Source organism: Sorangium sp. So ce128, from assembly GCF_051525245.1.
Classification (GTDB): Bacteria; Myxococcota_A; Polyangia; order Polyangiales; family Polyangiaceae; genus Sorangium; species Sorangium cellulosum_B.
Genome location: NZ_CP150313.1, coordinates 11,478,549 through 11,593,891 on the forward strand (window position 1 = coordinate 11,478,549; position 115,343 = coordinate 11,593,891).

91 protein-coding genes, 1 tRNA gene and 2 pseudogenes (2 of these 94 cut by a window edge) are annotated in these 115,343 nt (G+C 69.7%); 32 read left to right on the plus strand and 62 right to left on the minus strand.

The annotated features are described in order from the left end of the window. Positions 1-481, minus strand: the 5' portion of a protein-coding gene (gene serS / locus WME82_RS43530; RefSeq protein WP_438040106.1) for a serine--tRNA ligase. It extends 821 nt beyond the left edge of the window; the window shows 481 of its 1,302 coding nt (coding positions 1-481); its start codon is at positions 479-481; its stop codon lies off the left edge, out of view. 112 nt (positions 482-593) lie between these two features. Then, positions 594-3,347, minus strand: coding sequence for an aconitate hydratase AcnA (acnA, locus tag WME82_RS43535; RefSeq protein ID WP_438040107.1), 2,754 nt, complete (start codon positions 3,345-3,347; stop codon positions 594-596). Positions 3,348-3,408: 61 nt separating this feature from the next. Between acnA and WME82_RS43540 the strand changes: the two genes are divergently transcribed. Beyond that, entirely contained in the window at positions 3,409-4,254 is an 846-nt protein-coding gene (locus tag WME82_RS43540) for an SOS response-associated peptidase (protein ID WP_438040108.1), read from the plus strand. Between the two features lie 44 nt (positions 4,255-4,298). Here WME82_RS43540 and WME82_RS43545 read toward each other — a convergent pair whose 3' ends face one another. The 9 genes from WME82_RS43545 to WME82_RS43585 all read right to left on the minus strand — a co-directional run bounded on the left by WME82_RS43545 (position 4,299) and on the right by WME82_RS43585 (position 18,674). Then, complete coding sequence (locus WME82_RS43545; protein ID WP_437854406.1) at positions 4,299-5,054, minus strand: hemerythrin domain-containing protein; 756 nt, start codon at positions 5,052-5,054, stop codon at positions 4,299-4,301. A gap of 352 nt (positions 5,055-5,406) precedes the next feature. Next, positions 5,407-7,704: a sulfatase-like hydrolase/transferase gene (locus WME82_RS43550; protein WP_438040109.1), complete on the minus strand. Its 2,298-nt coding sequence runs from the start codon at positions 7,702-7,704 to the stop codon at positions 5,407-5,409. Positions 7,705-7,815: 111 nt separating this feature from the next. Next, positions 7,816-11,487 (minus strand): response regulator, encoded by a 3,672-nt coding sequence (locus tag WME82_RS43555; RefSeq protein WP_438040110.1) that lies wholly within the window; start codon positions 11,485-11,487, stop codon positions 7,816-7,818. Between the two features lie 122 nt (positions 11,488-11,609). Then, positions 11,610-12,701, minus strand: coding sequence for an isocitrate/isopropylmalate dehydrogenase family protein (locus WME82_RS43560; protein WP_437742418.1), 1,092 nt, complete (start codon positions 12,699-12,701; stop codon positions 11,610-11,612). Positions 12,702-12,717: 16 nt separating this feature from the next. After that, positions 12,718-13,830, minus strand: a complete 1,113-nt coding sequence (gene ald / locus WME82_RS43565) for an alanine dehydrogenase (RefSeq protein WP_437742419.1) — start codon at positions 13,828-13,830, stop codon at positions 12,718-12,720. 156 nt (positions 13,831-13,986) lie between these two features. After that, entirely contained in the window at positions 13,987-15,606 is a 1,620-nt protein-coding gene (locus tag WME82_RS43570; protein WP_438040111.1) for a DUF4388 domain-containing protein, read from the minus strand. Between the two features lie 52 nt (positions 15,607-15,658). Beyond that, positions 15,659-17,545 (minus strand): diguanylate cyclase domain-containing protein, encoded by a 1,887-nt coding sequence (locus WME82_RS43575; RefSeq protein ID WP_438040112.1) that lies wholly within the window; start codon positions 17,543-17,545, stop codon positions 15,659-15,661. Then, positions 17,542-18,339 (minus strand): diaminopimelate epimerase, encoded by a 798-nt coding sequence (gene dapF, locus WME82_RS43580; RefSeq protein WP_438040113.1) that lies wholly within the window; start codon positions 18,337-18,339, stop codon positions 17,542-17,544. The genes WME82_RS43575 and dapF overlap by 4 nt, the downstream gene beginning before the upstream one ends. Next, the gene (locus tag WME82_RS43585) at positions 18,336-18,674 is read right to left on the minus strand and encodes a DUF167 domain-containing protein (RefSeq protein WP_438040114.1); all 339 of its coding nucleotides are present in this window, start codon (positions 18,672-18,674) and stop codon (positions 18,336-18,338) included. The genes dapF and WME82_RS43585 overlap by 4 nt, the downstream gene beginning before the upstream one ends. 259 nt (positions 18,675-18,933) lie before the next feature. On the opposite strand from WME82_RS43585, the gene WME82_RS43590 reads away from it, so the two are divergent. Further along, a complete protein-coding gene (locus tag WME82_RS43590; protein WP_437742424.1) occupies positions 18,934-19,689 on the plus strand; it encodes a hypothetical protein in 756 nt (251 codons plus the stop codon). Between the two features lie 27 nt (positions 19,690-19,716). Here WME82_RS43590 and WME82_RS43595 read toward each other — a convergent pair whose 3' ends face one another. Then, positions 19,717-20,331: a hypothetical protein gene (locus tag WME82_RS43595; protein ID WP_437913571.1), complete on the minus strand. Its 615-nt coding sequence runs from the start codon at positions 20,329-20,331 to the stop codon at positions 19,717-19,719. A gap of 214 nt (positions 20,332-20,545) precedes the next feature. Between WME82_RS43595 and zapA the strand changes: the two genes are divergently transcribed. The 3 genes from zapA (at position 20,546) to bioD (ending at position 22,799) form a co-directional block, all read left to right on the plus strand. Next, positions 20,546-20,875 carry a cell division protein ZapA gene (zapA, locus tag WME82_RS43600; RefSeq protein ID WP_012240768.1) on the plus strand — a complete coding sequence of 110 codons (330 nt, stop codon included), beginning with the start codon at positions 20,546-20,548 and terminating at the stop codon, positions 20,873-20,875. A 74-nt stretch (positions 20,876-20,949) separates the two neighbouring features. After that, complete coding sequence (locus WME82_RS43605; protein ID WP_438040115.1) at positions 20,950-22,104, plus strand: aminotransferase class I/II-fold pyridoxal phosphate-dependent enzyme; 1,155 nt, start codon at positions 20,950-20,952, stop codon at positions 22,102-22,104. 44 nt (positions 22,105-22,148) lie between these two features. Next, positions 22,149-22,799: a dethiobiotin synthase gene (gene bioD, locus WME82_RS43610; RefSeq protein WP_438040116.1), complete on the plus strand. Its 651-nt coding sequence runs from the start codon at positions 22,149-22,151 to the stop codon at positions 22,797-22,799. A gap of 147 nt (positions 22,800-22,946) precedes the next feature. Here the strand turns inward: bioD and WME82_RS43615 are convergent, their stop codons facing one another. Further along, entirely contained in the window at positions 22,947-23,603 is a 657-nt protein-coding gene (locus WME82_RS43615) for an ATP-binding cassette domain-containing protein (RefSeq protein WP_438040117.1), read from the minus strand. A 24-nt stretch (positions 23,604-23,627) separates the two neighbouring features. Next, positions 23,628-25,364, minus strand: a complete 1,737-nt coding sequence (locus WME82_RS43620; RefSeq protein WP_438040118.1) for a protein kinase domain-containing protein — start codon at positions 25,362-25,364, stop codon at positions 23,628-23,630. Between the two features lie 371 nt (positions 25,365-25,735). Here WME82_RS43620 and dnaN point away from each other — a divergent pair, with 371 nt between their 5' ends. The 4 genes from dnaN to clpB all read left to right on the plus strand — a co-directional run bounded on the left by dnaN (position 25,736) and on the right by clpB (position 33,890). Next, on the plus strand, positions 25,736-26,866 hold the full coding sequence (gene dnaN, locus WME82_RS43625; RefSeq protein ID WP_012240773.1) for a DNA polymerase III subunit beta: 1,131 nt from the start codon (positions 25,736-25,738) through the stop codon (positions 26,864-26,866). Then, complete coding sequence (gene recF, locus WME82_RS43630; protein WP_438040119.1) at positions 26,863-28,014, plus strand: DNA replication/repair protein RecF; 1,152 nt, start codon at positions 26,863-26,865, stop codon at positions 28,012-28,014. The genes dnaN and recF overlap by 4 nt, the downstream gene beginning before the upstream one ends. Before the next feature lie 461 nt (positions 28,015-28,475). Then, positions 28,476-30,974: a DNA topoisomerase (ATP-hydrolyzing) subunit B gene (gene gyrB / locus WME82_RS43635; protein WP_438040120.1), complete on the plus strand. Its 2,499-nt coding sequence runs from the start codon at positions 28,476-28,478 to the stop codon at positions 30,972-30,974. A 306-nt stretch (positions 30,975-31,280) separates the two neighbouring features. Further along, positions 31,281-33,890: an ATP-dependent chaperone ClpB gene (gene clpB, locus WME82_RS43640; protein WP_438040121.1), complete on the plus strand. Its 2,610-nt coding sequence runs from the start codon at positions 31,281-31,283 to the stop codon at positions 33,888-33,890. 33 nt (positions 33,891-33,923) lie between these two features. Here clpB and WME82_RS43645 read toward each other — a convergent pair whose 3' ends face one another. The 6 genes from WME82_RS43645 to WME82_RS43670 all read right to left on the minus strand — a co-directional run bounded on the left by WME82_RS43645 (position 33,924) and on the right by WME82_RS43670 (position 41,628). Beyond that, positions 33,924-35,165: a CinA family nicotinamide mononucleotide deamidase-related protein gene (locus WME82_RS43645; protein ID WP_438040122.1), complete on the minus strand. Its 1,242-nt coding sequence runs from the start codon at positions 35,163-35,165 to the stop codon at positions 33,924-33,926. Between the two features lie 193 nt (positions 35,166-35,358). Continuing rightward, positions 35,359-36,231 carry a formylglycine-generating enzyme family protein gene (locus WME82_RS43650; RefSeq protein ID WP_438040123.1) on the minus strand — a complete coding sequence of 291 codons (873 nt, stop codon included), beginning with the start codon at positions 36,229-36,231 and terminating at the stop codon, positions 35,359-35,361. A 30-nt stretch (positions 36,232-36,261) separates the two neighbouring features. Beyond that, the gene (locus WME82_RS43655) at positions 36,262-37,896 is read right to left on the minus strand and encodes a carboxypeptidase-like regulatory domain-containing protein (protein ID WP_438040124.1); all 1,635 of its coding nucleotides are present in this window, start codon (positions 37,894-37,896) and stop codon (positions 36,262-36,264) included. Then, a complete protein-coding gene (locus WME82_RS43660) occupies positions 37,893-38,714 on the minus strand; it encodes a hypothetical protein (protein ID WP_438040125.1) in 822 nt (273 codons plus the stop codon). The genes WME82_RS43655 and WME82_RS43660 overlap by 4 nt, the downstream gene beginning before the upstream one ends. 50 nt (positions 38,715-38,764) lie before the next feature. After that, the gene (locus WME82_RS43665; protein WP_438040126.1) at positions 38,765-39,337 is read right to left on the minus strand and encodes a cytochrome c-type biogenesis protein; all 573 of its coding nucleotides are present in this window, start codon (positions 39,335-39,337) and stop codon (positions 38,765-38,767) included. After that, on the minus strand, positions 39,334-41,628 hold the full coding sequence (locus tag WME82_RS43670) for a heme lyase CcmF/NrfE family subunit (RefSeq protein ID WP_438040127.1): 2,295 nt from the start codon (positions 41,626-41,628) through the stop codon (positions 39,334-39,336). Before WME82_RS43670 ends, WME82_RS43665 begins: the two co-directional genes overlap by 4 nt. Positions 41,629-41,786: 158 nt before the next feature. Between WME82_RS43670 and WME82_RS43675 the strand changes: the two genes are divergently transcribed. Both WME82_RS43675 and WME82_RS43680 read left to right on the plus strand, forming a co-directional pair. After that, a complete protein-coding gene (locus tag WME82_RS43675; protein ID WP_438040128.1) occupies positions 41,787-43,049 on the plus strand; it encodes a LeuA family protein in 1,263 nt (420 codons plus the stop codon). A 100-nt stretch (positions 43,050-43,149) separates the two neighbouring features. Next, positions 43,150-46,149 carry a carboxypeptidase regulatory-like domain-containing protein gene (locus tag WME82_RS43680; protein ID WP_438040129.1) on the plus strand — a complete coding sequence of 1,000 codons (3,000 nt, stop codon included), beginning with the start codon at positions 43,150-43,152 and terminating at the stop codon, positions 46,147-46,149. A 100-nt stretch (positions 46,150-46,249) separates the two neighbouring features. On the opposite strand, the gene WME82_RS43685 is transcribed toward WME82_RS43680, so the two are convergent. Continuing rightward, on the minus strand, positions 46,250-46,642 hold the full coding sequence (locus tag WME82_RS43685) for a hypothetical protein (RefSeq protein WP_438040130.1): 393 nt from the start codon (positions 46,640-46,642) through the stop codon (positions 46,250-46,252). 219 nt (positions 46,643-46,861) lie between these two features. Here WME82_RS43685 and WME82_RS43690 point away from each other — a divergent pair, with 219 nt between their 5' ends. Beyond that, a complete protein-coding gene (locus tag WME82_RS43690) occupies positions 46,862-47,617 on the plus strand; it encodes an HAD family hydrolase (protein WP_437913580.1) in 756 nt (251 codons plus the stop codon). Further along, positions 47,614-48,912, plus strand: a complete 1,299-nt coding sequence (locus WME82_RS43695; RefSeq protein ID WP_438040131.1) for a hypothetical protein — start codon at positions 47,614-47,616, stop codon at positions 48,910-48,912. The genes WME82_RS43690 and WME82_RS43695 overlap by 4 nt, the downstream gene beginning before the upstream one ends. Before the next feature lie 36 nt (positions 48,913-48,948). Here WME82_RS43695 and WME82_RS43700 read toward each other — a convergent pair whose 3' ends face one another. Then, on the minus strand, positions 48,949-49,395 hold the full coding sequence (locus WME82_RS43700; protein WP_437295991.1) for an acyl-CoA thioesterase: 447 nt from the start codon (positions 49,393-49,395) through the stop codon (positions 48,949-48,951). A 149-nt stretch (positions 49,396-49,544) separates the two neighbouring features. On the opposite strand from WME82_RS43700, the gene hpt reads away from it, so the two are divergent. Both hpt and WME82_RS43710 read left to right on the plus strand, forming a co-directional pair. After that, entirely contained in the window at positions 49,545-50,066 is a 522-nt protein-coding gene (gene hpt / locus WME82_RS43705; protein ID WP_437528234.1) for a hypoxanthine phosphoribosyltransferase, read from the plus strand. Beyond that, positions 50,063-50,389, plus strand: a complete 327-nt coding sequence (locus tag WME82_RS43710; RefSeq protein WP_438040132.1) for a tetratricopeptide repeat protein — start codon at positions 50,063-50,065, stop codon at positions 50,387-50,389. Before hpt ends, WME82_RS43710 begins: the two co-directional genes overlap by 4 nt. Positions 50,390-50,410: 21 nt before the next feature. On the opposite strand, the gene WME82_RS43715 is transcribed toward WME82_RS43710, so the two are convergent. From WME82_RS43715 to WME82_RS43725, 3 genes are read right to left on the minus strand one after another with little or no spacing between them, the layout of a single operon-like run. Further along, positions 50,411-51,799 carry a replication-associated recombination protein A gene (locus tag WME82_RS43715; RefSeq protein ID WP_437854434.1) on the minus strand — a complete coding sequence of 463 codons (1,389 nt, stop codon included), beginning with the start codon at positions 51,797-51,799 and terminating at the stop codon, positions 50,411-50,413. Next, positions 51,796-52,380, minus strand: a complete 585-nt coding sequence (locus WME82_RS43720) for a redoxin domain-containing protein (RefSeq protein ID WP_438040133.1) — start codon at positions 52,378-52,380, stop codon at positions 51,796-51,798. The genes WME82_RS43715 and WME82_RS43720 overlap by 4 nt, the downstream gene beginning before the upstream one ends. After that, the gene (locus WME82_RS43725; RefSeq protein ID WP_438040134.1) at positions 52,377-53,075 is read right to left on the minus strand and encodes a YggS family pyridoxal phosphate-dependent enzyme; all 699 of its coding nucleotides are present in this window, start codon (positions 53,073-53,075) and stop codon (positions 52,377-52,379) included. The genes WME82_RS43720 and WME82_RS43725 overlap by 4 nt, the downstream gene beginning before the upstream one ends. Before the next feature lie 213 nt (positions 53,076-53,288). Between WME82_RS43725 and WME82_RS43730 the strand changes: the two genes are divergently transcribed. After that, positions 53,289-53,783 carry a hypothetical protein gene (locus WME82_RS43730; RefSeq protein ID WP_438040135.1) on the plus strand — a complete coding sequence of 165 codons (495 nt, stop codon included), beginning with the start codon at positions 53,289-53,291 and terminating at the stop codon, positions 53,781-53,783. Positions 53,784-53,938: 155 nt separating this feature from the next. Further along, entirely contained in the window at positions 53,939-54,421 is a 483-nt protein-coding gene (locus WME82_RS43735) for a hypothetical protein (protein ID WP_438040136.1), read from the plus strand. A gap of 65 nt (positions 54,422-54,486) precedes the next feature. Here the strand turns inward: WME82_RS43735 and WME82_RS43740 are convergent, their stop codons facing one another. Together WME82_RS43740 and WME82_RS43745 are read right to left on the minus strand one after the other, a co-directional pair. Next, positions 54,487-54,990, minus strand: coding sequence for a cyclic nucleotide-binding domain-containing protein (locus WME82_RS43740; RefSeq protein ID WP_437742451.1), 504 nt, complete (start codon positions 54,988-54,990; stop codon positions 54,487-54,489). A gap of 172 nt (positions 54,991-55,162) precedes the next feature. Continuing rightward, on the minus strand, positions 55,163-55,597 hold the full coding sequence (locus tag WME82_RS43745; protein ID WP_437546919.1) for an N-acetyltransferase family protein: 435 nt from the start codon (positions 55,595-55,597) through the stop codon (positions 55,163-55,165). A gap of 175 nt (positions 55,598-55,772) precedes the next feature. Here WME82_RS43745 and rpe point away from each other — a divergent pair, with 175 nt between their 5' ends. From rpe to WME82_RS43760, 3 genes are all read left to right on the plus strand, one after another. Beyond that, positions 55,773-56,486 (plus strand): ribulose-phosphate 3-epimerase, encoded by a 714-nt coding sequence (gene rpe / locus WME82_RS43750; protein ID WP_438040137.1) that lies wholly within the window; start codon positions 55,773-55,775, stop codon positions 56,484-56,486. A 284-nt stretch (positions 56,487-56,770) separates the two neighbouring features. Beyond that, entirely contained in the window at positions 56,771-58,042 is a 1,272-nt protein-coding gene (locus WME82_RS43755) for a hypothetical protein (protein ID WP_438040138.1), read from the plus strand. 182 nt (positions 58,043-58,224) lie between these two features. Then, positions 58,225-58,311 (plus strand) — tRNA-Ser (locus WME82_RS43760). A 93-nt stretch (positions 58,312-58,404) separates the two neighbouring features. On the opposite strand, the gene WME82_RS43765 is transcribed toward WME82_RS43760, so the two are convergent. The 4 genes from WME82_RS43765 to WME82_RS43780 form a co-directional block, all read right to left on the minus strand. After that, positions 58,405-59,502, minus strand: coding sequence for a tyrosine-type recombinase/integrase (locus WME82_RS43765; RefSeq protein WP_438040139.1), 1,098 nt, complete (start codon positions 59,500-59,502; stop codon positions 58,405-58,407). A 5-nt stretch (positions 59,503-59,507) separates the two neighbouring features. Then, positions 59,508-59,822, minus strand: a complete 315-nt coding sequence (locus WME82_RS43770) for a hypothetical protein (protein WP_438040140.1) — start codon at positions 59,820-59,822, stop codon at positions 59,508-59,510. Beyond that, positions 59,819-60,142, minus strand: a complete 324-nt coding sequence (locus WME82_RS43775; RefSeq protein ID WP_438040141.1) for a hypothetical protein — start codon at positions 60,140-60,142, stop codon at positions 59,819-59,821. The genes WME82_RS43770 and WME82_RS43775 overlap by 4 nt, the downstream gene beginning before the upstream one ends. A 91-nt stretch (positions 60,143-60,233) precedes the next feature. Next, complete coding sequence (locus WME82_RS43780) at positions 60,234-60,923, minus strand: hypothetical protein (protein ID WP_438045028.1); 690 nt, start codon at positions 60,921-60,923, stop codon at positions 60,234-60,236. 1,419 nt (positions 60,924-62,342) lie between these two features. Between WME82_RS43780 and WME82_RS43785 the strand changes: the two genes are divergently transcribed. Further along, on the plus strand, positions 62,343-62,738 hold the full coding sequence (locus tag WME82_RS43785; RefSeq protein ID WP_438040142.1) for a hypothetical protein: 396 nt from the start codon (positions 62,343-62,345) through the stop codon (positions 62,736-62,738). A 186-nt stretch (positions 62,739-62,924) separates the two neighbouring features. Next, entirely contained in the window at positions 62,925-63,152 is a 228-nt protein-coding gene (locus WME82_RS43790) for a hypothetical protein (protein ID WP_438040143.1), read from the plus strand. 154 nt (positions 63,153-63,306) lie between these two features. Here WME82_RS43790 and WME82_RS43795 read toward each other — a convergent pair whose 3' ends face one another. Next, positions 63,307-64,080, minus strand: coding sequence for a hypothetical protein (locus tag WME82_RS43795; protein WP_438040144.1), 774 nt, complete (start codon positions 64,078-64,080; stop codon positions 63,307-63,309). A 324-nt stretch (positions 64,081-64,404) separates the two neighbouring features. Here WME82_RS43795 and WME82_RS43800 point away from each other — a divergent pair, with 324 nt between their 5' ends. From WME82_RS43800 to WME82_RS43810, 3 genes are read left to right on the plus strand one after another with little or no spacing between them, the layout of a single operon-like run. Beyond that, positions 64,405-64,686, plus strand: a complete 282-nt coding sequence (locus WME82_RS43800; RefSeq protein WP_438040145.1) for a hypothetical protein — start codon at positions 64,405-64,407, stop codon at positions 64,684-64,686. A 2-nt stretch (positions 64,687-64,688) separates the two neighbouring features. Beyond that, positions 64,689-66,485: an AAA family ATPase gene (locus WME82_RS43805; RefSeq protein ID WP_438040146.1), complete on the plus strand. Its 1,797-nt coding sequence runs from the start codon at positions 64,689-64,691 to the stop codon at positions 66,483-66,485. Further along, a complete protein-coding gene (locus WME82_RS43810) occupies positions 66,478-67,773 on the plus strand; it encodes a 5-methylcytosine restriction system specificity protein McrC (RefSeq protein WP_438040147.1) in 1,296 nt (431 codons plus the stop codon). The genes WME82_RS43805 and WME82_RS43810 overlap by 8 nt, the downstream gene beginning before the upstream one ends. Positions 67,774-67,801: 28 nt before the next feature. On the opposite strand, the gene WME82_RS43815 is transcribed toward WME82_RS43810, so the two are convergent. Both WME82_RS43815 and WME82_RS43820 read right to left on the minus strand, forming a co-directional pair. Then, positions 67,802-69,595, minus strand: coding sequence for a ParB/RepB/Spo0J family partition protein (locus WME82_RS43815; protein WP_438040148.1), 1,794 nt, complete (start codon positions 69,593-69,595; stop codon positions 67,802-67,804). Then, on the minus strand, positions 69,592-69,816 hold the full coding sequence (locus WME82_RS43820; RefSeq protein WP_438033750.1) for a helix-turn-helix transcriptional regulator: 225 nt from the start codon (positions 69,814-69,816) through the stop codon (positions 69,592-69,594). The genes WME82_RS43815 and WME82_RS43820 overlap by 4 nt, the downstream gene beginning before the upstream one ends. Before the next feature lie 122 nt (positions 69,817-69,938). Here WME82_RS43820 and WME82_RS43825 point away from each other — a divergent pair, with 122 nt between their 5' ends. Continuing rightward, complete coding sequence (locus WME82_RS43825) at positions 69,939-70,808, plus strand: hypothetical protein (protein WP_438040149.1); 870 nt, start codon at positions 69,939-69,941, stop codon at positions 70,806-70,808. A gap of 456 nt (positions 70,809-71,264) precedes the next feature. On the opposite strand, the gene WME82_RS43830 is transcribed toward WME82_RS43825, so the two are convergent. Beyond that, positions 71,265-73,718: a S8 family peptidase gene (locus WME82_RS43830; protein ID WP_438040150.1), complete on the minus strand. Its 2,454-nt coding sequence runs from the start codon at positions 73,716-73,718 to the stop codon at positions 71,265-71,267. A gap of 23 nt (positions 73,719-73,741) precedes the next feature. Further along, the gene (locus WME82_RS43835; RefSeq protein WP_438040151.1) at positions 73,742-74,722 is read right to left on the minus strand and encodes an AAA family ATPase; all 981 of its coding nucleotides are present in this window, start codon (positions 74,720-74,722) and stop codon (positions 73,742-73,744) included. Between the two features lie 272 nt (positions 74,723-74,994). Between WME82_RS43835 and WME82_RS43840 the strand changes: the two genes are divergently transcribed. Both WME82_RS43840 and WME82_RS43845 read left to right on the plus strand, forming a co-directional pair. Beyond that, positions 74,995-75,765, plus strand: coding sequence for a hypothetical protein (locus WME82_RS43840; protein WP_438040152.1), 771 nt, complete (start codon positions 74,995-74,997; stop codon positions 75,763-75,765). A gap of 192 nt (positions 75,766-75,957) precedes the next feature. Then, positions 75,958-76,371: pseudogene (locus WME82_RS43845) on the plus strand (HIT family protein); the annotation flags it as partial. A 104-nt stretch (positions 76,372-76,475) separates the two neighbouring features. On the opposite strand, the gene WME82_RS43850 reads toward WME82_RS43845, so the two are convergent. The 19 genes from WME82_RS43850 to WME82_RS43940 form a co-directional block, all read right to left on the minus strand. After that, complete coding sequence (locus WME82_RS43850; protein WP_438040153.1) at positions 76,476-78,272, minus strand: hypothetical protein; 1,797 nt, start codon at positions 78,270-78,272, stop codon at positions 76,476-76,478. Positions 78,273-78,281: 9 nt separating this feature from the next. Further along, entirely contained in the window at positions 78,282-78,698 is a 417-nt protein-coding gene (locus tag WME82_RS43855; RefSeq protein ID WP_438040154.1) for a PAAR domain-containing protein, read from the minus strand. 34 nt (positions 78,699-78,732) lie between these two features. After that, on the minus strand, positions 78,733-79,530 hold the full coding sequence (locus WME82_RS43860; protein WP_438040155.1) for a hypothetical protein: 798 nt from the start codon (positions 79,528-79,530) through the stop codon (positions 78,733-78,735). A gap of 222 nt (positions 79,531-79,752) precedes the next feature. Continuing rightward, complete coding sequence (locus WME82_RS43865) at positions 79,753-81,426, minus strand: hypothetical protein (RefSeq protein WP_438040156.1); 1,674 nt, start codon at positions 81,424-81,426, stop codon at positions 79,753-79,755. A 51-nt stretch (positions 81,427-81,477) separates the two neighbouring features. Next, complete coding sequence (gene tssI, locus WME82_RS43870) at positions 81,478-84,135, minus strand: type VI secretion system tip protein TssI/VgrG (protein ID WP_438040157.1); 2,658 nt, start codon at positions 84,133-84,135, stop codon at positions 81,478-81,480. Between the two features lie 899 nt (positions 84,136-85,034). Next, positions 85,035-85,289 (minus strand): hypothetical protein, encoded by a 255-nt coding sequence (locus WME82_RS43875; RefSeq protein WP_438040158.1) that lies wholly within the window; start codon positions 85,287-85,289, stop codon positions 85,035-85,037. A gap of 27 nt (positions 85,290-85,316) precedes the next feature. Further along, a complete protein-coding gene (gene recA / locus WME82_RS43880) occupies positions 85,317-86,348 on the minus strand; it encodes a recombinase RecA (protein ID WP_438040159.1) in 1,032 nt (343 codons plus the stop codon). 98 nt (positions 86,349-86,446) lie between these two features. Beyond that, entirely contained in the window at positions 86,447-86,728 is a 282-nt protein-coding gene (locus WME82_RS43885) for a hypothetical protein (protein ID WP_438040160.1), read from the minus strand. A 59-nt stretch (positions 86,729-86,787) separates the two neighbouring features. Continuing rightward, positions 86,788-87,141 carry a hypothetical protein gene (locus WME82_RS43890; protein ID WP_438040161.1) on the minus strand — a complete coding sequence of 118 codons (354 nt, stop codon included), beginning with the start codon at positions 87,139-87,141 and terminating at the stop codon, positions 86,788-86,790. Then, on the minus strand, positions 87,138-87,638 hold the full coding sequence (locus WME82_RS43895) for an RNA polymerase sigma factor (RefSeq protein WP_438040162.1): 501 nt from the start codon (positions 87,636-87,638) through the stop codon (positions 87,138-87,140). The genes WME82_RS43890 and WME82_RS43895 overlap by 4 nt, the downstream gene beginning before the upstream one ends. A 590-nt stretch (positions 87,639-88,228) precedes the next feature. After that, positions 88,229-88,621, minus strand: coding sequence for a DUF6573 family protein (locus WME82_RS43900; RefSeq protein ID WP_438040163.1), 393 nt, complete (start codon positions 88,619-88,621; stop codon positions 88,229-88,231). A 21-nt stretch (positions 88,622-88,642) separates the two neighbouring features. Beyond that, a complete protein-coding gene (locus WME82_RS43905) occupies positions 88,643-89,812 on the minus strand; it encodes a vWA domain-containing protein (protein WP_438040164.1) in 1,170 nt (389 codons plus the stop codon). 9 nt (positions 89,813-89,821) lie between these two features. Continuing rightward, entirely contained in the window at positions 89,822-90,940 is a 1,119-nt protein-coding gene (locus tag WME82_RS43910) for an AAA family ATPase (RefSeq protein ID WP_438040165.1), read from the minus strand. 129 nt (positions 90,941-91,069) lie between these two features. Beyond that, positions 91,070-92,008: a hypothetical protein gene (locus WME82_RS43915; protein WP_438040166.1), complete on the minus strand. Its 939-nt coding sequence runs from the start codon at positions 92,006-92,008 to the stop codon at positions 91,070-91,072. Positions 92,009-92,119: 111 nt separating this feature from the next. Continuing rightward, positions 92,120-92,863 carry a hypothetical protein gene (locus tag WME82_RS43920; RefSeq protein WP_438040167.1) on the minus strand — a complete coding sequence of 248 codons (744 nt, stop codon included), beginning with the start codon at positions 92,861-92,863 and terminating at the stop codon, positions 92,120-92,122. Then, positions 92,847-93,134, minus strand: coding sequence for a hypothetical protein (locus tag WME82_RS43925; RefSeq protein ID WP_438040168.1), 288 nt, complete (start codon positions 93,132-93,134; stop codon positions 92,847-92,849). Before WME82_RS43925 ends, WME82_RS43920 begins: the two co-directional genes overlap by 17 nt. Before the next feature lie 161 nt (positions 93,135-93,295). Beyond that, entirely contained in the window at positions 93,296-93,895 is a 600-nt protein-coding gene (locus WME82_RS43930; RefSeq protein ID WP_438040169.1) for a JAB domain-containing protein, read from the minus strand. Positions 93,896-93,923: 28 nt separating this feature from the next. Beyond that, positions 93,924-94,274, minus strand: coding sequence for a hypothetical protein (locus WME82_RS43935; protein ID WP_438040170.1), 351 nt, complete (start codon positions 94,272-94,274; stop codon positions 93,924-93,926). Next, positions 94,271-94,420, minus strand: coding sequence for a hypothetical protein (locus WME82_RS43940; RefSeq protein WP_438040171.1), 150 nt, complete (start codon positions 94,418-94,420; stop codon positions 94,271-94,273). The genes WME82_RS43935 and WME82_RS43940 overlap by 4 nt, the downstream gene beginning before the upstream one ends. Before the next feature lie 1,514 nt (positions 94,421-95,934). Between WME82_RS43940 and WME82_RS43945 the strand changes: the two genes are divergently transcribed. Both WME82_RS43945 and WME82_RS43950 read left to right on the plus strand, forming a co-directional pair. After that, entirely contained in the window at positions 95,935-97,737 is a 1,803-nt protein-coding gene (locus WME82_RS43945) for an AIPR family protein (protein ID WP_438040172.1), read from the plus strand. Next, positions 97,734-98,783 carry an HNH endonuclease gene (locus WME82_RS43950; RefSeq protein WP_438040173.1) on the plus strand — a complete coding sequence of 350 codons (1,050 nt, stop codon included), beginning with the start codon at positions 97,734-97,736 and terminating at the stop codon, positions 98,781-98,783. The genes WME82_RS43945 and WME82_RS43950 overlap by 4 nt, the downstream gene beginning before the upstream one ends. 16 nt (positions 98,784-98,799) lie before the next feature. Here WME82_RS43950 and WME82_RS43955 read toward each other — a convergent pair whose 3' ends face one another. The 7 genes and pseudogenes from WME82_RS43955 to WME82_RS43985 form a co-directional block, all read right to left on the minus strand. Next, positions 98,800-101,646 (minus strand): Z1 domain-containing protein, encoded by a 2,847-nt coding sequence (locus WME82_RS43955; protein ID WP_438040174.1) that lies wholly within the window; start codon positions 101,644-101,646, stop codon positions 98,800-98,802. A 6-nt stretch (positions 101,647-101,652) separates the two neighbouring features. After that, on the minus strand, positions 101,653-103,134 hold the full coding sequence (locus tag WME82_RS43960) for an ATP-binding protein (protein ID WP_438040175.1): 1,482 nt from the start codon (positions 103,132-103,134) through the stop codon (positions 101,653-101,655). A gap of 18 nt (positions 103,135-103,152) precedes the next feature. Beyond that, positions 103,153-104,661 carry a DNA cytosine methyltransferase gene (locus tag WME82_RS43965; RefSeq protein WP_438040176.1) on the minus strand — a complete coding sequence of 503 codons (1,509 nt, stop codon included), beginning with the start codon at positions 104,659-104,661 and terminating at the stop codon, positions 103,153-103,155. Further along, positions 104,658-106,082, minus strand: coding sequence for a sensor histidine kinase (locus WME82_RS43970; protein WP_438044987.1), 1,425 nt, complete (start codon positions 106,080-106,082; stop codon positions 104,658-104,660). The genes WME82_RS43965 and WME82_RS43970 overlap by 4 nt, the downstream gene beginning before the upstream one ends. A 288-nt stretch (positions 106,083-106,370) precedes the next feature. Then, positions 106,371-106,754, minus strand: a pseudogene (locus WME82_RS43975) (ATP-binding protein); the annotation flags it as partial. Then, positions 106,751-109,228, minus strand: a complete 2,478-nt coding sequence (gene dcm / locus WME82_RS43980; protein ID WP_438040177.1) for a DNA (cytosine-5-)-methyltransferase — start codon at positions 109,226-109,228, stop codon at positions 106,751-106,753. The gene dcm and the pseudogene WME82_RS43975, both read right to left, overlap by 4 nt. An 805-nt stretch (positions 109,229-110,033) precedes the next feature. Further along, entirely contained in the window at positions 110,034-110,498 is a 465-nt protein-coding gene (locus tag WME82_RS43985; protein ID WP_438045029.1) for a hypothetical protein, read from the minus strand. Here WME82_RS43985 and WME82_RS43990 point away from each other — a divergent pair. Next, positions 110,427-112,256, plus strand: coding sequence for a UvrD-helicase domain-containing protein (locus WME82_RS43990; protein ID WP_438044988.1), 1,830 nt, complete (start codon positions 110,427-110,429; stop codon positions 112,254-112,256). The two genes, WME82_RS43985 and WME82_RS43990, sit on opposite strands and share 72 nt — an antisense overlap. A 1-nt stretch (position 112,257) precedes the next feature. Next, positions 112,258-115,343 carry the 5' portion of a helicase-related protein gene (locus WME82_RS43995; protein WP_438040178.1) on the plus strand. It continues 88 nt past the right edge of the window, so the window shows 3,086 of its 3,174 coding nt (coding positions 1-3,086); its start codon is at positions 112,258-112,260; its stop codon lies off the right edge, out of view.

Sequence of the window (115,343 nt, forward strand, 5' to 3'; positions counted from 1 at the left end):
AGAGCTTCGCCGCGCGCTCGAAGTCGAGGAGGCCGAGGGCCGTGCCGATGTCCCAGTGCGACTTCGGCGCGAACGAGAAGCTCGGCTTCTCGCCCCACGTCCGGACGACCACGTTGCCCTCCTCCCCCGCGCCCACGGGCACCGACGGGTCCGGCAGGTTGGGCACCATGGAGAGCAGCTCGGTCATCCGCTTCTCGAGCTCGGAGACGACCTGCTCGGCCTCCTTGATCCGGGTCGACAGGGCCTTCAGCTCGTCGCGCTTCTGCGCGAACTCAGGCGATTTCTTGTCGAGGCGCGCCATCGCGTCGTTCGCCGCGTTGCGCTCCGCCTGCGACCGCTCGAGCTCCTGGATGTTGGACCGCCTCGCGCTGACCGTGGAGGCGAAGTCGTCTCCGAGGCTGGCGGCGGCGGCGGGCGAGCGGAGAGCGAGCGCCGCGCGCACCTCGTCGAGGTGCTCCGCGACGTAGCGAGGATCGAGCATACCCCAGGGTTTAGCCGAAGCCTGCACGCGCGTCAGCAGCCGCGACGCGCCGCTCCGAGGATGGGCCCGCTCCCCGCCAGACGCTCGGCGGGGAGCGGCGCGCAGGGAGGCGCTAGGCGCTGGCGCCCAGGCTGCGCAGCACGAACTGGAGGATGCCGCCGTGCTGGTAGTAGTCGACCTCGTTCGGCGTATCGATGCGCGCGGTGACGGTGAAGGTCTTCTTCGCCCCGCCTTCCCCGGTCGCGACGACGTTGAGCTTCTTGCCCGGCGTGAGGTTGCCCGAGATGCCGTCGATCTCGAACACCTCGCGCCCGGTGAGGCCGAGGGTGGACGCGTCCTCGCCCGGCGCGAACTCGAGCGGGAGCACGCCCATGCCGACCAGGTTCGACCGGTGGATGCGCTCGAAGCTCTTCGCGATGACCGCGCGCACGCCGAGCAGCTTGGTCCCCTTGGCCGCCCAGTCGCGCGACGACCCGGTGCCGTACTCGGCGCCGGCGATCACGAGCAGCGGCACGCCCTCGGCCTTGTACTGCATGGCCGCGTCGTAGATCGTGGTCTTCTCGCCGTCGGGCAGGTGCACCGTGATCCCGCCTTCCTCGCCGGGGCGAAGGGCGTTCTTGAGGCGGATGTTCGCGAACGTGCCGCGCATCATCACCTCGTGGTTGCCGCGGCGGGCGCCGTACGAGTTGAAGTCCGCGGGCGCGACGCCGTGCTCGACCAGGTACTTCGCGGCGGGGCTGTTCTTGGCGATGTTGCCGGCCGGGGAGATGTGGTCGGTCGTCACCGAGTCGCCGAGCAGCGCGAGCACGCGCGCGGCCCGGATGTCGGTGAGCGGCGCCGGCTCCTTCGACAGCCCCTCGAAGAACGGCGGCCTGCGCACGTAGGTCGAGCCCTCGTCCCACACGAACGTCTGGCCGCCCGGGACCGCGAGCTTCTGCCACTCCTCGTCGCCGGCGAAGACGTTCTCGTACTGCACCTGGAACTGCTCGGGCCGCACGGCCGTCCGGATGGCCTCGTTGACCTCGGCCGAGCTCGGCCAGATGTCCTTGAGGTACACCGGCTCGCCGTTGCGATCCGTGCCGACCGGCTCCTTGAAGAGGTCGGCGTCGACGTCGCCGCGCAGCGCGTACGCGACGACGAGCGGCGGAGAGGCGAGGAAGTTCATCCGCACGTGCTGGTTGATGCGGCCCTCGAAGTTGCGGTTGCCCGAGAGGACGCTCGCCACGACGAGATCGTTGTTGCGGATCGTGTCGCCGATCACGTCCGGCAGCGGCCCGGAGTTGCCGATGCATGTCGTGCAACCGTAGCCGACCAGGTGGAAGCCGAGCGCCTCGAGGTACGGCAGGAGCCCCGCCTGGCGCAGGTAGTCGGTGACGACCTTCGACCCGGGGGCGAGCGACGTCTTCACCCACGGCTTCACCGTGAGCCCGCGCTCGACGGCCTTCTTCGCGAGCAGGCCCGCGCCCAGCATGACCGCCGGGTTCGACGTGTTGGTGCAGGACGTGATCGCGGCGATCACGACCGAGCCGTGGCGCAGCGTGTAGCGCGTGTCGCCCTCGGTGATCTCCGCCGGGCGCATGACCTTCTCGAGCGCGGGCGCGCGCGCGGCAGCATGGCCGGCCCCCTCCTCGAGGAACGCCTTGACCGCGGGCGCGTCGGCCGCGGCGAACTCCTTCTCGAGCATGCCCTGGAGCGAGGCGCGGAAGGTGCGCTTCGCGTCGCGCAGCGGGACGCGGTCCTGCGGCCGCTTCGGGCCGGCGATCGACGGCACCACGTCGCCGAGGTCGAGCGAGAGGGTGTCGCTGAAGACGGGGTCCGGGGTGCTGTCCGTGCGGAACAGCCCCTGCTCCTTGTAGTAGGCCTCGACGAGCGCGACGAGCTGCGCGGGCCGGCCGGAGAAGCGCAGGAACGCGATCGTCTCGTCGTCGACGGGGAAGAAGCCGATCGTGGCGCCGTACTCGGGCGCCATGTTGGCGATCGTGGCGCGGTCCGGGAGCGAGAGCGCGCTCAGGCCGGGGCCGTAGAACTCCACGAATTTCCCGACCACCTTCTTCTGCCGCAGCATCTGCGTCACCGTGAGGACGAGATCGGTCGCGGTCGCGCCCTCGGGCAGGCTGCCGTGGAGCTTGAAGCCCACGACCTCGGGGATGAGCATCGAGAGCGGCTGGCCGAGCATCGCCGCCTCGGCCTCGATGCCGCCGACGCCCCAGCCGACGACCCCGAGCCCGTTGATCATCGTGGTGTGCGAGTCGGTGCCGACGAGCGTATCCGGGTAGACCAGCGTGCCCTGCCGCATGACGGCGCCCGCGAGGTACTCCAGGTTGATCTGGTGGCAGATGCCCTGGTCGGGCGGCACCACGCGGAAGTTCGTGAACGCCTGCGCTCCCCAGCGGAGGAACGCATAGCGCTCCTCGTTGCGCTCGAACTCGAGCGCCGCGTTCACCTTCACGGCCGTCGAGGACGCAAACCGGTCGACCTGGACCGAGTGGTCGATCACGAGATCGACGGGCTGGAGCGGGTTGATCTTGAGCGAGTCGCCGCCGAGCTTCGCGAGCGCCTCGCGCATGGCGGCGAGATCGACCACGGCGGGCACGCCGGTGAAGTCCTGGAGCAGCACGCGCGCGGGGTGGAAGGCGATCTCCTGCGAGGGGCGGGCCTTCGGGTCCCAGTTGAGGACGGCCTCCACGTGGTCCTTGCGCACGACGCGCCCGTCCTCGTGGCGGAGGAGGTTCTCCAGGAGGATGCGGAGCGAGAAGGGGAGCTTGTCGATCGACGCGCCGCCTTGCGCCAGCGAGGTGAGCTTGTAATAGGTGTATGTTTCGGCTTGAACCGTCAGCGTGCTCTTGGTGCCAAAGCTGTCGACCATGCGGCCTCCTCCAACGTCCGGAGCGCCCTTGTAGGCGCCCCGAAGCCGCTAATCTAGTGTTATGTGCGCGCGCTTCACCCTCGCCGTTCCGGACTTTGCGACCCTCATCGCACTGCTCGAGTCGTCCTCTGGCGCGGGCCGAGCAGGCGGCGGCCCGGCTCGGTCGATTGCCGCTGATCCGGAGATAGCGGCAAGGTTTCGGCCTCGTTTCAACATCGCACCTGCGACCGTCCACCCGGTGCTGCGCGCGCGGGACGGCCGGCGCGCGCTGGTGGCGGCGACCTGGGGCTTCGTGGGGCGTTTCGCCAGGGGCGGCGCCGGGCCTGCGCTCCTGGCCAACGCGCGCGCCGAGAGCGCGCGGGCGAAGCCGACGTTCCGCGAGGCGTTCGCGGCGCGCCGCTGTGTGGTGCCGGCGGACGGCTTCTACGAGTGGACCGGACCCAAGGGCGCGCGGCGGCCCACCTGGTTCCACCCTGCGGACGGCGGGCTGCTCCGCCTGGCGGGGCTGTACCAGCCGGCGAAGGACCTCGACACGGGGGAGCCCGACCTCCGGTTCACGATCCTGACCACCGAGGCGAACGCCGACGTCGCGCCGATCCACGACCGCATGCCGGTCCTGCTGGGCCCCGGGGACGTGGACCTCTGGCTCGGCCTCGGCGACGGAGCGGACGCGGATCGGGCCGAGGCGCTGCTCCGGCCGGCGCCTCGCGGCGCCCTCGCGGCGCGCGCCGTCTCGCCGCGGGTCAACTCGGTCGCGCACGACGACCCCGCCCTGCTCCAGGAGCTCGCGGCGGAGGCCGCTGCTCCCAAGGCCGCTGCCCCGAAGGCCGGCGGCACGCTTCCGCTGTTCGATCTCGATGGCGGCGCGAGGCCCGCCGTCCCCTCCGGCCGGACCTCGCGCCGCTGATCGACGGCAACGTGCGTTGATGTGCGCTGGCTGGCTTGCGATGGTCAGCGGGCGGAGGCGCTGCTCGCGCGACCGCCCTTGCGGCCTGTGCGGCTGGTCTTCGCCGGTCGGCTCGCCTTGCGCGCGGGCGCGGCTCGCCCGGTCTTCGCGGGCGCCGTGGCCGCTGTCTTCTTCCGTCCGGTCGCGGTGGTGCGGCGCCCCTTCTGCGCGGCCCGCGCCGGTTCGGCGCGCTGCGTCGACGCGCGCTTCGCGGGTGGACGCTTGGCCGCCGCCTTGCGCGCCGACGGCTTCGCCGTGCGCGCGCGGCGGCCGGCGGTGGCGGCGGGCATGCTCTTCGCGACGTTCCGAGCGAGGAGCGCCTCCACGTCGCTCTCGCGCACCTGGCCGAAGCGCGCCTCCAGGCGGCTGCCGAGCTCCTCGAGGCGCGCGGCGCCCATGGCGCTCTCGACCTGGGGGAAGAGCTCCTTCTCCTCCTCCTCGACGTGGTGCTGCACGAGCTCCTTCAGCACGCCGAGCCTGGCGTGAAAGGTTTCGTCACCCGGCTCGGTGCTGAGCAATTTCTGCAACATGACGTCGACGAGCGCGTGCTCCTCGTACGAGGTCGGGATCAGGGGGGAGGCGCCGAGCGCCTCCCGGCTCTCGGGGTAGAAGAGCTCCTCCTCGATGGCCGAGTGGCTCACGAGGGTCGCCACGAGCTCGTCGCGGAGCGCGCTGATCTCGTCGCTGTCAGCCTGCGACATGCGCTCGAAGAGCTCTTCGACTTCCTGGTGATGCTCCTTCAATAGGTCGGTCGCCTTCATGCGGGGACTCCTCTCACGGAAAGATGAAGCGCCGTCGAGGCGCTTGGCCTGTGCGGCCTGCGGGTTTGCGCGAAGCATGCCAGGCGAAATGGGCGCGCGAAGCGAGCGCACGACGCGCACGCGCGGGCGCGGGCGTACGTCGTTTGGCCAACCCGCGCGGGGGCGTCGCGGCGCGCGACGCGGGGCGTGCTGCCCCGCAGCGAGGCATCATGGCGCCGCTGGAGCGTGATCGAGCGCGGCCTGCGCGATGTCGCGGACGCCTTCGCCCGCGCAGGGCGCCGGCGCGCCGCCGGGCGCCGTCAGCGGGCTTTCGTCGGCTCGCAGGCGCGGGCGCAGGTCGATCGCGCGGGCCTCAGTTCGCGCCCCATACGTTGAGCACGGCCGCCGTTTCCGCGTCGATCGTGGCCGGCTCCCGTTGCGCCGCGGGCGCGCGCACGGACAGGTCGAACGTCACGGTACGCCGGAAGAGCGACACGGTGGCGAGGGGCATCACCTCGCGACGGTTGAAGGCGCAGGTCGGGTCCACGTCGAGGTCGCAGAGATAGGGGGGAACGCCGAGTCGACCCGAAAGCACGAGGTTGCCCCACCGGGTGGAGTAACGATCGCCGAGGGCGGCGATCTGGGGGCCGCGCTCGACGCCCTCGAGGCCGGAGGCGACCGCCGCCAGATCCTTCCCGAGCGGTTTGCGGGCGAACGAGAGGCCGAGGGCGGCGATCGCCGTGCGCGCGACGTCGATGATCTCGGTCGGGGCAGCGACGCGCTGGCCGGCGTACAGATCACCGGGAAAGTGGACATAAAGCGGGAGCGTCAGGACGGGCTCCTGGAGCTCCATGCCCTCGCCGTAGAGCACGGCGTCGGAGCGCCCGCTGGCCAGATCGCCGGTCACGATGAAGAGGGTCTCGTCCCACAGGCCGGCGGCCTTGAGGGTCCCGATGAGGTTGCCGAGGGCGCGGTCCTGGCCGGCGAGGGCGATGGAGAAGAGGTCGCGGATCCGGTCGCGATCCTCGGGGCTGAGCACATCGCGGCGCCGGTTCCTCAGCCTGGCCAGCACCTGGGCGGCGCGGCGCGGCTCGACGGGGCCGGCGTACTCGGCGGGCTTGAGGGCGTTCAGCTCCTTCGGGGTGACCTCCCAGGGCGGATGGCCGCCGCGCGCGTGGACGAACGCGAGGAGGCGGTTGGAAGCGTCCTGGCGGACGGTCTCGCTGATCCAGGTGGCGGCGGCGTCGATCGGGGTGGTGGCCGGCTCGCCGCTCGTCGGGGGGTGCTCGAGGACCCGGGACCAGCCGGGTCCGAAGCCGAACGCCCGGAACGTGGTGGGGACGCCGGTGAAGAACCCGGTGCGGATGCTGCTGTCGCTCGCGATGGCGCCGATGGTGGTGACGTGGGCGGGGAGGCGGGCCCCGGTGTCGGCGACGGTGTGGGCCGGCGGCGGAAGACCGGTGAGCAGCGACGCGGCCACGGCGGACACGACCGTGCTCGGCCCGCGGTGGTGATCGAACGTCGTCGCTGACGTCGCGAGCTCCGAGAGCGTCGCGAGGTGCGGCTCCGGACGACCGCTCCAGGGGGGCAGATCGGGCCGCTCGACCCCGTTCAGGGCGACGATCACGACGGCGCGCGCTGCGGGCACGGACGGAGGCGGCTCCGGCGATCCGGCGAGGACGGGGTCGCCGAAGAGGATGCGTCCGCCGCGGGCCGCGGCGGCGGCGCGGAGCTCGAGGGAGATGAGGGACCCGGCGAAGGGCGCGAGCGGCAGCTCGACGTCGGTCCAGGTCGCCTTGTCGCCGCCCTCGACGTGGACGCGATGGATCACGAGGGGCTCCTGGCCGTCGCGGAGGACGCGGATCTCGGCGTCGCCTTCTCCCGAGCCCAGCGCGCCGATGGAGGTGTGGAGGCGGGTCACCCTGGAAGGGCGAAAGGCGCAGCGGACCGCGCCCGGCGCGCGCAGCGCGATGGACCGGTGGGGGACGCCCGACAGCGCGGCGGCAGGCGCGACGACGTCGCGCAGGGTCGGGGGGCCGTACGTGGCCGGGTCCTCGTCCGGGATGCCCACGCGCACCCAGTCGACGTCGGCGAACGACTCCCCCTCGCGGAGCCGGCCGGAGAACTGGAGCGTGAGGGTGTGCAGGCCGGGGTCGGCGGGGAGCGTGGTGGTCGGGGTCGAGGCGATGCGGATCTGGTCGCGCTGGAGGCGGAGCGTTCCGAGCAGCTGGTCGTCCAGGGAGACGGTGGCGTACTTGGAGGTGAGCCCGACGGCCCGGGCGGACACGAAGATGGGGCTCGCGGACGGCAGGACGAACGTGAGCTTGATCTGCCGCTCCGAGATCCGCGCCCAGGTGGATCCATCGTGCTCGACCGCCTGGATGCCGGTGGGCACGGTCCCTTGCCACGCGAAGCGGCCGAGGAGCGCGCCCGCGCCGGTATCGAACAGGAGCCCTCGGTGCTCGAGATCGCAGCTCGGCAGCTCGTCGATGAGGTGCACGACGTCGCGCGCCGGCGGCGGAGGCGTCGCCCGCGGGCTCGCGGACGCTGCGGCCGGGGCGCCGGAAGGCAGATCGCGGGTCGACGTCTCGCACCCGGTGCAACCGGAGAGGAGCGCGGCCGCGGCGGAGGCGAGCGTGAGCGCGAAGGAGGGATGGCGGGTTCGGATCACGCGGGCGCGCACGGGGCGTCCTCTACCACGAGCGGGGTGCCCTGCCTGTGGCTGGGCACCCCGGGGCGAGCGCCGGCTTCTCGATTGCCTGGGGGAGCGCTCGTGGCGCGCTCAGCGGCGCCACGGCGGCGCGACGCGGAGCCGGGTGAGGCGGCCGGCTTTGACGACCGCGAAGCGCACGCGCTCCTCGTCCCGGAGCTTCGCCCGGATCTCGTAGGCGCCGTCCTTGGGCGCGAGCGGCAGCTTGACGCTGCCGGTACCGACCTTCCGCCCGTCCACGAAGAGCGTGTCGCCCGCGCCGGCGATCACCTCCAGCATGCCCTGCCCCTCGGGCACCTTGTGCTCGGCGGCCAGCGGCAGATCCTCGGGGAGCACGGGGTTCGACGTCGTCTCGCCGATCGGCCCGGCGGCAGCCGGGGCCGGCGTGGCGACGACCGCCGCCGCGACCACGCTCGACGAGCCGGCGGCGGCAGGCACAGCGCCGGGCGGGGCAGCGGTCGCGGGCTCCGCGGCCGGCGGGCTCGGCTGGTCGGAGGGCGGCGAGGCGGCCTGCAGCTCGTGATCGCGCGACAACCGCGCGGCCACCGCGAAGACGAACGCCGCCACCGCGAAGAGGACCCACATCGTCATGCGGTTGTCGCGGGCGGGCGGCTGCGGCGTCGGCACGTAGGCCGACGGCCGGCGCACGCGGCGCGGCGTGGGCGACTCGTCGATGGCGGGCGCCGGGGCGGGGGCCGCGAGCCGCGCGGCGGGCGGCGCCGCGGGGACCCTGAGCGCGGCGGGCGCAGGCGCCTCGACGACCGGCGGCGGCGGGAGCGAGCCCAGCGTCAGCAGCCGCTCGGGCTTCGGGTACTCCAGCGCGGGCAGCGTGGCCTCCGGCCTGCGGGGCGCGGGCGCCACGCCGGGCACGGCCGGCGTCACGCCCGCCAGCAGAGCAGCGTCCACCTGGGGGCTCCGCGCCGCGCGCACGCTGACCACATCGCCTTGAAGCTCGGCGAGATCGCTCGGAACCCGTGCGTTGACCAGCGCGCTGGAGAGCGCCGTCGCCTCCTCCTCGCGCGCGCTCGCGAACGCCGTGTCCTCGTCCTCGCCGTCCACGGACAGCACGTGGACAGACATGGCCGAGCCCGGCCCCGACACCGCCGAGCTCGGCGCAGCCGAGCCGCGCGCCGGCATGGCCGATCGCGGCGCCACCGAGCCGGGCACCACCGTGAGCTGGTCGTCGGTGAGCTCGACCGAGGCGCGCGACGACGCGGCGGCGGCGTCGCCGGCGAGCTCCGGCGGCAGCGCCGCGACCGGGGCGGCCCGCTCCGGGACGCGCCGCACGCCGCGGAGCGTCTCCTCCTCGTAGGCCACGGCGGGGGCGAGCAGGTCCTCTCCCTCGCGGCTGATCACCCGGCGCACGCCGCCGCGCGCCGCGACGTCGTTCAGCACGTCCTCGACGAGGCCCGCGGCGAACTCCCCCGAGGTGATGACCGATCGCGGCGACGTCCCGCGGGCGAGCGCTCTCAGGAGCGAGCGCGCCGGCTCGGGCGTCGCGTCGGCGGTCGCGCCCATCCCCTCCAGGTCGAGGACGACGCGCTCGACCTGCATCACCGGCGGCCCGTGGAACAGCCGCTGGGCGGCCCGGGCCGCCGCGATCGCGGGCAGGAGCTGCTCCGCGAGCGTCCCCTCGAACCCGGGGCGCGGCGGCGCCGCGAGCTCGCTCTCCGGCAGAGGCTCCACCACGAAGCGGCCGGAGCCGACGCCGAGGAGCGCCGCGAGCACGGAGGGGCCGCGGTGGAACGTCCCGTCCTGCGCCGTCCGGGTCGCGCCGGCGGGGCGGCCGTCCTTGAGCAGCACCTCGTACAGGAACGCGGCGTCTCGGACCGACACGAGCGCGTCGGGCCGGCGCGCGCACGAGAGCGACAGCAGCGTCCGCGCCGTCATGCCGTCGAGCCGCCCGCGGACCTCGCCGCCCGTCGCGATGCGCTCGGCGACGCGCCGCCTGCCCCGCAGGACCTCGTGCACCCGCTGCACGAAGGCCGCGGCGCTCTCCTCCTTGCGGAGGTAGCCGTCGGCCTGGGCGCCGAGCTCGCGGAGCCGCTGGAGCAGGTCCTCCTTCCAGGAGAGCAGGATGACAGGCACGTCGCGCAGCGCGACGTCGCGCTTGAGCGCGCGGCAGAGGGCGAAGCCGTCGAGCCGCGGCATCAGCACGTCGCTCACGACAAGGTCCGGCGTCGTCTGGTACGCGAGGTCGAGCGCCCGCGCGCCGTCGTGCGCCTCGTGCACGTTCGCGCCTGCGGCCCGGAGCACGCCGGCGAGGAACCACGTCACCGCCGGATCGTCGTCCGCCACCACGATGTCGAGCGCGTCGAGCGCCGCGTCGCCCGGCGCCGCGCTCGATGCGATCGACGCGCTGATCGTGCGCGCCGGCGACTTCGCGCGGATCTCGCTGTGCAGCCGCGAGCGCTCGCCCTCGGGCGCGCTCGGCGCGATCATCCACGGGGCGAGCGGCAGCGCGCCCTCCGGCCCGTTCGGCGAGAACCGCACGCCGCCCTGCGAGCGGATCGTCACGAGATCGCGGATGCGCGCCACCGCGCCCCAGAGCGCCGCGAGGACCTCGGCGCCGTCGCCGAGATCGACGTGCTCCCCGCGGCTCCTCGGCTCGGCGGCGTCGCAGAGGCCGCGGCGAAGCTCCTCGGCGAGGCGCGCCCCGAGCTCGTCGAGGTTGACGGCCCCGAGCGGCCCGCGAGCGGCCCGCGCGGTCTCAGCGCGCACGCAGGCCACCGCTGCCTCCGCGGCGGCGCGCCGGAGCGCGTCCGGCGACACGGGCTTCGGCAGCGCGCGCGCGGCGCCGAGCGCCACGTAGGGAGCCGCGTCCTCGGGCCGCGTGAAGCGGCCGACGGCGACGACGGGGACCAGGTCGGTCAGCGGATCGGCGGCCAGCGCCTCCGCCAGCCCGCGCGCGCCCGGCATGTCCGCGTCGAGCAGGACCAGATCCGGAGCGAAGGCCCGCGCGAGATCGATCGCCGTCTCCACGTCGTCGGTCCGCTCGACCTCGAACGACGGCCCGACGTCGGCGCTCGCCGAGTCGAACGCCTCGGCGAGCGGCGCGGCGCCCACGACGAGGACCGTGATCGGCGCGTCGATCGACGCGGCCGGAGCGGCCTCGGGCGCCCCGGCGGGGGGCGCCTGCTCCGCGCCGCGCGTCGAGGACGCGCGCGCTTCCTCTTCCTCCTCGAGCGAGAGCGGCTCGGCGGCGAGCGCGCGGCCGTTGCTCACGCCCGCGATCCACGTCGTGGCCTGGCCCTTGGCCACACCCGCGCCATCCGGCCGCGCGCTGGCGCTGCGTGCGTTCGGCTGATCCGCGCCAGCGCGCGCGCGGGGCGGCGCCGACGCCTGCTCGGGCGGCGCGGCGGCGCGCGCGGGCGCCTGCTCGCCCATGGCCGACTGCCCCCAGGCCAGGGCGGGCAGCTCCTCGAGCAGCTTCCGCAGGGCCGCCGCGGCCTCGCCGCTGAGCCGCGCGCCGTTCGCGGCGACGAGCTGCGACTCCCCTTCGGCGAGCCGCTCGGCCACCCGCACGAAGCGCAGGAGGCGCGCCCCCGCGCCGAGCGAGTGCAGGCGCCGCTTCAGCTCCTCGACGAGCCGCGGCGCATCGCCGTCTGCCTCGATCCGCCGGACCATCTCGCGGAGCTCCGCCACGCGGCGACCCAGGTTCGCCACGAACTCGGCGCGCGCTCCGCCCAGCCGCTCGTGCCGAGCCTCGCTCGCTGGATTGCTGCGCGGCCCCGCGTGCTCCACTGCCGTCGATCCTACGCCCATTGGCGGTCCCGTATCACAGGAGGATCGGACACCCGAACTTCTCGGCGATCGCGCCCCCGCGCCCGTGGCTCCCGGCCGCGCGCCCGCGCCCCAAGGTCACCTCACGGCGGCCCCAGCTCGGCGGCGATCTGCTCCCGGACCCATGCGCCGGCGGCGCGCGTGCCGAGCGTGCCGCCCACATCGACCGTGCACATCCCCTGGTCGAGCGCCAGGGAGACCCAGCGCTCGATGCGGCGCTCTTCCTCGGGCCACCCGAGGTGAGCGAGCAGCAGCCCCGCGGTGAGCATCGCCGCGAACGGGTTCGCGATGTCCTTGCCGGCGAGCGGCGGCGCCGACCCGTGCACCGGCTCGAACAGCGCGACCCGCGCCGGATCGGACGCGTGCACGTTCGCGCTCGCCGCCATGCCGAGCCCCCCCTGCAGCGCCGCGCCGAGATCGGTCACGATGTCGCCGAACAGGTTGTTCGTCACGATCACCTGGAATTGCGCCGGATCCTGGATGACGTACAGGCAGAGGGCGTCCACGTAGACGTGGTTCGACTGGATCTCCGGATACTGGGCGCGCACCTCGTGGAAGACGCGCAGCCAGAGCTCGTGCGCGTGCCGCATCGCGTTTGACTTGTCCGCCATCGTGACCCGCGTCCGGCCGTTCGCGCGCGCGTAGTCGAACGCCGCGCGGATGATCCGCTCGACGCCCTTCCTCGTATTTACGTCCTCATTGATCGCGACCTCGTCGGGGGTGCCGCGTTTGAACTGCCCGCCCATCCCGACGTAGATCCCCTCGGTGTTCTCGCGGAACACCACGAAGTCGATGTCCTTCGCCGTGCGGCCTTTGAGCGGCACCAACCGGTCCGACAGCGCGCGGACGGGCCTCACATTGGCGTATAGGTCGTAGCCGAAGCGCATGCCGAAGAGGATGTCGCGCGCGTGCTCCAGGTTGGGCACACGGGGATCACCCAGGGCGCCGAGCAGCACCGCCGAGCACTCGCGCTGGATGGCGATCTGGATCTGGTTCGGGAAGGTCGTCCCGTCGCGCAGGTACCGGTCGGCGCCGAGATCGAGCTCCCAGAGGTCGATCGGCAGCCCTGCTCGCTCCTGATAGAGCTCGAGCAGGAGCTTCGCCTCGGCGATGACGGATGGGCCGATGCCGTCACCGCCGATGATCGCGATTTTCTTCTTCTTTTTGGCTGCCACGAGGTCGCGCTCCCGGTCAGCCGAGCGCGCGTTCGACCGGCACGTACTCCAGCCGGTGGGCCGCTGCGACGGGGCCGTAGGTCACGTGGCCGCCGTGGGTATTGATGCCGAGGGCGACGGACCTGTCGGCCTTGGCCGCGGCGACGATGCCCTGGTTGGCGATCGCCACCGCGTAGCCGATCGTCGTGTTCGTGAGCGCCCAGGTGCTCGTGTGCGAGACCGCGCCCGGCATGTTGGCGACGCAGTAATGAACGACCCCGTGCACCTCGTAGGTCGGGTTGTCGTGGGTCGTCGGGCGGCAGGTCGCGATGCACCCGCCCTGATCCACGGCGACGTCGACGACGACCGTCCCTCTCTCCATGCGGCGGATGTGCTCCTCGGTCACGAGCTGGGGCGCCTTGGCGCCGGGCACGAGCACCGCGCCGACCACGAGATCGGCGCGCTCGCACATCATCTCGATGTTCTCCGCGTTGGAGTAGAGCGTCTCGATCGCGCCCCCGAACACGTCTTCGAGGTAGCTCATCGTCTCGGCGCGGACATCGAGCACGGTGACCTGCGCCCCCATCCCGACCGCGATGGTCGCTGCGTTCCGGCCGACCACGCCGCCGCCGAGGATCGCCACGCGGCCGCGCCGCGTCCCCGGCACGCCGCCGAGGAGCACGCCCTTGCCGCCCCGCTCTTTCTCCAGGCACGAGGCGCCGACCTGAACGGCCATCCTGCCGGCCACCTCGCTCATGGGCCGCAGCAGCGGCAGCGAGCCGTCCTCGTGCTGGATGGTCTCGTACGCGATGCCTGTCACGCCTCGCTTGGCGAGCTCCCGCGTGAGATCCGGCTCGGCGGCCAGGTGCAGGTAGGTATAGAGGAGGAGACCCTGGCGAAAGTGGCCGTACTCGGCGGGGAGCGGCTCCTTCACCTTCACGACCATGTCGGCGCTCCACGCTTCCGCTGCCGACCTCGCGATGAGGGCGCCCGCGCGTCCGTAGGCTTCGTCGGAGATCCCGCTGCCTTCGCCGGCGCCGGACTCCACGAGGACCTTGTGCCCGTGCCCGACCAGGGCCCGGACTCCCGCGGGCGTCATGCCGACGCGGTACTCACGTGTCTTGATCTCCTTGGGGACTCCGATAAGCACGATCGCGCTCCTCTCCTCGCCGAACTGCTGAAGCGAGGCGTGTGCGACGATAGCAGAAACCTGCCCTCGCAACGCCGTGAGCCACCGAGTCAAATGCCGGTTTCCGAGGCGAGAAACCCGGAAGATCCGTTCTGAAGCTACGTTTTCGTCGGCCGGTCACACGCCCGCGGCGGCCTCGAGCGCGGCGCGGACGAGCAGCGTGATCTGTCCCGGCGAGGCGAGATCGAGCGGCCCCATCATGGCCTCTGCGTCGAGCAGCAGGAGCTCCAGAGCCTCGCAGTGCGCTGCCAGCGCGTCCTCACCGCCGTCGCCGAGCCGGACGACCGCGGCCGCGCCGTGCAGGGCGAGCGGCCAGGCTGGCGCGAAGCTCTCCTCGATGGGGAGGCCGACCAGCGCGAGCTCGACGCCGTCGCCGAGCCGGATCACGCCGAGCGGCCTCGGGATGGCCGCCTGCGGCGGAGGCTCGGCGGGGACGATGGCGTCTCCGATGCGGCGGACCGCATGAGAGAGCGTCGCCATGCGGCGCGTGCTTGCGGCGATGACGAGGTGGGGCGGCGGGGCGAAGCCGGGCCGGGCCAGACGGGTCACCAGGGACCGGAGGACCGGAAGGTGCTCCGACGGCGCGAACGGCGTCGTGAGGTCGGCGAGCGAGATACGGCGGATCTTCCCGGAGGCCGTGAGCTCCATCAGGACCTCGAGGATCAGGAGATCCGGCCCGCTGATCTCGTCGAGCAGCTCGTCGAGGTTGTGCGGCATCTGGAGCAGCGCCGCCAGCTTCTCGGCCACGGCCGCGCGCTCCGCCGGCTCCCCGAGGGGCGCCGGCGGTGAGGTCGTCGGGGTGCGTAGCGCCTCGAGCCTGAACGCGGCCGGCTCCGCGGCGCGGAGCGTGGGCGGCGGCGGCATCGACCCGCCGCGGTTGCCCTTCACGTCGCTGGCCGGCATCGGCGGGGCGGTGAAGTCGGGCAGCGAGGTCATGGCGCTCGCCAGGGGCGCGGCGCTCCCTCGGTCCGCCGCGGCGCTGTCGCCGAAGGTCGCGTCGACGCTGAACGTCTGGTGGTCCGGGAGCGGGGACAGGTCGAGATCGTCGCTCGCGGGCTCGGTCACCAGGAAGGCCTCACCGGCCGGCGCGAGCTCGGATCGCCGGCGCTGGACCTCGTCGACCTGGCGGAGCGCTTCCATCAGGAGGCGCGAGGTCGGCGCCATGATGCGGCGCGCGCTCGCCGGTTCGCCGGGTGAGAACGCGAAGTGTCCGTCCCGCTCACCGAGCAGCCGGTAGAGCGCCTTCTCCCCCTCGAGGCGGCGGTAGACGGCATCGATCACCTCCCCCGCCGAGAGCCGCAGCTCCCCTGCCCCGGTCGGCGTGGTGATGCCGAGGGTGCCGCTCCGGCGGTTCATCGCGAGCAGCTGGAGCAGGTCGACGAGCGGGACCTGCTGGAGGTCGCCGCGGATCTCCTGCGGCACCGTCGGCTTGGAGCCGCGCGGCGACGCCTCGGTGATCCGCGAGACGATGTGATCGACGTCGCCCCGCAGGACCTCGTCGAAGCCCGGATCGCCCTCGGCGCCGTCGACGAGGAAGAGGATCGGGGTATCGGCGAGGTCGGGGACGGCGGCGAACGCGTCCGCGAGCGCGTTGTCCTCGTCGAGCGCCCTGGCGGCGAGCACGACGTCGGGCCGGCGCTTGAACGCCTGCTCCACGGCTTCGAACGCGCCGTTCGCGTTGGTCACGGTGAGACCACGCGCCCTGAGCGCCGACGCGAGCGCGCCGAGCGCGTCCACGTCCGAATCAACCAACAGCACCCTGCGAGACACTGGATCGGCGCCCTCCGAGTCAGCCGAAGACCCGCAGCCCGGCCGCGCGGCCGAGCCGCTCGGCGAGGAAGTCCGCGAGCAGCGGATCGGCGGCATGGATACCCTTCACGAACCCCCCCTGATTACGCCCTACCAGGGCATACGCGCCGTGCTCCGCGAGGACACAGAGCGCCTCGATGTCGTCGCACCCTGGCGAGGATCGGAGGTCGACGGTGTGCACCACCACGTCGTCGCGCGGCGAGGCCAGCTGCGCCTTGACCTGCGCTCCCAGGCTCAGCCCGTCGTGGTGAGCGACCAGCAGGAACACGGCGCCCCCGCGGAGCGCGTTCCTGACGACCGACGTCGCGAGCAGGATCGTATCGGACACCGACAGATCGAGCGCGCGGGGCGCCGAGATCGCGGAAGCTCCGCCGGCCGCGGGGGACTCCCGGACGAGGAGGCTGACGATCTCGCCGATGCTCCGCCGGTCCTGAGGGACGCGGTGGACGATCGAGGACTTGGTGGCGTCGGCGCGCCGCCGGGCGATGCGGAGCAGCTGAGCGAGGCTCTGGCCGTCCTGGGGGAAGGTGGCGACCCCGACGAGCAGGCCCTTCGGCAGGTACCCGGCCCGCTTCTCGCTCTCGGCGACGTGGGACAGCATCCGTCGATGGCAGGCGTGGGCCTCCAGGGCGGCCGTCTCGGGCATGAGCAGGTGGAACTCGTTCTCGTCGACGCGGGCCAGGATGTCGGTGTCGCGCACGGCGCGGAGCAGGTGCTCGACGACCTGACCCGGGTTGTGCGTGTTCGCAGGGGGCGCCGGCGTGGTCCTCCAGAAGGCGAGGTCGCCTGGGCGCTCAGGTGCGGCCGCTGCATCCGGCTCGATCACGATGGTCGCGATCGTGAACCGGCGGCCGTACCGCCTGGCCTTGTCGATCTCCCGGCCGGCGACGTCGACGTAGTAGGCAAACGAGTAGGCGCTCGACGCCGGATCCTTCATCGCGGCGCCGCCCGTCGAGCGTTCGCGCTCGCCGAGGAGGGCAAGCGCCGTCGTCGCCTGCGTGGCGAGCAGCTTGACGAGGCCGTCGAGGAGCGGGGCGCGCCGCGGGGTCGAGGCCGCGCTGTCCGGGCGCCTCACCGAAGGGAACGCGGAGCTGCGGCCGGGCTCCTTCTGGAGAAGGAGATGCCCCGCGGCGAGCTTGCGGAGCGCCAGCGGGACGACGATGAGCTGCTCGCGCCGGGCGAAATCGAGGATGTCGGTCTCGGTCCCGTAGGCGGGCGCGCGGTCGAGCGGCCCCATCGCCGCGGAGCGGACCAGCTCGCTGGAGCGTTCTCCGGCGGCCAGGTAGACGGCGGACGCCGCCGCGCCCGTCGCCTCGACGAACACCTCGGCGAGCTGCTGAGCCGCCGCGTTGCGGTCACGCGCATCGGCGAGCTCGGCCACGCGGGCGATCCACCCGGCAGCGCGGGCGCTGCGCGCGGCTTCCTGCTCGAGCTGCATCCGGAGAGCCCGCTCGGCGAAGCGCAGGCGCACCGAGCCGACGGCGTTCAGCACCTCGTCCCCACCGAGCGGCAGCAAGAAGAGCCCGGCGCCGCCGAGCGCGACCGCATGGGCGCCCGCCTCGAGCTCCGCCCTCGTCGCCAGCGCGAAGACGGTGGCCTCGGACGCGAGGGCTTTCAGGTGGTGGACCATGGCGAGGCCGGCCCCGTCCCCGAGCCCGACATCGATGAAGGCGACGTCGGGCGCGGCGGTCTCGGCGAGGACGATCCCCTCGGCGAGATCGCCGGCGAGCATCAGCTCATCGGACGTGATGACCCGCGAGAACAGCGTGCGGGTCGCCTCGTCGGCGATGACGGCGAGCACCTTGAGCGAGAACTCGTGGGCCGGCGCCCGGCCAGGACTCCAGACCCCCTCGAGCGAGGCGGTCACGCGATCACCACCTCGCCCGAGAACGCCCGGCGCGCCGGGCCTTGCATGAGCAGCTCCAGGGATCCGGGGGCGACGGTGATGCGCAGCGAGCCGCCCGGCAGCGCCAGGCGGAGAGGTGCTCCGTACGGCGCGCGGCCCTGGGCGCACGCCGCGGCCGCCACGGCGCAGGCGCCCGTGCCGCACGCCAGCGTGCGGCCCACCCCGCGCTCCCAGACGGTCACGTCGATGCGCGCGGCCTCGCCATTGTCGGCCGGTCGAACCCGGCAGAACTCGACGTTGATGCCCTCGGCCGGCGTGGTCGCGACGATGGGCCCGAGCTCGTCGATCGCGTCCTCCGTGTAGGGATCGAACGTCACCGCGTGCGGGTTGCCGACGTCGACGCAGGCGAACCGGTGCTCCGCGCCGAGCGCTGTGACGACGAGCGTCTCGCCCATGCGGGCCCGGCCCATGCCGACGAGCACGTCGAAGCGATCGCCCGCCCGTGTGACCTCGCACCGCTTGTCGCCGGCGTCGGTCGCGATGGTGAGCGCCTTCTGGGGGGTCCCCCGGGAGACGAGGTAGGCCGCGACGCAGCGGATCCCGTTGCCGCACATCTCGGGGCGGCTCCCGTCGGCGTTCCAGACCTGCATGCGCGGCTGCTCGCGATCGATCACGAGCACGCCGTCGGCGCCGATGCCGAACCGCCTGTCGCAGAGGCGCCGCGCCGCCTCGGCGGTCATCGGGACCGCCTCGACCAGGATGAAGTCGTTGCCAAGACCTTCCCACTTCTCGAACCGGACGACGTTTTCCTTCATCGCTTCGCCTCGGCGAGCCGCTTTCGCGCCTCGGCTTCCTTGAGCCCGCGGACGGCGACGACCTTGCTCCTGCCGCTCGCGCCGAGGGCGATCTGGACATCGCTCTGGCGCACGTCGAGCGCGCGCGAGAGCAGCTTGACGAGCTCCGCGTTGGCGGCGCCCTCCACGGGCGGCGCGGTCAACGACACGTCGAGCGCGCCCTCGCGCACCCCGACGATGGCCGAGCGCGACGACTTCGGGCGCACCTGGACCGAGATGCGGACGCCTTCGGCGCGCTCGGTGATTGCGAGGCGACTCCACGCGCCGACGGCGCCGCTCTCCTCGGGTTTGCTCATCTGGCCGGCGGCATCGTAGCGTATCTGGAGCTCACGCGTGGTTCCCGCGAGGCGCGGTGATGTCGCTCTTCGGACGGCGCCGGCCATCGCGAATTTGCCGGTCGGCGGCCTGACCCGCTACTCTTTTCGCCCCGGCCGTGGGTCGGCTCGCGCAGTACGATCCGGCAGGTCGACTTGCATCAGCGGCGGTCGTTGTTCGCTGCTGATGTTCATTTCCGCGGTGGAGGCGTTGGACATGACTGATGAAGGAGAAGGGTCCGTGAACGCAACGCCCGGCCTCGCGAGGAGGTTGTGCGCGCTGGCGCTGCTCGCGACGTCGGGTGGCCTGCTCGGGTCTGCATGCGCCGACAACGAGAGCAGCGTGTTCATCCGCATGCGGATGGCAGAGACGGGGGACTGCAGCGTGAGCTGCGGCCCCAGCGAACCGTTCTGGACCGAGGATGCGGTGGACTCGGCCTATGCGGGCAGCCACAGCGCGCTGCTCCTGGTGGGCAACCAGATCGTGGAGCGCGGCGACCCCGACGTCCTCCGGACGGAGACATCCCGCGTCCAGCTCTACGAGGCCGAGGTCCGTGTCGCTGACATCGAGGGCAACGACGTGACGCCGGGCTACGTCGTTCCGATCACCGGCACGGTCGACCCGGGTTCGTCCGGCGACCCGGGCTACAACTGCACCGAGGTCCTCCTGATCGACGGCGCCACGATGGACACCTTGCGCGGGCAGGCCGCGCAGCTCCGGCGCGATATCCAGGTGTGGGCGACGGTGGTGTTGCGCGGCAGGACGCTGGGCGGGCAGGAGGTCGAGACCACGGAGTGGACCTACCCCGTCAGGGTCTGCTTCGCCTGCAGCCGGTGCGTCGACACGTCTCCGCCGGACTGCTGCTACAGCTCCGCGAACGAGGAGTGCGAGGACGCCAAGGAGCTCGAGGGCGCCTGCCCTGGCGCCCGGGGCCCTCAGGACTGTCGTGACCTCGGTCAGCCCTGCGCCGATCACATCGCAAGCTTCGGCCTGTAGAGCGCTCATCGCAGGCCCGAGCCGCCGTCACCGCGCCGGTCTGGCGCGGTGCACGGGGGCTGCTTCGGGCGACGGCCCTTTTGCAGCCTCGAAGAGGTAGACGAACGGAAGGGCGAGCAGCGCGAGATCGAGCTGCGCCGCGAGGACGACCGCGGTCTCCTTCGAGCCGCCGAGCCCGAACCGCCCCTGGGCGAGCAGCCCTGTGCTCATCCCGTAGCGCGAGTGAAAGTTGTAGCTGCGTCCACCCCAGAAGATGGCGGCGGCGATCCCTGGCTCCACGCCGCGGGCGTCGTCGCTCCATCGGCCGTAGGCGCCGGTGGAGAGGACCAGAGGGAACGAGTCGTGGATGGGCACGAGCACGGAGACGCCCGCGCCGGTCTGGATCTCATCGAACGCGTGGGTGAGCACCTCGGCGTAGGGACCGACGCCGAAGTCGTCGTTGGCAGCGCGGCCGAACAGGACATCCCCGCGCAGCCCGAGGTGGAAGACCGTGGAGTCCCACAGCTGGCGATCGAGGCCGACGCCGGCAAGGCCAACGGTGACGCCGGCGCTCGCCTGGGGCTCGGCGCGGGCTGTGCCGTGGAGGAGAACGGCTCCGAGGAGCGCGGCAACCAAGGCAGCTGGGCGGCCCGCGGTGGCCATGATGGAGCGATGCTACAGGGCGCTGGCGGGGAGCGCGCCTGAATTCTGCTGCACGGAGCCCCGCCCTGCGTGAGGCTCTCCGGAGTTCATTTTCGGTGCGTCGCGTGTATCGCGTGCGTCGCGTCCGTCGCGTCCGTCGCGGGTGAGTCCCTCCGTTCGCACCACGCAGCCCGCCCTGCGCGCCCGCTGGCGTTCATGGTAGCGTCCGGGGGCAATGGCGCGACGCACAGTGCAGCTGCGGGTAGGAGGTCAGACCTACCGCGTGGTGACGTCCGCGAGCGACGAAGAGCTCCAGCGGCTCGCCGCGGTCGTCGATCAGAAGCTCGCTACCGTTGTGCCCGCCGGCCGCGCCGTGACCCCCCAGGCCATGTTGCTCGCCGCCATCGCGCTCGCGCACGATCTCGAGCAGGAGCGGACCCGGGCGTCGGTCATCGCGGGGCGCGCGCGGGACGCATTTGGCCGTATCCTGCAGCGGGTCGACGCGGTCCTCGGCGCCGGTCCCGAGTCGCCCTCGTCCAGCGGAGCGAACGACAGCACACGCTGAGCTGGAGTGCCCGTACCTGGCGAGGTCCCCTCTGAGCGGCCCTGCCGCTGTCTGGAGATGGCATGCCTGCACCCATGGATGAAGCTTTCCAGGCCCTCGACCCCACGCCTGGAGGCATGAACGCCCTTCGCCATCTCCAGGACGAGCTCTCCGAGATGGAGCGCGCCGGCTTGCTTCGCACGCCCCCTGCTGCCCCGGCTTCCGACCGGCTGCTGGTCCTGTGCTCCAACGACTACCTCGGCTACGCCGGGCTCGCCTTGCCTTCCGAGGTCGGGACCGCGAGCGGTGCGGGGGCGTCCCGCCTGGTGAGCGGGACCCACGAGGCCCACCTCATGGCCGAGAGAGAGATCGCCGCCTGGCTGAACGTGGAAGCGACGTTGCTGTTCTCCTCGGGGTATGCGGCGAATGTTGGCACCGTCGCTGCCCTGGCCAGGCCGGGAGATGTCGTCGTGTCGGACGCGCTGAACCACGCGTCGCTCATCGACGGATGTCGTCTCTCGGGCGCGACCGTCGAGGTGGTGGGCCATGTCGACGTAGAGGCGGTGGAGAGCGCCCTCGTGCGGGCCAGGGGCGCGCGCCGCCGGTGGGTGGTGACCGAATCGCTCTTCAGCATGGATGGCGACACCCCCGACCTCGGCCGCCTCCGTGAGCTCTGCGATCGTCACGATGCCGCGTTGATCGTGGACGAGGCGCACGCCCTCGGTGTCTTCGGACCGCGCGGGGCTGGCCTCTGCGCCGAGGCCGGGGTTCGCCCCGATGTGCTCATTGGCACGCTCGGCAAGTCGCTCGGGCTCCACGGCGCCTTCGTCGCGGGCTCGTGGACCTTGCGAACCTACCTGTGGAACCGCGCCAGGAGCTTCGTTTACTCGACCGGCATCAGCCCTGTGGTGGCGCTCGCTGCGGTGGAGCGGGTCCGCCGCACCGCCGTGGACGACCCGGCTCGGGCGCGTCTGGCGATGATCACCCACCGGCTTCGCTCTGGTCTGCTGACGCTGGGAGCCGAGCTGCTTCCTGGCTCCTTGGGCCCGATCCTCCCCTGGCTTCTGAAGTCGCCGGGGGCCGCGGTGGAGATGTCTCGGCGCCTCGCGAGCGAGGGCGTCCTCGTCCAGGCGATCCGGCCACCGACGGTGCCGGCGGGTACGTCGCGGCTCCGTATCGTGGCGAACGCGTCGCTCTCCGAGTCGGACGTCGAGCGTGCCCTCGCAGGATTCCGGGAGGCGATGCGATGAGGGGACATCCTGTTTCACGTGAAACAGGACGGATCCGGGTCGCCGTGGTCGGAACCGGCACCGGGGTGGGCAAGACGCACGTGTCGGTCGCCCTGGTCGCAGCGCTGGCAGCTCGCGGCGACAAGGTCTGCGGCTTGAAGCCCATCGAATCGGGCATCGACGGCACCTCGACTACCGACGCCGAGCAGCTGGCGCTCGTCAGCTCGGTCCAGCCCGAGCCAGCCCCCTACCGCTTCGCCGAACCGCTCTCCCCTCACCTGGCAGCGCGCCGTTGCGGACACGCCATCTCGCTCGACGTCGTCACCGCGTGGGTCGACAGGCAGTCCGCTCCCCTCGCGGTCGTCGAGAGCGCCGGCGCGCTCCTCTCCCCGCTCGGACCAGGACTGACGAACGCAGACCTCGTGCGTGCACTCTCGCCCGATGCCGTCGTCTTGATCGGCCTCGACCGGCTAGGCATCCTTCACGAGGTCGCTTGCTGCACGCTCGCCCTTCGCGCGCTCGCCCCTGGCCTTGCCCCAGCCGTGATCGTGCTGAACCCGCCGACAGTGCCCGATGCATCCACCGGCACGAACGCGGGGGAGCTCGCTGCGCTCGGCATTGCTTCCGGCGCTGTCGTGATGCCGCGCGCCGCTCCAACAGCGCCGGCATCGCTCGCCGCGGCGCAGGCCACCCTGGCGCGCCTCGCCCTTTCGTAGCGAGACGTCGTCACGTTCAAGGGGTGACCAGCCCCGAGGTCGTGAGAAATCAGGCCGAGCTACCGGACCCGAGTACCCGGTTCCGAGCTCCGGTCCGAGGCCCCACCCGGCGGGTTCGCGGGACTTCCGAAGGACCGGCCCGCCTCGTCAGGAAGCGGCGGTGACGACGCGACCCCGCTCCAGCACGAGACGGGCGGCCGCCCGCTCCCGGAAGACCTCCGGCTCGTGGGACACCACGACCACCGCGGCGCCCCGCGCCACCTCCGCGTCCACGACCGCGAGCAGCCGCGCCACCCCTGCGCGGTCGAGGCCCGTGGTCGGCTCATCCAGCAGAACCAGCGAAGGCTGGTGCACCAGGGCTCTCGCGAGCGCGATTCGTTGTCGCTGGCCGCGCGAACACGTGCGGAGCGGCCTCAGCGCAAAGCTCCCGAGCTCGAAGCGCTCCTCCGCATGACGCCACGCCTCGTGCGCGTCGAGCCCGTGGAAGCCGGCCGCAAGCTCGACGTTCTGCCGACCGGAGAGGTCCGGGTACGCCAGCGACTCGTGGGACAGCCAGCCGATGGTGCCGCGCGCCGTCCCGACATCGTCGCCAAGCGGCTCGTAGTTCACCGCGCCCGACGTGGGACGGATCACGGTCCCGAGGATCCCGAGTAGCGTTGACTTGCCCGATCCGTTCGCCCCCTCGATGAGCGTCAATCGCCCTGCCTCGATCGTCGCGTTCACCCCACGCAACGCCGCCGTTGCTCCGTAGGTCTTCACGACGCCACGGGCCACCACGCGCTCGATCGTCCTCACAGCGCTCACCTTGCTCCTGCGCTCGCGTTCCCGTCAGCCCTTGTCGCCGCCTCGAGCGCGACCTTCGCCCTGAACGACCGTGGTGATGTCCTCCGGGAACGCTGGCGGATCAACGACAGTCGCCTCGGAATCGTCGGAGAGCTCCGCTCCCGCCTCGAGCGGACTCAACGACGGAATCGTCGGTCGATCTTCCGACTCATCGTCTCGAGACTGCCCGTCATCCGCCTCCGCAACCGGCTCGCTCGGTCTGCGCACAGCGCCACCGTCGGACGACCGCAGCGACCGCACGCCATGAGGGACCTGCAGCCCTCTGCTGTTGCGGTCCGCCGTCTGCGGTTCCTTCCTCGCCGCCGCCTCTGTGCCGAGAGCGTCCGCCAGGACGACCCTGCCAGGGTCACTCTCCTGCTCGCCCTGTCCGAGCCGAGCGAACCTCATCGTGCCGTCGTCGGACTGTTCGTCGACGACATTCTGAACGGCAACGCGCTCCAGCCGGCGCTTCTGTGACACCGGCACCTTGTTCTTGAACCGCCGCAGCCCTTCCAGGAACTCCCGCGCGCTCTGGAATCGTTCATCCCGCGCCTTCGCCAGCGCGCGATCCACGAGGCGCGAGAGGCCGGGCGGAATCGTCGGATCGAGCTCCGTCATCGGCCGGTGCCACAGCGTGAGAATCTGGACGAGCAACGCATTGTAGTTGCGGGCCACGAATGGGCGCTGGCCTGTCAGCGCCTCGTACAGGATCACGCCCGCAGCCCACAGATCGAGCCGGCGGTCAAGCTCCGCGTCCCCCCGTGCCTGCTCGGGCGCCATGTAGTACGGCGTGCCCATCACCATGCCGGTGCGGGTCAGATCCGTCAGCGCCCCATCCATGCCCGAGGCCTGGGAGATGCCGAAATCGAGCAGCTTGGCCACCGGCAACATGCCGGCGCGCTCCGAGAGGAAGATGTTCTCTGGCTTCAGGTCACGGTGGACGACCCCGCGATCATGCGCCGTCACCAGCGCCGAGAGCACCTGAAGCATGATGTCGACGAGCTCGTTCGGCGGAACGACGCCACAGCGCTCGATCCGCTGCGCCAGCGTCTCCCCGTGGAGACGTTCCATCACGAGGTAGGGACTGCCGTCAGGGAGCCACCCCATATCGTACACTTCACAGATGTTGGGATGACCGATCCGCCCGGCGACCCGCGCCTCGTGCTCCAGCCTCGAGATGGCCTCACGCTTCTGGGTCTCCCGCGGATGCATCACCTTGACAGCGACCAGCCGCCCGATCTGGAGGTGCTCCGCCTCGTACACCGCGCCCATGCCGCCCTCCCCGATGATGGCGGTGACCGCGTACTTGTCGCCGATCACGTGGCCGAGCAGCGAGCGCCCGGAAGAGGTCGGGCTCACGCCGCGGCTCCCGGGCCACGCCGGCGTCCGCGAGCCCGCCACGGCAGACGGCGGAGCGCGCGACGCAAAAGCCCGGTGCTCCGCACCTGGCGCCAGCGCGCCGCGCACCGATGAGCTCGGCGCCACGCCCGCCGGCCACCTCAGCAACGGCGGTGCCACCCTCGACGAAGGATGCCCTGAGGGCCGATGGCTCGGCAGCAACGGAGCCACGCCAGCGCGAGCGCCCGCGCGCGACGGCGGCGGATCGCTCGGAGCGACGACCAGCCCGGTCGCCGGACACACGATCACCGCGAGATCGTGGTGGCTACCGCAGTGGATGCACCGCACCGAACTCAAGTCCGTACAATTTGAAATACTCCATCCAGGTGCTGCTCGGAACTGCACAGCGCATCGGGGCAGAGCACGCAGGTAACGCTCGGTTCCACATCACCCCGCACGCCCCCTGGGGGATCCTTGGGGATAACCCCGCCGGCAACCCTGGGGGCAAAACGGGGGAGATCGGCCATCCGCCAGCTCTCCCCTGTCCACCTACCCCTGAGGACGGTCCATTTACCCCAGGGCGTCCGCTTCTAACTCGTTGGATTCATTGCGCATTCTGAGTTATCCCCGCCCTCCACAACGCCTACGACGAAGACGATGTCTTTATCTATCTATTTCATGGAAAGAAGAGGCGTTGCGCAAGGTCACGCGAGCGCTCATTTCCAGCGCACCCCCGGGCGATAACCCTGCTAAAGGGAGCGACTCCGGAGTCGGCTATGGACCTTGTGATCCCCAAGAAAGATCTGCTTCGCCTCGTCGCGCGCTGCCAAGGCGTGGCGGACAAGAAGAGCGCGATGCCCGCGCTCGCCAACGTCCTGCTCGCCGCCGAGGGCAACGCGGTCCGCGTCGCCGCGACCGACCTGTACCTCGGCGTGACCGGACAGACCCACGCGGACATCAAGACCGGCGGCACCGTCGCCGTCCCGGCCAGGGACCTGCTGGAGCGCGTGAAGGCCATGCCCGATGGTCCGATCCAGATCACCACCACCGAGGGCGCGCACACGTCGCTCAAGGCCGTGGGATCGCCCCGGCGCTACACGCTCCCCGGGCTCCCCGGCTCGGAGTTCCCGCAGCTGCCCGCCCCGGCGGTGGACGCGCCCTCGCTGGAGCTCCCCGTCGAGCAGCTCGCGCTCCTGATCACCCGGACCCACTTCTCGATCTCCACCGACGAGACCCGCGCCCACGTGAACAGCGCCCTCTTCGAGTGGGCCGGCGATCGCGTCAGGATGGTGACCACCGACGGCCATCGCCTCTCCAAGATGGAGGCGACCGTGTCGGGAAGCTCCGCGACGGCCACCATGCTCATCCCGCTCAAGGCGATCACCGAGCTCCGCCGCCTCGCCGAGGAGGCGCGCGCCGAGAAGGAGACCCCGATGGTCGCCATCACCCAGAGCGGGCCGAACGCCTTCTTCAACATCGCCGGGATGCAGTTCTCGGTGAAGCTCGTCGACGCGCAGTTCCCGCCCTACCAGCAGGTCATCCCGTCGGTCACCGAGCGCTCGGTCCGCGCCCCCCGCGTCGCGTTCGCCGAGGCCCTCCGCGCCATCGCGCTCGCCGCCAACGACCGCACCGGCGGCGTCAAGCTGTCGATCGCGCCGGGGACGCTCCGGATCACCAGCGAGAGCCCCGACACCGGCGCCGGCTTCGACGAGGTGGCCGTCGACTACAGCGGACCCGAGGTCACCATCGGCTTCAACGCGAAGTACTTCCTCGACGTGCTCGCCTCGATCGACGACGAGGAGGTCATCCTCGGCATCTCCGGCGAGCTCGACCCCGCCGTGATCCGACCCGGCAGCGAGTCGAACCAGCAGAGCTACGTCGCCGTCATCATGCCGATGCGGATTTGAGCGCGCCCTCCGACGAGCTCCAGGGGCCCTCCCCGAGCCTCCTCCTCGAGCGGCTCCACATCCGCGAGTTCCGGAACCTCGGCCGCGTCGACGTCGAGCCCGCGCCGCGTATCAACGTGATCGCCGGCAACAACGGGCAGGGCAAGACGAGCCTGCTCGAGGCGATCTACTTCGCCGCGACCTCGAGGAGCTTCCGCACCCACCGGCTGGCCGAGCTGGTCCGCCACGGCGCCCCCATCGCGAGCGCGCGCGCGCGCTTCGTCGAGCGGCGGGACGCGCTGCAGCCGCTCGCGCGCGAGCAGACCGCCGCCGTGGAGAACAAGCGGTGCGTCGTGCGCATCGACGGCAACCGGCCCCCGAGCCTGGCGAGCTTCGCGACGCGATCGCCGGTCGTCGCCTTCCACGCGGAGGAGCTCGCGCTGTCCACCGGGCCCTCGAGCGCGCGGCGCACGCTGCTCGATCGCCTGGCGCTCTTCATGGACCCGCAGAGCGCCGACCACCGGGCCCGCTATGCGCAGGCGCTCCGCGCGCGCCACGAGCTGCTCCACCGCGGCGGGGGCGCGCAGGCCCAGGCGAGCGCCGAGCTCGACGCGTTCGAGGCGCTCTGCGCCCTCCATGGCGCGGCGCTGACCCGCGCCCGCGAGGCCGCCGTCCAGGCGCTGGCGCCGGAGCTCACGCACGCCTTCGCCCGCATCGCCGCGCCCGACCTGACCCTGGTCGCACGGTACGCGCCGGGCGGCAGCGGCGACGCCGAGCAGGCGCGCGAGGCGCTGCGCGAGCAGCGCCGCCGCGACGCGCACCGGCCGAGCGCGGGCTACGGCCCCCACCGAGACGACCTGCTGCTCGAGCTCGACGGCCACCCCGCCCGCGTTGTCGCCTCCCAGGGCCAGCACAGGGCCCTCACGCTCGCGCTCAAAGCAGCAGAGACCGCTGCCATCTCTTCCGTCCGGGGCGTAGAGCCCATCCTTTTGCTCGACGACGTGTCGAGCGAGCTCGATCCCGACCGGACCACGGCGCTGTTCATGTTCCTCGGAATGGCGCGCGGACAGGTATTCCTGACGACCACGCGGCGCGATCTCATCGTCACGCCGGGCGTACCTTCCTCGGAGCGGCGCGATTTCCACGTCGAAGGCGGCGCGGTCGGCTGACGTTCGTCGCGGGCGTGCCGGGCGTGCCGCTGCCGGGCGCGCCGCTGCCGGGCGCGCGCGGCGCGCGGCGGGCGCGATGGACGAACGTCCGCCGACCGCGCCGCGACCGCCGTCAACCGCGTTGATCCTGGCCCCGGAGCGCGCGAGTTGGGATGCTCCGGACGCGCCCGCGACGGGCACCGAAAATACGGTGTTACGAGCCTTCCGGACCCGGCGAAACGCTTGCCCGAGCCCCTGATTTCGGCTACATTTCCGCAGTCTTTACGGGGCATCGACGGGCGGTCCGCACATGAACGCTCGTGGCCCCGGAATCGATCCGGCGCCGCGGCCGCGGCGCCCGGGTCTCACCAGACGAGCTGCCATCGAGCCGGCCCCTCCACTGCAAGAACTCCGGCAATCCGAGCGGTCTCCGCCGCTCTGCGCCCCCGGTGAGAGGCGGCGGGCGCGCCACCAGGACCGAGATGACGGAACCCACCCTGAGCCAGCCGACCGACCTCACCAAGGCGTCGTATGACGCCCACAGCATCACGGCGCTCGAAGGCCTTGAAGCGGTGCGAAAGCGACCCGGCATGTACATCGGCGATGTGCACGACGGATCGGGGCTCCACCACCTCGTCTGGGAAGCCATCGACAACGCGGTCGACGAGCACCTCGCCGGCGCCTGCACGGAGATCAGGGTCACCGTCCACTTCGACGGCTCGGTGTCGATCGAGGACAACGGCCGCGGGATCCCGGTCGGGATGCACGCCAAGGGCGTGAGCGCGGCAGAGGTCGTCATGACCGTCCTCCACGCCGGCGGCAAGTTCGACAACTCCAGCTACAAGGTCTCTGCGGGCTTGCACGGCGTCGGCGTGAGCGCCGTGAACGCCGTCTCCGAGTGGCTGAAGCTCGAGATCAAGCGCGAAGGAAAGCTCTGGTTTCAGGAGTACGCCCGGGGCGTGCCGAGGGCGCCGCTCAAGGGGATCGGCGTGACGGACAAGACGGGGACGAAGCTCACCTTCAAGCCCGATCCGCTCGTCTTCAGCACGGTCGAGTTCAGCTTCGACATCCTCGCGAGCCGCCTGCGCGAGCTCGCGTTCCTGAACGCCGGGCTCGTCATTCACCTCCACGACCAGCGCCCCGACGGGAGAGCGGAGATCTACGAGTACAAGGGGGGCATCTCCGAGTTCGTGTCGCTCCTCAACAAGACCAAGGAGCCGATTCACGACGACGTGATCAGCTTCGTGTCGCAGCATGAGGCCGGCGCCACAGGCGACGGCGCGAACGGCCGCGGCAGCTCCGCGACTCCGCCGGTCGGCGTGGAGGTCGCGCTGCAGTGGAATGGCTCCTATACGGAGGCCATCTTCTGTTACACGAACAACGTCCACAACAAGGATGGCGGCACCCACCTCACCGGGCTCCGCGCCGCGCTCACGAAGACGATCAACAACTACGGGAGCGCGCACAACCTCTTCAAGGAGCTGAAGCAGGGCCTGCAGGGCGAGGACGCGCGTGAGGGCCTGACGTGCGTGCTCAGCATCAAGCACCCGGACCCGTCGTTCGACTCGCAGACGAAATCCAAGCTCGTGTCGAGCGAGGTCAAGGGCATCGTCGAGGCCGCCGTCAGCGACAAGCTCGGGCAGTACTTCGAAGAGAACCCCCAGAGCGCGAAGAAGATCATCGAGAAGGCGGTCGTCGCGGCGAAGGCGCGCGAGGCGGCCCGCAAGGCGCGCGAGGTGATCCGCAAGGGCTCGCTCGACGTGACCTCGCTCTCGGGCAAGCTCGCCGATTGCCAGTCCAAGGACCCGGAGAAGAGCGAGATCTACATCGTCGAGGGTGAGAGCGCCGGCGGCAGCGCCAAGATGGGGCGCGACCGGCACTTCCAGGCGATCCTCCCGCTGAAGGGGAAGATCCTGAACGTCGAGCGCGCGCGGCTCGACCGCATGCTGAGCTCCGCCGAGGTCGGCACGCTGATCACCGCCCTCGGCTGCGGGATCAACGACGCCGGCGGCTTCGAGATCGACAAGCTCCGCTACCAGAAGATCATCCTGATGACGGACGCCGACGTCGACGGTTCCCACATCCGCACGCTGCTGCTGACCTTCTTCTTCCGGCAGATGCCGGAGATCATGGAGAAGGGGTACCTGTTCATCGCGCAGCCGCCGCTCTACCGCGTGCGCAAGGGCAAGCGGGACCTGTACCTGAAGGACCAGGGCGCCCTCGACGAGTTCCTCGTGGGCAACGCCGTGGACGGGCTCGAGATCGTCGCCAGCGGCGCCCAGACGGGCGTCGCTGGCCAGCCGCTCTACCGGCTGGCGCAGCGGCTGAAGCGGTTCCGCGCCGTGCTCTCCAACATCGACAAGCGCTGTGACGCGCGGATCGTGGCGGCGCTGCTGCGGTCCAGCGGGCTCGGGCGCGACGATCTGCGCGAGACCAAGAAGGTCGCCGCGGCCGCCGACGAGCTCCGCGCCTACCTGAAGCAGCGCTATCCGGACCTGTTCCCGCTCACGCTGTCGACGCCCCGGGACACGGAGCACGGGACGAGCCGGATCGAGATCGTGCCGCGCCCGGGCGCGAGCGCGCGAAAGAGCGTCATCGACTGGGATCTGGTGAACTCGCCGGAGTACCAGGAAGCCTGGTCGATCGAGCAGGACCTCCGGTCCATCGGCGCGCCCCCGTACCGGGCGCGCACCTCGAGCGGCGAGGAGACCATCGAGAACGGGGAGTCGCTCGTCGACTACATCGAGGAGCGCGGCAAGAAGGGCATCTCGATCAGCCGTTACAAGGGCCTCGGCGAGATGAACGCCGACGAGCTCTGGGAAACGACGATGAACCCGGACGCTCGGACTCTCCTCCAGGTCCGCATCGACGATGCGGTGAAGACGGACGAGCTCTTCACGATCCTGATGGGCGATCAGGTCGAGCCGCGGCGCAACTTCATCGAGCAGAACGCGCTCAACGTGAAGAACCTCGATATCTGAGCCGACGTCTCCCGCGTCGCCGGGGCGCGGCTCCTGCGCGCCCCGCGCGGCGCTTGCGCCTGGGGACGCGGCGCCCCGGCTCCGCGCCCGGGCGTGCGGCGCGCCGAGCCCCCCGCTCTAGGCGCACGGTCGGGGGTTGACACGGCGCTGCCGCTGCATCGCTCACCTGCCCTGTTCGCTCGGCATCCCTTCAGCGCCTCTTCGGCGTCCCTTCAGCGCCCTTCAACGCTCTTCAACGTTTTTGGCAAGCCGCTTGCCTGGGCGTCCCCTTGCTAGGCGGGGCACCCGCCTTAGCTTCGAGGGGCCATGAAAATCGAGCGAATGACGACGAAGGCCCAGGAGGCCATACGAGACGCTGTCGATTTCGGCAGCCGTCGGGGAAACCCCGAGCTCTATCCCGAGCACCTTGTGCGGGCGATCGTCAGCCAGGACGGCGGCGTCGGCGCGCCTCTGGTGCAGAAGGCAGGCGCCGATCCGGCAGGCGTGCTGCGCCTCCTCGACGCGAAGATCGACACCTACCCTCGCGTCAGCGGCGGCGCCGAGCCGAACCTGTCGAGGCGCGCGCTCACGGTCCTGCAGAAGGCCGAAGACGAGGCGAAGGCGCTCAAGGACGAGTACATCTCGACAGAGCACGTCCTGCTCGCCGGCATCAAGGTCGACAAGGAGATCCAATCGATCTTCGAACGAGCGGGGCTCTCGTACGACAAGCTCCTCTCGTCGCTCGCGGCCGTGCGCGGCAATCAGCGCGTGACGGACCGGGACCCCGAGGGGAAGTTCCAGGCGCTCGAGAAGTACACACGGGATCTCACGAAGCTCGCTCGACAGGGCAAGATCGATCCGGTGATCGGCCGAGACGAGGAGATCCGGCGCGTCATCCAGGTGCTCTCGCGGCGCACCAAGAACAATCCGGTGCTCATCGGCGAGCCCGGCGTCGGCAAGACGGCGATCGTCGAGGGCATCGCGCAGCGCATCGTCGCGGGCGACGTGCCGGAGTCGCTCAAGGACAAGACCATCGCGGCGCTCGATCTCGCCGCCATGGTCGCAGGCTCGAAGTTCCGAGGGGAGTTCGAGGACCGGCTGAAGGCCGTGCTCAAGGAGATCGAGGGCTCGAACGGCCGCATCATCCTGTTCATCGACGAGCTCCACACGCTGGTGGGCGCCGGCGCGGCCGAGGGCGCCATGGACGCGGCCAACATGCTGAAGCCGGCGCTCGCGCGCGGCGAGCTCCGGTGCATCGGCGCGACCACCCTCGACGAGTACCGCAAGCGGATCGAGAAGGACGCGGCGCTGGAGCGGCGGTTCCAGCAGGTGCTCGTCACGCAGCCCAGCGTCGAGGACACGATCGCCATCCTGCGAGGCCTCAAGGAGAAGTACGAGGTCCACCACGGGATCCGCATCCAGGACGCGGCGCTCGTCGGGGCCGCCGTCCTGTCGAACCGGTACATCACCGAGCGCTTCTTGCCCGACAAGGCGATCGATCTGGTCGACGAGGCGGCGTCGAAGATCCGTATGGAGATCGACAGCCTGCCCACGCCGATCGATCAGGTCGAGCGCGATCTGCTCAAGCTGCAGATGGAAGAACAGGCGCTCAAGCGCGAGAGCGACAAGGCGAGCAAGGTCCGCCTCGACGAGGTGCGGCGCGAGATCGCCGATCTCCAGGGGCAGCGCGACGCGATGCGGGCGCAGTGGATGCGCGAGAAGGAGCTCATCTCCGAGCTGCGCCGGCTCAAGCCGCAGATCGAGGAGCTCCGGCTCGAGGAGGAGCGGCTGAAGCGCGCCGGCGACCTCGGGCGCGCCGCGGAGATCCATTACGGCAAGATCCCGGAGATCGAGAAGAAGCTCGAGTCGATCCGCGCGACCCTCTCCCAGGTGCAGTCGAAGCAGAGCTACCTGAAGGAGGAGGTCACCGACGAGGACATCGCCGCGGTCGTCTCGAAATGGACCGGGATCCCCGTCTCCAAGATGCTCGAGAGCGAGATGCAGAAGCTGCTGCGCCTCGAGGACGAGCTGCGCCGGCGCGTCGTCGGGCAGGAGGACGCGCTCCGCGCGGTGTCGAACGCCATCCGGCGCTCGAGGGCCGGGCTCGGCGACGAGCGCAGGCCGATCGGATCGTTCCTGTTCCTCGGGCCGACCGGCGTCGGCAAGACCGAGCTCGCGCGCGCGCTCGCCGAGATCCTCTTCGACGACGAGCGGGCCATGGTGCGGCTCGATATGAGCGAGTACGGGGAGCGCCACGCGGTGGCCCGGCTGATCGGCGCGCCGCCCGGGTACGTCGGCTACGAGGAGGGAGGCCAGCTCACGGAGCCGGTGCGCCGGCGGCCCTACAGCGTGGTGCTGTTCGACGAGATCGAGAAGGCCCACCCGGACATCTGGAACACGCTCCTCCAGGTGCTGGATGACGGACGCCTGACCGACGGCCAGGGGCACACGGTCGATTTCAAGAACACGATCATCATCCTGACATCGAACCTCGGGACGCCGGCGGCCGCGGCGATCGAGGAGCGAGCGAACCTGCCGGCGGACGAGAAGGCCGAGCTCGTGAGGAGGGCCGTCATCGAGGAGGTGCGGAAGCACTTCCGCCCGGAGTTCTTGAATCGCCTCGACGATCTCATCGTGTTCCGGCGGCTGGCGCGCGAGCAGATGGAGCAGATCGTCGATATCCAGCTCGATCTGCTGCGAAAGCGCCTGGATCGACGCGGGCTGCTCTTCACCATCTCGTCGGAGGCGAAGGGCTACCTCATCGAGCAGGGGTGGGATCCGCAGTACGGCGCGAGGCCGCTGAAGCGCGCCATCCAGCGGAGCATCGAGGACGAGCTCGCGAAGCGGATCCTCGCCGGCGAGTTCAAGCAGGGAGACACGGTCCGGATCGACCGCGGGGCCGGAGGGCTCACCTTCACGCGCGCAGCGCCGAACTGACGCTCGCCAGCCCGCGCCCGCGCTCGGCCTGCGTCAGCGCTCAGGGAGATTGCCGGCGATGCGGCGGAGGAGGTCCAGGACGGCGTAGGCGGCGCCGAGCTGGACCTCCTCGCGATCCCCCGAGAACACCCGGTCGCGCACGACGAGGCCGCCGGGGTGCGACACGGCCCAGTAGCAGAGGCCCACCGGCTTGGTCGCCGTGCCGCCCGTCGGGCCGGCGATGCCCGTCACAGAGATGGCCACGTCGACCTCGCAGAGGCGGCGGACGCCCTGCGCCATCTCGGCGGCGACCTCGGCCGACACCGCGCCGTGGCCGCGCAGGGTGTCCTCCGCGACGCCGAGCAGCCGCGTCTTGGCGCTGTTCGCGTAGGTGACCGCGGCGCCAACCAGGTAGTCGCTCGCCGGATAGCTGGTGAGCAGGTGGGAGATCAGGCCGCCGGTGCACGACTCCGACACGGCGAGCCTCCAGCCACGGGCGCGCACGGAACGCCCGACCATCTCCGGGAAGGCGTCGCCCCCCTCCCCGTACACGGCGGTGCCGAGCCGCTCACGGACATCGGCCGTCGCCTTCAGGGCCAGCTCGTGCGCCATCGACTGCGTGGCGGCGCGGGCGTGGACCTTCACGTCGACCTCCGGGTAGTGCACGCGGTAGCCGAGCGTGATGCCGGGATGGGCCTCCTCCACGCCCTTCAGGAGCTCGCCCAGCGTGGACTCGGGAAGACCATAGGTGCGGAGGCGGACCTGGAAGGTGTTGTTCGGCGCAGCCGGCCGCACGCGCGGCAGCACCTGCTCGGCGAACATGCTCTTCATCTCCCGCGGCACACCCGGGAGGAAGAACACCGTGGACTCGCCCAGGTGGATGCCGAAGCCGGGCGCGCTGCCGGAGGAGTTCGGAAGGATCTCCGACCCGGCGGGGACCTCGGCCTGCTTCTCGTGGCCCGCGTTCATCGTCTTGCCCCGGCTCTCGACGCGCCGGCGAATGGCGAGCAGCGTGCTCTCGTCGCGCACGAGGTCGGTGCCCATCGCGCGCGCCGCGGCCCGCGCGGTGAGGTCGTCGGTCGTGGGGCCGAGGCCGCCGGTGGCGATCACCAGCCGGTGCGCGCTCGCGAGCTGGCGGACCGTGGCGACGATGCGATCGACGTCATCGTCGACGGTGCTGGATTCGCTGACCGTGAAGCCCGCTGCGGTGAGCTCGGCAGCGAGCCAGGCCTCGTTGGTGTTGATGATCTCGCCCCGGGTGAGCTCGGTCCCGATCGAGAGAAGCGCGACAGCCATTGGGACTTGGGACTCTAACTCCATCCGGCGCCGCCGGAGCGCGTTTCCGGATTGTTTTGCGGTCGGAAAGCGAGGTGGTTTTGTCCCCCAACCCCATTTGTCCCCCCACCCCGTTTGTCCCCCCACCCCGTCCCCTCCCCCACCCCGTCCCTCCCCCACCCGCCCGCCGCCGAGCGGGGCGCGCTTGCGAGCGCTACGGTGGATAGACACACCGGAAGCCGAGATCCGGCGCTCGGATGGATACCGGGACAAGGCGACGATTCCAGGTGCGGAGCGCCGCCGCGGCGCCATCCGTCCATGATCCGCCGTGAGTTCCCGAAAACTCGCCCTCGAGCGGATCGGGGGCCGCCCACTCGGCCACATTGCCGGCCAGATCGAACACCCGACCGCCGGCGTGCACGGCGGCGCCGTCGGGGCGCGAGCCGGCGAGCTCGGGGCCCGTCGCGCCCCAGCCGCACGGGCCCGCTCGCAGGCCAAAGGCGGCGCGCCGGCAGACCGCGCCGGTGTCTCCCCACGGGTACCGCCGGCCCGCGTCGCCCGCCGCGGCGAAGGCGAGCTGATCACGCGAGGGGAGCGCCCCGCCCGCGAAGGCGCAATACCGAGCCGACTCGGCCAGGGTGACGCCCGTGACGGGGACCCCGGGCTCGCCGCGCAGCGGGAGCGGGGCGCACGCGCCGGCCTCGACGCAAGCGGCGTAGCGCTGCTCGGTGATCTCGAACGCGTCGAGCGAGAACGCCGGGACGAACACCGCGCGCGGGTCGACGATGCCCTGCGCCTCCCAGTCGCTTGGCCCGAGGCGCAGCGTCCCGGAGGCGATGCGGACGGCCGCGCCCGGCGCGACGCAGCCAGCGGCCGTGACCGTGAGGCCGGCGCTGCATCGCCCCGGCGCGCCTGTGCAGCGGCCGGCGTCATCGAGGCGCTGGCCTTCGCCGCAACACCGCGGGCCGAGCGCGACCATCCCCGGCGCGCAGCGCGCCGGCGGCTCCGCGCGATGGATCGCGAGCGCGACGATGGCGCCGATCAGGAGGGCCGCGCCCGCGGCGAGACCGGCCTTCCACCCCGGCATCCGCCCGACGTCCGGTGCTGCCCCCACCCCTCAGGAGCGCGGCGATCCGGCGTCGGCCTTGAGCGCGCCGGCCGCCTCGCGCGCGCCAGCGGCCTTCCCGCGCGCCGGCCTGGCCTCGATCATGGCCACGATGCGCGCGAGCGCGTCGAGGAGCGCCGCACGGACGCGATCGTACGTCTTCGGGCCGACGTCGCCCCGCTTCCGCGCGCGCTCGAGCTCGACGAACTCGTCGAGGAGCGCGTTCCGCGCCTCGAGCAGCTCCCGCCGCTCCTCGTCGTCGGGCCCGCGGTCCTGGTTGCGCCGCCGGACCAGGTTCAGCGCGGCCCCGCCGATCACGGTCGCGCCGGCCAGCACCAGCGCGATCCACCGGCCCACGCCCGGCGTCGGCAGACCACCGAGCGTGATCTCGATGACCTTCATCCCGCCCTCCGTGCGGACGCCCTGCATCTCGGTGATCAGGATCTTCTTCCCGTCCCGGTTCTGGGTGCGCTGGGCCGCGGGGAAGCCGGCGACGTTCAGCGTCATCGACTTCGACGCCTCGGCCATCACCCGCATCTGGGCCATGCGCGGCGGCAGCTCGATGCGGATCGTCTGGCGCTCTTCGTCATGGAGCGGGACCTGCCAGCGGAACTGCCCTTCGTGCCGGCCAGGGCTCACGGTGCCGCGCAGCGCCACGCCGGTGCCCTTGACCTCGTCGAAGCGCATCTCCTCGCCCATGCCGTCGGTCTTGTTGAAGGCCTTGTAGTCGCGCGGGAGCGCGAACGTCTCGTTGGGCAGCCAGGCGACGCGGCCGAGGTTGAAGACCTGGAACAGCTGCTCCACCGAGATCGCGTCTTGCCGGAGCTGGAGGTAGACGATGCCCTGCGTCCCGACCATGAGGCCGCTCACGTTCGGCGTGGCATCGTAGATGTGGAGCACAGCCCGCTTTCCGGCCTCGGCGCTGAGCCCGAAATGCGGGATCGAGAACGTTCCGCCGTCGCGCGTGACCGAGATGCCGTAGCTCGTGCCGCCAGCGATCGCGAGGTTCTCGAGCCGGACGGCGCCCGCGTCGTCCGTCTCTCGGCTGATGCGCTCGCGCGAGTCGCCCTTCGCCACCGAGCTCTGCAAGATGTCGACGTCGACGGAGATGCGAGGGACGGGGTTCCCATCCGCGTCCTGCACGGTGAGCACGAGGACGCCGGGCGGGAGCCCTGTGTCTTCCTGGACGGTGTCCTCGGGCGCATCGAACAGGCCCGTCAGCTGCTCCGAGGCGCGCCGGGAGGCCGCATCTGCCGCGGGAGGCTTCCCCACCGGCGGATGGCCCGAAGGCAGCCCCTGCCCCACCTCGGGATGCCCCGGCGGGAGAGCGCTCGCAGCGTCGGGCGCGCCTGCGTCCGCCGCCGCGGCCGTCGAGGTCGCAGCAGGACCACCGGCGCCGGCAGGCGCGGCGCCGCCCGACGTCGCCGCCGGCTTCTCACCCGGCTTCGCCGCTGCGGGCTGCGCCGGAGCGGCCTTCCCGGCTGCAGGCTGCCCTGGAGCAGCCTTCCCCGCCGCGGGCTGCGCCGGAGCGGCCTTGTCCGCCGTGGGCTGCGCCGACGCAGCCGGCTGCGCCTGCACCGCCTGCGCGGCGGTGATGCTCAGCGAGGCGATCGCGGCGAGCGCAGTACACCCGGTCCAGCGCATCACGAGGCCCTCCTGCGGTCGTTCTCATCGACGCTGGCCGCGGCGTCGTCCGTCGCAGCCGGGTCGTCCTGAGGCGCGCCGAGCGCGCGCTTCGTCCCGCACTTCTTGCAAAACACCGCGTCTTCGTCGTTCAGCGTGCCGCACTCCCCGCACGCCACGCCCTGCGTCGCCGCGGGCTCCGCCGTCGCCTCGGCCTCGTCGTGCTCGCCGTCCGCCGCCGGCTCCCGATCGCCTTCCGGCTTCTCCAGCGGCCCGGCCTTGACGCGCCTCCGCTTCGCCGGCCTGGCCTCGGCGGCGGCGCCTTCCGGATCGCTCGCGCCGGCGTCCTCGTCCGGCTCCCTGGGCGCGCCGTCGTCCTGGAGCCCGGCGCGCTGGAGGTGCCTCGTCACGAGCGCCGCGACCTGCTCGCGCCGCGGCTGCGCGTCGGCGTCCAGCAGGCGGAGGAGCCGCTTCGCCTCGGCGCGGTACTTCGCGACGAGCTCGGCGTAGTCCTCATCGCTGATCTTCCCGACGCTCCGCTCGAACTCGAGGTCCTTGAGCGCGCGCAGGACAGCCTGCTTCTGCTCCTCCTCCGCGCGCGGCGCGCCGATCGCGTACGCGTCGGCGCCGCTCAGCGGCGTCTCCCCGATCAGCACGCGAAGGCTCGCCCAGAAGATGGCGATGACGGCGACGAGCGCGCCGCCCGCGAGCACGAGGATCGCCGCGGGCGGCCCGGCGACGAGCCCCGCGATGCCGGCGCCGACGAGCGCCGCGAGCGGCGCCCCGAAGCGGGCGTAGTGCACGATCTGCCGCTCCAGCGGCGAGTCAGTACCCCTGGTCACGGTCTCGTCGGCCGTGGCCGAGGTGGCGCTTTTGGCGGGCTGTTCGGCGCTCATTCGCGGTCTTCGCGGTCCAGGCTCTTGAGCTCCTCGTCGAGCTTGTCGTCGTAATCGTCACGGGCGCCGGGGACAACGCCCTTCGCGGATCGCTGCTGGCCGGCGGCGCCCGCCTCGTCGCTGCGCCGCTTCCATCGGCGCAGCGTCGCGACGACGATGCCGGCGCCGACCACGATGGCGCCGAGCGGGAGGAGGTAGAGCAGCCGCTGGCTCCCCTTGTTCGGCGGCACGGCCAGCGCCTCCGCCCCGTAGCGCTCGGCGTAGGCGGCCTGGATGGCCTCGATCGACAGCCCGGACGCGAGCGCCGTGCGGAGCTGGTCGCGGCGCTCGTGCGCGGTGCCGCACGTGCACGTCCCGAGGGTCTCGCGCGGGCAGCCGCACGTGCAGATCAGGCTCCAGAAGAGCTTGCGCTCGATGTCGTTCGCGATGCCGACGACGCCCGAGCGCTGCATCCCCTCGCCGAGCTGCTGCCCGTGGGCGAACTCCGGCGAGCGCAGCAGGACGACGAGGGCGAGGGCGCCCGCGACGAGGAGGGTGATGCCTTGGATGAGTCTTCGCGTGCGGCTCATTCGAACGCCGGCTGCCCCGGTTCGGCAGCGGTCGGGAGGATGGCACCGATCGCGGGCGACCGCCCGGGATCAAGCGACGCGCCGGAGCCCGGGGCGCGGACGTCGCCGTCCGCCGCGCCCGGCGCGAGCAAGACGGGCCGCCCGAACCCCTCCTGGGCGGGGCGCCCGTAGGCCTGCGACGCGCCGCCGGCGAGCAGGAAGGCGAACACGACGGACGCGGTGACGGACCCCGCCGCCCGCACATAACCGAACGCGCCGGCCTCCTCGAGCGTGATGTCAGGCCACATCGCGACGAGGGCCCCCAGGATGAGGATGCCCGCGCCGAACCACATGAACGAGATCAGGTTGTTCACGTGCATCTGGAACGAAGCGACCTTCGTCTGAGGGTTCGCCATCCCGATGATCACGTAGAGGTCGTTCTTGACGGTGATGTGCCGCGCGACCTCGGTCGAAGGCGCCTCCGGGGACGCCTTGTAGATGAACTTCGCCGGGCTGATCCGGCCGATCGGCGCGCCGTGGCGCTCGACGTCGAGGTCGGCGAAGACCATCCGCTTCTCGCTGTCGACCTCCATGCGCGGGCCCGCGTAGGTGAGGCGGTACTCCTCGATCTGCACGGACTCGCCCGGGTGGAGGCTTATCTCCTTGTCGACGCCCCACGCGCGGCCGGCGAACCCGAGGAACATCACCGAGATGCCGACGTGCACGATGTAGCCGCCGTAGCGGCGCCGCGACCTGGCGATCAGGTTGTAGAAGGAGGTGAAGAGCGGCTCTTTCGCGCGCTTCTGCCGCGCCGCGATGCCGCGGGCGAACTCCTGGACGACCACGGCGATGTTGAACGCGGCGATGGCGACCGTGAAGAACGGGTAGGTCGACGCGAGCTTCGCCAGCGCGTCGCCGAGCTGGCCGGGGTAGATCGGGTCCACGGCGACGAACGGGGCGAAGCCCACCCTCTTCCCGAGCGTCAGGTGGAGCGCCGTCGTGACGACCGCGACCAGCACCGGCCAGCGGAAGCTCTTCCGGAAGAGCTCCGGCGACGTCTTCCGCCACCCGAGCAGCGGCGCGACGCCCATGAGCAGGAAGACCACGAGCGCGACCGGGGGCAGCCACATGTTGTAGAACGTCGGCCCGAGCGTCGACTTCTGGTCGAGCAGCCACTCGCTGATGCGCGGCCACACCGTCGCGACCGCGATGAAGATCATGATGCTGAAGAGGCCCCAGTTGTTGAAGAGGAACGCGGCCTCGCGCGACAGCATCGACTCGAACTGCCCGTCGCTGCGCAGCCGCGGCAGGCGGTAGACGATGAGCGCGGTGCACGTGGCCACGATCACGGCCATGAAGCCGACGAACCAGATGCCGATGCCGGACTGGGCGAACGAGTGGACGCTCGCGATGAGGCCGGACCGCGTGAGCCAGGTGCCGAAGATGGTGAGGAAGAACGTGCCGCAGATGAGCGAGACGTTCCACACCTTCAGCATGCCGCGGCGCTCCTGGATCATCGTCGAGTGGACGTAGGCGCTCGCGGTGAGCCACGGGAGGAACGCGGCGTTCTCGACCGGATCCCAGGCCCACGGGCCGCCCCAGCCGAGCTCCTCGTAAGCCCACAGCATCCCGAGCACGTTGCCGATGGAGAGGAACAGCCAGGAGAAGAGCATCCACTTGCGCGTCGCCACGATCCACTCGCTGTCGAGCCGGCCCGTGGCGAGCGCGGCGATCGCGAACGCGAACGGGACCGCCGCGCTCGTGAAGCCGATGTAGAGGCTCGGCGGGTGGATGATCATGTAGAAGTTGCGCAGCTGGAAGTTCAGCCCGTTGCCGTCGAGCGGGGCGCCCGCCACGCTCGTCCGGAACGGGTTCACCGCGAAGATCATCAGCGCCGCGAAGAAGATCAGGACGCTCATCAGCGTCGCGATGACGTAGGGCTGGAGCTCCAGATACCGGCGCTGCAGCCAGACGACGCACGTCCCCGAGAAGAGCGCGGTCAGGAACATCCACCAGAGCAGCGAGCCGTCCTGCCCGCCCCAGAGCGCCGCGATGAGGTACGGCGTGCTCATGGACCGGTCGCTGTACTGCGCGACGTAGGCGATCCGGAAATCGTGGCTGACGAAGGCGTACGCCAGCACGAGCACCGCGAGGCCGACCAGCGCGATCGTGCCGTACGCGCCGAGCCGCGCGGCCTGGAGCAGCCGCGGCCGCCCGCGCGCCGACGCGAGCCCGACGGCGAAGGTATACGCCGCGGTCACCAGAATGGCGTAAAGGACGCCGGTCCCGAACTCAGGTAGGGATTGCCACATCGTCGTGGGCGCAAGCTTAGGCTTGCCGGGCGCGCAGGGCCAGCGCACCGCAGCGCGCGACCGATCGCCCGTCTCCACCTGCGCCGTGCGTCATGGCGAGCGCCCCGGAAAAGCTTCGCTTCAGGCCCGGCGTCGAGCGCGGCGCACTATAATAGTGCATGGCGATCGCTGCCTCCGGTAACCGCCCGACCGAGTTGATCTACGACTGGAACGAGGTGGGGCGCGTCGGGCGGGTCATCCCGGAGAACATCGGCTTCTTCGACGAGACCCTGCGCGACGGCCTGCAGAACCCTTCGGTCGCCGATCCGAACATCGAGAGCAAGCTCAAGCTGCTCCACCTGATGGCCAAGATTGGCATCCAGATCGCCGACGTCGGCCTGCCCGGCAGCTCGCAGCGGGCGTTCGAGGACGTGCTCCGGATGTGCAGGGAGGTGGCCGACAACAACCTGCCGCTCCGCATCGCCTGCGCGGGCCGCACGGTCGTCTCGGACATCACGCCCATGATCGAGATCTCCCAGCGCGCAGGGATCCCTGTGGAGATCTACGCCTTTATCGGATCGAGCCCGATCCGCCAGCTCGCGGAGGCGTGGGACGTCGACCTCATCGCGCAGCGGAGCGCCGCGGCGATCGACGCGGGCGTGAAGGCCGGGCTCCCCGTCGCCTACGTCACGGAGGACACGACGCGCTCGCGCCCCGAGGTGCTGGCGACGCTCTTCAAGGCCGCCATCGATCACGGCGCGTCCCGGCTGTGCCTGTGCGATACCGTCGGGCACGCGACGCCGGACGGGGTTCGCAACCTCATCAACTTCACGCGGGCCATCGTCGCGGGGGCCGGGGCGTCGGTCGGCATCGACTGGCACGGCCACAACGATCGCGGCCTCGCGCTCGAGAACGCGATCTGGGCGCTCCAGTTCGGCGCGGACCGGGTGCACGGCACCGCCCTCGGGATCGGCGAGCGGGTCGGCAACGCCGCGATGGAGCTCATCCTGCTCAACATGAAGCTCCTCGGCCTCCTCGAGCACCAGGACCTCACCCACCTCCTCGAGTACTGCACGACGGCCGCGCAGGCGGTCGGCTGGGAGGTGCCCATCAATTATCCCCTGGTCGGACGGGACGCCTTCCGCACGGCGACCGGCGTGCACGCGGCGGCCATCATCAAGGCCGAGTCGAAGGGCGACTCCTGGATGGCCGACCGGATCTACTCCGGCGTCCCCGCCGGCATGTTCGGGCGAAAGCAGGAGATCTGCGTGGGCTACATGTCCGGGGCCTCCAACGTGAACTACTGGCTCCGGCAGCGGAAGATCGAGCCCTCGAAGGAGCTCGTCGACGCCATCCTGGCGAAGGCCAAGGCGACGGATCACATCCTGTCCGAGCAGGAGATCCAGGCCGTGATCGAGCTGCACCGCGGCCGCCAGGCCTGATCCCGGGACGCCGGCGCGGCGCCGCGCGATCAGGCACTGGCGGCGGGAACGGCGGAGGGACGTTCGGCGTTTTCACGGATCCGGAGTAGAAATCCAGGCCGTGGCCGAGCAGGACAAGCAACCCGCAGCGGAACAGGACAAGCAACCCGCAGCGGAAGGCGACCGGGCCGATCGCCGGTCGCGGCTCGATGCCGTCCTGGCCGCGATCGCCGCGCTGGTCTGCTTCCTCGCCGCGACCACGCTGCGCGATCTGGGGCCGCGGTTCCTGCCGCGGGCGCCGATCCCGGCGCCGCCGGTGCCCGCGTGGGTGGAAGGGCGCGCGGCAGAGCTCACCGCCACCGTGCGCGACGAGCAGGGGCGCCCGCTGAAGGACGCCATCGTGCGCGTCTTCGCCATGCGCGAGGACCGCGCCTACTTCGCGGGCGAGCTGAAGACCGATCCCTCGGGCGAGGCTCGCTTCGCCGGGCTGCCGTCCGGGGAGGCCTGGATCATGGCGTACGGCGCGGAGCGGGCCCGCGCCTCGACCCGCGTCGCGCTCGAGCCAGGCCCCCGCGCCGTCGACCTCGTGCTGCGGCCCGCGAAGGTGCTGGACGTGCTGGTCGTCGACGAGGCCGAGCGCCCGATCGACGGCGCCGAGGTGACGGTCGCGACCGCCGATCCCCTCCCCTTCGCGGCGACCACCGCCGAAGGCGGCCGCGCGCGGTTCGATCGGCTCGGGGCGGCGCCCTACGTCGTCCGCGCGTCGGCGCTCGGCTTCGAGGACACCGTGCGGACGGGCATCGTGCCCGGGCCGGCGCCGCTCCGGCTCCGCATGGATCGGCTCGGCGCCCTCACGGTCCGCGTGGTGGACGCGGAGGGGCAGCCGGCCGACGGCGCGACCGTGCTCGCCGCCGGCACCGGCCTCTGGCCAGCGCGCAGCACGACCACCGACGCGACGGGCGCCGCGCGGATCGCCGGGCTCCGCGACGGGGTGTACGACCTCAAGGCCCGGCGCGGCGCCGCCGTCAGCGCGACCGCGCTGGCCGTGCCCGTGAGGCGCGGCGAGGGCAAGGAGGTGAAGCTCGTCCTCGGGCCCGGCCGCCACGTGCGGCTCCTCGTGACCGACGGCGACGGCGAGGACGCGCCGGCCGTGAAGGGCGCGAACGTCGTGCTCGTCGAGCAGGGCCTGTCGGCGTTCCCGCTGCACGGCCGCACGGGCGACGACGGGTCCGTGACGCTCGGGCCCATCGCGCCGGGGTACGCGAGCGCCTCGGCCCTGGCGGCCGGCTTCGTGCCGAGGAACGCCGTGCAGGTCGACGCGGGCGCGACCGAGGTGCGCATCCCCCTGCTCCGCGGCGGCGCGCTCGTGGGTGAGGTCGTCGACGACCGCGGCTACCCGGTCCCGGGCGCGACGATCGAGGTCGTGGGCGCCGACGCCGAGGGGATGCCCATCGACGAGACCACCGCGATGTCCGAGTTCAGGGACGAGCACTTCGAGCGCGCCCTGCCCGGCCCGGCGCCGCTGATCCCCGCGGGCGAGCTCGGGGTCATGCCGGGCCCCATCCCGGACCTGCCGCATGGCGACGCTGTCCTGCCGGCCGCCTCGGTGCGGTCGGGCGAGCCGTGGGTCACGCGCGCCGATGGCACGTTCCGGGCCGAGCCCGTCACCCCCGGGCGCGTCCACGCCATCGTCCGGCACCCGGAGTACGTCGAGACGCCCAGCGAGATCGTGACCCTGCAGCCGGGCGGCGAGGCCCACGTGCGCGTGGTGATGCGCCAGGGCGGCCTGCTCGAGGGCCGCGTCCTCGAGGAGGACCGCAAGCCGGTCGCCGGCGCGCGCGTGGAGCTGGCCGCGACCGCCGGCTCGCTCGAGCGGGTGACGTACTCTGCGGACGACGGCACGTTCGCCTTCGCCGCGGTCCCCGACGAGGTGCTCGTCTCGGTCTCCCGGGCCGAGTCGCCCGGCGACGTCGTGGCGCGGCTCGTCGTCGAGGTGCCGGAGCGCGATCGCAAGGAGATCGAGGTCGTCCTCCCGAAGGTGCGCGAGGCGGTGGCCATCCACGTCGCCGACGATCGCGGCTACCCGCTCGATCGGGTGGAGGTGCGCGTGCTCTCGCTCGACGTGGCCGTTCCGCTCCGCAAGACGCTGTTCACGGACGACGACGGCGACGCGCTGCTGCCCGACGCCGCCGGCTTGCCGCTCCGGATCAGCCTCGTGCGCTCCGGCAAGTCCCCGCGCGTCGAGCAGGTCGACGCCGCGCCGAAGGAGCTGCGGCTCGAGATGGGCGCCGCCCTCAAGGCGACCGGCACCGTGACCGGGCGCGGCGGGCGGGAGCGGATCGAGGGCGCGCGGATCACGCTGTTCTCGACGACCGGGCCGCGCCGCGCCACGAGCGACGCGGAGGGCGCCTTCACGCTCGCCGACCTCGCCCCGGGCCAGTTCCGCGTGACGGTGAGCCGCGACGGGTACGCGCCGGCGACGCTGCGGGTGACGATCGCCGGCGATCCCGATCGCCCGACGGACCTCGGGCGCATCGACCTGTCCGAGGCGGGAGAGGTCGCCGGCCAGGTCGTCGATCAGCGCGGGGACGCGGTCGCGGGGGCCCGCGTCGCGCGCGACCGCGTGCCGACGTACCTGCCGCTCGGCCCGCTGCCGCCGGGCGTCGTGACCACCGACCGCGACGGGCGGTTCCAGCTCGGCGGGCTGCCCGAGGGCACGGCGGTCATCGAGGCGTACAGCGCGGATCTCGGGCGCGCCGAGTCGCAGCCGGTGCAGGTCCGGGCCGGCAGGACGACCGAGCGCGTGAGGATCGCGCTGCCAGGAGACGGCGCGCGGCAAGATCCGAAGGGCGCAGGGAGCCTGGCGGTGACGCTCGGCGAGGAGCGAAAGACCGTGACCGTGGTGTCGGTGCCCCCGGCGAGCGAGGCCGAGGAGGCCGGCATCGAGCCCGGCGATCGGCTCCTGTCCGTGAACGGCGTCGAGGTGCGCTCCATCGAGGAAGCGCGGCGGCGCCTCACCGGGCCGCTCTCGGAGGATGTCGTGGTGCTGCTCGCGCGGGACGGCGATCGCGGCGAGGCGCGGTGGCTCACGCGGGTGCGGAGGGAGCGGGTGCGGCGATAGACGGCCGGGCGCTCGCTCGGGGCGCCGGCGGAGGCGCCCGAGCGAGCGCCCGGCAGCGGTGCTCGGCAGCGGCGCCGGATGGGCGCGGCGCCGGCCGAGCTCAGTTCTTCGCCTTCGTCAGCACGATGGCGCGGCCGTCGCCGATCTCCCAGCGCAGCGTCTGATCCGTGGCGAAGCGGAACGCCGCCTCATCGAGCCCGCCCTCGGGGCGGAGGAAAGCGACGGTCATCTGATCGCCGTCCGCCTTCGTCACCTTGAAGGTGCCGCTGCGCGGCGTCTCCGCGGGCACGGTCACCGTCACCTTGCTGCCGTTGAACTCGAGCGCTGTTCCCTTCACCCATCCGGTCGCCTTGGTGAGCTGATCCACAGGGGCGTTCTCGATGGCATCGCCATTCCAGCGCCCCTGCAGACGATCGCGAGGGGTCTTCGAGCAGCCCACCACGGCGGTCAGCGCCATCGCCAGGGCCAGAGCGGTCTTGATGCGGTTCTGCATGGGCCTTCCTTCGGAGCCTCGACGGGTCCCGATTTGGAAAATCCTACGAAGAACGGAATGACTAGGCCAACAATGTAGGATATTTCTGCACACTTACGCAGACCCGCAGGGCCCGGCGAAGGGGTGGGGGCGCCGCCGCTTCTGGGGAGGGTGAGTTCGCGCTAGGGTTCCGGCCCGAGGAGCCGCGCGGACGGTGCGCGTTTCCACGGCGCGACGACCTTGAGCACGCTGTTTCACGAGAAGCGCCTCGTCCCTCTCGAGCGGACGCGGCTCCTGAGATCCATCGTCGAGCGCGCGGCCGATCGGTCGGAGGGGCCCCCCGTGATCGTCTTCGATCTGGACGGCACCCTCATGGATAACCGGCCGCGGGTGGTCGCGATCCTCCATGAGCTGGCGGAGGAGTGGCGCCGCAAGCACCCGCACGCCGCCGCCCTCCTCGAGCGCGCGTCGCCCGACGGCATCGTGTACGGGTTCCAGGACAACCTGCGGCAGCTCGGCGTCCACGACGAGGCGCTCCACCTGCACGCGTTCGATTTCTGGAGGGCCCGCTTCTTCAACGATCCGCACATCCGGCACGACGTCGAGGTGCCGGGCGCGAGCCAGTACGCGCGCGACTGCCACGCGGCGGGGGCGACCCTCGTGTACCTCACCGGCCGCGACCTGCCGAAGATGGCGCTCGGCTCGTTCGCGAGCCTGCGCGACCTCGGCTTCCCCATCGGGGTCATCGGCACGGAGCTCGTCGTGAAGCCGAGGTTCGAGATGCCCGACACCGAGTTCAAGCGGAGCGTCGCGCCGCAGCTCTCGCGGCTCGGGCGGGTCATCGCGGTGTTCGACAACGAGGCGGCCAACTGCAACCTGCTCCTGGGCTGCCATCCCCGCTGCACCGCGGTCTTCCTGGACACGCAGTGCGCGCCCGACCCGCCGCCGCTCGACGCGCGCGTGCGCGTCATCCACACGTTCGAGCTGGAGCCGTGATCGCCGCGCGCGTCGCCGCGGCCTTCCTGCTGCTCGCCGCCGCCGGGTGCGAGCCGTCGCGCCACCCGCCCGTCGATCCCGTGGAGGCCGGCGCGAGCCCGAACGCGAGGATCCTCCCCGCGCCGCTCGCGAACGAGACGCCGGACCTGATCGACGCCTCCGCCGCCGAGGCGACCGCGAAGATCATCGCCGACGACTACGGCCGGCTCATCATGTCCGAGGCGAGCTCGCAGTCGCCGCTGCCGCTCTCGCCCGCCACCCCCCTGCCGGACGACGCGCTCTCGCCCCGCGAGCTCCCCGGCGTCACGCTCGAGGCGGCCTTTCGCTTCCGCGACGTGCCGCAGCCCCCCAAGGCGCCCGAGGTGGCGGCCTCCGGGATCCACGCGGCGCAGAAGCTCACCGAGCTGACGTGGAAGGTCGAGCTCGCGGAGACGGGCCGGATGCGGGTCCAGTTCACGTCGCGCGCGCTCCCGCTGCCCGCGGGCTCCGAGCTCCGCGCGCGCCACGACGTGTACGGCGAGGTGCTGCTGTGGCCGTCCCTGACCCAGTACCGGGTCGTGCCGCCGGGAGCGCTCCGCACGCTCCTCGGCGAGCGGCGCGTCGACGTGACGCCGCTGTCGACGGGCTCGGCGCGTCCTGTCGGCGACGGCAAGCGGCTCGAGATCGACGTCCGCAAGGTCGAGGTGCACGGGAGCCTCGGCACGCTGTACGTCGAGCTCGGCAGGGTCACCGAGGCCGGCGACGGGGGGCCGCTGCTCTGCCGGGCGCTGCTGGAGATCCTCGGCGTGGATCCGAAGTCGCCCGAGTGCGTGGCCGGCGAGGTGCCGCTCTACGCGAGTTACGCCTGGCAAGGCGGCGGCGGCGTCGCGTTCGAGGTCACGTCGATCGCCCGGCGAACGGACCTGATCTCGACCGACATGCTCATGCCGCCCCCGAGCGCCGCGTACGCCGCCGCCGGGCTCCCGTCGGCGCAGGGCGGCGTCTTCCTGACGCGCGACGAGCTCGCGGCCATCCGAGCAGAGCCGCTCCAGCTGCCCGCGAGCGTCGACCCGGGCGCGCCTGGCGAGGGGTTCGTCGCGGTCAACCAGACGGACGCGCTGCTCTACCTGCTCGTCGACGGCATCCCCGCGGTCGCCGTGCCGCAGGCGAGCGAGCGCTACGTGATCGGGCCCCTGCGCGGGCGCTACGTCGTCCAGTGGCGCACGTTCCTCGGCGAGCGCATCGAGCCGCCGCAGACGGTCGAGATGCCGGCGCGCATCGTGCGCAGCGGGGCCGAGGCGGCGGACGGCGGCTGAAGCGGGGCGGCGGAAGCGAGGACGGCGTCCCCTGCCCTAGCGATCGGCCGTCGTCTCGGGGCTCGCCAGGAGCTGGACGATGTCGTCCGGGATCCGCGTCAGCGTCAGGTTCGAGCCCAGGCACGCGAGGAGGATGTCGCCGTCGCAGATCACGTCCTCGCCCCGGAGGATCCGGTAGCTGAAGCGCGCGGTGACGCGCTGGACCTCGCGGCAGGTCGTCTCGACCACGAGGTCGTCGCCGAACCGCGCGGCCTGGCGGTACTTGATCCGCAGCTCCGCGACGGCGAGGTGAAGGTCGCGCCGCACCATCTCCTCGTACGAGAGGCCGCGGCGCTTCAGCCAGTCGATGCGGCCAGCCTCCAGGTAGATGACGTAGTTCGCGTGGTGGACGATGCCCATGAGATCCGTCTCGCAGAAACGGACGGCCAGGGGCGTGCGCGAGGTGAGGTGCGGGGGCGCGTCAGGCAGAGAAGGGAGCGGCATCGCGGGAGGCGCAGAGACTAACCCAGTTTCGACCCGGGCAGCAGCAGAGCGACCGCGCGACACCAGCCGCACGACATGGGATCGCAGCGCGGCGACGGCGGGCCCGCCTGGGCGCTGGTGGCGCGGGCGCCGCGATGTTAGCGGGCACCATGGCGAATGTCCGGACGCTCCTGTCCGCCGAACAGATCGGCGCTCGCGTGCGCGACCTCGGCGCGCAGATCACCCGGGACTACGCGGAGCGCCGGCTCGTGCTCGTCTCCGTGCTCAAGGGGAGCTTCGTGTTCACCGCCGACATCGCGCGCCACATCGACCTCCCGGTGCGCGTCGAGTTCCTCGGCGTGCGCAGCTACGGCGAGGGCACGGCCTCGACAGGCGTCGTCCAGATCACGCAGGACCTCACCCGCCCGATCGAGGGCGAGGACATCCTCCTCATCGAGGACATCGTGGATACGGGCCTCACGATCTCGCACCTGCTTCAGCTCTTCCGCACGAGGATGCCGAACAGCGTCAAGGTCTGCGCGCTCCTGCACAAGCCGGCGCGCGCGCGGGTCGAGGTGCCGATCGACTACCTGGGCTTCACGATCGAGGACAAATTCGTGGTCGGCTACGGGCTCGACTGGGCCGAGCGCTATCGGAACCTGCCGTTCATCGGGGTTGTGGAGGCGACGTGAGCAAGCGGCTGCTGATGCTCGAGAAGATGACCCGGGATGGGTCGAAGGATCCATTCCACTGGTACGCGCTCGCGCTGGAGTACGCGGGGCAGGGCCGCCACGACGACGCGCTCGCCACGTTCGGCGCGCTCCGGGCGATGGATCCGGCGTACGTGCCGATGTACCTCATGTGCGGGACGATGCTGGTGAAGGCAGGCCGCCTCGACGAGGGGCGCGCCTGGCTGGCCGACGGCATCGAGACCGCGCGCCGCAAGGGAGATCAGCACGCGCTGAGCGAGCTCCAGCAGGCGCTCGTCGGCGCGGGCGGCGACGACGACGCGTGACGGCTGGGCCGGCGCCGCGCCTCAGCCGCCCTCGCCCTCCCCCTCGCCGCGGATCCGGCGGAGGCGCTCTCCGATGGTCCGCTCGTAGCCGCGATCGGTCGGCTCGTAGAACCGGCTGCCCGCGAGCGGCTCGGGGAGGTAGGCCTCGCCCCGCGCGACGCCGCCCGGCTCGTCGTGCGCGTAGCGGTAGCCTTCGCCGTAGCCCTCGTCGCGCATCAGCCGCGTGACCGCGTTGCGCAGCGTGAGCGGGACCGGGAGCGCGCCGTGCTCGCGCACGGCGGCCTGCGCCGCGTGCCAGGCGGTCTTGCAGGCGTTCGATTTCGGGGCCGTGGCGAGGTAGAGCGCCGCCTGCGTGAGCGGGTAGAGCCCCTCCGGCATCCCCATGCGCCGGAACGCGGCGTCCGCGGCGACGGCGATCTCCAGCGCGCGGGGATCGGCGTTGCCGATGTCCTCGGAGGCGAAGATCATCATCCGGCGCAGCAGGAAGAGCGGGTCGTCTCCGGCCTCGATCATGCGCATCAGCCAGTAGATGGCGGCGTCTGGATCGGAGCCGCGCATCGACTTGATGAAGGCGCTGATGACGTTGTAGTGCTCCTCGCCGGCCTTGTCGTAGAGCAGCGTCTTGTGCTCGCTCGCGCCGGCGATGAGCTCGCGCGTGATCGTCGAGGCGCCCGCGCGCCCCGCCTCGTCCGCGGCGATCTCCAGCGTGGTGAGCGCCCTGCGCGCGTCGCCCTGCGCGAGCGCCGCGATCGCCGAGAGCGCGTCGTCGTCGGCGGCGATCGCGCCGGCGAGCCCGGCGGGCGACTCGAGGGCGCGGCGCAGGAGCTCGACGAGCTCCGCGGCGTCGAGGCCCTGGAGCCGGAAGACCTTGCACCGGGAGAGCAGCGGCGCGTTGACCGCGAACGAGGGGTTCTCGGTGGTCGCCCCGATGAGCGTGATCGTCCCGTCCTCGACGTGCGGGAGGAAGGCGTCCTGCTGGGCCTTGTTGAAGCGGTGGATCTCGTCGACGAACAGGATCGTCCGCTTGCCCTCGTAGGAGCGCGCGGTGCGCGCCTGGGCGAGGATCTCGCGGAGCTCCGGCACGCCGCCCAGCACGGCGTTGAAGGGGACGAAGCGGGCGTTCGTCGTGTGCGCGACGACGCGCGCCAGCGTGGTTTTTCCGGCGCCCGGCGGGCCCCACAGGATCATGGAGGGGATCCGGTCGGCCGCGATCGCGCGCGCGAGCAGCTTGCCCTCGCCGAGGAGGTGGGCCTGGCCGAGCATGTCCTCGAGCGAGCGCGGGCGCATGCGCTCGGCGAGGGGCACCGCGGCCCTGAGCTCCGGCTCCCGCTGCCGGGCGGCGTCGAAGAGCGTCGGCTCGTCGCCCGCGGGCCGCCGTCGCGCGCCGCCGCCGCCCCGGGGCGCGCTCATTCGAAGACCGACCGCGCGCCCGCGGGGCGCTCCGAGAGGAGGACCTCGACGGCGCGGCGCGCGCTCGCCGGATCGTGCCCGACCCAGCGCACGGTGCCCGCGCCGTCGACCACGAACGTGAGGGGGACCTGCGCGACGCCGTAGGTCGCGGAGAGCCGCTGATCGAGATCCGCGATGATGGGGAACGTCGCGCCGAGCTCGTAGGCGGCGGCCTCCGCGGCGGCCTCCGAGTCGTCGACGTTCACGCCGATCACGGCCACCCCGTCCGCCTTGCGGTCGCGCCAGAGCCGGTCGAGCGCCGGCATGGTCCGGCTGCACGACGCGCACCAGGACGCCCAGAAGTCGATCACGGTGACCCGCGTCCTCCGCGTGCCGGGCACGCCGACGGTGACCGCCGCCGTGGACTCTGCGTGGAACTCCGGCGCGGCGCTGCCGACGAGCGGGTGGCGCACCGACGCGGGCATCGCGCCCGGCCCGCACCCGAGCGCGAGCAGCGCGCACGTAGCCAGCGTGGCGCCGCGCGCGACGCCACCGCCAGGGAGGGCCGCGCCGAGGCGCGACGCGGCGGACGTCGCCGTCATCCGCGGGCTCCGAAGATGGCGGTGCCGACGCGGACCCACGTCGCGCCTTCCGCGATGGCTGCCTCGAAATCGTGCGACATGCCCATCGAGAGCTCGGGCAGCACGGCCCGGCCGCCGTGCGCGTCGCGCAGGGCGCGGAGCTGCGCGAAGAACGGCACGACGTCGCTCGGATCCTCGAGGAACGGCGCGATGGTCATGAGGCCGATCGGCCGGAGGTGTGCGCACCGGGTGATCGCGGCGAGGAGCGGCGCGAAATCGTCGGGGGCGCAGCCGCCCTTCGAGGCTTCGCCGCCGACGTTCACCTCGATCAGGACGTCGAGGGTGCGGTTGAGCGCGGCCGCGCGCCGATCGAGCTCCACGGCGAGCTCCTCCCGGTCGACCGACTGCACGACGTGCGCGACGCGCGCGACGAGCTTCGCCTTGTTCCTCTGGAGCTGGCCGATGGCGTGCCACACGAGCCCGTCGAGATCGGCGAGCGCCTCGGCCTTTTCCACGAGCTCCTGCGCGTAGTTCTCGCCGAAATCGCGCTGCCCGGCGGCGTAGGCGGCGCGGATGGCCTCCGCGGGCTTCCCCTTGGACACGGCGATGAGCCGGACCTCCTCTGGCCCGCGCCCTGCCCGCGCGGCGGCGCTCGTTATCCGGCGCCGCACCTCGTCGAGCCGCGATGCGACGTTCCCCAGGTCTTCCGAAATCACGCCGCACGATACCGCGAGCTGCCGCCGTGGACACCAGGGGGACACCCGCAGCGGAGGGTCCGCGCGGGTCGTGGCGCGGAGGGAAGTGCCGGATCCAACCGCCCGAGCGGCGTGCCAGAGTGTGCCTGAGCACCGCGTCGACGGCGGACCGAGCAAGGCGCTTTCTGGCTATTTTCACGTGGCATGTTGATTGCCATACTCGGCGTACCCGCCATGCGAAGCCTGCTGTTCCTCCCCCTGCTCCTCGCGGTTGGATGCTCGTTCAACCCGCAGCCTGAACCGCCGTTCGATGACAGGGATCCCTATCCCTCCGGGTCATCGTCGACCGGTGCGGCGGTCGGCGGTTCAGGTTCGGGTGGCATGGGCGCCGGCAACACGGCGGCAGGGACCAGCGCTGGCAGCGGGGAGACCACGGGCGCGGGCGGCAGTGGCGATGGGGGCGCGGCGGGCGGCCAGGGTGGCGCGGGCGCTCAGGGCGGTGCTGGAGGGGGCGAGGGCGGCGCGGGCGGCCAAGGCGGCGCGGACGGCCAGGGCGGCGCGGGCGGCCAGGGCGGCGCGGGCGGCCAGGGCGGCGCGGGCGGCCAGGGCGGCGCGGGCGGCCAGGGCGGCGCGGGCGGCCAGGGCGGCGCGGGCGGCCAGGGCGGCGCGGGCGGCGAGCCCTGCGGTGTGGGCGGCGCTGGAGGCGCCGGAGCCGTGGAATGCGGCTGAAGGAGCAAGCGGCCCGGGCCTGACGGCGGCGTCGGCCCGGCGGTAAGAGCGAGCGAGAAGCAGCCGACGGATCGCGCTCGACGCAGCATTCCCGCGGACGAGGGCGCCGCACAAGCGGGCAGGGAGATGCGCAGGGTGCTATGAGGAGGGAGCTTATGCGCCAGCTTGTCGTCCTTGTGTTCGGGGTCGTCCTTGCGGGCTGTGTGTTCAATCCACAACCGGAGCCTCCCGCTGAGGGGGGCATCGGGTGCGGTGATTGCGAAGACCTCGGCGCGACCGGCGCAGGAGGGGGCGTCGCCGCCGGCGATCCCGGCGAAGACGACGGCGCGGGCGGCGGTGGCCTCCTGCCAGACGCGCCCGTTTCGAGCGGCGCCGGTTCGACTGGGGCCGGTAACAGCACCGGTTCAACCAGCACGGGTGGCGAACCGACCAGCCCTGCCGGCGCCGGTGGTGCGGGCGGCGCGGGTGGCAAAGCCGACGACGGTGCTGCGGGCGGCGAAGGCGGCGAAGGCGGCGCTGGTGGTGTGGGCGGCGCGGACGGCGAAGCCGGCGACGGTGGCGACGCCGGCGGCGGTGGTGCAGGCGGCGCGGGCGGCGAAGCCGGCGCTGGTGGAGCGATCGGTCCAGACGGCGGATGAGGCGACCGATGGGCCCGGCACCCGCGGGCAGAGCGCTCGACGTCGACTGACGCGGCGGCGCCGGCTCAGATCCCGGGTCGCCGCGGCCGCGCGTACTCGTCGAGCATGTTCGCTACCAGCTCGGCGAGCAGGCTGTCCGCCACGCGAAGGCGGCGCGACATCTCGCGCGCGACGTTCAGCACCAGCAGCGTGTACGACTTGAGATCGCGCCGGTAGAGGGCGTCGAGATCGTGCGCGGTGACGCGCAGCAAGCGCGACGGGGCGATCGCCCGGACGGTCGCCGAGCGGGGCATCACGTCGAGGATCGACATCTCGCCGAACCAGTCGTTCGGCCCGAGGACCGCGATGCGCGCCTCGACGTCGCGCTTCGACCGCTTGAGCACTTCCATCTCCCCCGAGAGCAGCACGAACATCTCGCGGCCGCTGTCGCCCTCGCGAAAGGCGACGGCGCCCGGCTCCAGATCGAGCAGCTCCAGGGTGTCGGCGAGGCCCTGGAGGACGTGATCGCCCAGGCCTCCGAACAGCCCGATCTCGCGCAGCTGCGTGATCAGCGAAGGGTTATGGCTCACCTGGATGCACCGAGGGCGCCCGCGGCGACCGTCCTGCCGGCTGACCCGACAACGCCCACCACCACGTCGCGAACATGCCCGCCTTCTCGCATCGCTCCACCTCGCGGTCCCGAGCAGATGTACCCCGTCGAGAGCGTACGCCGCAACACGCCCGTGCTCCGCGCGATCCGCACTAGAGGTCCTTGGTGAACACGATCCGCGGACGCCCAGGCCCGGCGTAGTCCTCGATCTCGGCCGCCGACCAGCCGACCGCGGCGTGGAAGCGCACCGAGCCCTCGTTGCCCAGCGTCGTGATCGCCTTGAGCTGCCGGCAGCCCTCGCGGCGGCAGTCCTCCTCGAACGCCGCGTAGAGCATCCTGCCGACGCCGCGGCGGCGATAGTCCGGGTGAATGCCGACGAGGTGCACGTACCCGATGGCCGCGTCCGGGCACCTGAACCCGAGCAAGAAGCCGACGAGCAGCCCGCGATCCTCGACGACGCGCGCGAGCCTGCCGAGCTCGTAGAAGAAGATCGGGTGCGCGAGCGCGCTGGTTGGGCCTGCCCACCACCGATCGATCTCGCCCACGATCCGGTCGTAGTCGGGCTTCGTCAGCGGCCGTGTCTCCATGCATCACCTCACTCGAACGGTTCGGATCCCCAGCCTTCGATCTGCAGCGTCCGCGCGCACGACACGAACGCATCGCGAAGACCTGCGCAGCCTAGCAGCCGCGCCGGCCTCCCCGTAAGCGCGCTCGTGGATGCTCGGCTAGCCGCCGCGCGTCACGCCTGCTAGCGCTACCCCTGTGCGTCACGAGAAAATCATCGTCGCTCCGTCGATCCTGTCGGCTGACTTCGGTCGTCTCGCGGAGGAAGTACGGGCCGCTGAGGCCGCTGGCGCCGACTGGATCCACGTTGACGTGATGGATGGCCGGTTTGTGCCAAACATCACGATCGGGCCGCTCGTCGTTCGCGCGGTTCGCGCCGCGACGCGTCTTCCCCTCGATGTCCACCTGATGATCGTCGAGCCCGAGCGCTACGTCGCGGAGTTCGCGTCCGCCGGCGCCGATCGCATCTCGGTCCACGTCGAGGCGTCGCCTCACCTGCACCGGACGCTCCAGCAGATCAGGGACGCAGGCGCGAGCCCTGGCGTCGTGCTGAACCCCCACACGCCGGAGGAGTCGATCCGGCACGTGATGGCGGATATCGATCTGGTGCTGGTGATGAGCGTCAACCCCGGGTTCGGCGGCCAGCGGTTCATCCCGGGGGCGCTCACCAAGCTGCAGAGCCTGCGCCAGACGATCGACCAGGCAGGCCTGGACATCGCGCTCGAGGTCGACGGCGGCGTCGCCCCGTCGACCGCCGGGCAGGTCATCGCCGCCGGGGCGCGGGCGCTCGTCGCGGGCTCGGCGGTGTTCGGCGCGGTGGCGCGGGGCGAGGATCTGCCATTCGATATGCGCGTCGCGCGGTATGCCGAGGCGATCCGCGCGCTCCGCACGCCCGCCAGGGAGCCGTCGTGACCCGGCGCGTCGAGGACGCTGCCGCGGCGGGTCAGGGGCGCTGTGTGTTGGGCGCGATGAGCGCGACGTTAAAGCGCGGCCGCTGGCGCGGTGCGGCGTTCGCGGCGGGGGCGCTCGCGGCGGCGCCGGTTGGGGGGGTTGGGCTGGTCGGGTTGGTCGGGGCGGCTGTGCTCGCCGGGTGCGCGCCGACGGCCGCGCCTGCGGCGCCGCCGCGAGCGCAGGCCTCGACTGCGACGCTCCCTGCGGCGTCAGCCGCGCCTAGGCCGGCTGGGGGCGCAGGCCCGGTGGATGCGGGCGAGCTCGACGAGGACGCGGCTCGCCTGACCGACGGCGAGATCGCGCGCGTGCTCGCACGCGTGGCGAAGGCGCGGGGCCTGCCGGTCCGCCGCGAGGTGCGGAGCCGCGTGCTCGCCCGCGGGCAGATCCTGGAGCGGGTCCGCGCGCACGTGGAGCGAGAGATCCCCGAGGGCGTGCTCGATCACCAGCGCGAGGTGCTCGCGGCGCTCGAGCTCATCCCGGCCGACTACGACTTCACCGCCGGGATGTACCGCCTGCTCGAGGGCCGCATCGCGGGCTTCTACGAGCCGGAGGACGCGACGATGTACCTCGTCGACGATCTCAGCGAGGCCGAGGCCGAGGAGACGCTGGCGCACGAGCTCGTCCACGCGCTCCAGGACCAGAGCTTCTCGCTGGGGAGGCTGCTCGATTTCAAGCTCGGCGACAGCGATCGCCTGGCGGCCACACACGCGCTCGTCGAGGGCGAGGCGATGAGCGCGATGTTCGACGTGCTGGTCGGCTCCGCGTTCCAGGTCGACGAGTCGATGCTCCGCAGGCTCGTGGCGATGTCGACGGCGCTGTCGTCCGTGGGCGACACGCCGCTCGTGCTGCAGGAGTCGCTGGGCGCCCCGTACACGGACGGCTTCGCGTTCGTGCAGGCGCTGCGCCGGGAGGGCGGGTGGGCTTCGGTGGATGCGGTCTGGCGCGCGCTGCCGGAGACCACCGAGCAGCTGCTCCATCCCGAGAAGCTCGCCGCGCGCGAGCCCGCCGTCGCGGTGGCGGTCCCGACGGCCGCGGCGCTGGGCCCGGGGTTCCGCGTCGTCTTCGACGACGTGATGGGCGAGCAGGCGCTGCGCATCGCGTTCGGGGCGTATGCCCACCGCGATGCGGCGATCGGCGCGGCGGCGGGGTGGGGCGGGGATCGGTTCGCGGTGGTGCGGCGGGACGACCCGGAAGACCCGTCGCGGAGAGAGTTCGCGCTCGCGTGGCGGCTGCGGTTCGACAGCGCGGGCGACGCGGCAGAGGCGGGGAAGGTGATCGAGCGCCGCTTCGGGAAGGTGTGCAGGCGGCGGCCGTCGCTCGGGCCGATCGCGTGGACGGCGCGAGGGAGCGACGTGGCGATCGTGGCAGGGCCGTACGCGAGGCGCGGGGGAGGGGAGGTCAGCGCGGCGGGGACGTGCGCGGGGGCGGGGAAGTGGCTGGCGGAGGTGATGAAGGGCGGGGCGGGGGTGCAGGGCGCCGGGGCGCTGGCGGGGGCGGCGGTGGGGAGGGAGAAGTAAGGGGCAGGGGGCGAAGGGCGGTGGGGGCGGGAAGAGATGCCGGTTGGGGACGGAAGCGGCGGGGCTGGGGCTGGAGAGCTCAGGGGCGGCCCGGAGCAGGGTAGGGTAGGGGGGCGGGTTCTCAGGGCGGCGTTGACAGGGGGCGGTAGAAGAGGCAGAAAAGCGAGTCGTTCTGGATGTTTGGAGGAGTGGCCGAGCGGTCGAAGGCAGCGGTTTTGAAAACCGCCGTTGGGGCAACTCAACCAGGGGTTCGAATCCCTTCTCCTCCGCTGAAACCATTGAGGATTTCGTCGAGGAGCTCGAGCGCTCCCTGGTGAGCCTCCCGGAGCCATTCACACGCCATTCACATGGCGACGCCGAGGCTACGCCGACCGCCGGGTGAAGACCTGCACCGCGTCCTTCTTCAGGTTGTCGTTGGTGTGCGCGTAGCGCTGGGTGACCGAGAGGTGCAGGTGGCCGGCGAGCTGCTGCACGGTCGGAGCCGAGGCGCCGCCCTTGAAGCACTCCGTGATGAAGAAGTGCCGCAGGGCGTGGAGCCGGGTGGCCGGCACCTGCGCCTTGGCGAGCGCACGCTTGAAGGCGTGCCGCAGGCCGCCCTCGGTCCACGGCGTCCCCTTGCCCGAGGGGGCCACCGGGGCGGTGGGCTTGTGCGGCCTCTTGCTGGCCTCGACGAGGATCTCCTTCAGCGCGGGCGCGATGGGGATGCCCCGCTCGTGCCCGGACTTCGGTGCGACTACCTGGCCGCAGGTGATGGCCTGCCGAACGAAGAGCAGATCGGTGCCCAGGTTCACGTCGCACCAGCGGAGGCCCCGCACTTCGCCGGCACGTAGGCCGGCGTAGGCTGCGAGGGCGATCGCAGGACGGACGTGCGGGGCCGCCGCGGCCACCACGGCGTCGACCATCTCGGGCGAGGGCGGCTCGTACACCTTCGACTTCACCCGGTTCAGCCTGGGGAAGTCCGGCTTCTTGTCGTGGTGGCCGAGCTCGACCGCGTTGCCGATGATCGTGCGCAGCGGGATGACGATGTTGTTCCGCGTCGACGCCGAGAGGTTCTCCCGCGCGAGCTCGAGGTCGAACGCCGTCACGACCGCCTTGTCGATCTTGCTGAGCGGCCACGATCCGAAGCGCGGCAGCAGGTACGCGTCGACGTTCTTCATGTACCCGATGTGCGTCGAGGGCTTGAGCTTCGGCGCGAGCGTCGCCTTGTACAGCTCGACGGCCTCGCAGAAGGTCATCTCGGGCTTCGGCGGCTTGGGCTCCGCTACGTCCACCTGGTCGGGGAGGTAGCCCTTCTCCGCGATGGTCGCGAGCAGCCGCCGCTCCTCCTTCCGCGCACCGTCCGCGGTCTGCAGGGTAGCGTTCCTGAAGTACCGCTTCTTCTCGCCGGTGCGCGCGTCCTTGTACGAAAAGTCAATGATCCAGGGGCGCCCGGGGCGCCGGGGGTCTCGCCGCACGGTCATGCCGGTCAGCTCCTTTCCGGCCGGACCGCGTGCCTGGGACGAGGCGAAGAAGTAGCACAGGGGGCGCCGTGGTTCTTGTCGTCGCTCCCGGTGTCGGCGAGCCATGCGGCGCTGAGCTTCACGCGCCAGCGGCCCGAGAACTTACGGGCGCGGACGCCGTCGATGTTCGCCTCCAGCGCGCCGTCGGGGCCGCGGACGACGTGGCGCTCGATGCTCCGGCGGAGCGCGTCCGGTGACTTGCCGAGGAACTCGGCCGCGGTCCTGATGCAGACCCAGCCCCGAAGACCCGGGAGGGTGCTGGCGGACGAGTTGCTGCTCACGGCGACCTCCGCGAGCCCATCGAGCGCTCCGTCTGGCTCGCCGTGACCGAGTCGTCTCCCGGCGGCGCCGCGCTGCCGACCAGGTGGATCGCGTCCTTGGGCTCCTCGCTCTTGGCGCGGAGGTTCGGCGAGGCGAGGCCGGCGCGCACGAGCGCGATGGTGCCGCGGCGGACGCTGAGGCCGGCGAGCGCCCGGCCCAGTGCTTGGCGCGACACGTTCAGCTCGGTCAGGACGGCACGCTCGCCGAACTCCTCGATGAGGGCGTGCAGCGTACGCCGCTCCTCGGCCGAAAGGCCGATATCCTTTGCCCCTTGGCTCATGCTCTCGAAGCTAGCGACCGGAGATTCGCGAGCTACGGAACCGTACGCGCGCGAACTGTTCCGTGGGGTGCCCCACAGATCCCGGCAGGGCTCACTCAGACTCGTCGCCCGCGCTGTCCTCTTCGTCGGAGGGCGGCGCGCTCACGTAACCCGAGCTCACCCTCTTCAGACGTAGCGGCGCCCGCTCCGCTGCCTTCGCCATCCGTCGCAACTCCTGCTCGATCGCACCGCCGACGGTCATGCCGGTCTGGAGGAAAACCTCCTCGCCGTCGGTCATCAGGATGCTCAGGATCGCGAGCTCGCGGTTCGAGAGCTCCCGGCCGTAGGGGAGATCCTCGGGCAGCTTCGCGAACGCGTTCGGCTTGGCGAAGTTCATGGTCCAGACGAGCCAGTGCCGCCTGTCGGGCGGCCTCTCGTAGTCCTCCCGGACATCGTTCACGAGCGACTGGAGGAAGGGTCGGCGCTGCTTCACGAGCTTGTTCAGCCTGTAAGCGTAGAAGAGCCCGTAGTCCGGCCGCTTCGACTCGAGCCCAGCGCTCTCGAAGAACTCCAGGGCCTTGGCCGCGGCCTTCCGGAACTCGTACATCACGCTCCAGGCTTCCGCCTCGACCTTCCATCGCTGCGTGAGGGCCTCGACCCGAGCCATGCGACCGGCGTTCCAGGGATGACCGAACGCCTTCTCGTACTCGCTCTCGCACTGCGGAAGGAGCTGCGCGAGGAGCTTCTCCTTGTTGGAGAACCGCTCCCGCTTGTTCTTTCGTGTGGCTCGCTTCGGGCTCATCGTGACCCAGCCGTAGCTTACGCGCGGCCGCCCCTTGATGACTCCCGTTCGGGCGTCGGTCTCGTGGACCTTGCGAGCTGTGCTGTCGCGTACGGGCGCGGCACGGTCCGGGGCTTCAGCGACCGCGATCTCGTCGCGCTCAAGCACACGAGGGGCATGCTCGACACCGATCACCGGCGCGGGTAGTTCATGCGCAACTGCCGTGCGTCCGGCGCGGGGCGGGCGGGGGATGCCGCAAGCAACGGCAACCAAGCGGCGAACGGTCCGTGTCCTGCCGGGATGCTGTGGGTCAACCCGGTGGCCGGGAGGTCATCGATCAGCAGCGCGCTCCTTCGGCGAACTCACCGGACACACACGCCCTACGCTACAGCACTCGGTTCCCATGATGACGGCGACGTGGCGACCCGGGGCCCCGGATCCTGCTCTCGGGATTCAACCCCCGGACGATCGTGCGTTCTACCGAACCACCCATGTAAGTGTTGGGAATAAATGGATTTTTTAGCTGAAGAAGCGCAGGCGGCCGTCGAGCATCTGGTGAGCACCTCCATTCACCGTCCCTATGGTGGCATCGGGGATCGGCAGTTTTTCTTGCCGTTCGCCGACCACAAAAACGCGACCGCGAGCGGTTTCCCCTCGGCTCCACGGCCCGGCTCTACGTCCCGTACCTCGCTGCGCTGGTGGGAGATGAATCGCTGTAACTGCAGGTAACCACTGCGAAAAATCCTCACGGCGGCCTCGCACCTCGGCCGACGAACCTTGGCCCATGACGGAGGTGCTCGCCTTCGCCGACGGGTGGGCCGCTGAAGGACTTTGGAGTGGGCACCCGGCTCGACCCGTCGAGCATCCCTTCGTCTTCCTGGCCCGACAGGGCGAGGAAGCGGGATGGCTCCGATGTTCGCACGTGCACTGCTGCGTCCGTTTGCTGCTGGAGATGCTCGCGGCGCTGACGCCCCCACCCTGCAAGGCGTTTCAGCAGATCGAGGATCTGCGGGGTAGGCCGAGGGCTTGAGGCTCGTGGGACGCCCGATCCTGGCACTGCTGGCAGCGGCCGGAGGGACGACGCCGGCCATCACTCGTCTACGCCACCTCAAGGAGCTCGGTGCGAAGGCCATCCTTCCGATTCCAGCGGGGCACCCGAAGAACAATGCCGACCCGATCATGGCTATTTTGTCGGAGCACATGATCACAGGAACGAAGAGATACCCTCGGCGACGATCGGGGCCGAGCTCGACGTCAAGTCGACATCAGGAAGGTACGGCAATGACGCGACGGACGTTATGCCGCAGACGACCACCAACTCGGCCGAGGATGTCGAGCTCAACAACTCCAGGTAGACACGACCTCGGTGGTAGTGCTTTCCATATCGTTTGATTTGTGGTTGGCTATCTAGCCACCTACCAGTTCGCGAAGGAGGACATCATGACGGACATCAAGATGGATAGGGCGACCAAGATGCCGCCGAGCCAGCCCACGAGGGACAACGACGCGCTGACGAGAGCCGCCCAGCTGACGCTCACGGACAACGACGCGCTGACGAGAGCCGCCCAGCTGACTCTCGGGGACGACGTGCTCAGCGAGGGGGCGCGACGGATGAACGAACTCGGGGGCGGCTCGCTCAGGGCCGGCCTCGAGCGATGCCATCCCGCCTCGCTGCATGGCATGGCCGACGGCGTGAGAACGGCCGCTCGTCCGGGCGCGCTGCTGCTGGTCGCTCCCGCTTCTTCCGCGTCCGACGAGGCGCTTGAGATCTTGAAGAGGTGCGCGGACGCCGCCGAGAAGATGCACGGCACGGGCAAGTACGCCCGGACGCCATGACCGTGCACCGGCAGGCACCTCACGCGCTTCTCGCATGAGCCGGACGCCACCGCCCGGGGGTGCCGTGGAAGTCAAGCCCACACAGCGTGATGGCTCACGCCCTGACCTGAAACATCCCAAGCGGGTACAGTGGCATCGTCTTGGCCATGATGTCGAAGCCTTGCTCTCGAGTTAAAATGGACCAACATGCCCGGCACCGTCGCACACGGGGAGCCGACCGCGATCACCTCCGCGGGATTGACGCCGGATACAACCTCGCCGGCTGCCGACCCCTTTGCCCAGCGGCCGGAAGAGGCCAGGGCACTGCTGCTCGCCTCGGCCCCTCGCCCGAGCGTCGTGGAGATCCTCCTGTACGACGTCGGACATCCGGAGATGAGCGCTGCGGCGCTCGACGAGGGGTCTCCCTCGTTTTAGCCTCCAGCATGTTTCAACGTGTCCTGAGCGTCTCCACGCAGGATGCCGTTTCGCGGTCCCGACCCGATCGGTGGAGAGCCGCCGAGATCCGCGTGCCCGCTGTCGCGCAGGCGATTCGGGGCTAGAGGAACGGGCATGGGCCCGTCCCGCGGCATCACGCCGCCCGCCGGCCCCGCCGGATCGACATGCCCTTGGTGCTGGAGATGGGGGCCTGCGACTTGTTGAACCGGCCGCGCACCCTCGGTCGGACGCCGCTGTCCGGTTGCACCTCCTCGTGCATCGTCGTGGGCTTCAACTGCGGGCGATGAACGGCACCCGTCAGGTCGGTGTGCCTGGCCAGGTCCTCGCCGAGCTCCTTGATTCGCCGGCAGATGGCGAACGTCGACGAGCCGAGCTCGTTGGCGATTTCACCAAGATCGAACCCGGCGGCGCGCAGCTCGAGCATCCGCCGGTCGTCCGCGGGGAGCTCCGCGAGCCAGGCGATGAGGTTGATCGCGGACAGGATCCGCTGCGTGGGGTTGTTGCTGGTCGCTTCGGCGAGGCTGAAGCCGACCGGCGCCTCGTCCTCGTCGGGGCCGCGATGCTCATCCTCGGCGGCGAAGTCGCCGAAGCGCAGCACCTCGACACGCCCGTGCATGAAGTTGCGCAGGTCGAAGACGTCGCGCTTCCGCTGGTACCAGTCGCAGGGAACGTAGTACCGGCTCGCGTCCGTCGCCCGCAGGCCGCAGGAGTGGATCAAGATCGCATCGTCGAGCAGCTCGTCGCGCTCGGCGTAGCGCTCGTACATGGCCCAGGTCTGCGCGATCGCGTCTTGCAGTCGGTCTTCACGGACCTGCTCCGGAAGAAGTCGGGCGACGGGGTTGAAGATGCCGCGCTTGATCTTGTCCTCGAAGGCGCGGTGCAGATCACTCGGGATGTTCATCGTCACGGTGGCCCTCCGTACGGCGCGCAAACGGAGGCCCGTGGCCCACGTGATGCGCGACAAGTGCGCGGCGCGGGGCGCGGTCGACCGGTTCAGCGAGAACGAGGGGAGCCCTCCCTTCTCTTATCCCCGCGGGTCGGGGCTCCTTGAGCCCGACGGGAGCGGCGGACGACCTCGGTCATTTTTGACCGAGGTGCTGCCCCGCCGACCGCGTGCACCTGAACGCCGGCTCCGGGCGCGACACGGTCAGGCACGGCATCGTTCTACGACCGCTCGCCCCCGGACTCGTGTTCCATGGACGGTCCCTCTGCCGAACTGCGAGCCGACCGCATGTCTCCCGCCGTCCCGCCCAACTTCGCCTTCCGCGCCCATCAGGATCCTCGCTGCGTCGTGCTCGGCATGCACACGGAGCGCTACTTCGCCGAGGGTCCGAACACCCGCCTGGTGAAGCGGTGGCAGCTCGGCGAACTCCTCGCCCAGCACGCCGCCGCGCGCCTCGGGCTGGACACGTCGCCCGAGGACAACCAGGCTACGCTGATCAACCGGCTCCGCGAGCGGGGCGCGCCAGGCGCCACGATCCGGCAGCCCTTCCACGAGCTCCAGGGAGCCTGACCATGGCCCGCTTCGCGCCCGCCAAGGGAATCTACGACATCGCCGCACGCTTCAAGACCACCTGTCTTCAGGCCGACGGTTCCCTCCTCTTCGAGGGAGGCCGCCTCTGGACGCTCGAAAACCTCAAAGAGCTTCATCGTGTCTTCGTCGACACCAAGGACACTAGCAAGCGAGCCTTCATGGCGAAATTCCATGACCAGCTCGCGGATTCCAAGACGGACGTCAAGCGCTTGGCCGCCGAGGTCCTGCTCGTCCACTTCCTCTTCCCGTCGAGCGTCACGGGCGCCACCAAGAGGCGCCTGGTGAGCACCGTGCTCTCCTGGGCCGGCGACCCCGCGGACGACAAGCATCCCGCAATGGCGGCGCTCGATCGAGGTGTCGGCAGCGGGGGGCAGGGCTACAACTCGCGCCGCCCCAACGAGCTCTGGTTCCTCATCAACTTCGCCCTGAAGCTCAAGAGCATGGACAACCCGGTGCACACCACGCTGTTCTCGAATGCGGGGGCGTTTCGCGAGCTGGTCGACGACGTAGAGGACGCCGGGTCCCGTCAGTTCCGCCACATGCTCTTGCACCTGATCTACCCGGACGACTTCGAGCGGATTGCCAGCAGCACCCACAAGCGGCGCATTGCGTGGGCCTTCCGGGATCTTGCCGGTCCAGGCCTCGACGACCTCGACGATAAAATCCTCTCGATTCGAAGGAGCCTTGAGAAAGAGCTTCCCGGACAGACGCTCGACTTCTACCAGCCGCCGCTCGCCGCCGCGTGGAACCCGGACGACGACGACGACGAGCCGGGCGCGAGCGACGCCCTCCTCTACAAGAAGCAGATTGTCCTCTACGGCCCGCCGGGGACGGGCAAGACGCACCAGGCGAAGGCGCTCGCCGCAACCCTCATCCGCTCGGCGGCGCTCCAGAAGCTCGGCGCGGCCTGGTACTTCCAGAACGAGAGAGCCGTCCAGCAGGTCATCGGGACGCACTTCCACCGCGTCCAGCTTCACCCTGGGTACAGCTACGAGGACTTCATCCGCGGCCTGCACGTCGGCGAGGGCGGGAAGACCGAGTACCGCCTCGGCCTGCTCCCGAAGCTGGTGCAGGACATCGAGGACGAGCGCAAGGTCGGCGGTCCGGTAGCCATGCTTCCCCACGTGCTCCTCCTCGACGAGATGAACCGCGCCGATCTCAGCCGCCTCCTCGGCGAATGCTTCTCGCTGCTTGAGGATCGCGGCACGGCCATTCCGCTGCCAGGGCTCGACGGGCAAGGGAAGGCGCTCACTCTGAAGCTGCCGGACGATCTCTATGTCATTGGGACCATGAATCTCATCGACCAGTCCATCGAGCAGGTCGACTTCGCGCTCCGGCGCCGCTTCCTCTGGCAGCGCTGCGGGTTCAACCGGCAGGCCCTCGTCGAGGTTTGCAAGCGGAGGTGGAACGATCACCCGATGAAGGGCTACGACTGGGACACGGTCGGGAAGGACTTCGAGCGCCTCGGCGCCGCCGCCGCCGCGCTCAACGCCGCCATTCACAAGAGCAAGGTGCTCGGCGAAGAGTACGAGATCGGTCACACTTACTTCTTCGATGTTGTGAGCTTCTTGCAAGAGGAGCTCGCGGGGACCAAAAGGAAGCGGACTTTTCTGTGGAAGAGCGGCAAGCCCGAGAGCCCCGTATCTAGGCTGTGGAGCCTGTCGCTGAAGCCTCTCCTGGATGCGTATCTGCGCGGCCTCGAGGCGGTCCCTCGAGCCCAAGAGCTCGGCCGCCTGGAGAAGGCGTTCCTCACCATGCTGGCCGACGTCGATGAGTGACGTCGACGCGAAGGACTGCTCGCCGATCCTTTGGCCGAGCCCGGACCCGGAGACGGCCGCATGGCTCGCGAGGCTGGCTCAGGTGGTGGTCCCCGAGGCGCACGTGATCGGCTTCGGCGACGGCGCCCGTGAGCACGACGACCCGGTCGTGTACTGCGAGTGCGACGGTTCCTGGTGGTGCGGCCGGTACGTCGGCGCGATCCGCTTCGAGGGGCGCATGCTTCGCATCCGGCCGCGCTTCGGGATGGCAGTCCTCGAGCAATGGATCGAGCACGCGTTGAACCTCACCTTCACCGAGGTGTCGGGCGAGCTGGACGATCACGACGCATTCCTCCCCCAGCTCCTCGCGAGGCTCTGGTCACGGGCCCTCGTCACCGCCGGACGCCACGGCTTGCCTGCGCTCCGGCAGGACACCATGCACCACGGTCCCATGCTGCGCGGTCGGCTGGATGTGCAGCGCACCGTGCGGGAGCGGGTGGCCGGACGCCCCGGCCTGTCGTCCGTACAGCGCTCCCGCTCGCTCGAGAACGCGGTGGTGCAGGCGATCGTGGCGGGATACGCCGCCCTGAGGCGCTGGGTCGGGAACGCGCAGCTCGGCAAGGTCATCGCCGAGCGGGCACAGGATCTCGTCGACCACATGCTTTCGGCCATGCCGCTGACGGCCGGGCCGCCTCTCCAGGGGGAAATCGACCGCGTCCGGTACACGCCGATCACCGCCGGGTACCACACGGCCGTCCGCCTCTCGATGCGGATCGCGCGCCACCGCGGGTTGTTTCACGAGACCACCCCGGATGGCGGTGCCACGGGGGTGCTGCTCGACGTCGCCGAGATATGGGAGCTCTTCGTCATCGCGTGTCTCCGAGCCGCGCACCCGGAGTTCGATGTGTTGCACGGGACCCATGACGTCGAGGCGAACGACTGGCTGCTGACGAGCGAGAGCGGCAATAAGACGCTGGGGTGGCTCAAGCCGGACGCGCTCCTCCGCCTGCCGGACGGCGTACTCATCGTCGATGCGAAGTACAAGTCTTTGAGGCCGAGGGGAGCTCGACCCCACGGAGTGGAGCGAGAGGATCTGTACCAGGTGGGAGCATACCTCTCGCGGTTCGCGAACGATGGTGGCGAGGCACTGCTGGTGTATCCAGCGGACGGAGACGCTTCGCCTCCCGAGGTCGTCGCGGAGGGGCCATGGCGGTTTGGGAGCGGCCAGCGTCTCGGGTTCGTCGCGCTGCCGACGGACGCCGAGACCGCTGTAGACCTATTGAGAAGGCGAGCGTGCGGCGGCGGGTAAGGGACCGTGGTCGTCGAGGTGATCGCATTTACCTCGGCGCCTCAGCACACGTCAGTGCCTCAACCCTGTGCCTGGGCGGGATGCCCCGGTGCCAGGCGTCCAGCACCGCCGAGGCGTCGGAGTTGGCTCGCTCCACCACCACCATCGTGAGCCGGTGCAGGTACTTCGCCGCGACAGACGAGTACTGATCGGCCAGCGCCTCGAACTCCGTAGCCAGGCGCTCGAAGGCCTGCAGGACGGGCTCGGGCGCCGGGCCGACGTGGATCCTGCGTGGCGGCGACGGCGTTGCAGGCCGGCTTGCCGGTGCAGCCCCCGGCTTCGTGGCCGGCGTGGGGGTCCCCTTCGCTGATGCGGGAGGCGATCTCTTTCTCCGCGGCGTGGAGACCTGCGTCTGCAGCGCGGCGTCGACCTGGCGCCTCGCGTCTTCCAGAACGGCCAGCGCCGCCGCCATGCCCTCGCCCGACGTGACCGCCCTCAGCGCCGCGTGGACCTCGGGGTCGCGCTGGACAGCGCGTACGATCGATGCCGCCGGGTTTAGTTTGATCTTTCCGGTGTCGACGGCGTCCTGCAAAGCCGGTGTCGAGATCGGGGAGGAGAATATCACCTGCCGAGCGGCCACAGCGCTCTCGGAGGTCCCGGTCTCGGACGCGACCCTGTTCCGCGTCGTCATCGGCTTGCCGGTCGCGTTTGCCGGTGGAGTGGCGGAACCTTGGTTATTTTTGACCGAGGCGACCAGATCGGTCCGCCTCCCCCGGCCCACCCTGAGCGCTTCGGTGAGCCGCCTCTCGAGCTCGGCCTTCTGCTTGGGCGTCAATTTGCGCCCGTGCTGGTCTGCGTGGTTGTCGAGGAGCATGGCCAGGTGCTCGTCGGTGGCGCTGAGGTCATCGTGGATGATGACAGGAACTTCCGGGAGCCCTCCCTCGAGGGCCGCGCGATGGCGTCGATGTCCTCCGAGGATGGTGCCCGACGGGGAGGCGCATCGCTCTCCTGTCACCAGCAGCGCGCGTTGCACTCCGTGCTCGCGGATGTGTTGCAGGAGCGCTTGGTACCTGTCCTGGTTCTCGGACTCGGGCGGGAAGAGATCGCGGTTCCTGTAGTGCGGGCGGAGCGAGTGCGGTGCCACGACCTCCATGTGCATCGACGTACCTCGATGGCGGATGCGTGCGCGCACGGGCATGGCCATCGCCGGACCGGTCGCCATGGCGGCGCTCCCTAACTTGTGGCTCGCCGGTGTAGTGAGTGCGGGCCCCTGTCCGCTGGACGCAGCGACCGTGGACGGCCCTCGACTGCGTTGCTCGATAACTTGGAGCAGATCGCGCGTCGCAGCATCCAGCTTCTGGTAGGCGACCTCACGGGCGCCCGTGAAGGGATCGTGTTGGCTCGTGTTCCAGTCCTGGAACGCGTCGTCGAAGGCCGAGAGCAGCACTTTCTCCCGATCGTCGCCCTCATCGCGTATAACCTGCACGGCCTTCGAGCAGGCGACGGCGAGTGCGGTCGCCACGGCGTCAAACGCGGAAGCAGCGCCGAGGGACTGCGCGCTTTGGGGGCTCGGCAACGCCGAGAAGAGTACCGCTTGGGGAAGCAGCCCGCGCTCGACGAGCCCGCCGAGCTCGTCGAGCGCGACCAGCCGCAGCTCCTCGACGACGTCCAGCTCGCGCGCCAGATCGTCTCGGGGACAACCCTGGTCTCGATCCATCTCGTACCCCGCCATGGCTTGCAGGAACGCTGCGATCCGCGGCTGGTCCGCGTCGGGGACGGCGGCCAGCTTCCCCTCCAGCATCGCGCGGAGCGCCGCGCAGGTCTCGTAGGACGCGTGGGTCACCGGGAGCCCCCCTTCCGCGGCGCCTCCGCGGCCGTCGGGCGCGGCAAGACCAGCCGCTCGCGCAGCCACCCCTCCAGGTCGCTCCGGCGGAAGCGGACGAGACGCGGCCCGAGCCGAAGGTGAGGGATCTGCCGGCGGCAGACCATCGCGCGTACGGTGCCTTGCGCGAGGCCGGTGAACGCGGCCGCCGCCCCGTAGTCCATTACTTCGTCGTCAGCCATGCCTTCCTCCTCGAGCCGATGACCGGCCCGGATGACCGACGTTTCTCACGTTGCGGGCGCTGGCTTCCCGCAATGGGATGCATGTACGTTGCGGGGGCTGCGAGGAGGCAGGACGACCCGAGATGCGCAACGAAGACGGCTCATCGACCAAGCCCAGCAGGGGCGGGCCAGGCGCGAGGGGCGGATCAGGCGCCGCATCCCGGCGCGCGGATCACCGGGAGCAGCGCGGGCACCAGGACGGGAACGGCGCGCTCTCCCAGGAGACGGTCGCGGAAGCCGCGATGGAGCTGCTCCGGATGGCGCTCGAGTACGAGCTGATCTCCGGGCCGAACGGGATGGCCGTGCAGGAAGAGCGCGATGCGCAGCGAACGGTTTGGTACACCGTGGGGACGCGAGAGGTCCTGCGCCGGCTGGTGAACGAGATCCTCCAGTACCGGGACAAGCGGTGGGATCTGGTCAGACAGATCCGAGCGGCCCAGGTGGCGCTGAACATTCGCGAGTTCATTAAGGACAAGGAGCAGGGCTCGGCAACGTTCAAGGACGAGCTTGCCAAGTACATCGAGCAGCAGTTCGAACTTGCGGGTCTCCCGATCGATGATGCACAGCGGCACGCGCTCGTAGAGGCCGCGATCACGAAGCTGCGAGGAACCGAAGGGCGGTTGGAGCACATCCTTGCTGCCATGGTGAAAGTGAAGGTGACCTCCGCCCGCGTTCGGACCATGCAGGGTCACGTGAGCGCCCTCAAAGGCCGGGAGCAGGCCCAAGGGACGGTGCGGTTGCCCAAGGAAGCGGGTCTTGTGTACGGCTATGATCCGCGCTCTCCCTTCCACCTGCTCGACTACGCGGTCCGTCACATGGACCAGGGCTTCTCCGGCGTCACCGAGATGTTCATGCACTGGGATGAGAAGGATCGTCGCGCGATGGTTGCGAAGTGGTTGCGCGAACTGGCGGACAGGCTCGTGGAGCCCCAGGCCGAGCCGACCGACCTGTGATCGCCCCGCAAGGGCACCATCGATCATTGCGGGAAGCGCGTCGGCGTTCAGCGCTACGCCGACCGCATGGGCAACGGCCACCCACCGTTCCACCGCGGCTTCCGTCCGGGCACCGCCGCGGAGGTTGCTACCTCGGCCACGGGCGACGCCGCGGGCAACACCGCGCCGGAGGTTCTCCCCGCCAGTAGCATTCTGCTCGACTGGAAGCGGCGAGACGCGGGCGACTTTGCCTGCGCTTTGCTCTTGCGCTCCTTGGGCTGCGTAACCGCAAGCTATAGCCCTTTGATTTTATCGTCGTCGCAAATCCAAAGCGGATTGATGTTTACATCGCGCACGAAATTCAGATGTCTTCATCTGGCCGCCCCTGCAGCAAAATAGCGAGATCTGTCTGATCCCGTCGAGGGAGGCGGCGCCTGTAGTCAAAGTGCTGTCCTACAGCCATCCGAACGCGATGACTCAGACCGGCACGGCGGTCGCGACCTTCACCTGGTTCGCCACCGGCTCGTAGATATCCACCCCTGTCTCTGGCGTCCGGATGCTCACGATGAGCGCGTACCGCGCCGCCTTCTTCCAGCGCCCGAGCTGATGCCGCTCCCGCCACCAGCCGATGACCGGGCAGACCGCGATGCTCTTCCGGCTTGCGAGATCCGCTGCCGTACCCTTCCAGCGGTCGTGATGGACGGATCCCTTCTCGCGCAAGGTCGGGCCGAGCAGCCACCCTGCGTCGCCGGAGTCGATCGTCTCGTCACCGTCGCGCGCCGCCTTGTTGACACGCTTCCGCAGATCATCAGGCTCCTCATTCGCCTTCTGCACGGCGAACCGCAGGCCGTGCGATGCGTAGCGATGCCGGCGCTCCCAGCCTCGACGTGCGGGGTTCGGCTCGATGAAGTAGGAGAGCGTCACGCGCAGCTCGACCTCCACACTGCTGAGGTCCAAGAGGGCCTGCTTCGGCCACGGCAGTGTGTGGAGGCGCATTTCGTTGCTCTTGTCACGCTCGAACGGCCGGAGCTCGTCTTGCACGACGAGCGTCAGCGCGTTCCCCGCGCTCCAGAGGGCGCGTTCCAGGTTCGGGACGCCGAACCCGAAGCAGCGGAGGAGGTGCTCCATGTCGCGCCGCCTCGATCGGGTAGCGTTGATCTCCTCGCGCATCCGAGGCGTCCATTCGGCGGTGTGGACCAGGAGCGCGCGGATCGTCTCCGGCCAGAAGTCGGGGTACTGCGCCCAGATCACCGCGCCGACGCGCGAGGCGCCGGCGCTGGCGGCGCTCGTCTCACCGGTTACGGTGAACAGCTTGACGAAGGGTTGGTAGTGCGTGGTGAGCAGCGAGAGCGAGTCGGGGAAATCGGCGTCCTTGCCGTCGGGGCTCAGCGCCATGTTCCCGCCCTCCATTACGATCTCCGGCTTGATCGGCCACTGCGACTGCCAGATGCACGAGGTCGTACTGCTCGGCGACAGGTCCCCAGGGCGCGCGATGGGGCTCCAGCCGTTGAAGACGGGCTCGGTGATGCGCGTGCGCTCCGTGTAGGCGCCCACCGTGAGGGCGTTCCATGCCTGCCCGGGATCGTGGATGCCCTCGCTCTCGTTCCGCGACCGGTAGTCCATACCCGGGGCCACACGGATGTTCCCGGCAGAGACGACAAAGAGGCGCGGGTTGTCGTCGTCCATCCCCGAGCAGAGCTTGTCGATCTCGGCAGACCACGACGAGGGCTGACCTCGATCGCGGAAGTCCGTCGCCGTGATAGCCATGGAGATCGCGCGCTTGCGCTGCGGAGCCGCGATCTCGGCGCGGGCAACGCCCTCGGCCGTGATCGCACCGTACAGCTTCGGCGGGTTCGCGGCCCCCTTGTGAAGGATCTTCACCGACTCGAGCCGGTGGGTGAGCGCCACCGGCGAGGATGAGAGCAGCGCCTCAGCGAGGTCCCCGTGGAGCGCGATCCCGGCCATCCCTGTACCGTGGCCGTCATCATCGTGCACGCCCCACGAAGGATCGTAGGCGTGCAGGTCACCCTTCCGCAAGGCGGGCTCGAGCAGCGGGTGCCCGGCGTTGACGCCGGTGTCGACGATGCAGACGGCGGGCGCATCCGGCGAGGGCGCGGTGATCCGGTCCTTGAGATCCTTGGCCCAGCCTTCCTGCTCGATCACGTTCATCCGCACGAAGCTGGTCGGCACCTCCTTCGCGAGTCGAAGCTCTGCGATGACATCGAGCAGCTCGATGGATCCGGTCATCTGCTCGCGCGTGCCGTAGGCGAGGACGATAAGGCGATCGGGGAACCTGAGCTGCTCGTCCCCGACCTGGAGCTTCACCTTCTGCGCGTACTCGCGGAAGCGCGCCAGCAAGTCGTCACCCTCCCCGCGCAGCCAGACCTCCCAGCAGATCGCCTTTCCAGCAGGAGGGAACAGCGCGGGGTCGTCGGTCCAGAACCCCTCGAGCACCGCGAGTCGGATCTCCGCGATGCTCTCGATGAGCGGCTTGTTCTTCGGGTTCCCCGACTTCTTTGTGGTCTTGGTGAGGTACTCCTCGACCTTCTTCTCGAAGTAGCCGAGCTGCCCGCTGGGCACGTACACCGTCGCGTAGGTCACGCCGGTCTGGGTTCGCGTGGCGGCGAGCTCGACGCCTGCGCGCCTATCCTCAAGGCTCTGCAAGGCCAAATCGAAGCCGGAAGCACTGGCGAACTCCAGGTAGACGCCCCGTCGCGCTTCCACGGCGATGGCGTCGTGTCGCGTATCTCGCGCTCTCAGGTCCTTTCTGACCCGCTCGAGCTGCTTCTTCAGCGCGTTGCCGTGATGTGCTGGATCGACGGGGGGCAAACGCGTCTCACCGCCGCCTTGCTGGGGGGACGTATACGGCTCCGCCGCGGACGTGCCGGTGAGGAGCAGGTGCCTCCGTCGATCGATCTCCTTGGTCGCCATACCCCCGCGTCGTCACCCGCGCATCACGCACGGCTGGAGGGCCGTGCGGCGAGCGCATCAAGAATGTCCTGCGTCGTCACCTCGGTGCGATCGTTCAGCACCGCGTCCTTCGCAGCGTCCTCGCACACTCGAACGATCTCGGCGTAGCTCGAGCCCCGTGCAGCGCTCACCACCTGCGCCCAGTCGACGCGCTCCGTGTCCAGCAACGCCAGCCGCGAGCGCAGCATCTGTTCGGCCAGCTCGTCGTCGGGCAGGCTGTACTCGAGCACGTCGTCGAACCGGCGAAAGAGGGCGCGGTCGAGGAGCTCGGGGTGGTTCGTCGCGGCGATGATGAGGCTCTCCGACTCGTCCTGCTCGAGGAACTGGAGGAACGAGTTCAGCACCCGCCGGATCTCGCCCACGTCGTTCTGCGACGTTCGATGGCTTCCGAGCGCGTCGAACTCGTCGAAGAGGTAGACGCCGCGCGTGCGCTGGAGCGCATCGAAGACGAGCCGGAGCTTCGCGGCCGTCTCGCCCATGAACTTCGTGATGATGCCGTCGAGGAGGATCGCGAAGAGCGGCTGCGAGAGCTCACCCGCGAGGGCGCGGGCGGTGAGCGTCTTCCCTGTCCCGGGAGGCCCGACGAGAAGGATCTTGCGCCGCGGGGTGAGGCCGTGCGTGAGGAGCTTCTCGCGCTGGCGCTGCTCGAGGAGGATGCGCTCGAGGCGGGCGTGGAGCTTCGGCTCCAGGACCATGTCCGAGAGGCGCGTCTTCGGATAGCTGACGGAGAGCAGTCCGGCGAGCTCACCGCGCGGCTGCACGACCGGAACCGGCGCCCGCTCGCCACGCCGAGGTAGTCCCTTCGTCTTCGCCGTATCGATGAGCTCGCGCAGGTCCCTGGCCAACTTGCCGTGCCCCTGCCGCGCGGCGTGGGCGGCGACCTGCATCGCGGTGGCGAAGAAGCGCTCCTCGTCGCCCTCGCTGTAGCTCTTCAGCAGCGCCTTGAGCTGCTCCGCCGTCGCCATGGTTTCGCGTGCTCCCGCATGAAGAAGTCTACCTTACTCGGCGCACGCCACCACGGCCGCGCTGGCTCCGTCAAGTTCTACCGGGACGCTCTGCGTCCGGCAGGGCCGGAGACGAGAAGTACGGAAAGCTGGGGGTTGGAGAGAAGGAGGCCGAGCCTCCGGGCCCGCCTCCACCTTAGTTACACGTCACCGAAGAGGTCCTGCGTCATGCTGGGCGCCCCGAGCGCCACGAGAGATAGACGCCGGGATTCGCGTGAGGGATGCCACGGCCGATGATCGACATCTCGCCGATGCGCACGGATCGTCTGCTTCTCGCCACGGTAACCGGTGAGCCTTTCCAGCCGGCGCGGCTGTACTACACGATCCCGAGCAAGCCCCTCGTGACGCGCGTCCTGTCACAGCTCCGCTGCACGAGGGAGGGCCACGAGCGTGGCTGCTGGGTGTGGTTCTACACCGCGGAGGCCGAGGCGTTGACCTTCGGCCGGCCGCACGCCGAGCTCCCGGCCGAGGTGCACTCGGTGGTGATCGGTACCCTCCGCTTCCCGAAGAAGGGCGGCATGATCGTGGAGGTCCGCTCGTTCGAGCGTGCCATCGCAGCCGCGCGGTTCTTCGGTCCCTTTCTCGGTTCCGGGGCAGTCCTCCGGCGCGCGCGGGTGATCAACCGCTTCTTCGAGGGGGCGGAGATGCAGGGCGACCTCGAGCAGCTCCATCGACACCTCGACCAGAACATCACGGTGATCGATCCGCGTGTGACTGAGGAGCGCATGGAGCAGTACCTCGCGGGCGCGAAGACGCCGGCAGAGGCGCGGCGTGCGCTCGACCGGTACCACGAGGATCGACGGCGAGAGCGGCACGACGTGCCGCTCGTCGAAGACTTCCCGCTCGCGCCCGAAGAAGAGACCCCGGACTTCATGCACCTGGCGATGACCCTGCAGCTGCGGAGCATCCGCGCCTACGAGCACTGGAACGGCAACACGCACCTGACGCTCACCGAGGTCATCCACAAGCTCGTCGAGCAGGGCGCGTTCGTCGATCCGGACTGAGCCGCGCCATGGCGCGCCGCCAGCGCTGCCTCGCCGCCGCAGCCTGGGATCGCGACCCTACCGTCGTCGTCTTTTCGGCCGCCGGCTGGGCGTGCGTAGGGATCGGAAGGTCGCACGAGCTCCTCGAGAAGCAGCACGTGACGGCGACCAGCAGATACCTCGCGCCCGCTCCGAGGTACCATCCGCCGGCCGGTGACTTCCCCGTTCCTCGAGGCCCCCGAGTCCGCCTGGGTGGCGAGCAACGCGCTCGCATTCGCGCTGCGCGACCGCTTCCCAGTCAGTCCCGGCCACACGCTCGTCGTCCCGCGCCGCCTCGTCCCGACCTGGTTCGACGCCACCGCCGAGGAGCGCGCCGCGATCTTCGAGCTGGTCGACACGGTCAAGCGAGACCTCGACGCCGAGCTCCACCCGGACGGCTACAACATCGGGATCAACGCCGGCGAGGCCGCAGGGCAGACCGTGATGCACCTGCACGTCCACGTGATCCCACGCTTCCGCGGCGACGTGGACGACCCGCGCGGCGGCGTGCGCCACGTCATCCCGGGCAGAGGGAACTACCTCGCCGCGAGACCCCCGCCGCACGCGACCGTTCGGCTGAGCTCGCCCGGGGGCGCACCTTGTTCTATGCCGCATGTGGGGCAGCAAGGTCCGCGGATGACGTCGCGGTGAACATCCATCTCGGCGGTCGGGTATCGCAAGATCGAAACGGTTCACCGCGGGGGCGCACCCCGTCTGGCGAAGTGCGCGTAGTAGCGCTGGTACATGTCTTGCCACCTCGAGTACTCCGCCGGGTTCCCGCGGAGCCGCTCCTTCCAGGCCGAATCGACCGCCGACCGCATCTCGCCGGAACCCAGGCCGTAGCGCCGGAAGATCTCCTCGGCCGTCGTGGGGCATAGGGCCAGCTCCGCGCAGAGCGCGGCATACTGGGCGAGCGGCAGGATCGTCTCCAGCGACTCGGGGAGGGGCACTGTACTTCCGTCGCCGGCCGTGCTCGAGGGCCTCGAAAGCGGCGATACCTTGGCGGTCTGGGAGACTGCTCCGGTCATTGGGGCCGGCGAGGACGCGGTTTGTGTCAGCAGCTCCCGGGGAATTGCCAGGTTCAGCGACGTTTCCCGGAGGTCTGCTGCGGCCGGCGGAGCGGGCTTCGATGCTGCCAGAGCTCCGGCACGCCTCGTGGGGTCCGCTGCCGTGAAGGGGATCACCGGGCCGCGAGGGGGAGCCTGCAACGGTGACGTCTCTGCGACCTCCGAGGGGGCTCGCGGCTGCTGCGGCCGGGCTGTCAATGTGGGCGGCACGGGAGCCCCCGATGGTCCGGCCGTGAACGGGAGAGCGGGGCCGCGGGGAATGTCAGAAAGCGGTGCGGTTTCCGCGATCACAGGAGGCGGGCGCTTCACCACCTTCGCCGCACCGGACTGAGGGAACGGCAGCTCCGGCCCTCGCGGAACGTCGGGCAGGGGGGCGGTGCCGGTCAGCGACTCCGCAGCGCGAGGAGGCTTCGGCTCAGCCTTTACGGTCGCGAGCTCGGCGTGCACGGGCACGAAGGGGACCACCGCGCCTCGGGGGACATCCAGCAGGGGCCCCGTGCCCTGCAGCGCCGCCGAGGTCATGAGGAGCGCCCCAGGGGGCATCGCCTCGGAAGACGGCGCGGCAGGCGCGAACGAGGCAGCGACGGATGCTGGCGAGCGCTCGACGTTGCCGAGCTCCCGCGCTCGGGCGAGGAGCATCTCCAGCCGACGCGCGTGATGCGCGTGGAGCCGCTCGAAGTCCTTCGCCAGCGCCGCGTCACGCCCCAGCGCTGCCCGCCATTGCCGATCCAGCGCTGCCCGCATCTCCTCATCGGCCAGGCGGTGGCGCCGCAGTACCCGTTCGCGTTGCTGAGGCAGCGCATCGAGCTCCGCGCAGAGCGCGGCGTACTCGGCCAGGCCCAGCCTGGGCTCGCCCAGCGGTCCCGCCGCAGAGTGCTCATCTGCGACCGCCTTCCCCGAGCCCCGCGCCTCGGCCACCCTCGACGGCTGCAGCACCCGGGGGCCGACCCGGAGCGATCCCAGCTTCCCCGGTCTCGGGTGCAGATCCTTGAGGAGTTCGCCGACCTTCGCGTCCTCGTCAACGCGCCGCGCCCATCGGCGGCGGAGTCGCGCGACGTCGTTCATGCCCAGGTCCTTCTCCTGCAGCAGCTCGAACGGGGCCGGGTGCGCCGCGAAGACAGCAAGGAAGCTCGCCCAGGCGGTCGGGTCGTCCGCGAGCGGCTCGACCCGTCGATCCAGCCAGTCCTCCGCCTGCGCCAGCTCTTGCTCGTAGGCCGCGAGCAGCTCCGGCTCGGCGGCCAGCCGCTGCTTCCAGGCAAGATCGGCCCGCGCGAACGTACGCGGCGTGAGCCCCTCGACCGCGAGCACGTCCGCCAGCGGGAACCCCTCCGTCACCGCCGCCCTGACGGCCGCGTACTGCGCCAGCGAGATCCCTTCGCGCGCCTCCTGCGCCCCTGCTGCGGGCTTCGTGCCTGCCGCCATCCCCCGGCCCTAGTCGCCGACCAGCACGGTCCCGGAGGCGATCACGCTCCCGTTTGGCGCGTCGGCCGGGTCGTTGCAGGTCATCGCCGGATCCCCGAGGTGCGCGGCGGGCTTGTTGTTGATGAGCACCGTCTCGCTGCCCGCCTGGACCCGGGCCTGATTCGACGGCGGCCGCTGGAACGTGCCCCCTGGAGGTACATGCGCGGGCGCATTCGCCGCGGTGCTGCCCTGGATCGCGGCCGGTTTGCCTTCGATCAGCACATCCCGGCTCAGATCGTCGCTCAGCGTTCCGCTGAAAGGCAGCGGCGTCGGCGTGGGCACCGGCCCGCCCGGCGAGGGGATCATCACCATGTGCGTGTCGATGCCGACGACTTTGTCCCCTTGCTTTGCCGCGGGCTTGCCCGCCTTCGGCCCATGCGCTGGCATGCTCGCTTCTCCTTCTCTCGCGGCAACCACCGGCTCACGGCCCGCAGTAGGGCGCGAGCGAGTTCCAGGTCTTCTCATCATGATGGGCCACATGGGCCGTCACGCTGAGCGGCTTCTCCGGCTGCCCAGACGGAGCAATAGGCACGAAGGTCATGATCCATAACGCGTCGCCGATCACGGCACGGAGCCCTCGACCATCGACCAGGACACCGAAAAGGCTGTCTACGTTGGGAATCTTGGTAAACGGTAGGTCCTTTCTCGCCTGGACGAAGATGCCGTAGAAGTCGTCATGCGCCCAGGAACATTCATGCTCTTCCGTAGGGTAGAGCCAGGTGGCTGTAACTTCGAGCACCGCGCTTCCGCCACCACCGGGTAGTTCACCGCCGCCCACCGCCGCCATGTAGCGGCACTCCGGCTCCTCGCAACGCTTCTGGGGAATGAGATCTTCGGGTAGAGCACGTTGGGTCAATGTCTCTTTCTTATGCAAGAGGCACCTCTCCGGCGATTCGGTCTGCTGAAACGCGACCGACCGTGTCGACCGACCCTGCTCAGGGCACACCCCCTCGAGCACCCGCACGACCCTCTCGATCTGGGGTCCCCAGCTCTCGCGCTGGAGCAGATACTGCCCCGGCGTCATCCGGCACGGCGGAACCCCGTCGCCCAGTATCCACACCGGCTCGTTGCTGGAGGTGGCACCTCGTGCCCGGGCGCTGGCTTCGTCGAGCGGTACCTCGGAGTCCTCCTGCACGGGCTCTCTGGGCGGACTTTCCACCACTTCGGGCAAGAGCCAGCGCTTGTCATGGGTGCGTTGTTCTTCATTGAACGTGGCCACCCGGGCGCGCTGAATCGGTGGACATAGGCCGACCTGCTCCCTCGACGCTGCGGACGGACGAGGCGCGGCGTGCGCGACGCTGGCTTCGGGCTGGACTTGTCGCGCCGCTGGCCGGCAGGCAGAGGAGGTCACACCGACGGCGACAAACAGACCAAGGAGAACAAGACGACTCATCTCGCGCCTCATGATACCCGATCGGAACGGCTGGGACACGGCGTCGACCTACATCGCGGCCGCCTGTTGTGCCTCGGTTTCAGCCTGCTTGGCTGCCGCCAGCGCCGCGTCTGCAGCATCCAGCGCCTTTTGCCTCTTATTTTCTGGCATCTTCTCGCTGGCAGCTGCTCTCTTCACGGCATCACCGGCAGCGACAACCTTGCTGAGCGCTGCGTCCGCCGAGCGTACCGCCGCGCGGCATGCGTCCTCCTTCGCCGTGTTGCCGGCGAGGCTCGCCTGGTTGGCTGCTGGCCCCGCTGTCTCTGCTGCACTCTTGACTGCCGCGGCCGCATCCCTCAGCTTCTGGAGGCCGACATCGTCCTTCGTCCCCAGCATATTCAATGACTGCGATGCCTTGTGTGCGACGGCGATATCGTAGAACTCGTTGAGCACCTCGAATCCCATATCGAAGTGCATCATGTCGCCAAAGTCCTGTCCTCCCCAGCGCAGGCCCACCTTGATCAGCGCCAGCACGACTTCCTTCTTGAGCATCAGAAACCCTCGACAGGGCTCCCGGAAATTGGTCGCGCTCTCATCGATTCGTTCGGCATTGATCTTCAAGGCGTTCTTCACCATGCCGTACCGCATCACTTTGCGATCGGCCTCGATCTGGGCGTACGCCTCGCCCAGGAGCCGCTCATCGAGGCCCCCTTGCTCGTCGTATGGGCTCCGTTCAGCGAGCTTTCCGCTCCCATCGCGGAGTAAAATCTTGCAACCGCTGAGCGTAGTATCCTTCTCAGATTTGACACGGTTGATGAAGTCGCTCAGGGATGCCTCGGTCAGGTCTTCCTGTGCGCCGTTGGGATAACGGTAGGCGAGGTAGCCTACCAGGCCATCATGGACCTTCTTGAACGTATCGTAGGAGCGTGATGCATCGCTCGACTTGCGCGGCTGAATGCTGTGGCCGAAGCAGAAGAGCGTGGCCCGCTGGCACACCTCCAAGCAAGGCTCCCACACGTTGATCCTGCTCCACTCGACGTTCCTGTTGTTGTGGATCTCGCCGGTTGGGCCATCGCCGCCGTAGATCGGTACCCACGGCGAGGCCGTATACTCGATATCTATCGCACTCCCATCTCGGTGGTTGCCCCCGCCGCGCTTCCCCTGTCCTCCGACAAGCTCCTTCGCCGCACACCACTCCTTGAACTTCTTCTGATCATCGGCATCGTCGACCGGAGCGCCCATCGATCCGCGGTACTGTCGATAGAGCTCCTCCTGCGCGCGAAGCAGCTTCTTGAGGAGCTCCCGATTGACACCCATCACATTTTCAGAAAGGAAACCGACGCCAAGAAATCGGAACCAATAGAGCCGAACGGTTCGCTTGGTGGTCGGCCCGCCTTTAGGGTAGGTAAGCTCCAGATCGGCGGCGTCCTGCGTCTTGGTAATCTCGAGAACCCACTTCGGCAACGCGCCCGTGAAGGGCGTGCCGGCTGCCTGGGATATGTGGTTGTCAGGTCCCGGGCTTACGTCTGCAGCCGCGGGTGGTGGCGGATCTTTTGGCAAGGTGCTCGGGGGAGGAGGCGGCGGTGGAGGGGCCGGTGGCTGCTCGGGCGGCAGCGCCTCGGGCTCGTGGGGATCGGGCGTGTGATAATCGTACGCCTGCGGCCCGCCCTCCGCCCCATCGAATCGCGGGTCGTTCCCTCCGCTCGCTCCCCCGGCGCCGCCGCCGCCATCCGTCCAGTTCATGCAACACCTCAATCAGACCTTGTTTGCCCCACTCGCGCCCGCATCACGACCTCAGTGGCCGTAAGTCTCCCTCAGCTTCGCAACCGTCGCCGCATCGAGCTTACCGGTCACCTGCACGCCGTGGTCTCGCTGGAAATCCTTGAGCCCTCGCACGGCTCCCTCGGGCAGCTCGGCCATGTCGTCCCGGAGCGGCCCCTCGTAGTAGCCCAGGTTGCGCAGCCTGAGCGCTGCGCCGGGCACCGAGTCCGCCGGCGCGCTCTCGCGCAGGCTGAGAGTCCACTGCTGGCGTGGCCCCTCCGGGTAACTCTCGATCCAGACGACGAGCACCGCGCCCTTTGCGGCTTCCGGTACCTCCAGCTCGAGCTCACCGTTCGGGCCCGTGGTTCCCTCGTGAACGTGACTGTCGACCGTGAGGCGATAGTTCTTTTCCGCGTAGGGCACCATCGCGACGTCCGACAGCTTGAGCCGCAGCGGCCGGGTCCTCGGCGGCTCGTCGTTTTCATCGCTGGAGAGCAGGTCGGCCGAGTCGCAGTTGAGCTTGACCAGCTTGCCGCGCAGGTGCGCATCGTCGTCCAGATCGAGCGAGGCGTTCGGGGAGAAAATCCGGATCTTCTTGGCAACGAGCTCGGCCTCCTCGCCTAGGTCGAGCGCAGGGCCCTTGCCCTTGATGCTCGCCCCGTTCGCTCCGGCCAACGCGAGCACGTTGCCGCCGATCTTCACGCCCTCGGGCGTGAGGGCGATGATGCTGTCACCACATTGCAGGGTGAGCGATCGGCTCGCCGTGAGTACGAGGTTGCCCGCGGCTCCGGTCGTGTGATCGCCGAACACGTAGAAGTCGCTCCGGGACGAATCACCGCGAGAACCGACGGTCACCGCCGCCTGACGCTCCACGTGGAGCGTGTAGGTGTCCTGGCAGAGCGTGACTGCGTCATCCATGAAAACCTCCTTGGATACGCCGCCCACGACGAGCCGCCGACTCCCTCCGATCTCGTTCGTCTGGTCGCGGTCCACGCGCACGGTCTGGTGGCCTTGAACCCGTTCCTCGTGATCGCCGCCGACGCTGCCCCGCCGGCTTCCTCCGATACGCTCGCGTCGCTCACCAGCGACGTGATTGTGCTGGTTGCCGCGCACGTCGGTCTGTTCGTCCTCACCGATGAGCGTCGTCCGGCGCCGCTCGATCCGCTCGTCGAGGTCGCGCTGCGCATGCACGTAGATCTGCTCGTCGCCGGCGGTGTCGTCGAAGCTGAGCTCGTTGGAGCCGGTGGCAGCCGGTGAGCTCTGGGTTCGGAGGCCGCTCCTGAGCTTCTCCCCAGGGAGCTGGAAGGGCGGCGGATGCGTGGCGTTGTACAGGCACCCGAGCACGACCGGGCAGTCGGTGTCCCCGCCGAGAAAGCCGACCAGCACCTCCATGCCCACGCGCGGCACGAACTGCGAGCCGAACGACGCGCCCGCCCAGCTCTGCGCGACACGCAGCCAGGCCGAGCTCTTCTCGTTACGCTGCCCAGCGAGATCCCAGTGGAACTGCACCTTGACGCGCGCGTGCTCGTCGGTGTGGACCTCGTGCCCTGCCGGCCCGGTGACCACCGCCGTCTCGAGGACCTGCCTCGGCTTGCGTTTGGGCGCCCGCGGTCGGAGCAGCGCCGTCGCGGGGATGCACTCGAACCGGTTGCGGTAGGTGCGCTCCGCGGGTCGCCCCGACAGCTCGGGTGTATGGCCCTCGTGGATGACACGGGTCACGGCGTAGGCTCCCTCGATCCCGGGGGAGGCCTCGGCGTTGAGCTCGAAGCGACGCCCCGGCGCGAGCTCGCGTACCCAGCTCTCGCCGCTGCCCACGACCGCTCGGCGCTGGGCCTGCTCCAGGAACGCCCGCGCGCGATCGGGCGTGACATCCGGCGTGTCGTAGTCCGCGTGGTGCTGGTACACCTCCAGCGGTGGCGGCCCGCTCGCCGTGGGCCCGACCCGCTCACTCAGGACCAGGTTTGGCCGGCGGAAGTCATAGTCCCTGAGGTGTACCGAGCTTGGCCTGATGGATCGCTGCAGACCGAACGAGATGATCTCGCGCCCTGTCGGCATGAGGCCCTCCTCAGGACGCAGGACGAGGGCGCCGGACTCGATACCGAACGCTGGGGGATAGTGTGCGGGGTCGTCGAGGAAGATCACGGGAGTGCGGGTTCCCACGGTGCCTGGCGGCGCGTCCGCGAAGCAGAACGCGATCCCCTCTTCGGCCGCGAGCCGCCGAACGAACGCGAGATCGCTCTCGCGGTACTGCACACAGTAGCTCCGGACCGCGTACGTCCGCGAGAGGCGGAGCTCGACCGGGATGGAGGCCTCGGCAAGGACGTGCTGGAGGATCTGCGGCACGGTCTCGTCCTGGAAGATGCGGCTCGTGGTCCGGCGCCGGAGGAGCACGAGCGGGGGAACGAGGCGCAAGTGCCAGGTCGGGCCGGTCCGCGCGATGAACATGGCATCCGCGCGCACCTGGTCGACGAGCGCTTCGATGCGGCGCTCGGCCCCTCGCCCATCGCGCAGGACGAAGGCGGCGAGACTGCCGAGCAGCTCGGCGTCGCGGCCCTCGAGCTCGGGGGTGGCCTGCACGACGAGCTGGAACGAGAACAGCTCGGAGAGCGCCTCACGCCCGCGGAACGAGACAACGCGCAGGTCCGCGGGCGTGAACGCCCCGGCGTGGAGCTCGAAGGGATCGCTGATCACGGGCGCAATGTAACAGGAGTCGCAATGCTGTCTGCAAGGAGCACGTTCGGCGCGCGGCGCTTGTGCCTGGCGTTGCGTTGCGCATGCCAGGAGGGTGCTGGCGCTTCGCCATGCCATCGGTGAGGCCGCGCGGCCTCCCTCTGCCGGGCGGGCGCGTCGGGTCGAGCGGGGGCACGTCGCTGCGCAAGACCTCCGCGCTGTGCCAGGCATCGAGCGAGCTCATGGATGCCGATTGCTCCGGCTCCCACGACGGGCGCGCGTGGCCATCGTCGCTCCTGCGGACCAGCTTCTTGGCGACCCACGGAGCGAAGACATGGGCGACCTCGCTCTCCTGGGCCGAGGGCTTCGCCCTCGCCAGTGCAGTGAAATACGCGACGCACCGGCTCAGCTCGGGCTCGTGGTACGGGCCGCGCATCGCCGAGGGGGTCCGCTTCATCAGGGGAAGCGAGAGCGGAGGCCGGCCTTCCAAACATCAAGCATCTCCGCATTGGCGATTGGTCACCGTGAGCTCGTACAGGCGACGTGCCTGCGGTCCTCGTCCGCCCAAGCCACGGCGGCCTGCTGGCCCAGGAATCGGCGGATGCACACCGTCGCGGCGTGCCGACGGATGTCATCGTGCGCCGGCACGCTCGGAATGTGGCTGCGCCAGGACGATCTTCTGGGACACCGCAAGAGGATCGGGACAGCGGTCGCGCACATGAACCTCCTGCTGCTGGCCGCAGTCGCCTGGACCATCGCGCGGCGGTGGATCGTGAGGAGCGGAGAGCTGTCTTCGACCGCCTGTTCAGCCGCGTTGACTTCGGGGGCGCTGGGGTCCGGGCGACAGGCTTCCGAAGGAGGTGCTAAAGAAGGAGAACGGCGGGAGGCTCCGCCCGTCCTCCTGCTCCCCGCGCCTGGAATCAGGCAGCGGCGTGCAGCTCGTCCATTGCGGCGGCTTGGCAGTTCTCCATGTAGTCTGAGAACCACTGAGTCAGCTCCTCGAAGAGCTGCACAACGCCGATGTCACCCCGCACGAACCGGCACAGGATCTCGTGCTGCTCCGCCACGCCCTCGTGGCCGAGCGCGAGCAGCCGCTCCCCGAGCCGTTTTGATGACTGCGGGCGGATCTTGCGGGCGGGGAGACAGCCCGCCGCCGAGCGCTGCGGGCTGTCCACCTGCTCTTCGTCGTCGCTGCCGAGGGCTCAGGTGCCCGCGGCTTCGACCCGCTGGCGAGCCTGGGGCTCGTGCCCAGCCGCCTCGACGCCGGCGCGCACAGCGGCGGCCAGCGTCCCGTTCGCGAGCAGCGCCTCACGAGCTCGATCGCGCCCGTGGCCGATGTGCTCGCCGCGGAAGGCTAGGTGCGCGCCGTTCTTCTGGATCACCCCGGTCGCGAGGCCGTGGTCGACAAGGTCGCCGGCGGCGTCGATCCCCTTGCCCCAGCGGATGTCGAACTCCGCCTCCTTGAAGGGCGGCGCCAGTTTGTTCTTGACGATCTTGACCCGGGTGCGAGCCCCGACCGTGTCCTCGCCCGCCTTCACGGTCCCGATCCGGCGCACGTCGAGGCGCACGCTCGCGTAGAACTTGAGCGCGTTGCCGCCCGTGGTCGTCTCGGGGCTGCCGAAGACGACGCCGATCTTGTGCCGGAGCTGGTTGATGAAGATCAGGGTGGTCTCGGTCCGGTGCGCGATGCCCGTGAGCTTGCGGAGGGCCTGGCTCATCAGCCGCGCCTGGAGGCCCATGTGCGCCTCGCCCATGTCCCCCTCGATCTCGGCCTTGGGCGTGAGCGCCGCGACCGAGTCGACCACGATCACGTCGACGGCGGTCGAGCGCGCGAGCATCTCGACGATCTCGAGCGCCTGCTCGCCGCTGTCCGGCTGCGAGACGAGGAGCCGGTCGGTGTCGACGCCGATCGCACGCGCGTAGGTGACGTCGAACGCATGCTCGGCGTCGATGAACGCCGCGACACCACCCGTACGCTGGGCCTCGCGCATGGCGTGCAGCGTGAGGGTGGTCTTGCCGGACGACTCCGGGCCGTAGATCTCGACGACGCGGCCGCGCGGGTACCCGCCGACGCCGAGGGAGGCGTCGAGCGCGAGCGAGCCGGTGCGGATGACCCGGATCTCGGGGATGTTGTCACCACTTCCGAGGGACATGAGAGCTCCCTTTCCGAATTGCTTCTCGATGGCGCCGACCACGGACTGGACGGCGCGGGCCCTGCTGACGTGAGCGTTCATGCTGAAGGTCCTTTGCTGAATAGGGGGGTTGGCGAGACAGGAGAGTGCCGCGCAGCAGGCAGGGCCTGCGCAGGCGGGCGCCCTTGCGTGAGCGATCGTCAGGGGAGGCCGCGCTCCGCAGCGTCGAGCAGGTTGTGGATGGTCTCCGTCGCCTTCTCGATGCGGCGGCGCGCCTCGTGCCTGGAGAGAACGCGCTCCTGGACGGGGCGCGTGGCATCTTCGGCCGCGCTGAACCCCTGGTCCACTTGCTCCCGAAGCGCCGTGATCCACTCGCGCATGTAGCTGGCGTCGTCGAGTCGGATGGATCCGTTCGATGGCGGGCGTTCGGTACGGCCGTCCCATGTGTCGTCGTCCGCCGGGTACTGGCGAGTCTCTGTCATGGTGGATTGCCTCCAGAAGAGAGGGCACGGTGTGCGTTGTGATAGCGGGGCGGAGGAGGCTACCCGCCGCGCTCCAGCTGAGAGTGCACGGCGATGTCGCGCAGCAGCTCGCCGGGCGTGGGTCCCTCGTTGTGCGCGATGACCTCGATGACCTTCTCCATCGGCTGCGAGCACAGCTGTGGTCCCCGCACGATGTGTGGGTGGATGCGGATCGGCGGGGCGCGCGGATCTGGCCAGCTGGGCGGCAACGAGGCGTAGGGGATGTCCCTGGGCCAGGCGCGCTCTTCCGAGAGCACCGACTGGTAGCCCTTCGACTCCAGGTAGGTCTCGATGTCGTGGGGAGATACGCATCGTGTGACTGGCTTGCCGGGGAGCGTGGCACTCATGCGGTGCTTGGGAGCTCCGAGGTTCATCGGCCCCCCTTTCGCTTACGCATGCGCGCGAGCAGCTTGCGAGCCCGGCGGAGCCGGCTGACGGCGGTTCCGTGGTGCAGGTGCAGCACGCTCGCGATCTCGGTGCCCTCATGACCTAGAGCCGCCAGGGCGAGCACCTCACGCGCCCAGAGCGGCATCTGCCAGAGCGCGAGGAGCGCCTCCATCTCGGCACGCGCCTGGAGTTGCGCCTCGAGATTCAGACCCGCGACGTGGCGCAGAGGACCGACCGGCTCGTGGTGCAGGACCTCATGACGCACGTACGCGCTCTCGAGGTAGTGCGTCGCCTGCCGCCAAGCGACACCGCGGAGCCACCGGCGGAGTACCTGCCGAGCGTTCACAGCCGGGTCGGGACGATACCGGCCGGCCTCGATGGCCTTCCAGGCGCCCAGCACGACCGCCTGTGCGACGTCGGCGCTGTCGCGCGCGGGGACGCCGCAGGTGATGAGCGTGGCCACGATGAAGGGCCGCTCCGCCATGACTGCCGCGATGTTCGGTCGGGCCGGGGGATGTAGCCCGGTGGGTGCGCGGTGGGCCCCGTTCCGCCCGCGGCTCACCCACCCCTCTCGGAGTTCCGGTCGCAGTCGGCCATTCCGGGCGCGCTCAGCCGGCCGTGAACTGGGGCGCTGGCCTCCTGGGCGGCCCGTCTGGCCATGGCTGGCGACGAGCCGCGCGGGGCGGCGGCGGTGTGCCGGATGCCTCGGGCGCGAACGCCCATGACTCCCGACGCGTACGAGCGGAAGCCGTACAGCCCCAGCAGGCTGCGAAGTGCGGCGGGCAGCCGGATCGCTTCGGTGTCGGTCAGGGAGGGCGGATGGGAGTGAGGGCGCCGGCGCGAAGGCGCACGGCTCCCTTGGCCCGCGGACGGCGGGCGGACTACAATCAGCATGTCGCAACCTCGCTAGATGAGGTTTCGGCCACGCAGCCCGGGCGATTGCAGTCGCCGCGGGCTGCACTACTTCAGACTGAGACGAGCGCGCTGCTGCGTCAGGGGAAGATTTGGCAGCACGCAAGAACTGCAAGAGCGAGAGTGATGCAGCTTCGAGACCAGCCCGAAGCTGCGGTCGTTTCAATCCTCCTCAGGCAGCATGATGGTGATTACGGGCTCGGCGTTGTCGCCGGGACCGCAGACCGCCTTGAGCTCCACCAACGAGGGCTCGGCGGAATCGGTAACCACGTACAGCGAGAAGATGATCTCGTTTGCTTCCGGTGCACGCAGGGCCGCAGCGCGGAACATCCACAGCACATCCCAGAGTCTGCCGCGCTCGTCGTTGCGGGCCCGCAGCGCAGCCGGAGTCAGCACGACGTAGCGGTTCCAGACGGAGTGCGTCACGGCGACGGGAAGCTTGATCCCCATCTCCTGGGCCGTTGACGCCACGTCCATCAGGGTGCCATCCGCGATGGCCTGGGCGCGCGTGTACGCCTCGATGACCTCGAACTCGAGTTCGTCGTTGTCCGGCATCTTGCTTTCCTCCGGCTGGGATTACGTGGCGCCGGCCAGGAGAGAGACGCTTTCTCCTTTCGCGAGCTCTGCGCCGCCGAGGCGCACGTAGTGCGCGGCCCTGGCCCGGAGCGGTGAGGTCTCGGCCACCTCGCACTCGATGGCCACCGTCCAGAGCCGCACCCCGAGCGCCAGGCCCTCGCGGAGGGCTGCTTCCTGAGCCGCCTGGTTCCCGTCCACGCCGTCGGTGACGAGGATGACGTCGGCGCCCTGATGGCCCCGCCGGGCGAGCTGCCGGACCTGCTGCACGGCCATGCCGAGCGCGAGGCCGATGGCCGTTCCTCCTCCGAGGAAGTGGCGCACCATCCGCAGCACGGCCTCCGTGTCGCCGGGCTTGATGGCCTGGACCACGGTGGAGGTCGAGTAGTGGACCACGGCGACCGGCCGCTTCTCATCGAAGGCGACGCGGCAGAGCGCGACCGTCGCGGCTTTCGCCCACTCGTTCCGGGCAGCGTGCATGCTCCCGGACTCGTCGAGCGCGACCACGAGCGGCCCCTTCGACTTCTTCGCCTCCCCTCGGACGGCGTACTGCGCTGCCCGGCGGGAGGCGATCCGCTCCAGGACGACCGTCTCCAGGACGGGCTCCATGAGCAGGACCTGCTCGGCCGGCAGCAGACGGGACACGTCGTTGCCCTGCTCGACCGAGTAGACTTCCGCGGGCACACCGTGGACTCGGTTAGCGTGGGCGCCCCGCAGGGCTGCGTACATGCGGCCAGCGAGGCGAGCGATGCGCTCGACCTGGTGGAGGTCCCCGTGGGCGAGTTCGACGTCGCGGGCGTGGGTCCACGCCGCGCTGACGTCCCAGCCAAACCCGTCGGCAAGATGCTCGGTGCGCCGGGCCTGCGCATCGAACGCTGACCACATCTCCCGGGCGACGCCGCGCAGCTCGAACGGCGACGCCCCGGGGCGCAGGGCAGGGAGGCAGGCCCACAGCCGCTCGAAGGCGTACGCCGCTGCCACGTCGTCGGACGCGAGCAGCGCGGCGTGCTCCACCGGCGCGGTGTCCTGCGCCGCCTCGGCGAAGGAGCCCGCGAGCGGCTCGCTCCCTGCCCCGACGATCGCGTTCCAGAGGTCCCCGGCCGCAGCGGCATCCTGGTCCGCTGCAACCGCCACGGCGCGGTGGGCGCGCCGAGCCTGGAGGAAGGTCCCCATCGCGACCTCCTACAGGGCGTAGCGCTTCGCCAGGTCGGCCTTGAGCGCGTCGTGGACCTTCTTCAGCTCGTCGAGCTTCGGCTGGATGCGCGCCTGCGCGCGGCGAGACACGCCCTCCTTGAGCTGCTCCTGCACCCGCTTGGCCGCGTCGGTGATGTCGGCGGCGAGCTTGGGGAGCGCCTCCAGGTAGGCCGCCGCCTCTGTGGGCCGGTGGGCGTAGGCGCGCAGGGCTTCATCCACGACCGTGATCGCCTTGGCCACCGCGCTCCGGTCCACCGTGTCGAGCACGGCGACGACTCGAGCGCGATCGTCGGGCTTCTGCCAGAGGCCGTACCGGAGCACGGCGAGGTGATCGAGCTCGACCTCGGCGCAGTCGTCGAGCCAGGCCGCGGCGCGGAGCACGCGGGTGAGCGCAATCCAGCGCCGATCGGAGACGACGATCCCGTTGACCTTGAGCTCGTTCCGGATCCGGAGGAGCTCCTGCACGATGCGCTCGGGCAGCGTCACCCGGCCGACGTCTGCCCGCGCCACGTCCCATTCGGCGAGTTTGATCTGAGCCGAGGCCGTGTAGGCGGGCGGCGTCGCGACGAGCTGCATCCAGGTCGCATCGGCCTGCACGTACTCGACCAGATCGCGCAGCAAGAAGCGGTCGTACACCGCCGCCAGGTTCTCCTCCTCGGGCAGCTCGTTCGAGGCGCCGACCAGCATCCGCAGCGGGATCGGCCGGCCCTTGTAGAGCCGCTCGTTCATCGCTGACAGGAAGGCGTTCAGCACCGAGTCGGACCCCTTGAACACCTCATCGAGGAAGGCGCACTCGACGCCGGCGAGCCGGCCGTCGAGGTTGCGCTCCCAGAGATCGTTCTTCAGGGCGCTGAGCTTCACCGGCCCGAAGTACTCGTCCTCGGTTCCGAACTTGGTGACCAGCGTTTGGAACTTCCGCGCATCGGGGAAGCACGACAGGAATCCGAAGAACAAGGCGCTCTTCGCCGTGCCCGGAGGTCCCACCAGCAGCGCGTGATTGCCCGAGAGGGCAGCGAGCAGGATGCATTCGACGGCGTTCTCGCGCTCCCGGAAAGTGGCAAGCAAGCTGTCGCGCACGGTCCGGAACCTGTGCCGCACAGAGGTCATATCAACCGAATTGTTGGTCGTCGACTTCATCATCACCTCATGTGTCTTCGCAGCGGGCATGCTGCGCCGGTGCCTCGCCGCGGTGTCACCCACGGCGAGGCGTTTCCCCTTCGAGCAATCCTGGCTCTCTCAGTCGTTGACCACGGGGATGGTGAACGACACGCCATCACCGCCATCGAGCTGGAGCTGGAAGCTGTGCTGGAGCTCTTTGACCCGCGCCGTGATCCGGTCAGCGACACCGGCGAGGACGCCGCGGTAGAGCTCGGCCTTGGCCGTCAGCTCCTTGCAGAGCTCGACCCGCCGAGCGAGCGCGTTGTGGCGCATGCCCTCCGAGGCCGCCTTGTCGAGGTCGGCGATGAGCTCCGCGACGTCCGCCTCCAGCGCGCCCTGCGCTGCCGCCCTGGCGACGGCAACGTTGTCGGGCGCGTCGTGCATCTCAATCCGGATGGGCTTCACGCCGAGTTGCTCGAGCCCCGGCCGGAGCCGTAGCCATGCACCGCAGGTGGACGGCGGCAGCAGGTAGAACCCGCCTCGATCCCGCAGCGGCACGCCGGAGAGCGCCTTGGCCGCCGCCACCATGGCGAAGGAGATGTCGCGCGTCTCCGCGTGCGCGACGAGGTGGTTTCCGTGTGCGGCCATGGCCTCGGCGTGCGCGAGGGCCTCGGCGATCGAGGGCGCGCCGTCGGGCGGCAGGCCCACGAGGGTGCCCGTGTGCCGGTCGACCCGGCTGCGAGCGCCGCAGACGTACTCGTCGCCGGCCTCGCCTTCGCGGGTCCTCTGCACGTAGATGCCCACCGCGGCGCTCGTGTCGCCCTTGGGCCGCGCGAAGGGCCGGACGAGGATGCCGGCCGGGCGCTTCACCTCGGCTGCGGCCCGCGAGAGCGCGGTGGCCGGTTCCATATCCGGGATGAGGTGGCCGAGCCCCTCGGTCGCGAAGACGCGGCGAGCGGCGTCGCGCGTCACATCGATCCGGTCGGTGTTCCAGGAGATGAGATCGCCGATGTGGCGACCTCCCGCGGCGGCGAGTCGCCGCTGGGCGCGCTCGAGCGTCGCCGGTGCGCTGTTCATGGCGTAGACTCCTTGTCGTAGAGAGCGTGTGTTGAGGAGGGGAGCGGGCGCTGTGCGGATCGAACCGCACGCTGCCCAGAGCAGCGGTCCACCAAGGGACCGCGGGGATTGCTAGGCCGAGAACGCAGCTTCGGTGAGAGCCTCGGCGAGCCATCCCGCGCTGCGAGGAGCGGCTGGCGCTGCGTTCGTGCGATCCGGGCGTGGGGCGTCTTGGATGCGACGTCCCGGGGAAGTTGAAGCCGGAACCGGCCGGTCCTTCTTAATGGCAGGCGCCGGGATGCTGACATTGAGGACGTGGGCGGACTCGCTGGCTGGCACCACCTGCGAGTAGAGGCTCAGCCCGCCACGCCCCTGGCGCCATCGAAAGTGGAGTCCGGTCCGGTCCACCCAGCTCACCAGATCAGCGAACTGCCTCGGAAGAACCTCCGCGACCTCGACCAGCTTCTTGCGGGGCAGGTGTACCGCGAAGGCACGGCTCACCAGACTGATGTGCTGGATCGTCCCATCCGCGAGCAGGTCGCCGAGGAGGACGTTCAACTCCAGCAGCGCCGCGCTTTCCCGCCAGACTGCCGTCATCGCAAGCCGCTGCGCTGCCGCCAAGACGGCTTCGCGACGGGCAGCCTGATGACGCAGGGTGTGAGCTTCCGCTCGATGCTGGAAGAGCGCGCGAACCCGTGGGGCGGCTTTCTCGTCGGGCTGGCCGGCCAGCGCCCAGAGCTCGCTGGCGTCGACGCCGAGCAGCACCGCGAGCTCCTCGTCGTGCTCGGCAACGTAATTGCCGATGTTGTGCGACCCGGGCTCGAGCGCGCGAAGAACGCGCTCGAGCCCTGCCAGGCCGCTACGCCGCCCGGCCATGGACGATCACGACCTCGTCGGGGTTCGTCGGCTCCGGAAGATCCAGATCCGGCGAGGGGACCGGCAGCTGGTCGGGCCGCCTCCTCGCCTTCACCAAGTCGCGGGCGAAGTCGTGATCGGGGCTGTTGCCCAGCGCGGCGCGGCGCAGCCGTCGGGCGACGGCGAACGGATTCATGCTGCGCGGCACGCGCAGCGAGGCGGTCCCGAGCGACAGGAGCAGACGGCGCTCGGCCAGGGTCGAGGGGCGGAGCGTACGACCGTTGACGCGCATGAGATGTCCTTTCTCCAAAAACGGAAAGGCGCCCGGAGCACGAGCGCTCGTGCCAGCGGACGCCCTGAGGAATGTGACCTTGTAATGTGATGAATCGGCAGCGCCGCTGTAGACCGAGCACGGCTCGACGATGCAGTCGGTACGGTCTGTCGGCAATCTTCTTACTGGATGATGCAGAGGTCGAGCATGGAGCTGAATCCTCCGCCGCGACCTCCAATGATGATGTGGTCGACCAGAGGAATGCTCACGAGGTCAGCAGCCCTCTTCATCGCCGTCGTGAGCGCGATGTCCTCCGGGCTGGGCATCGGATCCCCGGACGGGTGGTTGTGCACGAGGACGAAAGCGCTGGCGCCGGCACGGATGACCGGCCGCAGCGCGTCGGCGACGGTGAGCGCGGCGCCGTGCCTCCCGCCCCGTGCCACTTCGAGCTCGGCCATGAACTCGTTCCGGCCGTTGAGCGCGATGCCGAGCATCACCTCGTGAACGAGCCCGCCCAGCCGGTCGGCGTAGATGCGGGCAATGTCCGCCGAACACGAGAACTTGTGCTTCGGCAGCGAGGGGTAGCCGCTACGGACGAGCTGCTGCAACGCCAGGACGGCGCTGCGCTGGACACTCGTGAGCCCGAGCCGCTCCAGCTCGTGCTCGCTCAGGTCTCTCCAGCCGCCTGCGGCGCGGGCGAGCCGGTCCGCGATGCGCCGACTGCGCAGCACCGTGCGGAGCAGCTCGTCCTCAGGCGCGGCCAGGGCGCCCCCGAGCTGCACGCCTGGGCGCTGAGCCCCGAGGCCAGCCTCATCGCGGCCAGCCGGCATGGCCGTCGCGCCAGTAGGGCTCGTCGTCCTCGTCGAACAGGGACCGCTGGCCGTACGGCGAACCGTAGCGCGGCGTGCTGGGTGGCACGGACGGGCCCATGTGAATGCGTGGCGCCGGGCTCTGTCGTGCGGCGAGCATGAAGATCGGCCGGTTCCGGTCGACGATCAGGATGCCGGTGAACGCTGCGCCGTCGACGCTGAAGAGCTCGACACCGGGCGGCGGCGTTCCCGCCTCCCGGAGCCAGTCGAGCATGCTCGCAGCCGTCGGCACGCGCCGGGGCAGACCGTGCCGGAGAAGCTCCAGCAGGGCCTCGCCGATCAGCTCGCTCACCGCGACGGCCAGATCGCCTCCGAGACGGCCGCGACCAGGAGGCCGGCGACGGCAGCGGCGGCGCCCTTCTTCACGGACTCGTTCGCGAACACGCGGAGGACATAGGAGGAGACAGCGGACGTGGCGTTCTCGTTGGTCTGGGGCATGGGGATCTCTCCATCAGCGCCGAGGAGGGCGCAGTTCGATCTGGACGGAACGGAAACGGGGACCTGGACGAAGGGCCGCGGTGGAAAGTAGTCGCCTGGGCGATCAGCCCATACAGGCGAGGAGCACCCGCCCGGCCATCGCGAGGATCGCGGCGGCGAGGCGCAGCGCCTTGACGAGAGGCTTGCAACTCTTCATCGGTCAATCTCTCGAGCGTGGACCTCCTTCGTAACTATTATTCCTTGTGATCCCGATGGATCGCACCAGATCTGTCGTGTCGGTCAGCCTGTGCGAGTACGACATGCACCCAATGCACGCATGCCGCATCCGGATGTATTCTCCGCACCAGGACCAGACCAATGTATGACGTCAAACCGGCGTCGAAGAGTCGCACGGAGTGTGCGCTCCGGAAGATGATCTCGGCGTCACGCAAGGAGTATGACGGGCTTCGTCAATTCATGTATGTGCGGTGACCGGAGATTCGACCGACTGGCATCGGTTCGGTGTCTTCGTGAGCACATTCAGAACAGGACAGCATGCATAAGCAGCGCGGTGCGTGGCAGCGAGCTGCAGTGCTGCGCCAGGAACGACACTGCAGCTCCGAGGGAGAAAGAATACCGTCATGCCGACGTTTTCGCCATCCATCCGGATGCGCTGTACGCCTGCGCCCCGCGGGCATGCAGGCTCATCATTCATCTCGGACGCGAACGCCCTCCACTTCCTCCGTGGCATGCTGTTGACGCTCCCGTTAGATGATGGTTGGGGCCGCTTTTCGCTCACGCAGGATGATGGCTCGCTCACGCGCGCGATGGCCATCGCCCGCCCATCCGGTGCCCGGAGCCCCCGCCGGAGGCTCCGTCCGCCCATCGCCCGCGCGACGTGGCCGCCGGGGCGCGCAGGGCGCGTCAAGGGCGGCGCAGCCGCCGAGCCCTGCGAGGGAACCCTTGACGCGTCCGAGCACCCCGGCACGCTCAGGGCGCGATGAGCCGACCATCACGCCCGTGATTGGGGCCCGCTCACCGTCGCGATGGTCATCAGCCAGCCCGAGAGAGAAAGCATCAACCAGCTTGATTCTCAACACATGCCCGCGACCCTGTGCCCCTCAGGAGCGGTCGCGCAGGAGGGAGGTCACCCGCCACGGGTAGGGCTGACGCCGCGGGACGCCCGCTGCCGAACCTCACCAGTCTGGGATCTATCCCGGCGCGGTGATAAACAAGAGGCTGCTGATGCTGCGCTCGATCAAGATGACGGTCGTGAACGACCGCAACCTCGTACCCGACGCCCAGGAGGCAGAGCGTCGCGAAGAGACGTTGCGTCGCGTTCCTGTGGGCCTGTCAAGGCCCAGCGAGGTGATGCGTGGAGAGGAAAAGCACCGAGCGCCTGGCAGGAGGCCGGCGCGGGCGGGTGGTCAAACTGTGAAGACTTCAGTGCTCTCAGCTGAACATACTGGCAGTGGCCGAGAGTGCGTGCATGCGTACATCCGCAGCATCACTCCCACCGCGAGCCCCCTGTAGCCATGGCGGTGAGTTCGGAGGCCCTCGCCCTCTCGCGTCAGCTCTTCGAGGACCGGACTGCCCGCAGGGCGCAGCTCGGAGGTGACAGAGATCATTCTGATGACGCCTGTGCGGAGGACAGCTTCACGGAGCAGGTCACCGACATCCTGTGCGAGGTCGGGGCGCTCACCACGGTGTCAATCTGCCGGCTGGAGCGACGGCATGGGAACGCTCTCGTCAAGGTGAACGCGTACGAGATTGACGAGGACGAGCGCCGGCTCGACCTCGTCGTGACGCGGTTCCAGGGCACCGCTGAGCCCGAGCCTGTCCCGCGTGCGGAGGTGGAACGCCTGGCCAGGTCTGCACTGCGTTTCGTCGCGTTCTCGCGGCGAGATCTGGCGCGCCAAGCATGCGACGAAGGACCCGTACGCGACATGGTGCAGCGGGTCGGCGAGGCGATGTTCGATACTGTCAGGCTCACGCTCGTCACCGACGGCGTCGCTCGCGAGCTCGAGGACCAGCGGGGCCTGCGGGCTGCTGCGGGGTCGCTTGGTATCGAGCTTCACGTATGGGACATCGAACGCCTGGCGAGAAGCATCGCGTCTGGCAGGGCACGAGAGCTCATCGAGGTCGACCTCGAGCGGAATCCTGGCGGTCCCGTGCCGTGCCTTCCCGTGGAGAGCGAGGGGAGACAGCGGTCCTACCTGGCGGCCCTGCCTGGAGCCCTTCTCGCACGTCTGTACGACGACTTTGGCGAGCGTCTCCTCGAGCTCAATGTGCGTTCCTTCCTGCAGGCGCGCGGCAAGGTCAACAAGGGAATCCGTGAGACGCTACTGCGAGAGCCGGGCAGGTTCTTTGCATATAACAACGGCTTGACCGCCGTTGCCCAGGACGCGAGGGTGACGCGGCGTGAAGACGGCACGACGGCTCTTGCATGGCTCCGTGGCCTCCAGATCGTGAACGGAGGTCAGACGACCGCCTCGATCCATCGTGCCGCCAAGCGGGACATGGCAGATCTTTCGCGGGTGTTCGTGCCCGTCAAGCTCACGATCGTTGACGGCGAGAATGTGGATCTCATCGTGCCCAGGATCTCGCAGTGCGCCAACAGTCAGAACAAGGTCAACGATGCGGACTTCTCGGCAAACCACCCGTTTCATCTGAATCTCGAGCAGCTCTCGCGCACGACCTGGGCGCCTGGCGAGAAGACTCGCTGGTTCTACGAGCGCGCGAGAGGACAGTACCAGGTGGCACGCGCGCGGGCCGCCGTGACGCCTGCCGCGCGGAAGCAGTTCGATCTCATGCATCCGCCAACTCAGGTGTTCAGCAAGACCGACGTGGCCGTGTTCGAGCACTGCTGGTCGTGCCTTCCGCATGTCGTGAGTCGCGGTGCGCAGAAGAACTTCCAGGAGTTCATGATCCGCAGGTCGAGCATGCCAGCGACGGTGGATGGGCACTCCTTCAGGATACTCGTGGCCAGGGGAATCATCTTCCGCGCGGTGCGGCATGCAGCTGCCGCTGCGCGCATTGGTGCTTACCGAGCCAATATCGTTGCCTACACGGTTGCTCTCCTGTCGCACCGACTGGGAGACCGGATCGATCTCGAGCGAGTGTGGGCCGTACAGCGGATGTCCTCCTCCCTGGAGGACGCGGTACGCGCAACTTTCCCGGCTGTCGAGCGGGCAATCATCCGGGGAGCGGGCTCCCGAAACGTCACCGAGTGGTGCAAGAGCCGGGACTGCTGGGATATCGTGAAGAACCTTGAGATCGAGCTGCCGGACGAGCCCATCCCGGAGTTCACCTCGCCGAGATCTCGGGCGACCCCATGAGCAGCGGGACCGGGGCAGAACCGTCGCCGCATTCGAATTCATGGCTTCTGCTTGCGTTCGGAGATGAGCGCCAGCACGAGGGGAACGAGGGATACAACGATGAGCCGGCGCATTCCTACCGGTACGACAGCTTCGTTCCGAACTCACGTCAGATCCGCGAGGGCGATCTTGTACTGATCCGGGATGCATCGGCATTGCTCGGCCTGGCACGTATCGTCACCATCGTGCGCGATGAGAGTCATCGGAAAACGGTCAGACGATGCCCTGCATGCATGAAGACGACACTCAAGCGTAGAGTTGCCCTGTCGCCTCCGTACAGATGTCACTCCTGCAAAGCAGAATTTGATGTCCCGGTCGAAAAAGAGATCGGTTGCACGGCGTTCGAGGCCCGCTTTGGATCCACGTTCGTACCCACTCCAGGAACCATTCCGCTCGAGGCGCTCAGGCGAGCCTGCCCGGCTTACAATCGGCAGCTCGCGATGCAGAGGATCGCACTTGAGAGCATCAGAGCGGCACTCCTCTCTGGAGTTCCTGCTGTGGGAGCGCTGCTGCATGAAGATGGCCGTCGGATCGAGAATGCAGGAGGGGAAAACGCCGTATCCGGGACCCTGGGGGTCGCGCAGCCCATCGAGATCGATGCACATGCCGACCCTCGCGAGCTGGCGATCCGCCAGATACGTGCCCGTCGCGGGCAGCCTGCGTTCCGGGAGGCACTGCGCCGCCGGTTCGGTGATCGATGCGCCGTCACTGGCTGTAGCCTCGTCGAGCTGCTCGAGGCGGCCCACATCCTGCCCTACAGGGGCGTCCATACCCAGGTCGAGACGAACGGCCTTTTGCTCAGAGCTGACATTCACACGCTCTTCGATCTGGATCTCATGGGAATCGACCCGGCGGGCCTCGAGGTACAGTTTCATCCGGCCGCGATGGCCGCTGGTTACAGTACCCTGGCAGGCCGCCGGCTGCTCTGCCCGGGAGGGCGCCCGGATCCCGCCGCGCTGAAGGCCCGGTGGCGGCGATTCCTCGAGCGTCTACGCATGCCGCGATGATCGTGGCCACCAGGGATCACGAGACCGTTGATGTGACGGTGAACTTCGTCCTGTTCGGAAGCAGATTCGCGGGTGGCAGGAGGGTGAAGCCGATGGCAGGAGGTCCCCCTTTTTCGCCGGGCGCCCTGCACGGGTACACCAGCATCACCCCTTGATGAGGATCCATCAGCTCGAGTAGTTCCGGCGACGCTTCCTGGTCGGGCGTGGCGCCGATCAGCTTGCTGGCAACGGCTCGGTGCGCCGGATCTGAGAACGCCTTGTACCGGCCGTCGCCACGGAACTCATCCCTTGCACGCTCTGCGACGCTCAAGCGCTGGCCTGCACAGGTCCACGGGGCATGCATGCTCTCGACTTGCGGGAGAATGATCCGCCACTGCAGGATACCGGGATCACCCATCTTGCCACCGAGAAAGTTCAGTACCGGCTCGAACATCCCGTGTGCTGCAGGTGTAGACCACTGGAATTCACGGAGGAAGCGCAGTACACCAGCGGGTGTCCATGTCCCCACGACGGCGTCGATGTTCCTCGTGGCCCTCCCGAGCTTGATCCAGAATCGTCGTGACGACGTCTCGCAGCTCTCGAGCATCTGTTCCAGGAGCCTGGCGTTCTTCTCGTCTCCGTGCGGCACGAGCGTCCTCTCGATGAACTCGCCGCCGAAGTTCAGGGCCACCAGGCGAGCGTTGCACATCTTGTTTCGCGCGGTTGGCAGGAGCAATCGGCTCGCGACGAGCGGAGGCACCTCCCTTGGAAGGAGACGCGGGTCCCGTTGCTGCGAGTACTTGCGGAGGTCCTCCCTGAACTCCTCCTCATCCATGCAGATGGACCGGAATGCCTCGTTGAGATCAGCCGTCTTCCGGGCTCCGTCTGGTTCCTGCGTTCCGATGAACACGCGCACGAGGTCGCGATACCCCTGCCGGAACCCGAACCATCTTCCCATCTGCATGAGGGTGTCCGCGGTCTTCACCCTGCGGCGATAGTAGCTGATCGTCAGGCCCTCGACCGTGTAGCCGCGCGACAGCTTCGTGCCGCCGACGACGATCCGCCACACGCGGCCGGGGGCATCGAAGTCGGGCGCCCCCTCGTCGATGTGGTTGCCATCGCCGTTGACGATGCATGCCCCCGTGCTCCCGATCAGATCCAGGACCTTCCCCAGGTACGGGTGGAGGTCGGCGTAGGTACCCGGTAACGGCAGTGTGGCCCCCTTGGCGTGGCTCACTGGCAAGAAGTCTGTCTCGAGGAGACGTTGCAGGCGTTCCCGTCCCTGTCGGGACGTGTACCCTGCCTCTTCCAGCAGCCGGACCACGAGGTCGTAATCATCGCGATGGTCAGCCTGTCGTGGCGAACGGTGGACCAGCATCGTGTGGTGACGTGTAGTGCGTACTCCACGATCCTGCCGGTAAAGCTTGATCATGCCAGAAACGATGAACGAGTCGATTGCGCGCAGAAGGTTCCCGGGCTCCTCGTCGTTTCCGACGACGCGGCGAATGTAGGCTCGCTCGTTCGACTCGTATCCTTCGGGTTGAACTCCGAAGTCATAGAAGTCGCGAACGCCCATGTAGCCCTGAGGGCGCAGGAGAGGAATGATGTAGTCCTTCGGGAAGAGATCCTCCTCGTCATCTGGATTGATGAAGACGTTGGCGAACGGGGTTGCGGTGTAGCCGATGTACTGCGCCCGGGGCAGCTGCTGGAGTAGCGCCACGATCTCCCGGTTCGTGGCCGTGCGCTGCCTGTTCTCATCGGTCGTACGGGATGTGTCGATGGACGCCTGATCGGACTCATCATCGATCACGATCGCCGGGACCTGATGGAGTGCACCGCGCAGCGCTCTCAGATCGGCCGCGAGCTTGCGCAGCACGAGTGGATGCTTCTTCACGACGAGAAGACGCGCCTTGACCTTTGCCAGGTTCGTAGGATCGTTGTAGCGGCGACCGGGGATGTGGGTTGTGAACTCGAGCGCCTCGATGCCCCGACCGAGCCTCCTGTAGTCCTCGTGTGAACCAGTCAACCGTTGCCAGTCGAAGAGCCCCTCCTCGCTCGGCAGGCATCCATGCGAGACGAAGCTGTCCCAGTCGGCATCATGAGCATAGTCGTGCTCGGCTCCCTCCTCGACGTAAGAAGCGATGATCTCCTTGCCTATGAGATCCTTGTCGATCCGGCGCTGGGTCTGGTTCCGGAGGATGTCAAGCGTGCCGGCCAGCACGATGAACAGTCTGTAGCCAAGGTCTGCTGCCTTCGCGATGACGGCCGTGAAGTTCGCTGTCTTGCCGCTCTGCACATAGCCGACGACAAGCCCCTTCGTCCGGTAGATCTCGCGCCGTGTGGGGTCGGATAGCCTCTCCACGATCAGGTCGGTGATCGTATCGAGCTCGATGATGCTGGTTTCCGGCCAGCCTGCCCCGCGTAGCTGGTTGCAGTAGGTGTTCCAGTAGAAGAACCTGCATGCCTTCTTCACGCTCGGGTTCAGCCACTCCTGATGCTCATCCGCGATCACGACGGGCTCGTTCACATCCAGCCGCGGAGGGATCACGGCGTCGCACCGGGAACGAAAAGCCGCATCCACTTCGAGGAGATCGTAAATCCGGGTGCGTCTCTCAAGAGAGTTCGGGGGCGTACCCGCTGCCCAGGCAGGCGCTGGAAGGTGATCCCAGCGGTGGAGATACCTTGCGAGCAGGAGTGATGACCGGGCACCCGGCTCCTCGTCGAGGAGAGCCGTCTGCGCACGATCGATCTGCTGCTCATCGATGGTGATGTGATACCTGGCCGCAGCCTGCCTGAGAGACGCCCGGATCCCCTGTGGACCGGGTTCCCGCTCGTCGTCTCCCATCGCTCTGAACGCATTCTCGATCAGCAGATTGTCATCCATGCACGCTCACTCCTCGATCCTCTTCATCGCGATCCGCAGTGCTGCGTCGATCTGCTCAAGCCGTGCTTCATGCTTCTCGTTTCTACGTTCGCGGTCGAGATCTTCGCGGAAGAGGAAGAAAAGCAGCATTTTCACCAGCGGTGCATCTGTGGCCGATGCGGGGCGCCCCTCCAGGATGCGCTTGCGGTACTGCTTGTTCAGCTGTATCACCTTCCTCGTGGAGTCGAGCCTGAACAGACGCCCTTCATCGATCTCGCTCCACTCGAATCCCACCTCGCGCGTCCGGTTCTCGCCGGGAGCCAGCAGAGCTTTCAGCTTCTCGCGGTCGGCGGACGCAATGCCTGATCCGGGCACGAGCGGGTAGCTGGTCGGATCCTGGCGCTCCTTTCTGCGGTAGATCTTCTGCGCCTCGTTCAGGTACTGCTTGAACCTGAATCCCGTGCGATCGGTGGACTTGTGGAGCGCATCGACGAAGCTCGGTGGAACCTTGACGCTCGCCTTCTGTACGTCCAGGCTGAAACCCGAATCGTACTGCGGTGGAAGGTCGACCATCACCCGCGCGAGCGACAGGTGTGGCTCCGCGGCCGTACGGAGGCCATTCCATCCACCCGCCTGGATCAACCGATCATTTCTGTAGAAGTAGATTCCCTGCCGCTTTGCCGCATCGTCGAGCTTGTAATTCCTGGAGGTCGCATTGGCAGGCCAGATATGCGCCTGGAGGTCGAGGCGACCGATGCCGGGAAGCTCGACAAGGAACGTTCTGATCGGGAATCTAGATTCGTGAGGGTCGTAGCCGAACGGATCGAGGCAGTCGACACGCCGGGTGACCCCGCACTTCCCGTCACCTTCGTGGATGACGTCGATCTGGATACGGAGCCTTTCGTTCTCGAGGAAGCGGTGAAGATGCAGTCCCAGGTGATGGCGCAGCTTGCTGGTCAGCCGGTCGATGGTGACCTCGACACCTCCACGAGCTCCCTTGATGCGATCGAGGTCGCTCCAGCTCACGACGGTGCCGTGCTCGCGGAGGTCGAGATCCGCGTGGCACTCATCAAGCAGGCGGGCTGCCTCGGTCTGTTTCAGTCGATCGCATCGCCAGTCGTCCGCGAGGCCCTCGACGGTCCACCGCATCGCATTCGCCTCTCCCCCCTTGCGGGACGCAACTGTCAAGGATGTCGCCTGGCTGAGTGAGGCGATCTTCATTCCCATCCCGAACTTGCCCAGCGATTGCGGCGTCTGCTCGGTCTCGGCGCCGAAGCGCATCGCCTCCGCCAGCTGGGAGCGGTTCATTCCTCCGCCATCATCGACGATACGGACAGCCGTTAGCTCGTCTTCGCTACGGACCACCTGGACATGGATGCTGTGTGCTTCGGCGGCAATGGAGTTGTCGATGATATCTGCAACGGCCTGCTCGAAGCTGTATCCAATTGAACGTAGCGCACCGACAAGTCGCTTTGCATTGGGCGGTATCCGCGTGCGATCCGTGCTCATCCGTAACCGTGCTCCTGTTCAACCATCTCCTTGCACATCATCCCCGCGTGCCGGCTCCGGGCGTCGTCGCGCACGAGAGGGCAGAGCCGAGCGCCGCTTTTGCGCGCTCGTCGCGGTCTCGCGGTGCAGTTCCGGCCACCTGGCACGGAACCCGACCTGGGTCATCACGTGCGCAGCAATGGCCCACGCGAGCACAGGCGGGACGGCGTTCCCGATCTGGGTGAAGCAGTCGCCCATGTTGCCGCTGAACTCGAAGGCATCGGGGAATGATTGCAGCCGTGCAGCCTCGCGTACCGATATCGCGCGTGCCTGATCGCTGTCATAGTGAATGTGGGAGTAAGCGTCCCTCGACAGGTGGGCCGGCACGGTCCACGACGGGCGGTCGGCGTTGAGCTTCCGCCACTTGTCGACGAACTTCGCCTCCGGATAGGGCGGAACTATGCTTCTCCGGAGTTCCTCGTAACCGGGGGTCCCCTCCGCGGGAGCGTTGCCGGAGCTGGCGCGTCTCGCCAGCTCCTCCTGGAACCGCTCGCGGGCGATGCGCATGGCCTCCGGGTATCGATCGTCGGCCTCCATCCGCCGGAAGGTCTCGAAGTCTCGCGGAGTCCGCCGGATGACATGATCCTGCACGCCAGGGGGCACGTCGAGCCCGGGCCAGGCCCGCATCAGCCGCGCGAAGGTGGATGCGGGGTGATGGTCATACGGCCGGAAGACACGGAAGTCCTCGACGCGTCCCGGTGGCCTCGGCTCCGACAGGTGGTCGATGATGCGGGGCAGGTCGTCGATGGCATCCCTCGTCGTCGTCGCGGTCAGCTGCGCGCGAACGAGCGGAACCTCGAGCTGGAAGTGGGGCATGAAGGGGAGCGATAGCGTGATCGCCTCGGGCGGCCGCAGGTACCCGGAAGGCAGCTCGACCCTGTGGGTTGGCACGGGGGCGGAGGGGAGCAGACCCAGGTCTCCGCGAATCCCGATGAAGAAGAGTCGTTCCCTGAACTGAGGTACGCCATACCAGACCGCGTTGAGCAGCGCGTATCCCACGCGGTACCCGCACGAGGCGAGATCTCCCGCCACGATCTCCGCCAGGTTGTTGCCACGTACCGAGAGCATCCCCGGCACGTTCTCCATCACCACGGCCGGCGGCTGCCAGTAGCGCGCTGCCGACACGAACCGGAGATACAGCTCGTTGCGGGGATCATCGGCCTCTGGATCATCGGCAAGGCTGGCGAGCTTCGCCCGTCCGACGCGGGAGAACCCCTGGCAGGGTGGTCCACCGACGAGAATATCTGGCCCCTTCGCTTGCGGGGCAACGCTCTCGAGATCAAGGTCCTCGAGATTACCCTCGTCTCCGAGGAACACCCGCGGAGGCTGCCGAGGCTGGAGGAGCGAGAAATTGCGCCGGAAAGTCCGGCCAGCTGGCTCGCTGGCATCGACGGCGGCAAGAATGCGCGCTCCTGCCGCACGGAACCCCAGGGAGAGCCCTCCTGCACCGCTGAACAGGTCGATGACCGTCGCGGTCCGTCTGCTCATGATTCCCGTGCGGTGGTGGCCCTCGAGCGCTTGCGCGGCAGCTGGATGCGGAACGTGGCCCCCTTTCTCCGCCGATCGAGCACGAGCGAGATGGCGCCCCCGTGCGAGGTGACGATGTTGCGTGCGATGGTGAGCCCCATGCCAGCTCCATCGTGCCCGGAGACACCCGGCTCGAACAGCTTGTCCTCGAGCATCGCGAGCACGCCTTGCCCGTTGTCAGAGAACAGGAACTCGAGGCAGTCCCCGCTCTCGCGAACGGTGGCGCTCATGCGGAGCGTGCGACCAGTGGATCGCCATTCCAGCGAGTTGCGTACGAGCACGTTGACGAGCGATGCGAAGATCTCGGGTCGCATCTCGGTGCGGAGCAGCACGCCCTCGGGAGCGTGGACATCGAGCTGGGCGTCCTCCTGATCGAGCATGGGTCCGAGGGCGTCGCGAACTCTGCAGAGCTCGACCGGCACGTCGAGCCCGCGTCGCCGCCTCGCGGCACCGGACCCGGCCGACGCGACAAGGCTGAGCTGCCCTGAGACCAGATCGAGCATCGTATCCAGCTCGGCGACGCTCATCGCGAGGGACGCGGGATCCGCCGCCGCTCTCCGGCCGAGTGCTGTCCGGAGCGATGTCACGCGTTCCCGCAGGCCGGCAATCCCAACATTCACGCTCCGGCCAAGCATCGATGCCGTGTGCCCCAGGGCCGCGAGGTCGGAGTAGCCATCGAGCATTCTCCGGTGCGTTGCCTCTCGCAGGGCGATCTGGGAACGAACCCGGTCCGCCGTGCGCTTCAGCTCAGCACCCAGGTCGCCGCTCGCCTGGCGAGCGAGGCGTTCCAGGGTGTCGGAGAGCCCGGTCAGATCCTGTGAACCGGAAGCGTTCGATGGTCGCCGCTCGGGCCGCTTCCCGCCAGGATGCCGCACGGCCTGCCGCTCGGCCTCGAGGGCCTGCAGCGCGTGCAGGACGAAGCGCTGCAGGTCAGCGAACGCATCGTTGTGGATGAGTCCCTCGCGGTTGGTCTGGTCGCGGAGCTCGGGGTTACGATCCGCCGAGATCTCGACGAACCCGACGACCTGGTTGTTGCTCAGGCGCACCACAGGATTGTTCACCCTGCGCTGATCGAGGCGCAGCCAGTCGTCGTGCGGCTCGCCGTAAGGCCAGATGCGGAAACCGTCGCGGTACACCGATATGCCGGACCACTCGCGCAGCCACGCGCGTACTTCCATCCTTGGCCCGATGCGCGCGATCGCATCCGTCTCCAGGTCGAAGGCGAAGAAGCGCGCACGCACGGGACCGCAGCGGAGCGGTTCATGACCCGTCCAGGCCTGCTCGATCGCCTGTCCGCCATTCAGCCGGAGCGTGACCTTCGCGACTCCGTCGAACTCGGCCTCTATCTGGTACGGAGCCTGGTCCATGAAGCCCGCGACCACCTCGCCCGAGTAGTCCGGGAACTCGTCCGATTCGATGACCACGCGGAAGCCCTTCGTAGCTGTTCCGAAGGGCGACACGAGGCGCGACAGGCGTGTCGAGAGCCGTCGGAAGAGGCGCTCGTTCCAGATCGCGCGTAGCCCGGAGAGGCGCAGGACCGTCCCGCTCGACTCGAGCCAGTCGGGCTGGCGCACCTCCCAGCGGCTCCGCACGTCAGCGAGCATCAGGTCATCGTGCTCGAAGTCGTCCCAGTCGAACACGGCGTGGATCTCGTCGGATGCCCCCGCGGGCCGCGACACCAGATCGAGGTGGGACGCCAGCTTGTCCGCTGCAAAGCGGCCAACGCCCTTCTCGCCCAGCACGCGGCGCCCTCCGGCGGTGAAGCGACGGCCATTGCGTCCCTTCGCGCTGCTGGCCGGCTGCATCCAGCGGGACATCAGGGTGTCGAGGTCCATTCCGTGCCCGTCGTCGCGAACGAGGATCTCTCCATGCTCACCCGTGACGCCGGAGAACTGGATCGTGACGCACGTGGCATCGGCATCGTGCGCGTTCTTCACGAGCTCCGTGAGCGCGACGACCTCGTCGCTGATCAGCTCGGCACCGATCAGCTTCAGGAGCCTTGCACGCGGCGCGAAGGCTGCGGTACCTGACTGGGCATTTCCTGTAAGCATCATCTGTTCTCCCCGAGTGCCGCGAGAAAGCTCCGGGCAATCGCCGCCGCCATCACCGGCGGCACGGCGTTTCCAAGGTGGACCCACTGGTCGGATGGCGATCCGCAGAACACGTAATCATCACGGAAGGACTGGATCCTCGCAGCCTCCCGGAAGCTGATGGACCGCACCTGCGACGGGTGAATGTAGCCGTTTCCGTCCTTGGCGAGGTGCGAGACGATGGTCCGACAGGGTCTGTCGCCGCGGAGGCGCGCGTACTTGTCATCGAAGACGTCGGCACGGTAGCGCATGAGATCGGGGCGTCCGTATCTCTCGAGGGCATGAACGCTGTCCTCGCCTGGACGCAGCAGTCCGTAGAGCTCGAGGTCGCGCTCGTTGTGGTAGCGTACCGTGTGGTTGAACAGGAGCCTTGACGTCGAGAGGATGTCGAACTTCGAGAGATAGCGGCGGTACCGGGCGGAGCCGGGATCTTCACGCGAGGGCCAGAGGTCGATCACATAGCCCTCGCCCGCCTGGCGGGGCGGCAGATCGAACACCGCCTCGTCGAAGTTGACAGCAGGCAGCGCATGCGGATCGAACTCGCGAGCCAGGCTGTCCTGGTATGGCTCCGGCGGGCGTGCCGGCAGGGGTACTCCTGCGGCCGCAACAAGGAAGTAGCGTACACGATCCTGCGGCACACCAAGTGCGGCGGCATTGAGTCGCCAGGTCGTGGTCGTGAAGCCTTCCTCCGCGAGGGCCCGTGCTGCCTCGTCGAGGAAGGACAGGTCACCCTTGCGGGCCGACTTCATTCCCGGCACGTTCTCCATGAGGAACAGCTTCGGACGCAGCTCGATCGCCGCGGCCACCATGTGCCTGTACAGGTAGTTTCTCGCATCGTCCTTGATGCTGTAGCCGGTCAGGCTGACCTTGGAGCGGTGCCCCACAGGCGAGAAGCCCTGGCAGGGGGGCGCACCGATCAGCACGTCGATGCGCCGTCGACCGGCGCGGCGGCGCAGCTCGCCGGGCTCGAGGGTCCTGATATCGCGGCACAGCACGCGATCCTCGTGCACGGAAGGGTGGTTGAAGCGATACGTGCGCATCGCGACAGCGTCTGCATCCACGGCGAGCGCAACCTCGAAGCCCGCCTGCTCGAAGCCCTCCGAGAGCCCCCCCGCCCCCGCGAAGAGGTCGATGATGCGCGGCCTCTCCATGCTCTCGACGCGCTGCACCTCGCCGCGCCGGTAGTGGGCGCAGAAGCCTCGCAGGTCGCATTCCCCGCAGAGTGGCTTCTGCGCCCGGCATATCTCGCGACCGTGGACGAGAAGGTTCACGTGCAGCGAGTAGCGGAGATTCGGCGGTACGAGGTCGGCCAGGATCGCCTGGAGCTGCTTGTGGTCCAGACCCTCGAGGCCGAGTCCCAGATCGCGGTGAAGGTCGAGGCGGGACATCACGCGCCCGACGTGGGTGTCGACGGGCAGCACCTGCCGCCCGAAGGCATACATCATGACGCAGTACGCGCTCTTGCGGCTGAGCTCCGGCAGCGAGACCAGGAACTCCTCGAGCCTGTCATCATCCCAGTCCCGGGCAGGCTCCAGCGTGCACGAACCGAAGCGCTCCTTCACCGCCCCGAGCGCGCCGAAGAGGCTCGCGGTCTTCTTCTCGCCGAGCCCGCTGGAGGAAAGCAGGGACTCGACATGCTCGGGGGTCGCATGGAGCAGGTCGTCCCAGCGCGGGAATGTGAGCCGCAGCGCGTCGTACGCGCGCTGGTACGCGTCCTCGCGTGTCTTGCGCGAGAGGATGATGTACACGAGCTCGTCGACCGGATCGCTCTTGTTGCCGAGCCTCGGCGTGGCATGCAGCACCGCGGCGATCCGAGCCACCTCGCGGATCGCCGAGATGACGTCGTCGATCAGGCCGCGGAGGGTCTCGACCCTGACCTGCTCCTCGGCGTCGGGGGCGAGCTTGCCTCCCGCCTCCTCCCGGGCGCGCTCGATGGCCGCCTTCACGGCCCTGGCGGCGAGCGGGTACCGGGACCGGTCCGCCCTGATGCGCTCGAGCATCGACGCGCGCCAGCGCGAGACCTCCGGCGGGAACTCGCGCGGCCGGTGATAGAAGTCCCGCCGCTCGCGCTCGTCCGCCGGCCACCCGCTGGAGGCGAGCCGGCGTGGCACATCGTCAGGGGTGGAAGGAGGCACATCACGCCCAGGGCTCGCACCTTCCGGTCTCGGGGCGACCGGGGCAGCGGTCTCGGCGGCCACGGGGGCGAGCTGTGCCGGAGGGGAGCCAGGGCGCTCCTCCGCCGCCATCTCGGCGAGCCTCCGGGCGAGTGCCGGGATGGGCCTGTGGCGTCCGTTCTCCCAGCCGTTGACGGTGGCGAACGAGACGCCCAGCTCGCGTGCGAGGCCCTCCTGTGTGAGCCCGCGCGCGGCCCGGATCCTTCTCACGAGACCGGCGCTCTCCGTGCTGGTATCCGTGTCGAGCTCGTGGTGGTGGGGCACGGGGTGAACCTTTTATAGTAAGCACGCTGGAGGTCAACCTCGACACGCGGCACGCGGGCCCTGACGTTCGATCCCGTCACGTCGGGCGGTGCGGGTCGCTTTCGCGAGTCGTCGATGACCAGCGGAGGACGGCGCCACGGCGGGTCCAGGGCACCTCCCCGAGCGAGCGTGCCGAGCCGCTCACCCTGACCTGCGAGCCACGGTGCGAGCGCCGGGCGAAAGGTGCACGAAGGGCGCACGGTCGCGGACGCCTCGATCGGCAACGGGAGTGGATCGCGAGAATGCTGGTGACGGGCCGGAGCGAGCAGGGCAAGCTTGTATCCCTGGATGACTCTCGACCGGGATCAGTCACGCATGGTCGTGGCCTCGTCGTCGACCAGGGAGCTCGCCGAGGGTGGCCCGGGTCGTGGCAGCGGTGGCGGTACCCGCGATGTCTCTGCCCGGCCTGCCCACCTGCCCGTTCCCGCCACGGGCCGCGATCGCTCACCGCCGCTGCGCTTCAGGCGCGGCGCGGCGCATGCGCTGCGGTGCCGGCGCTCCTCGCGCACCACGCAGAGCGATGACGCTCTTCTCATCCGTGACGGCGAGGTGTGCGAGCCAGGCAAGCTGGCCTTCCGACTCGGTACCTGCACGAGCGAGATGGGCGATCCCGGCTCGCATACCCTGACCAGTCTCCACGATCGCTGCTGTCCAGGCTCTGGCTTTCGTGGCCACCGCGAAGGATCCTCGAAGTCAGCTTCCCCCGTCGGCACCCGTAGCCGATGTCCCCGGGCCACTCCTCCAGGCCATGAGGAGCGTTCCGGGCTCAAGATCGAGCGACCAGGCCATGCCGGAAATTGAGGTCATCGTCTACCGCGCCGGGGTGGTCGTGGCCAGGGTCACCCGGCCCCTGAGGGCACTGAAGGGCAAGCGGGCCGTGACCTACCGGAAGCGCCTGCACGAGCTCGTGGGCAACGCCATCTTCCTCGATGATGTCCGGCCAGAGCCGCGCGATGATGTCCGGCCAGAGCCGCGCGATGATGCCCGGCCAGAGCCGCGCGATGATGTCCGGCCAGAGCCGCGCGATGATGCCCGGCCAGAGCCGCGCGATGATGTCCGGCCAGAGCCGCGCGATGATGCCCAGCCGCAGTGGTGCCGGGAAAGCCGGGATCGCCTCCAGGAGGATGTCATCGGCGCGCCACCAGGCGCCCGGCTCCTCGTGGACGCTGGCCCCGGAACCGGGAAGACGGCGGTCGCCTGTGCCCGGGTTGCACGGCTCGTGATGGAGCACGAGCTCCAGCCGACCAGGATCTGGCTGGTCAGCTTCACGCGCACCGCTGTCCGCGAGATCCGGCAGAGGCTCACGGTGACGCTCGGGAACCAGGAGGCGGCCCACGCAGTGCGGATCGCCACGCTGGACTCGCACGCCTGGGCGCTCCACAGCGGCTTCGACGAGACCGCCAGGCTCACCGGATCCCACGACAGGAACATCGAGGAAGTGCTCCGCCTCGTGCGCGAGGATGAACAGGTTGCAGACTACCTGGCATCCGTCGAGCACCTGATCGTTGACGAGGCCCAGGATGTGGTCGGGATCCGGGCCGATCTTGTCCACGCGATCATCTCGCGCCTGTCCGACGGGTGCGGCGTGACGGTGTTCGCGGACGAGGCGCAGGCCATCTACGGCTTCGCGGATGACTCCGAGGTCGATGACACGCGCGCCGGGCCTCCCGTGGCCGGCGCTGCCCGCCTGCCGCCCCTGACCGGGAGGCTTCGCGATGGTCAGCTGGGCTTCGAGCGAAGGGCCCTCGAGAAGGTCTTCCGGACAGACTCGCCCACGCTGAGGTCCCTGTTCGTCGAGACCAGGGCGAAGGTGCTCCAGCCGTCCGGCAATCCCGCGCAGAAGCTGGCTGAACTGAAGCAGGAGATCAAGGCCCTCGCCGGCGGGACCGTGCACGGCATCGACCAGCAGGAGCTGGAGGGGGCCGAGGACCTGTTCGTGCTGTTCCGGCGGCGGGCGGAGGTGCTGCTCGCGTCCTCTCTCCTCCGCAGCAAGGGTGTGCGACACAGGATCCGCATGTCGGGGATGCCGGTCTGCATCCTGCCCTGGGTGGGGGCATGTCTGGGCGAGCACGGCAGTCCGATGCTCACGCGGAGGGACTTCCTGGACCTCTGGCAGAACAGGGTCACCGGGACCGCCTGCGAGCTGCCGGCGGCGGACGAGGCCTGGGAGCTCCTGGTGCGGTACGCGGGCAGGACCGAGACCCTGATCGAGATGCGCCGTCTGCGCGCTGTGCTCGGGAGGTCCCAGCCACCTGCCGACTTCTGCGCGCCCGAGCTGGGAACGGAGGGACCCATCCTGGGGACGATCCATGCCTCCAAGGGACGCGAGGCGGCCTCGGTGCATCTCATGATGCCCGGGATGCCGGGCGAGAATCTGGACCTCGAGGAGGAGGCTCGCGTCGTGTTCGTCGGCGCCACCCGGGCCAGGTCGAGCCTGATGGTCGGACAGGGGTTCACTTCCCGTGCCACGCGCCTCGAATCGGGCCGCGTCTACGCCCGGCGTACCAGCGCGTCGAAGAACGCAGCCCAGGTGGAGATCGGAATGGACGGGGACGTCTCGATCGAGGGGGCAGCAGGCAAGGCCATTCACGGCTCCGCCGCCACGGTGAGGGAGATACAGGCCAGATTACTGCGGCTTGCAGGCTCCAGCTGCGCTGCCAGGGCGAGGTGCGATCGCGATGCCGGATTCACCTATCGGATCCTTGCTGAGGACGGAGACGCGCCACTCGGAGCCCTCACCAGCCGTGTGAACCAGGATCTCTTCGAGATTGCCCGCGTCGTCCAGGAGCGGTCCCGCGGAGGCAGGCGGCGGCCACCGGACGAGATCTGGCACTTGCACGTCGCCGGGGTGAGGACAGCCGTCCTGCCCCCGGACTCCCCCGAGGCGCAGCGGCTGCATGCTCCGTGGGCTGCGAGCGGTGTTGCCCTCGTTCCCGTCGTCCTGGGCTACACGAAGGTGTATTTCCCCACTCTGCGTAGAAAGAGCTGACATGGACAGGACAACCATCCTCGCGCGGCTGGAGCACGATCTGGCTGGACCGTTTGATGACAAGGAAACACTCCTGGCCCGACCCTCCGATGTCTACCTCACGGGCATCCTCTGGCCGCGCGAGGCTCGCATGGGAGCGGAGGAGGACGAGCGACTGGGCGCTGGGTCGCCTGATGACGACAGCGGGAGCCCCGCGAGCGAGGAGGAGGAGGTCTCCCTCGCGGGACTGAAGCGGCCATGCTCGGCAGGCATCTCGTTCGCCGTTGCCGCGAGCGGGCAGACGCCGTCCGTGTACGCGACAGTGCGAGCCGCGACCTATGAGCCCAGGGAGGCGGAGCAGCCAGCTGGCAGCTCCGGGGGAGCCCGTCGCCCGTCCACGGAGTGGGACCGCCGACCGCATGTCGTGAGGATCGGTCCGATTCCTTGCGATGTGCAATCAATGGACATCGACCTTGCGTGCCCGCCTGGCGCAATCCCGTGCGAGGTGCTCACGGCCCATGGCGTTCCCGAGGGACTGAGATTGCACGTCCGCACGGCGGCATGGAATCGCAAGCGCCTCGTGACGGTGACGGCGATCAACGGTGCTGTCGCCGAGGAGGCCGAGGGCAGAGATGGTGCCGAGCGGGTGACCCTCTTCCAGGTCTCCGTGGAGATCATGCCTTGCCCGGGCACGCAGCTTGTCGCACGGCCCTCCAGGCGAGCCGTGGTGGACGATGACGACCGTTCGGCCGCGCTCCTGTACCGCAGGGCTCGCGAGTTCGCCGTGGGTCATACCTGCTCTGCCGCCTGGCAGGCGGAGCGAGACTCCGAGTACGCAGCCTCCGTCTCGACCACCTGGATTCCGACCTCGATCGTCCCGGCCGTCAGCGCCCGCGGCCATGACGTTTTCGCTCCGCTCTCCGGTGGAGATTCCCGGCCGCTCAGTGCCGCATGGCTGGCGTCGGCCTCCGACGCCGATCTCGGCCCGGCCCTCACGAGGCTGGTCAGTGCTTACCGCGAGTGGATCGGCCTCCGGAAGACGGACCTCGCTGGCTTGCCGGCAGATCTGCGTCCGACTGGAGAGAAGCACCTCGAAGCGTGCTGCAAGGTCGCCCGCCGGATGGAGGATGGCGTCCGGAGGATCTCGGGTGATCCCAGGGCCGCGCACTCCTTCCGGCTGGCGAACCGGGCGATGCTGATGCAGCATGACTGGGATGCCGAGAAGCGCAAGCTAGGTCAGCTGACATGGCGCCCGTTCCAGCTCGGGTTCTTCCTTCTCGTCGCAGGTTCACTTGTCGACAGGGACCATTCCGAGCGCGAGGAGATGGATCTGCTCTGGTTTCCGACCGGCGGCGGCAAGACGGAAGCCTACCTCGCCCTGATCGCCTTCCTGGCTTTTCATCGCCGTCTGGCGGCGGATGATGGTCCAGATGCAGGGGCCGGGGTCGCCGCCCTCATGCGATACACCCTGCGCCTGCTGACCACCCAGCAGTTCGCGCGCGCGACTGCCGTCATTCTGGCGTGCGAGGCCATGCGCAGGCGCAAGGCCCCGGGGGTACCCCCGGGCGTCGATCTCGGGAGCACCCCGTTCTCGATCGGCCTCTGGGTAGGCGAGAACGCGACGCCCAACAAGTTCGAGGAGGCCCAGGCGGCGCTGTCGGGTAGCGACGATGTCGCCTCACCGAAGCAACTGCTCAAGTGCCCCGCGTGCAGCTCCACCTTGCAGTGGCAGGCGGATCCAACCCAGGAGTCAATCCTTGTCAGCTGCCCCGAGCAGACGTGCATTCTCCACGATCCCGATGTCTCGCTGCCCGTGTGGACAGTGGATGCAGACGTGTACCGCAAGCGGCCAACTCTGCTGATCGGCACGCTGGACAAGTTCGCCCAGATCGTCCGCCGCAAGGAGATCAGCAAGCTGTTCGCTGTCACCGAGGGGCTGCCGCCAGACCTCATCATACAGGACGAGCTCCACCTGGTATCCGGCCCCCTCGGGACAGTGGCAGGCCTGTACGAGGCCGCGGTGGACAGACTGTTCACCAGGGAAGGCAGGTGCCCCAAGATCATCGGCTCGACGGCAACGATCCGGCGTGCGGATGACCAGGTTCGCGCGCTGTTCGGAAGGGAAGCGTGCCAGTTCCCGCCGCCGGGACTCGACGCGGCGGACTCCGGATTTGCCGTGGAGGATTCCAGTGCACCTGGTCGCCTCTACGCGGCCGTGACAACGGCCGGCCGGTCGGCAAAGTTCACGCTTCAGGCCACGGCGGCCACCCTCCTCCAGTCAGCGGCGGCCGCCTTCCCGTCCGTCGATCTCGCGGATCCCTACTGGACGCTCGTTGCCTACTTCAACTCGCTCCGCGAGCTGGGTGGTGCCCTCGTGCTGATGCAGGACGACGTTGCTGACGCCGTCTCACAGTATGCCGGAAGACGGGCCGAGTCACCCCGTCCGGTCAAGGCAGTTGAGGAGCTGACATCGCGTCGCTCGCAGGCGGAGATCCGCGACATGCTGGACCTGCTGGCCATCAAGGCAGGGGAAGACGGCGCCCTGGACGCGGTGCTCTCCAGCAACATGTTCAGCGTGGGCGTGGACGTCCCTCGCCTGGGCATCATGCTGGTCAACGGTCAGCCAAAGGGAATCGCCGAGTACATCCAGGCGACGAGCCGTGTCGGCCGGCGGCATCCTGGGCTCGTGGTCACCGTGCTGAACAATGCCAAGGCTCGCGATCGGTCGCATTACGAGACGTTCCAGGCGTGGCACGCGACGCTGTACCGAGATGTCGAGGCGACCAGCGTGACGCCGTTCGCCTCCCGGGCCCGTGACCGCGCCCTGCACGCAGTGCTCGTCGCGCTCGTCAGGCATCTCGCACCGGGCATGCTTGATAAACCCGATATCGACTCCGCCGATCCAGCAGAGCTTCAGGCGATCGTCGACTGGCTCAGTCACAGAGCGGAAAGTGTTGACCCGTCAGAGAAAGCTATCGAGGAAGAGCTGCGCGACAGGCTGGAATGCTGGAGGGTCAGATCGCCGGGGCAGTACTGGAACGACTGGAATTCAAAGACATCGCTGCTCCAGAGCGCCGAGCGCGCCGCAACGAAGCGGGCCCTGGGGCG

What these genes read in the sequence shown, in the direction of transcription:
- acnA (WP_438040107.1), bottom strand. Translation starts at nt 3,347, where the DNA reads ATGGTCGACAGCTTTGGCACCAAGAGCACGCTGACGGTTCAAGCCGAA.
- WME82_RS43540 (WP_438040108.1), top strand. Translation starts at nt 3,409, where the DNA reads ATGTGCGCGCGCTTCACCCTCGCCGTTCCGGACTTTGCGACCCTCATC.
- WME82_RS43545 (WP_437854406.1), bottom strand. Translation starts at nt 5,054, where the DNA reads ATGAAGGCGACCGACCTATTGAAGGAGCATCACCAGGAAGTCGAAGAG.
- dapF (WP_438040113.1), bottom strand. Translation starts at nt 18,339, where the DNA reads ATGAAGGAAAACGTCGTCCGGTTCGAGAAGTGGGAAGGTCTTGGCAAC.
- WME82_RS43585 (WP_438040114.1), bottom strand. Translation starts at nt 18,674, where the DNA reads ATGAGCAAACCCGAGGAGAGCGGCGCCGTCGGCGCGTGGAGTCGCCTC.
- WME82_RS43595 (WP_437913571.1), bottom strand. Translation starts at nt 20,331, where the DNA reads ATGGCCACCGCGGGCCGCCCAGCTGCCTTGGTTGCCGCGCTCCTCGGA.
- zapA (WP_012240768.1), top strand. Translation starts at nt 20,546, where the DNA reads ATGGCGCGACGCACAGTGCAGCTGCGGGTAGGAGGTCAGACCTACCGC.
- WME82_RS43605 (WP_438040115.1), top strand. Translation starts at nt 20,950, where the DNA reads ATGGATGAAGCTTTCCAGGCCCTCGACCCCACGCCTGGAGGCATGAAC.
- dnaN (WP_012240773.1), top strand. Translation starts at nt 25,736, where the DNA reads ATGGACCTTGTGATCCCCAAGAAAGATCTGCTTCGCCTCGTCGCGCGC.
- gyrB (WP_438040120.1), top strand. Translation starts at nt 28,476, where the DNA reads ATGACGGAACCCACCCTGAGCCAGCCGACCGACCTCACCAAGGCGTCG.
- clpB (WP_438040121.1), top strand. Translation starts at nt 31,281, where the DNA reads ATGAAAATCGAGCGAATGACGACGAAGGCCCAGGAGGCCATACGAGAC.
- WME82_RS43645 (WP_438040122.1), bottom strand. Translation starts at nt 35,165, where the DNA reads ATGGCTGTCGCGCTTCTCTCGATCGGGACCGAGCTCACCCGGGGCGAG.
- WME82_RS43650 (WP_438040123.1), bottom strand. Translation starts at nt 36,231, where the DNA reads ATGCCGGGGTGGAAGGCCGGTCTCGCCGCGGGCGCGGCCCTCCTGATC.
- WME82_RS43665 (WP_438040126.1), bottom strand. Translation starts at nt 39,337, where the DNA reads ATGAGCCGCACGCGAAGACTCATCCAAGGCATCACCCTCCTCGTCGCG.
- WME82_RS43670 (WP_438040127.1), bottom strand. Translation starts at nt 41,628, where the DNA reads ATGTGGCAATCCCTACCTGAGTTCGGGACCGGCGTCCTTTACGCCATT.
- WME82_RS43675 (WP_438040128.1), top strand. Translation starts at nt 41,787, where the DNA reads ATGGCGATCGCTGCCTCCGGTAACCGCCCGACCGAGTTGATCTACGAC.
- WME82_RS43685 (WP_438040130.1), bottom strand. Translation starts at nt 46,642, where the DNA reads ATGCAGAACCGCATCAAGACCGCTCTGGCCCTGGCGATGGCGCTGACC.
- WME82_RS43700 (WP_437295991.1), bottom strand. Translation starts at nt 49,395, where the DNA reads ATGCCGCTCCCTTCTCTGCCTGACGCGCCCCCGCACCTCACCTCGCGC.
- hpt (WP_437528234.1), top strand. Translation starts at nt 49,545, where the DNA reads ATGGCGAATGTCCGGACGCTCCTGTCCGCCGAACAGATCGGCGCTCGC.
- WME82_RS43715 (WP_437854434.1), bottom strand. Translation starts at nt 51,799, where the DNA reads ATGAGCGCGCCCCGGGGCGGCGGCGGCGCGCGACGGCGGCCCGCGGGC.
- WME82_RS43720 (WP_438040133.1), bottom strand. Translation starts at nt 52,380, where the DNA reads ATGACGGCGACGTCCGCCGCGTCGCGCCTCGGCGCGGCCCTCCCTGGC.
- WME82_RS43730 (WP_438040135.1), top strand. Translation starts at nt 53,289, where the DNA reads ATGCGAAGCCTGCTGTTCCTCCCCCTGCTCCTCGCGGTTGGATGCTCG.
- WME82_RS43735 (WP_438040136.1), top strand. Translation starts at nt 53,939, where the DNA reads ATGCGCCAGCTTGTCGTCCTTGTGTTCGGGGTCGTCCTTGCGGGCTGT.
- WME82_RS43745 (WP_437546919.1), bottom strand. Translation starts at nt 55,597, where the DNA reads ATGGAGACACGGCCGCTGACGAAGCCCGACTACGACCGGATCGTGGGC.
- WME82_RS43765 (WP_438040139.1), bottom strand. Translation starts at nt 59,502, where the DNA reads ATGACCGTGCGGCGAGACCCCCGGCGCCCCGGGCGCCCCTGGATCATT.
- WME82_RS43775 (WP_438040141.1), bottom strand. Translation starts at nt 60,142, where the DNA reads ATGAGCCAAGGGGCAAAGGATATCGGCCTTTCGGCCGAGGAGCGGCGT.
- WME82_RS43780 (WP_438045028.1), bottom strand. Translation starts at nt 60,923, where the DNA reads ATGAGCCCGAAGCGAGCCACACGAAAGAACAAGCGGGAGCGGTTCTCC.
- WME82_RS43785 (WP_438040142.1), top strand. Translation starts at nt 62,343, where the DNA reads ATGACGGACATCAAGATGGATAGGGCGACCAAGATGCCGCCGAGCCAG.
- WME82_RS43790 (WP_438040143.1), top strand. Translation starts at nt 62,925, where the DNA reads ATGCCCGGCACCGTCGCACACGGGGAGCCGACCGCGATCACCTCCGCG.
- WME82_RS43800 (WP_438040145.1), top strand. Translation starts at nt 64,405, where the DNA reads ATGTCTCCCGCCGTCCCGCCCAACTTCGCCTTCCGCGCCCATCAGGAT.
- WME82_RS43805 (WP_438040146.1), top strand. Translation starts at nt 64,689, where the DNA reads ATGGCCCGCTTCGCGCCCGCCAAGGGAATCTACGACATCGCCGCACGC.
- WME82_RS43810 (WP_438040147.1), top strand. Translation starts at nt 66,478, where the DNA reads ATGAGTGACGTCGACGCGAAGGACTGCTCGCCGATCCTTTGGCCGAGC.
- WME82_RS43820 (WP_438033750.1), bottom strand. Translation starts at nt 69,816, where the DNA reads ATGGCTGACGACGAAGTAATGGACTACGGGGCGGCGGCCGCGTTCACC.
- WME82_RS43825 (WP_438040149.1), top strand. Translation starts at nt 69,939, where the DNA reads ATGCGCAACGAAGACGGCTCATCGACCAAGCCCAGCAGGGGCGGGCCA.
- WME82_RS43830 (WP_438040150.1), bottom strand. Translation starts at nt 73,718, where the DNA reads ATGGCGACCAAGGAGATCGATCGACGGAGGCACCTGCTCCTCACCGGC.
- WME82_RS43835 (WP_438040151.1), bottom strand. Translation starts at nt 74,722, where the DNA reads ATGGCGACGGCGGAGCAGCTCAAGGCGCTGCTGAAGAGCTACAGCGAG.
- WME82_RS43840 (WP_438040152.1), top strand. Translation starts at nt 74,995, where the DNA reads ATGATCGACATCTCGCCGATGCGCACGGATCGTCTGCTTCTCGCCACG.
- WME82_RS43850 (WP_438040153.1), bottom strand. Translation starts at nt 78,272, where the DNA reads ATGGCGGCAGGCACGAAGCCCGCAGCAGGGGCGCAGGAGGCGCGCGAA.
- WME82_RS43855 (WP_438040154.1), bottom strand. Translation starts at nt 78,698, where the DNA reads ATGCCAGCGCATGGGCCGAAGGCGGGCAAGCCCGCGGCAAAGCAAGGG.
- WME82_RS43865 (WP_438040156.1), bottom strand. Translation starts at nt 81,426, where the DNA reads ATGAACTGGACGGATGGCGGCGGCGGCGCCGGGGGAGCGAGCGGAGGG.
- recA (WP_438040159.1), bottom strand. Translation starts at nt 86,348, where the DNA reads ATGAACGCTCACGTCAGCAGGGCCCGCGCCGTCCAGTCCGTGGTCGGC.
- WME82_RS43885 (WP_438040160.1), bottom strand. Translation starts at nt 86,728, where the DNA reads ATGACAGAGACTCGCCAGTACCCGGCGGACGACGACACATGGGACGGC.
- WME82_RS43890 (WP_438040161.1), bottom strand. Translation starts at nt 87,141, where the DNA reads ATGAACCTCGGAGCTCCCAAGCACCGCATGAGTGCCACGCTCCCCGGC.
- WME82_RS43895 (WP_438040162.1), bottom strand. Translation starts at nt 87,638, where the DNA reads ATGGCGGAGCGGCCCTTCATCGTGGCCACGCTCATCACCTGCGGCGTC.
- WME82_RS43900 (WP_438040163.1), bottom strand. Translation starts at nt 88,621, where the DNA reads ATGCCGGACAACGACGAACTCGAGTTCGAGGTCATCGAGGCGTACACG.
- WME82_RS43905 (WP_438040164.1), bottom strand. Translation starts at nt 89,812, where the DNA reads ATGGGGACCTTCCTCCAGGCTCGGCGCGCCCACCGCGCCGTGGCGGTT.
- WME82_RS43910 (WP_438040165.1), bottom strand. Translation starts at nt 90,940, where the DNA reads ATGACCTCTGTGCGGCACAGGTTCCGGACCGTGCGCGACAGCTTGCTT.
- WME82_RS43915 (WP_438040166.1), bottom strand. Translation starts at nt 92,008, where the DNA reads ATGAACAGCGCACCGGCGACGCTCGAGCGCGCCCAGCGGCGACTCGCC.
- WME82_RS43920 (WP_438040167.1), bottom strand. Translation starts at nt 92,863, where the DNA reads ATGGCCGGGCGGCGTAGCGGCCTGGCAGGGCTCGAGCGCGTTCTTCGC.
- WME82_RS43925 (WP_438040168.1), bottom strand. Translation starts at nt 93,134, where the DNA reads ATGCGCGTCAACGGTCGTACGCTCCGCCCCTCGACCCTGGCCGAGCGC.
- WME82_RS43940 (WP_438040171.1), bottom strand. Translation starts at nt 94,420, where the DNA reads ATGCCCCAGACCAACGAGAACGCCACGTCCGCTGTCTCCTCCTATGTC.
- WME82_RS43945 (WP_438040172.1), top strand. Translation starts at nt 95,935, where the DNA reads ATGGCGGTGAGTTCGGAGGCCCTCGCCCTCTCGCGTCAGCTCTTCGAG.
- WME82_RS43950 (WP_438040173.1), top strand. Translation starts at nt 97,734, where the DNA reads ATGAGCAGCGGGACCGGGGCAGAACCGTCGCCGCATTCGAATTCATGG.
- WME82_RS43955 (WP_438040174.1), bottom strand. Translation starts at nt 101,646, where the DNA reads ATGGATGACAATCTGCTGATCGAGAATGCGTTCAGAGCGATGGGAGAC.
- WME82_RS43960 (WP_438040175.1), bottom strand. Translation starts at nt 103,134, where the DNA reads ATGAGCACGGATCGCACGCGGATACCGCCCAATGCAAAGCGACTTGTC.
- WME82_RS43965 (WP_438040176.1), bottom strand. Translation starts at nt 104,661, where the DNA reads ATGAGCAGACGGACCGCGACGGTCATCGACCTGTTCAGCGGTGCAGGA.